This window comes from Undibacterium sp. JH2W, from assembly GCF_049340425.1.
Lineage (GTDB): Bacteria > Pseudomonadota > Gammaproteobacteria > Burkholderiales > Burkholderiaceae_D > Undibacterium.
In genome coordinates this window covers 1-115,343 of the sequence record NZ_JBMPOT010000018.1, presented here as the reverse complement: position 1 = coordinate 115,343, position 115,343 = coordinate 1, and the positions used below count along the sequence as shown (strand labels likewise).

Here is a 115,343-nt window from a genome sequence, read left to right as displayed (position 1 = left end):
TTTCAGCGCAAATACTGCGCGCCGTGGCCCGGGCGGCAACATCTTCCGGCCACAGATTGAGTATGGAGAATTGCTCGGCCAGATATTCACATATCGCCAGCGAATCCCAGACCGTGATTTCACCCGCCAGCAAGACAGGCACGCGACCAGCGGCAGAATATTCGGCGATGCGGGTGGTGGTGTCTGGCTGGTTCAGCAATATGCGTATCTCTTCAAAAGGGATGCCAAAAGCCTTCATCAGCACCCAGGGCCGCATGGACCATGAGGAATAGTTTTTGTTGCCTATCACCAGGCGCAAACCGGCACGGTGCTGGTCCAGCATGGCGGCCAGCGCGGGTTGCATTTCTGTATCTTGCATGATGTCTATACTCAAAGATTGGCAGGAATATCGGAGTCAGTGGCTGTCATGCCCTTGGGTACGACCGTGCCTAAGCGTTTTTTCAGTGACTGCGGTTTTTTCTCGAACAGGGCAGCGTAATACGTTGCATTCGACAATACATTCTTGACATACACGCGGGTCTCGTTGAAGGGGATGGTCTCGGCAAAAATCGCCCCTTCTACTGGACGCGTCAGTTTGGAACGCCAGGCACGCGGACGGCCAGGGCCAGCATTATAGGCAGCCGAGGCCAGGGCTTGCGAACCGCCCAGGTCGGTCAACACCATATTGAGATAATTCGTGCCCAGGGCGATATTGGTTTCTATGTCATTGACCTGGGTAGGTACAAAATTACCGAGGCCAATTTTCTTGGCGACATAGCGTGCCGTCGCCGGCATCAATTGCATCAGGCCGGATGCGCCCACATGCGATTTGGCATTCATGATGAAGCGTGATTCCTGGCGTATCAAACCATACACCCAGGCCATGTCCATGCCCAGTGCCTGGGTAGTCTTGTACATGCTGTCATTGAAGGGGGTAGGGTAGCGCTGGCTGAAGTCGAGTTCACCCTTGGTGCGGTCAGAAGTATTGACCATGCGGTCCAGCAAATTATTGGCTCTTGCCAGCTCTGCTGCGGCCAGATGCTGGCGCTCGCTCATCTTGCGCAATTCCCAATTCCATTCCCGCGTGCCTTCAAAGCGCAGGTTCATGGCGTAAAACTTCAGAGCTCTTTGCAGGTTGGTGTTTTTTTCCATGGGGGCCAGTTCTTCTGGGGTGACTGGCTTGACGGTGGCTGGCACGCCTATTTTTTGACCCTGCTCTTCGAGGGCAAGCTGGCCATAGAAATGCAGTTGATCGGCAATGCTGGCAAACTGGGCGCGTGCTTCTTCATTCTTGCCTTCGGCTTTCAGGGCGCGGCCATACCAGTATACCCAGGCCGGGTCGGCCTTCAGGCTGGCAGGCATGGCGGTGATGCTGGATTTCACCAGCTTCCAGTCGCCTTCGCGCAAGGCAGTGCGGGTGCGCCATTGATAGGCTTCTTGCGTCAGCGCCGCACCCTCGGCTTTTTGCCAATAGCCCAGGGCTTCTGGCTCCAGCTTTTGTGCGGCTTGCATGGCGATCTGCGCCCAGCCCAGGGCTTTTTCACTGTCCGTGAACTGGGCGGCATTGTGGCTCAGGGCCGCAGCAGCTTGCTCATGGTCGCTTTTTGCCAGGCGGCCCAGCGCGATCAGATAGAGTTCATGGGCGGCAAGACCGGCATCTGGCGCTCTCTTGAGCAAAGCGGCCGGTTTGTCCATGGCTTCTGCGACTTGCTTTTCTGGCACATTCAGCAATTTTGCCAGGCGTTGTGCAAGAGGCAAGGCCCCGTTTTCTGCCGCCATGCGCATTTGCGCCCATAAATCAGCCTGATTGAATTGCCCATTGCTGTTCAGATAAGTCACCAGGGCATAACAGCCTTCGCCATAGTCCCGCGGGCTGTTGAGCAAATTGCGTGCCTCGCTTGCCACTTTCTGTTGTTTTACCGCTTTGGATAACAGGGAGTAACAGCGCAACTGATTATCGTCAGCCACCACGAATTGTGGATATTGCTGATCGAACAAGTCCCATTCACCACGCCTGCCCAGCAATAATAACCAGTCATTACGCAGACGGTCAGCGATGGCGTTGCCTTCGTACTTGCTAATAAATTCACGGAATTCAGAGTTTGTCGTTTTTATCAGGCGCGCCCGCAAGCGGTAATAATCGACATAGGAAGGGATTTCATAATTCTTCAGCAATGCCGCATGTTGCTCGGCGCTGGCGGCGTCTTCATGAAAGGCGGCATCGCGCAAGGCCATGAAACGGTCGTCATCATTGATAATCAAGCCCTTTTTTGCCGTTGCCGCATAGGCAAAGGGACTTGTTGCGAAACCTGCTAAGATCATCAGGCCCAGACCAGCTAAACTTTTTTTCACAGACATCTTTTGACAGTTTGAGATTACATTTCTGACAGTATGACACAGCCCAAGAATAGCGAACATAAACTCAGCATGGAAACAGCGCAAACTCGCCCTGAATTACGCCAGCTTTTACGGCAAAAGCGCCAGAGCTTAGCGCCAGAACAGAAGGCCTTGTTGGATGCGGAGTTGGGAAAACAATTGCTGACATGGTACCAGCAAAATAAGCCAGCCAGCCTGGCCGTGTATTGGCCCATACAGTCCGAACCTGATTTACGAGTTCATTACCAGCAATTGCAGGATCAGGGGTTGGCATTGGCCTTGCCGCTGGTCACAGGAAAAGACAGACCATTGAGTTTTCTGGCCTGGCAGGCAGGAGATGCCATGAGCGTAGATTGCTATGGCATTGCCATCCCGGCACATGGCCGGCTGGTGAGCCAGCCTGAAGTATTGCTTATCCCTTGCCTGGGCTGGAATGCAGCAGGCTACCGCCTGGGATATGGTGGTGGCTTTTATGACCGTACCCTGGCCATTGCTCCACGACCACTAGCCATAGGCATAGCCTATGCCTGCACCCAGGCAGAGTTTGCTGCCCATGAACATGATATCGCCATGGATTGCATACTCAGCGCTTAAAAAGTCATGCTGTTGTAGTCCGGTTTTACTGTTTTGCACACCAGGCTTGCCACATACTGTGATAGGCAGCTTCTATCTTGCGACAAAAGCCAGCTTCATCCATGAGCGGGCTGTTTTGCATTTGCAGGCGCAGGCCCGTGCGTATGGCGCTGAGTTCATCCAGATTGCTGGCCAGCTTGACGACCTTGCTGACATATTCTTCTTCTGTTGCGGCTATCCATTCAGGGTGACCAAGCCCGCTCAGTATACTGCTACCCAGGCGACCAACACTGGGTCGTGCAGCCAGGGTGACAAAAGGCACACCCAGATACAGGGATTCAAATAAAGTGGTGCCCGAATTATGCGGAAAACAATCCAGGCCTATATCTATGCGCCGGATGACATCCCAGGGCGGGCTATGCAAACCTATTTGCAGGCGGCTGCGCTCTATACCCAGAGCCACGAATTTGTCTTCCATGGCCTGACGCATGGCCTGATCCTTGAAGTTGCCGCTGTCTATGATAAGGCGGGAATTGTCCAGTTTTTTCATGATGCTGGCCCAGACCTGGATTACGCGCTGATTGATGCGCACTGCACGGCTGAGTGTGCCCAGAGTGATATAGCCATTATTCTTGGCTGGCAAGGGGCTGCTATTACCCATGTCTGCGGCTGGCCTATACACCAGAGCTGGCGTAGCTACCCGCCATACTTGCTCGGCAAATAAATGCTCAAATCCTGGCGGTGCAAATACCGGGTCGGCGAGGAAGTAATCTATGGCCGTCAAGCCCGTGGTATAGGCATAACCCAGCCAGGAAATGGATACAGGTGCAGGTTTGCGTGCCATGACGCGCAAGCGGTTGTCGCCAGTATGCCCGGCCACATCCACCAGGATATCTATGCCATCAGCGCGAATCTTCTCAGCCATGGCCTCATCACTCAGATGTCTGGTCGGCACCCAGTGATCTACATGGCTGCGATAGCGTGCACTGACAGCATCATCGGCAGATAATTCTGCGTAGGCATAGATCTCGAACTGGCTTTTGTCATGCTGAGCCAGCAGGGGTTCGAGAAAATGCTGTACAGGATGGCGCCGCATATCCGGTGAAACATAGCCTATTTTCAGACGCCGGCCAGTTTGCCTGCTATTGGTATGTGGCTGCCATTGCTGGTAATAAGCTGCGGCAAAACGGCGTTCATATTTCTGGTAGGCAGCAAAAATTTCTTCTGCACTCAAGTCGGGATGGTAATTCAGGGAAAACAGCAAATTACCATAGGCTTCAGATAAATCGGGCTTATATTCCAGAGCGCGGCGATAAGCGGCAACTGCTTCAGGGATCAAGCCCTGGTCATCAAATAATGCGCCCAGACTATTATGGGCCTGGGCTAAATCTGGTTTGATTTTTATCGCTCTTTCAAAACAGGAGCGGGCCTCGCTTGATCGACTGAAGGCCATGTGCAACTGGCCAAGTTCAAGCAAGGCAATGACGGAGTTGGGGTCCAGCAACAAGGCTTTTTGATAGCTGGCCTGTGCATCGTCATAGCGCCGTTGTTCATAAAAGAGCTTGCCAAGGTAACTGTGATAGCTGGCATTGCTGCTATCGAACTCTAGCGCTTTGCGATAATTTTCTTCCGCTTTGACAAACTGGCCGCTGACTTTATAAATCTGCGCAAGATTGGCATAAGCAAGGGTAAATTGGGCGTCATGTTTCAAAGCCTGTTGATAGCAGCTTTCCGCTTGTGCCAGATCACCTTGCTCCTGAAATATCACGCCTAGATTGACATGGGCTATAGGGAAGTCAGGTTTTAATTGCAGGGCTTGTTGATAGCAATTTTTTGCTGCCTCAGATTGACCTTGCTCTTTTAAGACCACGCCCAGGTTGTAATGTATGCTGGCCTCTTGCGGATTAAAAACCAGCATCTGGCGATAAATGTTTTCAGCCTCGGCAAATCGAGAGGACTGCAAATACATCTTCAATAGTGCATCTCTCGCCGCAGCATTGGCAGGCTGGCGCATCAGCAGATTTTTTAATATGTTTTCTGCTTCCTGTTGTTTACCTTGTTGCTGATACAAGTTGAGCAGGAAAAAATCGGCATTCACCATATCAGGTTGGCAGGCAATGGCGCGCAGGAAGCAAGGCTCGGCATCTTGCAAGCGGCCTTGGGACGCGTATACCATGCCCAGGTTGCAATAGGCGTAATAATGCTGTGGGTCCAGCTTCAATAATTCTTCATAATGATGCGTGGCTGCATCCAACTGGTCGCGTTGCTGCAAAAGTATGGCCAGATTGAAATGGGCATGCCCCAGTCGCGGATTGAGTTCAAGCGCGTGCAAGTAGGCCTGTTCTGCCTCCTGGTTTTGTCCTGTCAGTGACAGGCTGACACCCAGGTTGAAGTGGGCGACGACTTCAGCAGGTCGTTGGGCAATGACGTGGCGATAACAAATGATCGCTTCAGGAAAACGGGATTGCCCATCCAGACACAGACCAAGATTGATCCAGTGTTCCAGTGATTCTGGCTTGTCTTCCAGGATCAGCCGATAAACGGCCTCGGCTTCTGGCAGCAGGATTTTTTCATACAGCTTGTCAGCCAGGACATCGGCAGCCAGGTTTTCTGCCGGGTCCAGTTGCAGTTTTTCATAAGCGATGGCAATGGCATCTTGACTCTGCCTGGCAAGAGCCGGGTCCGCAGCAGCGCTGCTGCTAAAGCTTGCTGGCACTGACGTTACTATGGCAGGGCCAGGTTCGCCAGTGCTGGCAATAACTTGCTGTGGTGCGGGAATCTCTTGTGACTTTGAAAAAGTTTTTTTAAGCCAGTTCAACATAAGTGTCCGTCATTTCTTTGCTGTTACAAAATGACGGATATTTTAACCAGTAATGCTTTCATGTGGCTAAAGTAAAGAGCGACCAGTTCTGGTGTCGGGTGGCTTAACGGATAATGTCGGGATTCAGTATTTCCTCATCCACCCTGGGCGTCTGCCCGCGCAAGACAGAGTTACCGCTGTAGAGATTACGCTGGTCTATTTTTGCTGGCTGGCACCAGTGGGCTTCCTGCATTTCCTGGTTCAGGCCATACACGGACAAGGCATTCGCATACACTACCTGGTGGATGACTTCGGCAGAGATACCCCGGCTTGCCATCAGGCGGGCGGACTTGGGGACGGCCAGTGGGTCAGACACGCCCCAGTCACAGGCAGAGTTGACGATGATGCGTTCAGGGCCATATTGTTTGACGATGTCTGCCAGCCTTTCATTGCCCATCTTGGTCGATGGGTAAATCGTGAAGGCGCACCAGTAGCCACGGTCCAGCACTTCCTGTACTGTCTCTTCATTGTTGTGGTCGATGACACAGCGGGCCGGATCAAAGCCGCATTCTTCCAGCACATCCATGGTGCGCGTGGTGCCGCGTTTTTTATCGCGGTGCGGTGTATGTATCATGATGGGTAGTTCAAATTCTATTGCCATGGCGATTTGCGCGCGCAGGGCCTTGTCTTCCAGATCGGTTTGTTCATCGTAGCCAATTTCACCAAGCGCCACCACGCCTTCCTTACCCAGGTAACGCGGCATGATATCGAGCACCGCTTCTGCCAGGGCAGGGTTGTTTGCTTCCTTGGGGTTGAGGCCGATAGCACAATAATGGCGTATGCCAAACTGCCCGGCACGAAAGCGTTCAAAGCCGGTGATGGTGGAAAAATAATCGATGAAACTGCCTACATTGGTGCGCAATTGCCCCAGCCAGAATGCCGGCTCTATGACGGCTACAATGCCGGCCTTGGCCATGGCTTCATAATCATCGGTAGTGCGGGCTATCATGTGCGCATGCGGGTCTATCATCATGCCATTGCCGCCACTGGCCAGTTGCCGGAAGGCGGCCTGGCCCTGTTGCAATTGCCCGGCCTGGGCCAGCAGGTTTTGCAGCATTTGCGGCGTGATCGTGCCATTGCAGCAGGGACAGGTCACTGCACGGTCGGAAAACATTTCATCGACGATGGTGCTGTCAGCGATGAAGTTTTCTGAAAAATTGCCTGGGAATTTACCGTTGTTATTCATGTGCCTGCTCCTGGGTCGTATTTTCAAACATGATCTTCAAAGCGATATCCTTGATATCTGCTGCATGGACTTCACCCGTGCCATCGGCGAGCGGGCGGTCGAGTATCAGCAAAGGTCCATCGGCAGCATCATCCACTGGCCTGCCATGTGATCCCTGCACCAGGCTGGCATCGAGACCAATGACATTCATCAGACTGCGAAAACCCAATAGGCGCTTGCCGAGACGCCAGGCGACTGCCAGTTTGGGGAAACGGATATTGCTATCGACAAACAGCTCGGCCGGGTCATAACCGGGTTTGCGATGGATTTCTACGGTGCGGGCAAAGTCAGGTGCCAAAGCATCATCCTGCCAATAATAGTAAGTGAACCAGGAGCGCTTATCAGCCATGAGCACCAGTTCACCTGAGCGTGGGTGATCCAGCCCTATGGCAGCGCGCTCACTCCCTGCCCAGATACCTTCTACGCCAGCGATATTGCTGAGCAATCTGCGTACGGGCGCAATCAATTCTGGCCTGGAGATATATACATGGGCAAACTGATGGTCCGCCACGGCATAGGCGCTGGAAGCGATGGGGTCAAGTAATTCCGCTCCATCTTCCATGCGCACCACCACATAACCAGCTTCACGCAAAATGCGGTTCAGGTGTATGGGTCTGTCCACCGCGGTAATACCATATTCAGACAAGACCATGACACGGCGGCCAGCCTGTTGCGCATGGGCGATTAACTCACCCGCGACTTCATCAATATCGCGCAGGGATTGTTGGACCGCAGGATCGGTCAGGTCTGGTCCATGTCTTTGCAAGTCATAGTCCAGATGCGGCAGGTAGACCATGGTCAGCGTAGGATCTTTTTCGGTGATGGCCAGTTTGGCTGCATCAGCAATCCAGCGGCTGGACTTGATCGTAGTGGCCGGACCCCAGAACTGGAATAGCGGGAAGGCACCGAGTTTTTGCGTCAGCTCATCGCGCCATTCTGGCGGTGTCGTATAACAATCAGGCAGCTTGCGGCCATCTGCCTTGTAAATGGGGCGGGGGGTGATGCCATAGTCATGGCTGGATGCCATGTTGTACCACCAGCACAGATTTGCGCAGGTGAATTTGGGGTCGCGTGCCTTGCCTGCTTCCCAAATTTTTTCTCCGGCAACCAGCTTATTGGATTGCCGCCAAAACCAGATTTCTGCCAGGTCACGAAACAACCAGCCATTGCCGACTATCCCATGTTGCTGTGGCGACAGCCCGGTCATGATGGTTGCCTGCACGGTACAGGTGACGGCGGGTGTCACACTTTTCAGCGGCTGCATATGACCGCTGGCAACAAAGGCAGACAGCCGTGGTGTCAGCGCACCCAGCAGGTTGGGAGTGAGACCAACGATATTCAATATCAACAAGCTTTGCATCAGTCTGGCCTTGCTTATTCATAGAGTGGTGGAATCTGGAAATGCCGCAAATTCTGCTGACAGCCAGATGCGTGGAGCACTAGCTTATCGAAGAATTGTTTCCTTATTATTAATTTAATCTCAGCTTTGCGCAATAGCTCCTTGCTATAAAGTATTTCTTAAAGAGAAATGTTGTGTGAAAAAGATATTTCAAGAAAAGATGCTGGAAGGCTATTGCATATTTTGCACCATTGTTTCAATATTGGTAATTATGTTTTCTGCAATGTAAATTCCGGGTTTTAAGGGAATGTTAGATAGGGTGCTTGATAGGGCGTTTGTAGGGTACTAGTCAGGCTTGCATATGGCTTACGCAAAATTGTCCCGGCGCTGCGACGCAGCCGCATCCGGCTTACAGCCATCTTTCCAAGGATAAGCGATGAAGGTGTGGATAAATCAGGAAAGGATGCATTGTGAAACTGGCTGAACTAAATCGCTTGCCCGATCTGGAAGTGCTAGTACCAGCAAGCACTCGCACTGGCTGGCAGCAGCAGCATGTGCGCGTCGATTATTCTTTTCCGGTAGTATCCACCCGCGATGCCTTTGATATTGCCAATCCTGACTTCCGTGCGGTAGTAAGCTTGCGAGAACCACAGCGCAGGCACAGGCTGGCCATCTTCCTGGATGAAGGCGTGGCCAGGGCCATGCCTGGCCTGGTCGAACAGATACTTGCCTACCTGCGCTTTCATCATGAAAGCATGGAATTGATAGGTGACATCTTCATGTTACCTGGCGGTGAATCCTGCAAGAATGATGCAAGCCTGGTTGAAAGACTATTGCAGGCCTTGTCAGAGCGCGCCATAGACAGACATTCCTATTCCATCGCCATCGGCGGCGGGGCAGTGCTGGATGCAGTGGGTTATGCCTCTGCCATCTTCCATCGCGGTGTGCGCCATATACGCTTTCCGACCACGGTGCTGGCGCAGGATGATAGCGGCGTAGGCGTTAAGAATGCGGTTAACTGGCAGGGGCAAAAAAACCTGATAGGCACGTTTGCTCCGCCCTGGGCTGTTATCAATGATGCGCGCTTCATTGATATTTTGCCTGAGCGAGAAAAACGCGCCGGGCTGGCAGAAGCTGTCAAGGTTGCATTGATACGCGACCATGCGTTTTTCCTCATGATGGAAAAACAATTGCCAGTGCTGGCAGCATTTGACAGCACTGTGCTGAGTGCCGTCATCACCCGTTCCGCCAGTCTGCACATGCACCAGATTGCCCATGGTGGTGACCCGTTTGAAAGCGGCTCGGCCAGGCCGCTGGATTATGGCCACTGGGTTGCCCATAAACTCGAACGCCTGACTGCCCATGCGCTCTCGCATGGTGAAGCAGTTGCCATAGGCCTGGCGCTGGATGCCCGCTATTCCTGCCTGGCAGGCCTGCTACCGGTTGGTGAGGATGCCCGCATCCACAAACTGCTGACGCAACTAGGCTTTGAATTGTGGCATACCCAATTACTCGCGCAAGATGCACACGGTGAACTGATGGTGCTGCAAGGATTGAAAGAATTCCGTGAACATCTGGGAGGCGAGCTGACCATTACCCTGCTGGCCGCCATAGGTAGCGGTGTAGAGGTGCATGAGATGGATGCAGTGCTGGTGCGTGCAGCGATAGACTGGTTGCAGAGCCTCTATGTAAACCCGGTGGTCATGACGGGCAGGGACTGACATGCAATTATCCCTGCCATCGCAAAACGTGCATCTGACTTACTGCACGAATATTCATGCGGGTGAAAGCTGGGATGAAGTGCGCGCCAGTCTTGATGAAACCATACCTGTGCTCAGAAAAAAGCTTGAACTGCTTGAGGATCAGGCCTTTGGTATAGGCTTGCGCCTGTCTGCACAAGCAGCCGACAGCCTCATCAATCCCGCCAGCTTGCAGGAATTCAAAGCACAACTGGCACGCCTGGGTGCCTATGTCTTCACCATCAATGCCTTTCCTTACGGGCCGTTTCATGGCCTCAGGGTCAAAGAGCAAGTCTATCTGCCAGACTGGCGAGATAGTGAGCGTTTGCGCTATACCAGGCAATGCGCCTATATCCTTGCCGAGCTTTTACCTGAGGAGATGGAAGGCAGTATTTCCACCGTGCCCGGTGCCTATAAATCAGAAGCACATGCAGTAGGGGTACAAGAACAGATACTTGAGCAATTGGTCGCTGCCGTTGCCATGCTGGCTGAACTGGAGCAGGACACAGGTAAATGCATAGCCTTGGCGCTGGAGCCAGAACCCTGCTGTTTTCTGGAAACCATGGCCGAGACCACGGCATTTTTTTGTGGCCAGTTATGGGCCGCCGACACTATCGCCAGGCTGGCTGATTTATGCGATAGCAGTGAGGCAAGAGCCACCCGGCTGATGCGTCGCCATCTCGGGGTTTGCTATGACATCTGTCACGCCGCTGTTGAATTTGAAGACCCGGTCAGTGCCATGCAAACCCTGACTGAGCTGGGCATACGCATCCCCAAGATACAACTATCCTGCGCCTTGCGCCTTCCTGTCATGCATGCCGATATGCTGGATGAATTGCGACGCTTTGATGACGGCGTCTATCTGCACCAGGTGGTTGTGCAAAATCAGCATGGCTTGCAGCGTTATACCGACCTGCCTGATGCACTGGCTGCATATCAGGCTGGTCTGGCCGATGGTGAGTGGCGGGTGCATTGTCATGTACCGATATTCTGGGACAGTGATGGACAACTGGGATCGACCAGGGCCGATTTGCATGCAACGCTGCAAGCGATGCGCAGACAAGGTTTTTCCAGCCATCTGGAAGTGGAAACCTATACCTGGGATGTCTTGCCACCGCATTTGAAATCCGAATCCAAAGCCCATGCCATTGCGCGTGAATTGGGTTTTATCATGAAAGAGCTACTGACATGAATACCTTGGTGATGAACAATAGCCGCATGGGCATTTATTTGCGCCTGGGCCGGGTATCCAACCTGCCGACGGTATGGACCAATGTGCTGGCAGGAACCATCGTCGCCAGCAGCATTACTGGTCGCCCCTTGTCTGCTGTGCATACCTTTCTGGTCATGCTGGCGATATCGGCATTCTATTGTGCAGGCATGTATCTGAATGATGCCTTTGACCGTGAAATCGATGCCCGCGAAAGACCGGGGCGGCCTATCCCTTCTGGCCAGATCAGCGCAAGAGCAGTGTTTGCCATCGGCTTTGTCTTGCAAGTCGCAGGCATTGCCATAATCAGTTATTACGGCACCTGGGCGATAGTTTGTGGCTGTGCGCTGGCCGCCACCATCTTGCTCTACAACGTCTGGCACAAGGGCAATCCTTTCAGCCCGCTTATCATGGGCCTGTGTCGTGCCCTGGTGTATTTTGCAGCAGCGGCCAGCGCTATGGTCATTACCGGTAATGTGGTCGACGATCATTTTCTGAAAAATACTGTGCTGGTGAATGCTACGGTAGTGCTGGCAGCACTGGCTATCTGGGCACATGTCGTGGGCCTGACTTATGCAGCAAAACAGGAAAGCCTGAATCGCCTCGGCAGCCTGTGGCCCTTGCTGATCCTGGCTTTGCCTGTGCTCTTGTACGGTAGTCGCTCAGTGAATAGCTGGGCGGACGGTGGTTTGCCTTTATTGATGTTGCTGGCACTGATTGTGGCTGACATCATCGCCGTACGTTTGCTGATTACGCGGCATATAGCGGGTGCAGTCCCCAAAGCGGTGGCGCAATTGATTGCTGCAACTTCACTGCTGGATGCTGTGGTGATCGCCATTGCTGGTGGCGATGTGGCCGCCGTGGCATTTTGCCTGTTCGCCTTTGTCATGACCAGGGTCTTGCAGCGCGTCATACCAGGCACTTGAGCCAAAACCTGAGGAGAGTCAAGATGAGACATCCATCGCTGCAAGAAATGCAGGCACTGGCCCCTACCGCTGCCGCCCTGGCACAACTGGATAGCTGGATAGCTCCCCGCAGCACGCCAGAAGCCTTGTTCTGGTTCCGCCTGCAATGCCAGCAAATCAGTACGGCAAAACAAGAACGTGATGTGTATAAGGCCATGGGCATGGCGGCGCGCAAATTGGGCAAGTCTGATTTGAACCTGAACAGTGAAGAACTGGCGGCGGCGCATGCACTGCGCCCAGGTTTTGATCCATCGGGCTGGAGTGCGGATCTTGCAGCCAGGGTGGCCTTTCTGCTCGCCAGTTATTCTGGTGACGATGCACAATTTGCCAGGCAACTTGACAACATCGCCGACAGTGCAGAAATCAATGAACTGATTGCCCTGTATTCCGGTTTTCCTCTTTATCCTGCAGCCCGGGCGATAGAGCATCGCGCGCGAGAAGCCATACGTTCCAGCATGCGCCCCATCTTTGAAGCCATGGCCCATCGCAATCCCTATCCCATGCAGGAATTTGATGAAGCTGCCTGGAACCAGATGGTGGTCAAATGTTTTTTTCTCGACAGTCCCTTGTGGCCAGTGCAAGGTCTGGAACAAAGGAATAATCCTGCCCTGGCGAACATCCTCATCGACCTGGCCCATGAGCGCTGGGCGGCGGGGCGTGCCATCAACCCTGAATTATGGCGTTGTGTAACGCCGCAACTGGCCTTGCTTGGTGAACCAGAACTACTGCGTGCTCTTGAGCAGGGCTGCATGGAAGAAAAGCTGGCCATTGCAAAAAGCCTGCCGACCGAGGCTGGCAAGGACGGCAAAATCCATAGGCTGTGTCAGAAAGAAAATCTGCTCACGGCAGCGAAAGACTTAAGCTGGCAAGAACTGCTGCAAGTGTCACATTGATAGAAGAATTGATAAAGCAATTGATAAAAACAAGGAGTATCACCATGTTTGAAAAAAACACCGAGCACCAGCAATGGCTGGAAGACAGCATCGCCAATCTGGATGCAGCCGCTGGCACCATACACATACAACGCGGTGAAGACTTGTACCTGAGTGCTGCCTTGCGCATACCTGAACCTGTGCTCGCCATCGTTGCCCATGTCAGCCATGGCAAGGGCATGGCGGGGGCTGCGCAGTTGAGCAAGGCACCAGTGCAAACCTGCAATTTGCAAGATGATAAAAGCGGCAATATACGTCCCGGTGCCAAGGCAGTTGGTGCCCAGGCAGCCATTGCCATCCCCCTGCTGAGCAAGGCAGGGGATGTCATGGCGGTGGTTGGTTTTGCCTGGCAAAAAGAAGGCGACCCTGCGGAGTGGGTAGCGCAAGCACCTTTCCCCGATAAACTGGCTGAGCTGACTTCGCGCCTGCAAGCGGTTTAATTTATAGGCCGGCTGGCAGGCTTAGTTTGCGTACATAGCCTTCCAGCGCTACAGTAGCCCCATCGGCATTGGCAATCGGGCGGCCGGGCAAGCCCATGCCCTCACTGATGAAGACTACATTGCCTGCCACACATAAATTGGATGGGGTATCCAGATGCGTGGCCAGGCAAGTCACGCTTTGCTTTTCCAGATCGCAGCACAGCAGGCGGCCAGAATAGCGTTTGAAGCCACCATGCCAGGCAGTTTGCGGTATTTCTTCTGCAGGCATGGCTTCTAAAAAATCCTCGCATAATTCCAGTACCAGCAATTGCCCTTGTTCAGTAAAAGCCATGCCTGTCGCCAGGGTCAGGCCATCTATCACGGTGCTGACTATACCTGTTTCCAGATCCAGCCTGATGATCTTGCTGACGCCTTTTTCAAAATGTATGCCCGTCTTGCTGGCATCGCCCTGCAACTCGCCGGAGAACAGGGAAATCAATACTGGTTGCTGACCATCAGTTTGTTGCCAGCTTTGATCGAGTATCACCATCACCGGCACTGCATGCTGGCCGCCAGACAAGTCAGGCAAAACGCCGACCACGGCTTCTGGCTGGCCATCTTTGAATTCTATCGCCTGGTTACTATCCGGCTTTACCGTCAGCCAGCTTTGTCTTTGCGGGTGGTAGCACAGTGCATTCAGATTGCCACGGCTATGGACGACAGGCTGAGGCGGCAAGCTGCTTAAATCCAGTATGCGTGAACCGGATACATAATCAGTCTGGCTCAATAACCACCGGCCATCCCCATACGCGATATCCGCCAGGCCAAATATTTCATCCCTGCACATACGTGCCTGCATATTCATGGAGCGAAAACCATCAGCGAGAACTTCGCATTTTGTATAGCTGCCTTCAGCGTCCGGTTTGAACTGCAATAGTCGGCCAGAGAACACTTGTTCTGCATCACCACTACCTGCCTCCACCAGCAGCAAACTGCCATCCTGTTTGCACTTGATGCCGCGTGGATTATTCAAGCCACGCAAGATGATGCTGGAAGCACATGCTTGCTGGACAAGGTGAAATGCCAGGGTGAAGGAATGTGGGTTTGCCATGTGTGGAGCCTGAGATATGAGCAGGGATGTAAATCTATGCAGATCAGTGTTTCACAAAAGATAAATATGGTCAATATGATATGTATCTTTGTTACGCTATGCTGAGGCACGGCGAAATGCCAGTCGTGTCCACATGACAGCATTTTGCTGGTTGACTTTCTGTAGGGAGGCAGTCCGTACGTTTAAGATGGGTAGCAGATTTTGCGCGGCAGCCAGCTCTATGGTTTCTTCTGTGCTGACATCAAACATGCGTCGCCCTGCAGGGATGGGACCATGTCGCAGTGACAGTATCAGGCTGGCTGATTCACTCATCAAGCCTGCCAGCTTGGGCATGGCACGCTGGCGTTGTGTTGCATCAAGATGCATCCACACGGCGCTCAGCATGATGAGATCGAAAGTCTCTTTTCTTGCCTGGACCACAGGCAAGTCAGGCAGGCTGTCATCTAGCCAAGTGATGCTTGGCGTGTCATGTAAAGCAATGCCAGGCAGTCGCAACTCCTCGGTTGGCTCTACGGCGACGACACTGTGTCCCATGGCAGCAAATGCCGCAGCATCAGAGCCTATGCCTGAACCCAGATCCAGCACCCTGCTGGGAGCGAGCGGTAGTAAATGCAGGATCATTGCGTGATGCTGCTCGAAGGAAATGTCCTGCCACTGTTGCACCAGGAACTCTGCCATCTCTGCATAGCCTTCGGTTCCACTGATTTTTGCAATATGCATGTTCAAGTTTGTCTTGTTGTGCCGGAGATGGGGATTATAAATCAGCCACTCTGGCATACTTTGAAATTAAAAAAATAACAATGACATTGACTTTTGAATAATTGAAAATATACTAATTAAGCTTGCCATATTGATAGCAGGCAGTTTCACCAAACCCAACAAACGCACAATCAGACTCATCATTTAAAGGAGTAATTCATGACTACCAATAAAGAGACTTTTGGCACTATCCATCCCATGTATGCCGTGGCTATGAGCGATGCGATTGCCAGTGGGGATGCGGCCCAATTGAGTGCTGCGCGTGAAGCAGCATTCAGCCATCTGGCTGCCGCTGCTGATGTTGCCCGTCTTTTGCCCGAACTGGAAAGTGCCATCAAGAGCAAGGGTGGCGTGATACGCCCACTGTACGCCGTGACCATACAAGATGCCGTGGCTCGTGGTGATGCGGTTGAAATTGCCCGTCTCAAAACCGAGTTGACCACTTACAATAATTTGCTCGGTGGTGCCAGTGCTTTCCATCCTGTGACCCCTTATGGCGTGGCCATACAAGACGCTCAGGCCCGTGGCGATCATGCCGAAGTAGACCGTTTAAAGGCTTATGCCCAAAGCCTGCTGGCGCAACTCAACGTCGGCAAATAAACAGCTCTCATTTTCATCCCAGGTGCCAGCTTGCTGGCCTACGCTCACGGAGCCAAGCATGGAACAAACTCTCGTATCCGAACCCGCCAGGGCGCGCACCCTCTCTGACCTCAATGGCCATACCCCTGTGCATGTGGTGTGGGAAATTACACTCGCCTGCAATTTGAAATGCAGTCATTGCGGTTCACGTGCAGGCAAGCGCAGGGTTGGTGAACTCTCTACCGAAGAAGCCTTATCTGTGATCGATCAACTGGCCGCCCTGGGCACGCGAGAAATCACACTCATCGGTGGAGAAGCCTTCTTGCGCAAGGACTGGTTGCAACTGGTGGAACGCATCGCCGGGCACGGCATACGGGTAGGCATGCAGACTGGCGCGCGCAATCTCAATACCGCCAGGCTGGAGGCTGGCAAACAGGCCGGTTTGTTTGGCATAGGCGTTTCCATTGATGGCATGAAGGATTATCACGACAAGGTGCGCGGCGTCATCGGCTCCTGGAATGATGCCCTGCGTGCCATGGAAACCGCCAAGTCCCTGGGCCTGGGTGTCAGCTGCAATACCCAGATAGGGGCAGAAACCATACCCCAGCTGGAGCCGCTGTTCAACCGCATCATAGAAGCGGGCGCTACCCACTGGCAACTGCAGATCACCGTGGCCATGGGTAATGCAGTAGAGAATGATCACCTGCTGCTGCAACCGCATCGCGTGCTTGAACTCATGCCTTTGCTGAACCGTCTTTATCATGAAGGCCAGCAACGCGGTTTGTTGCTGACCTTTGGCAATAACCTCGGTTACTTCGGCCCCTTCGAGCATCACTGGCGTGGCCTGGGAGATGAAACCCTGCACTGGACAGGTTGCGCTGCGGGCCAGAACGTCATCGGCCTGGAAGCCGATGGCACCATCAAGGGCTGCCCTTCACTGGCGACGGAAACCTATGGCGGCGGCAATGTCCGTGACAGTGCCGTGGCAGAATTGTGGAACACTTCCGAAGCCCTGCACTTTGGCCGCATGCGCAATATCGATTCATTGTGGGGCCATTGCCGTACCTGCTACTACGCCGATGTCTGTCGTGGTGGTTGTACCTGGACTTCAGATTCTCTGTTCGGCAAACCTGGCAATAATCCCTATTGCCATTACCGCGCACTGAAGCTGGAGAAACGTGGCATTCATGAAAAAATCCGCAAAGTGGCACCAGCGCCTGACAAGCCTTTTGCCATAGGCAGATTTGAATTGTATGAAGAAGCCATACCGGGCAGGGAAATCTTGCCAGAAGAAGTCGCACCAGCACCGCGGGTAGCTGAACGTACCAGCAGTGCACCCTTGCCGGAACTGTCACTGTGCCGTAACTGCAATGAATACATCTGGCCGGACGAAGTCACTTGCCCGCATTGCCGTGCCGATATTGCCACTGCTGCACAAAAATATGCGATTGAAGAAGCCAGACGGCAAGCCGTCATGACTGAACTCAAGAGCGTACTTGATCGCCTGCAAGTATTAACCAGCACCGCCTGAGCATCAAACCCGTCAGCCCTGTCTTTGCTTGCCGGGATTTGAAGAGAGTGCTGATGAGGATATTTTTTCTGACCTGCCTGCCAGCAAGATCGTTGGCTGGGCCCACGAACTAATTAATTTATTCATTCATTTACTAAAGGAGTATGTATGGCTTCCCCTACACACGCTACCCCTCTCGCCGCCTTGTATGCCGTCCCCATGCATGACGCTATCGCCAGCGGTGATGTCGGCAAAATGTCGGCCATCCGCGACCAGGCACTCGACTACCTGACCGCTGCTGCTGCCATAGAACGCCTGCTGCCAACACTGGACCGCGCCCTGAAAGCCAAGGGTTTGCCACCACAAGCCCTGTATGGCGTCTCCATACAAGACGCAGTAGCCCGTGGCGACCAGGCTGAACTGGCACGCCTGAAAGCAGAAGTGGCTTACTATAGTCGTTTGCTGTAAGGCGTAAGAAAAAACTCCATCATCGCCAGAGGCGGTGTTGGAGTTTTTTTATTGAATATAGAATTGCAGTTGGTCTCAGTATCGTCGTTCGCGTATAGCTCCGTGATTCGGCTCTGTGTAGGTTGGGCTACGGGGTATCAGCCCAACACTAGGCCTGTGATAAACGTATACGTCATTTAAACGCTGAGTGTTGGGCTGGTAAAGCGTAGCCCAACCTACGAAGCGTAGCCTAGCGAGGCCCGGCCCAACCTACGAAGCTACCTGCTTCACTACCCCACCTTCTCCGGCGGCGTCACAATCAATACTGACGGCACGGCCTCAGGATTATATAAGCGCAGATAAAAGTGCCCTATCCCCGCCGTTCCCAGCATCAGGTTTGGTGTTTCTCCTGCGCCTGCCACACCGCAAGGCCAGGGCATGTCTGACTGGCTGTAATGTTGCCAGCCTTCCTGTCCTACCTTCTCAGCGATCTGGCTCAGGTCTGGGCGCTGCAGATATTGTCCTGCCATGATCATCAAATCGGCATTGCCACAAGCCCCATGGCACAAAGAGAAATTACCCATGCCATGCACCCAGGGTGCCATCAGGGAGTTGGCGGTGGTCTGTATGGCGGCATGCAATTCCTGCATGAGCATGACATCATCCGGCATCAGGGCTACATTGCGCAGGCGTGACAAGCCTATGCCGGGTGCACCATGGCACCAGGCCAGGTTGTAGACAGGTGGGGCATCAGTCTGGCTGGCATCCATGATGCGTAAATCTGGCCAGTTATTATGCTGGGCGCTGAACAGGCCGCGCTCATAGCGCAAGCCTTCATTGGCAGCATCGAGGTAGCACTTTTCACCCGTGGCGCGATACAGTTCCAGCAGGGCAGTGACGATGCCTGCCACGCCATGCGAATGCCCGGTCAGGTGTTTTTGCCCTGGTACATGCATGGTTTCCCAAGACCAGCCTGCATCACTCTTGCTGGCATGCGCCAGCAAATAATCACCGTGGGTTTGCGCCAGGGCGATGAAGTCAGGGCGCTGGTGCTCCAGCCCCAGTTTCAACATGGCTGGTATGGCACCGGCACTGCCGCCGATGACATCGATGAACAGAGCATCGGGTGCCTGGTGTGTCAGGCTGGTCATTTCTTGCAGGCCACGGGCGATCAGGGCGTCGTTTTGTAATAATCTGCCTATGCGTACCAGTACATAGGCAAAGCCGCTGCTGCCCGCATAGAAACCATTACGCGCTGCGCCCTGCATTTTGTCTGATAGCGACAGGGCCTGGTTCAATGCCCCTTCGAGTACCCGTTTTTGTTGCTTGTCTGCGCTGAACTGATATAGCTCTGCCAGGAACAGGGCAATACCGCTAGTGCCTGCATATAGGTCACCAGCAAAGGAGCGGTAAGCTGGCACCCAGTTTTGATTTACTGCTTCCATGGACCAGCCCAGCCAGTTACAGCGTGCGCCATCCCAGATGGCATCACGACATAGATTGCGGCCTATACGGTCTGCGACGTCGAGATAAACTTCCTTGTAAGAATTTATTGGTGCAATTATTGGTGCATCCAGCGATGCATCCAACGGTGCGTTCAGCGGTGCATTCATAGGTGCAAACCTCCGGTAAATATTGCTGCTTCAAATAAATTGACTGAATAACGATTCAGATAGGGGGTGTGCATATCGATGCCATTGGCAGCAAAGCGTTTTTGCACGGCATCTGCCCTTGCCTCCCTGCTTTGTGAGCCGGCCAGCCAGGCATCGACCATGCCTTCGGCCATCAGTCTGCATCTGTGCATGCCAAAGCTCTCTCCTGTGCCAGGTTCTTCTGCCACGCCTATGCCGTCCACCAGGGTTTTGCAAAACATAGGTGTGACGGTGCGCAGCTTGCTGCCCAGGCTGGCATGCAAATCCAGCATCAGTGCCGCTACCATGGGGTAGTGACGCTTGGCGATGTACAACACAGCGGCATCCGCACGGCGATAAGCGCTGGCATCCACCAGGGTTTTGTAACGGAAGGGCAGGGCATAACGGTTCAGCTGTGCGGTCAGGCCATATAGCAATTCTGCTGCTGCATGGGCAGGTACGTTGAAGTAAAAACGTATCAGTTCATAATCATCAAACTGATCAGACAGATTGCTGCCAAAGGCATAGTAAAAACCTTGCTGCATATCGGCCGTGCCGGGATAGACACGCAAGTTCACCAGATCACCCGCCACTGCTGTCATGCCCGGCCACTTATTGGCGGCATATTCACCCGCCACTGCGGTACGGCTGCGCTCACCTTTTTGTATCATGACGCGACCATCGGGACTCTGCTGATAAATTTTCCAGCCGGGGTCCCAGCGGTCTGGTGTCTGGTTGGCCTGGCTCAGGTTAGGCACCAGGCTTTGCGAAGGCAGCATGGCTTCGTCCGCAATATCACGTACATAGTACATGCCATACAGGCTGGTATTGATGGACGCGATCAGGGCCGCGACAGGATTTATTTGACCAGTTGATGATGCAGCGGACATGATTGGTGTAACAGGCAAGGGCGCACTATTACCCAGGGCATAGCTATATTGTGAGTGTATCTGCAAGGCGGCGTAGATGCCCTGCAATTCTTCATGTAAGGATGTATCGCTCATTGCAGCTCCCCGCCAAATCCCAGCAGGGCAGAAGCGGCCTGGTGCGGATTGCGTAAAATATTTTGACTGACCTGTAACAAGATTGCCGCATGATTACTCATGCTGGGCGAGTAATACAGGGATTCAAAAGCAGTTTGCACCATGCGTGCAGCACCATATTCCATGCTGCGCAACAGATAGGCCGGAGCCTGTGATTTTTCTATACCTGCCGTTTGTATATAGCTGCGCCAGAAAGCGTGGATGGCAGGATACATGCCCTCCAGCGGAAAGTTCGCCTTGTCGACAAAACTGGCTGGATTGAAATCCATGTGCAAGGGCATGGAATAAATCCACGAAGTCAGATAGGCTTGCAATACTGCCCCTATGTCCCAGCTGGCATCGCCATAATCGACCAGTTCCCAGTCTATGATGCGAAAAGCCAGTTCACCGTCAGCACCAGGATAGACCACGCAGTTATCCCATTTCATATCACCATGGATAATGCTGTCATAGCGCCAGCCCTGTGCCAGCCGTGTCAGGTTTTCTTGCAGGTCAGGATATTGCCTGATGATGGCTCCCAGCTGTTGCACACCACCGCTCAAGGTGTTGTTTGCCATCAAGCTGGTTTGATGGAAATTCAAAATCCAGGGTGCCATGCGTGGGAAGTTGCTCAAATCCTCAGTGAGTAAAGTCTTGCCGCGCAAGGTCTGGTGATAACTTCCCAGGGCGGTCCCCAGCATCTTGCCGACTTCAGCCGGGAATATTTTTCTGCTGCCATGAAATTCAGTCAGGTTTTCAGCACCAGGCAAGAGGGCTATGGTCAGGCAATGACGGGCTGCATCATGATCAACAAAGTGTGGCATCAAATTTGCCAGCGCTTCATAACCTGGTTTTTGCGCCATGCGGTAACAGGCAGCTTCACGCTGCATGGTGGAGATCGCCATGGGTTCGACTTCCTTGATTTGTTTGACGAACAAGCCACTGCCGTCGCGCCGTATGATCTTGTAATTGCGATTGCGGCGGCCTGCTTCTACCACCATAAAATCTCCATCGACGACAACAGCCGGTGGGAGCGTGCCACGTGCCAGCAGATAGTGGGCCATATTGGAAGCGGTCAAAAACATTCCTGATTACTCCTGGTATTGCGGCAAACCAAATGGCTTGCCAGTATGCCGAAACCCCAGGTGCAAAAACTTGCGCCTGGGGTTTACAAAGGATGAACCAGCCCGCGGTCGGGACAATGTCCCGACCGTGATTGTTGCGCTGGTCAAACTGCTCAGTACTTCTCGAATTTGCTATGGTTCTCTGTTAGCAAAATCCAGGTACTGTCATTACCGGGCCCACCGTCATAGGCAGGCAAGTGCAACCCAGCAGATGTGTCGGTGCTATTGTTTGCGGTGGGCAAACTGGCGCAACTGTAGGGCAATGTGGCGGAGCCGACAGCGGTTGATGGCAACCTGGCCAAGCGGTATGTCCACAAAGCTGCGGTGCTGCTGTGCAATGCTGTACGCCAGTCGGGCCTACCTGTTGTGCTTCCAGTGTATGTGGAGGGCACACAAAGCAATGGGTAGCTGCTGTAGGATTCATTGCCTGTGCTTGTGGTGCAGCCTGCTGCGCATCAATGGTGAATGGTGGGCAAATGAAGCAATGGGTATTGGCAGTAGGGTGGGTGGTTGGATGGACAGGGAATTGTGCCTGTTGTGGTGCGCAACCATGCCAAGCCGTATTGCCGCAGAATTGAGGCGCAGCTGTGCAATGTTGTACACCAGTAGGGCCAGGCAGAGGGCAACCATGCCATGCAGTATTGCCACAGAACTGAGGTGCAGCCGTGCAATGTTGTACGCCAGTAGGGCCAGGCATAGGGCAACCATGCCAAGCCGTATTGCCGCAAAATTGTGGTGTTGCTGTGCAATGTTGTACACCGGTAGGGCCTACATTGGCCTGCGCTGCAAATTGTGCAGGTGCTGCGGCGAAATTCTGGGCTTGTGCAGGTGCCTGGGCAGCCAGGCCACCTTGCAAGACTGGTGTCTGGGGTTGTTGAACGATGGTTGTGTTAATCGTCGTAGGCAGCGGGATGTGCTGGGTAGCAGCCACGCATTGTATGCCACACTGAGGTTGATTCTGCGTGAAATGGCAAATCGCAGGAATGGTGGGATGGCAAATCTGCGCAACGATAGTCGGTGGAAAGCATTGTGGCGGCTGAGTCACATGGCAAATCGCCGGTGAAGTCGGGGGGATGCATTGTGGTGGTACCGTGAATTGATGGCAGATGACAGGTGATGTTTGTGGCAGGCACTGTGGCAGCACGGTATGTGGTGTGCATTGTGGCAGTATTACTGTGTGTATCGGGCAATTCGGAAATTGAGTAGTCATAGCAAACTCTCCTAAGAGTGGCACTACATTTCATGAACGATAGGAAAAACAAGGGAACAAACTCATGGCAGCATTTCTTGTCACCGTAAAGTGACAATGCTTGCGCCATTCTTCACACATTCGCATGAGAAAAAGGCCTGTAAAACAGCGGCCCTTCACATCACGAATATTTCAATTGGGTGGGCAACCTGGCCATGCCGTATTGCCGCATACAGCCGCGGCTTGCGTGCAGTTCAATACGCCAGTGGGGCCGCCGGTAACGGTAGCCTGGGCAGCATTGGCGGCCGCTTGCCCGCTTTGTATGGGGCCGTTGAAGAAACAAATTTTGGTGTCGGCCACACTCTTGCCTTTGCGTATCAGCTCAGCATCGGCCTTGATCCAGACATAGGCAGTTTCCAGTGGATGATTGGCCGTGGCGGACGCTGTTGCCGTGTGCAAAATCGCCTCTGCGGGGATTTCATAATATTCATTCAGTACCGCATTCAGATACAGGCGGGTATAGCCTTCCAGTCCAGAGTTGCCCACAAAGCCATTGAGCAAAATCACATCGGGAACATTGGCCGGATCTGCTGCCAGTACTTCTACAAAATTCTTTTCTTTCGCCATCACAGTTCTCCATACGGTTGAAGCTGAAATCCGCATCAGGGACAGGCTTTTGAAATCCCTGGTACAGGTTTTCAGGAAATTTTGGACAACAATACTCACTTGGTAGAAGCCATGCCTCTGCCTTGCAGCTACGACACGCCTGACCGATGTAGCAAGATCACGCGTTTAAAAATTCATCATGCACAAGCAATTTCTCGTCTTCGCTTTAAAAATTGGCGACGATAATCCGCTACGGGCTAGCTGGAAGCTGGCTCGACACCTTTTAAAAATTTGGGGAGTTGGTTTTACAGGCGAGAGAATTTATTACATATGCTTATTACTTTATTTGCATGTCAATAATTTAAGGTTAATTTATTATTAAGATTTGTCAAGGTCGAATTGCGTAACAATTTATTACTATCTTGTGGCAAATGGAATTTCCCTGCAAAAACTGACTACTCAGAGTGACTGCAAGTCTCAAGCAGTTTTTGCATTTCTACCTTCCCCAGGGGCCAGGTTGCTTACCCGGCTTGGGATGGTAACTGGCCTGGCAATTGAATTCAGGTTCCCTGATTCGGGAGCAAGAGTGATGGGTGATGATATGGATGCTGAAATGCTGCAGAAAAACATGTCGACTGGAAAACCAGATTCTGCATGGCAATACGCAAAATGAAGTCGCGATGCGTGACTTGGGCAAAGCTAGCCATTTGCCCATGAATGGCGAATGGCCTGAGAGCTATCATATGCTGCGCTGATTGACACGCTTGGCCAATTCCTCCGCGCTTTCCTTGCGCTCGCTATATCTGTCCACCAGGTAGGGGGCGACATCGCGTGTCAGCAGGGTGAACTTCATCAGCTCTTCCATGACATCGACTACACGGTCATAGTAAGAAGAGGGCTTCATGCGGCCGGCTTCATCAAATTCCAGAAAGGCTTTCGCTACCGATGACTGGTTCGGGATCGTGAGCATGCGCATCCAGCGCCCTAGTATACGCATTTGATTGACGGCATTAAACGATTGCGAACCGCCAGAGACTTCCATCACTGCCAGCGTCTTGCCCTGCGTAGGGCGAACTGCGCCGACCGACAAAGGTATCCAGTCTATTTGCGCCTTCATGATGCCGGTCATCGCCCCATGCCGTTCTGGCGAAGTCCACACCATGCCTTCAGCCCATAATGCCAGTTCACGTAATTCCTGCACTTTGGGATGGGTGTCAGGTACTTCATCCGGTAATGGCAGACCGTGCGGATCAAAGACACGGGTTTCGGCGCCCATGGCTTGCAACAAGCGTGCTGCTTCCAGCGTCAGCAATTTGCTGTATGAACGTTCACGCAAAGAACCATACAGCAGCAAAAAACGTGGTGCATGGCTGGCGCGTGCTGGAGAAAACAATTGTTCCATGTCAGCTTGTTTGAACAAGTCCGGGCGCAGGCTGGGCATATCATTCTTTGTGAACACGATTGCCCTCCGCATCAATGACTTTCTCACCATCTTCTTTAGTAAATTCAGATTGCTGTGGCGATGGCAGGATATCCAGCACAGCCTCCGACGGGCGGCAAAGCTTAGTTCCTAATGGCGTGACGACAACAGGGCGATTCATCAGTATGGGATGCTCGACCATGAAGTTGATGAGTTCATCATCCGTCCATTTGCTGTCGTCAAGCCCCAGTTCTTCGTATGGCGTTCCCTTTTTACGCAAGAGTTCACGCACTGGAATGTGCATCGCTGCAATCAAACTCTGCAGCCTCGCTTTGCCTGGCATTTGCTTCAGGTATTCAACGATCTCAGGCTCGACACCGCTATTGCGTATCAGGGCCAGGGTATTGCGCGAAGTGCCGCAGTCGGGATTGTGGTAGATGGTAATCGACATAACATTATCCAAAATTTAAACGTTGGCAGCGTCTTTTTGTTTCAGCGGATACAGCCAGCAAAATACTGCTGTTGCAGCAATTGCACCCAATACCTGGGCGATGATGAAGCCTGGTGTATCCATGGGCCGTATGCCGGCAAAAGTATTGCTGGCAGCGCGTGCCAGGGTAACAGCAGGATTGGCGAAAGACGTTGAAGAGGTGAACCAGTAAGCTGCCGTGATATAGGCTGCTACTGCAAATGGTGTTACTGCCGGACGGCTGCGGGTGCAGCTGATGATGACGGCGATCAGGCCAAAGCTGGCGATAAACTCGCTCCACCATTGCGCCATGCCCGTGCGCACGTGCTCAGAGGCCAAGAACAGCGGGTAGTCAAACATGCCATGGGCTGCAGCGACACCGGCAAATGCACCCAGCACTTGTATCAGGATATAGGGTAGTGCCTCCTTGCCGGATATATTCTTTTGCAGTGCTTCGGATAGTGTCACCGCCGGATTGAAGTGCGCACCAGAAAGGGGGCCAAACACCAGGATCAGGGCGATTAAACCGCTTCCTGTGGCCAGTGAATTTGCCAGCAGAGCCAGCGCCACGTTGCCGCCAGCCAGGCGCTCGGCCATGATGCCGGAACCAACCACTACAGCCAGCAGGAATGCTGTGCCTAATCCCTCAGCGACCAGGCGTTTTGCCATGCTCATGATAGCTCGACTCCCACATGCATACCTATTTGATCGAGTGCGTGCTTGAATTGCTGCCTGTCTTGCACCAGGCTTTCCAGCGGCAACGCAAACAGCGCCACGATGCGGGCGCGCAAGATAAGATAGGCTGTCTTGAAGGCCGCATCGATTTCGGCATCCGTGCCTGTTGCATGCGCTGGGTCTTGCACCCCCCAATGGGTGCGCAAGACAGGTCCCAGATAGGCCGGACAAGTTTCACCAGCCGCACTGGCACAAACAGTGATAACCACGTCCGGTGTCGCTGGCAAATTGTCCCAGGATTTACTGTAGTAGCCCGCAGTAGATATACCTTCCCGTGCCAGTAATGCCAGAGAACGCGGATGAACCTGGCCCGTAGGCTGGCTACCAGCACTCATGGCTTGCCAGCCAGCGGGGGCCAGGTGATTGAAGATGGCTTCGCCCAGGATGGAACGGCAAGAATTGCCAGTGCATAAAAACAGAATGTTCATGAGTGATAATTCAAATCGTTAAGCGCGAGTGGTCGAATCATTATTCGGTAGCCGTGCATTGCTTCAAGGATAATGGTGTGCATGGATTGCCACCACAGCAGTTTTCAGTCAAGAAACCCAGCATCTGGTTCATCGTCGTCATATTTGCCGAATAGATGATGAAACGTCCAGCCTGGCGTGATACCAGCAATTCCGCATGTGCTAATTCCTTCAGATGAAAAGACAGCGACGACGGTGGGATACCCAATTGCTCGCCGATCTTGCTGGCGGCCAGTCCGGCTGGCCCGGCCTGCACCAACAGACGGAACAAAGCCAGGCGCGACTCTTGCGCCAGTGCTGCCAGCGCCAATAATACTTTTTTGGTTTCCATCATTTTTATCAAAAAAATCCCATTAATTCTATATTTCAATAATAATGGAAATATAGAATCTGGCAAAGCGATTTATACAGATATTGTATAAATCACCATTTACCTGATTTTTTTACATGGCCAAATAATTTTCTGATCGGGATAGCCACAGACAGGTGAATCATTCGCCTAAACAAAGCAGACCACATACAATGAGACCTATCGCCGACATCCTGAATCCCTCTGCCGCTTCAGCTCCTGTATGAAAACAGCAAAACCAGCAAAACGAACACCCATTAAATTAGCCATGTATGTGTTCATCGCAATGGTTTGTACGGTTTTGGTCGGGAATAGCATCTGGCAAATGTGGAAAACCTATGACATGGCGATGCACGCTGGTGATGTGGCGGCGGCTAACCTGGCACAAGCCATGGCCCAACATTCTGCTGATACGCTCAAGGCAGTCGATGCAGCCATTCTCTCCATCATGGACAGGCTGGATCAGGATGGGAGCTATCTGCACCAGCGCGACAAACTCTCGTTATCATTGAAGCGCGAGATGAACAATTTGCCGCAATTAAAATTGATGGCAGTGATTGCTGCAGACGGCACACTGATGGCATCGGGCAGTGCAGACTTTACCCATATCAGCGACCTGGACCGCGATAATTTCAACTATCATCAAACGCATGACAGCCGTGACTGGTATATCAGCAAATCCGCCAGGGTCATACAGGACGGCAGCTGGGTTTTTTTGATGTCGCGTCGCCTGAATAATGAAAAAGATGAATTTGCCGGCATGGTCCTGGCGCATGTTGATGTGGATTTTTTATTGAAATACTTCAATAGCATCAATCTCGGTAAAAAAGGTTCCATTGCCATGCTGACGGACGATGGGACCCTGATTCTGCGTCGCCCTTTAATCGTCAGCGCTCTTGGTAAAAAATACGTCAATACCCCGATCTTTCGGGAGCAGATCAATGCCACAAGTTCAGGTACATTTTCTACCACTTCCAAGCTTGACCGTATCGAACGTATAGTCGGTTATAGCAGGCTGGAGCATTTTCCCCTGATCGCTGTGGCTGCCGTATCCAAGGAAGAGGTACTGGAAGCATGGCGTTCCAGTGCTATAGTCCAGGCCATAGGCAATGGTGGCTTTATACTGATACTGCTGATTTTCGGCGCTGTCATCGTCAGGCAATTTGAACGGCAATTGCAGGCGACGTCCAAGCTATCACAACTCTCTGCGATTATCGATAGCTCAGACGATGCCATTATCGGTGAAACCCTGGGCGGCATTATCACCAGTTGGAATGGCGGCGCAGAAAAACTCTTTGGCTATAGGGCTGAAGAAGTACAGGGGCGATCCACCAGATTGTTGTATGTCGACAGCGATCTCCAGGCTGGTATTGCCCGCCTGAATCATATTATCAAGGGCGAGCGCGTCAGTCATTTCGAAGTGACGGGCATGCGCAAGAATGGTGAAAAGGTTCAACTCTCGGTGGCCATCTCGCCGGTACATGATGGCGATCATCATATAGTTGCGGCATCAACCATTGCGCGCGATATCTCTGAGCGCAAGCAAATGGACAATATGAAAGCCATCTTCATCTCCACCGTCAGCCATGAATTGCGCACACCAATTACTTCCATACGTGGCGCGCTGGGTTTGCTGGAATCTGGCACGCTGACCGAGCTTAGCCCCAAAGCCATGCAATTGGTGCGCATCGCCCACAATAACAGCAAGCGCCTGAGCGGCCTGGTGAATGACATCCTGGATATGGAAAAAATCACGACTGGCCATATGCGTTTCGAAATCCAGCGCGTTGACCTGGTAGCCCTGGCATTGCAGGCGATAGAAGCCAATGCCAGTTATGCGCAAGATCATCAGACTTCCTTTGTATTGACCGAATGCCATAAATCTGCCTGGGTCATGGGTGACAGTGACCGGCTCATGCAAGTGTTTGCCAATCTCTTGTCAAACGCTGCAAAGTATTCACCCGCACATGAAAAAATACAAGTGCGTATCAGGCATGAGGATGAGATTTTTAAAATAGAAGTGGAAGACCACGGTGCTGGTATTCCTGAAGTTTTCCGCACGCGCATATTTGGAAAATTCGCCCAGGCAGAAGAGCATGGAGAAAAAAATCTGGGTGGTGCCGGCCTGGGCTTGAATATCACCAAGACCCTGGTCGAAAAAATGGGTGGCAACATAGGCTTTGAATCCGAGGTCGGTGTGCGCACGGTATTCTGGTTTACCTTGCCTGCCTGTACCCAGCGCAGTGATGATGTATCAGGTCACTAGCGCAGCATGTCACTCATCTTCATCCTTATTTTCATCCTTATTTTCATCTTTACCCAATAAATCACCTATCATCTCCATCCAGCTGTCGTCATTTGATTCCCTGGCCCATTGATATGACTCTTGCAAAGCGGCGGCAAACAAATCAGGATTTTTTTGGATAACATCATAGGCTTCACCCGCACCTGGCCAATTTGGGTCGGCCATGAAGCTGATGATTTCCAGTTGGCATTGATAACTGATGGGTTCCGCCGCCAATACCTCGATCAAGTCTGGCCAAGTGCCTTTCCCCAGACTCACGCACTGGGCGACTATGGCTTTGGCCATCTCATCATTCTGCTTTTGTTGCTTGAGAAATGCCAGCGCGCGCGGTTTTGCAAATCCATCCCAAGTGATGCGTTCACACCAGGCGCGCAAGACCATGGACTGAGGTGTTGGCATGCTCCATTGATTGACCTGGTTCGTGGTTTGCCCTATCTGCAAATCAACCGGAGAGGCAGACTCACGTTCTTGTATCAAAAAGTGCTGGTTTAATGAAAACCGCGCCAGCACTTCCATTCCCTGTGATAAAAATACCTGACGACCTTGCTCAAAGAAGGCAGCGTGGTCGGTCTCATACTGCGCTATCCTGGTATGTATGGGCAGTAGTTTTGCATACATCTCAGCCAGTGTTTGGTCAGGGCCATTAAAAGCCAGATCCTGCTCCAGCACTTGCAAGAGCGCAGCGGTATGCAGACTGTGCAAACCTAGTGCGCCTGCGGCGGCATTAAAATGCACACTGGTATATGGGGCTTTCCAGGTGGTATTGCGCACAGCATAAAATGCCAGGGCAGGTCTCTTCCTGATGCTCCAGGGCGCAGCTGCTTGAAAGCGTGTTTTTGCTTGAATCTTCGGTACGTCTGGTGTGCCATCAGGCCAGCAAAATTCCAGAAATTCAGCCACATAGCGCGGCCAGTCATCAGTCGCAACAACAGGCATGGCTATGCAGAAGCTATTCTCCAGAATTTCTGCACCGTGTTCAAATTGGGCAATTTGCGTATTTTGTTGCGAGAGATCAAAAGGACGTGCATCCAGGAAGCAAAATTGTTCTTCGTCAAATTCACGAGAAAATGCCTCAGAACGATTATTTTCATTCCCGGCAATGCCGCTAAAGCCTAGGAGAAATCCATCCAGGATTTCACTCAAGTCTATTGCAGGATTCAGGCTGGCCCACAATTCTGCTGCGCCGTTTTTTATTTTCAAGATCTGCTTCTCTAATAATCAAAAGTCTTCATTTTCTTATCCAACTGCATTTTCTTGCACAAAAAATCCCACAAGGGTTTTTTGTGCATGCAAACTTGTGTTTTTCTGCTGATGAGAAGGCTGGAATTAAAATAAATTGAAGAGGTAAATGCGATTTAGCATTTTTTACCTTAACTAGAACTCATTTCATAAATAGGGATGAGTGCGAACAAGGCGATTTGGGATGCAGGGCAAAGCGCGGCCTGCAGCTAAGGCTCATGCCTTAGCAAAGGAAGGGTGGCTCACTACGCGCAGCAATGTGCCCAAATCGTCAGTTCACTAAGGGTTTGCCTCATAACACATATCAGACAGCATTGGATTTATTGAAAATAGTGCCGCTATTGACAACCATAAACGTATTACCGATCTGTGTTATGAGGCAAACGCATCTCATTCATATTTATGAAATGAGTCTAAATATACACCATAAGTTCCAATTTCACTGTGCTTTTAGTGACGGAAAATAGCAAGCTTTTCTTTATTCCTTAAGTCTTGGAAAAACAGACTGACAGAGCTTTCTCTCTCATCACAAGAGAAAGAACAATGAATGTCACCAAATCGCTGAAAAAAGAATAAGGAAATCATCATGATTTCCTGCTGATATCAAGCGCCATCCTTGCGAGCTGTGAAAAAAGCCAGATGACAGCCTTTGCTGCATTTGATGCGCAGCCATTCATCAATTTGGCGGTAAGGAAAGAAGCGCAGAAATTTTGCAATTTCATAAAATATGACTACCGGTCATTATTTTTTTCTAGGCTATTGCAAACACGTATTTTGCGTGTTATTTTAATATGACTGTCGGTCAGTCATGAGTATTTGGTGGGAATGAAAGCCATACTGATAAAAATGCCTGGTCATGAATATGCAGAAAACCATATTTTATAAAGTCGGAAAAAGCTTATGCCAGGACTCTTGCATGAGTTTCCAGGCGGCTGGAAGAGGGGACGATTGATTGAACTTGCTAGTGGGCTGCCCAGGTTCGTGTTCAGAGACAGTCTGCATGGCATCTTTATAAGGGAATTGAGCTGGCGATTCAAAAGAAGAGGCTGGAATGAAAATCAAAATCAAACTGGCCAGATACCAACCTATCTGTGATGGTGCTCCTTCAAGAATGACACTTCGCGGACAAACAGAAATCTATATATGAACGACTACTTAGCATGTGCAGAGGAAGAAGTGAAACGGGCAGCCAAGGGACTACTTAAAAGCGGCCAGGAATTCAAGCAATCTCTCAGGGATGATAGGGTCATTTTCTATCAGGGAAAGCAGCTTGAGGATGTCACCACGCATTTTGCCACTGCCGGAGGTATAAACCAGATTGCAGAAATTTATGACGAGCAACTGAACGAGGATAGTGAAGGCCTGCTGACTTACAAGCGTGATGATGGCAGGATGGCCACCATGTCCTACATGGTACCAAGAACCAAGGAAGATTTGATACGCCGCCGTGCTGGTATCAAATATGCGTCACAAAAGAACTGGGGCACGCATTGCCGTGGCCTCGACATGATAGCCAGTTTTTCAGTTGGCATGCTGGGCCACTTGCCCAGCTTCAAAAAACACTGCCCTGAATATGCAGAGAATATCGTTGCATACAGGGAATATGCAGAGCTAAACAATCTGTACTTGTCAGAGACGATAGTTGATCCTCAAGGCTATAGAGGGCGTGCAAGCGGCACTGATGTAGGGCTCACTCCACCAGAGCGCGCCGTCATGCGCATTACCAAGGAAAGCTCAAAAGGGATATGGATCAGCGGTGTAAAAGGAGTGGGTACTGCTGCTCCCCAGTGCAATGAAATTTTTGTTGGTAGCCTGCATCCACCCACCCCTGATGAGGCGCTGTGGGCATATGTACCTGCAAATGCACCTGGAGTGCGCATGTTCTGCCGTGAGGCAGTACACCAGCCAGGTGCATCAGCTTATGCCCATCCCCTGACATCTCGCGGGGAAGAGGCAGAGGCCATGGTGGTGTTTGACAATGTCTTCATCCCGCGTGAAAGAATCATGGCTGCCAGATCCCCAGAAATTGCGCATGCCGGCTTCTTTAATTTGTGGACTGCCTACAGCCACTGGTACACCCTGGTGCGCATAGAGACTAAAGCTGAGCTCTATGCCGGACTTGCCAAGGTGATCATGGAGGTGCTGGAGCTGGAGCATATCCCTGTGGTACGCCAGCGTGTCAGCGAGATCATACAGTTTGTGCAAATCATACAAGGCATGTGTCTTGCGTCCATGGAAACAGCCACGATCTCAGAAGGTGGCGTACTCGTGCCTGGTGCGACGGCACTTGCCGCAGGCAGAATTTATGCCATGGAAAAATTGCCACGCATATTGCATATCCTCAGGGATTTGTGCGGGCAAGGCTTGATCTTGCGCTTCCATGAAAAAGACTTGGCAGAATATGCCGCGTTCGGGCAAAAGTTTGAATGGTTCCTGGACACCAGGCAAGTCTCTGCATCCCATAAAAATATCTTGATGAACCTGGTCTGGGATGTCGCCGCAAGCGAGCATGCAACCCGGTCATTGGTTTTCGAAGAGCAGCATGCTCTTTGTGAGCCTTTGCTCAGGGACCGTATGGTCCTGGATTATGACTATAGCGAGCATTCAAGTTTTATTCGCAATTTCATTGGTTTGCCGCCAAATCGTCCAAAGTCCAGGTAATTGCTGCTTACATCTATTGCCGAACATGAATAGATGCAAGACTCATCTTGTAGCCTGCTGCTACAGTCTGTAAGACTGGCATGTGGCAGGCTAGTGGATTGTAGCAGCAGAAGCAGAAGTGAAAGACGCTTGCCGGGCGATGGTGGTGAGCTAGCGTGCATTTTTTTAGGTCGCCGTGATCATCGCGCAAGCGGCAGGTACTTTGTTTCAGCTGTTGCAGTCCACTATGAATACAGCACATTGACATCAGATCTGTGAAATACCAAAAATAAAGGGAGAACATGACATGACTAAGCATACTGAGAACAATGGAAGTAAATCAGGCAGCTGGAAATTGCCTACACGTTACACTCAGCAGGTATTTGCTTTCTACATGGCAGCAATCATGGCCTTGTTGATGTCGGCGGTCATTGTTGCTGCCAACACAGGCATTTCAGGAGGCTTTCTATTGCGAGTCTTTAATGCTTACAAGCTGGCCATGCCCATCGCTTTTTGCTGTGTACTACTGGCCCGCCCTCTCGTCATGAAACTGGTCAGTATCACAGTCAGGAAATAATTTACAGACCGTCTTGGCTGAAGATATCAAGTTTTCGAAGTGACCTGGCTTGCCCCTTTTTCCTTGCTTGCGGCATGATGCCTGGAGCAGGTGGAATACCTGTTCGCGGTAAAAAAGCATAGGGCAAGAGCAAAGCTGGTAGACATGAGAATGCGAATTACAGATGTCATGGTGCTTGCCAGGATAGCCAATAAACTTGACGACTATTTGCTGTAATGCACAATGAAGCTTGTGTGCAATGCTGATATCTTGTCAGATGCGCCTGCATGGTCTGATGAGCATTGCCTGAGTAGATATTGCAAAATGAGCCTGGCGTCTTGCCCCCCTTGCTAAACCAGGGACGGGTTGTACAGGCTTACCTGGCAGGGGGCTGAGCTGGCATGGTTTTCAATCATCTTTCGGTCCACACCGCAAATAGTCGGCAATTACTTCAAATATTTGCAAGGATGCATAGATTTTTAACATTCTTATTTTTCAATGTCTTTTAAGATACGCATATCAGTTATGTTAGGATTTTGATTTACTGACTGAAAGTCATTGTTTTTTTTATCACATCAGTAAAATGAATATCTTTCTTTTGATAGCTATAAAAAATCAGTTTTTTTTCTTAAAAAAAATGAAACTGAATTGAGGAAAAAAATTTTAATGCCAAGTATTTTTTCGATCAAAATTTGAAATATAGAAATACTTACTCGATAAATCAATATATGATTTGTCATCAGGGATAAGTGAATTGATAATAGTGATGTTTCTTGTCTTGAATGACTTAATTTCTATGACACATGTACATCAAATGTGCCGGCTCAATTAACCCTACATTTCTTAATCTACTCTTTAATCTGGCCGGAAATGTTTTACCCTCTTTCCCCATTTCTCTCTAGTTGGAATTGATCAAAATATGCAAGGCATTCCCAAATCGAGTGTGAGAACCAAGGCGCCGGAAGTGCGGCGTACTGACATCATGGACTCGGCACAGAATCTGTTTATCAAGCAAGGTGTAGTGACTACAACAGTAGATCAAATTACCTCTGGTGCAAATGTTGCAAAGGGTACCTTCTATCTGTATTTCGCATCAAAGGAAGAATTACTCACTGCCCTTGGGGAGCGCTTTGGTCAGGAACTGCTGAAGGTCATACACGCGGCAGTGATAAAACATCCGGAAGATGACTATCTGCGACGATTGGCCGCCTGGATGAAGGCTTGCTCTATCGGTTATCTTGACTCTGTTCGTGTGCATGATGCCATCTTCTGGGATGCATGGCCAAGGACCAGGGATGGATTGGTCAATAACATCGTTATTGAAGACCTCTACCTGATGCTGGATGAAGGGAACAAAGTTGGTGTGTGGTCATTTGCAGATACACGTATGACAGCGGTATTTCTTTTCAATGGAATTCACAGTATTGTCGACTACTTCATCTTGAAGCAAAAACGGGTGAATCGTGTGAAGCTGGTTTCCATTGTAGAAGACTTGCTGCTGCGCACAGTGGGCGTACCGAATGAGTTATATGCTTGATTTCTCACTATGCACTGCATAGTGAGAATGATGAGCCTAGAAAGCCTTGATCATAGCAAAGAGTTTGAGAGGGGAATACGATGGTCGTTCCAGCCATCCTATTACCCCTGGTCTTATTTGCTCAAATTGAAATGCTAAAGTGACCTGCGTTCAGTCTGCAGGAATTCCTTGGCGACGAATTTTCGAAATTGGAATACCCAGTGCCACCATCTGGCGATAGGGATTCATGAACTCGCGCTGCTCCTTGATCTTGCCGTTGGACATGAGAAAACTGTGGATGAAATGATTTTCATAGTGACCAGGTGGATAGCCAGGGAACAGGATCTGTCCAGCACCATCACATTCTACCCACCATTGATTAGGGTCTTGTGTCTCGAAGATGGAGACATTGCTCCATTCCCAGTCAGGAAAACACTTTAATGACCATGCCCCATGCGGCTTCAGACTGTCATGACCACGTGAGACTATAGGGGCAAGAGTGTCATTGGTCCAAAGGCCGCCAACACCGTCCGGGGCAAACAATTGGTAGCGTGTCAGACGTCCTTCGCCACGGCGACTCATATAATCCTCTATGACTGAACGGTGTAGCTTGCGCAAGGCTTCATTGTCGCTCAGTGAGGCAGGGCTTGAAATTTCGTTTGTCATCGTTGCATCCTTTTAATAAGAGTTGATTGAAACAAGATTGATGTAATTACCACCGGACCAGTTTGGCTTCTGCCACGATGGTGGCGCTTCCCGAGACGCGTATTGGTCCCAGTTTATCCAGGCTGCCAAAGACGCTGGCTTGCATGGCAGAGCGCTTGCCCATTTCCACGCCCTGTTCTATCTCTACCAGTTGCCCAAATGCGGCCAGCCCGTGGCGGATTAAATGCAATACCAGTGGCCCGGCAGCTGAGCCTGTGGCGGCATCCTCAGATACGCCATAGGCGGGTGAAAACATTCTTAAGCGCCATTTGTTTCCTGAGCCTGCAAAACAATTGACTGCAACATCAGGCAGTTGGGCAAGTACACGCAGGTCTGGTTTGACAGCGGAAAGCTCGGCAATGCCAGGCAAACCGACAAATACATGGCGCGGGCCGTTACGGTAAATTTCGACCGGCAAGGTCGAGCTGCCCAGGCCCAGGCCGGCAAGCAAGACTTCTTCAAGCTCATAAGCTGACCAGGTGGGAATGGGCTGTTCCATCGTTACCGAACTAGGTTTACCTTCGGCATTGCGTTGGAACTGGAAAGGAACTGGTCCCATTCCAGTTTCCATGACCAGCTCGTTTTTTGTATAGCTCTGCCCAAGAACGATGGCCGTACCCAGTGTGGGATGCCCGGCAAAAGGTAGTTCATTCACTGGCGTGAAAATGCGGACGTAATAGTCGCCACTGCCTTGAGGTGGAAATACGAAGGTGGTCTCGGAAAGATTGAGTTCACGGGCAATGCGTTGCATATCAGTCGCCTCCAGGCCTTTGGCATCGGTAAATACAGCAACTGGATTGCCACAAAATGGCGTGTCAGTGAAAGCGTCTGCAACAACATAAGCATAGGGTGTCATTTAGAGTTCCTCAGTGGGTAGATGCTTTAACTGGCTTCCAACAATGGTGTCGTGATGGTTTCCAGCAAGGCTTGAGAGACTATCTTGATCCCATGTTGAGTCAGCACAGACTCAGCGTGAAACTGGATAGATGAAAAATTCCTGCCACGAAGTGCATGGACTTCATGCGAATTGTCATCACGGCAGACTTCAATCAATTCATCCTGATACCAAAGTTCACTTCCTTGATGCAAGGCGTTGAAAGTGTTATAAAAGCCAACGCGCTCCAGGCTGCCGAAATAATTGATTTCCTTCTGCACACCCTGGTTGGGCTGGTGACGACATACAACTGGCAAGCCCAATTCCAGGCACAAGATCTGGTGGCTGAGGCAAACTGCAAAGAAGGACTTGTTTTGCTTCAGCGCCTTGGCGATGGCCAGGCGCAAGCCTCGTATGCGGGGATCGCCATTATTGTGTGGGGCACCCGGGCCAGGGCCAAAGACGGCCAGGTCCCAGTCACCGTTGACTACACGCCTGTCATCATATTTGGCGATCGAGACCTTCAGGCCCATGGCAGTTAATTGATTACCCAACATGCCAGTAAAAGCATCTTCTGCATCAATAATCAGTAAGTCCTTACCCGCTAGCTCAGGTATGGTTTGCGCTCGCTGGGTTACATCCGATTGCCAGAATTTTGAAATGCTCTTGTTACGGCTTTGGAGAGCAGAAAGCACAATAGGATTTTGTGAAAAATTCGGTAAAGACTCTTGTCCCAGTGCAGTCATGACAGCCTGTGCCTTGGCCCTTGTTTCAGCAGCTTCTGATTGTGGATCAGAGTGTCTGACGATGGTTGAGCCGACCGAGACACGTACATCTCCTGCGCTATTGATATCTGCCGTACGGATAAGAATAGTGGAGTCAAGTGCCAGTTGATCCTCTGCATCGCGACCTATCAGAGCGAGTACACCAGCATAGTATTTCCGCCCTTCTGGTTCATACTTGGCGATCACTCTGCAGGCATTCTCAATCGGGCTCCCTGTCACTGCTGGCGAGAACAGGGTTTCGCGCAGAATATCCCGCGGATCAGCCGTAGTTTCACCTTCTAGTACATACTCGGTGTGCGCCAGGCGGGACATCTCCTTGAGCATGGGGCCGATCACCTTGCTGCCATTCGGACAGAAACGTGCCATCATTTTCAGCTCTTCGTCGACGACCATATACAGTTCGTCGCGTTCCTTCTTATCCATGAGGAATTCCATGATGCCCTTGAGGCTAGGGCCGGCAGCCGGGTAACGGTAGGTCCCACTGATGGGATTCATGCTGGCAATGCCGGCTTTCAGGCTGACATGCCGTTCAGGGCTTGCACCTATCCAGGTTCTTTCGCCGGTGTGGACCAGAAATGTCCAATAAGCGCCAACCTCCCGGCGAACCAATCGCCCAAACGCAGTCAAGGCAGTGCTCAGCGTATAGTCGGCAAGTTTTGCCTGGAAGGTCCGTTTCAAGACGAAATTTGAACCTTCCCCGCTGCCAATTTCATTCGTGACGATGTCATGGACCTTGCGCATATAGTCGTCATCATCTACATCAAATCCAGCTTCTGTCATATTGATGTTTTCATGCGGCCACTGGCGTAGTGCCATATCCAGTGGCATGCTTTCTTCGCGTGCTATGCGAAGAACATGCAAGGGCTCGCCATCATCCACACATGCATAATTGCGCTCAGTCAGTTGACGGTAAGGCAGGACGGCAATCACGCCCGGCCCATGCTGGCCTTTGGGTGGCAATGGTACGTCTTTCAGGGAAAGACAAGTCTGCATTTCCCCTGCATAGATTTCCAGTCGCGATATCTGGGTGGGATCCGAGCGGACAAGCAAAGTAAATGCGCCCAATTTTTCGGGGGCTGTGCACAATAAGGAAAGCAAGCTCTCAGTCATCACCATACCTCTTCAGCAAAGCTAACGGTGGCACATAATTGCGAAGCATAGTTCAAGGCCATCAAATGGCTTTCCCTGGTAAAGCCTGCGACTGCGTCAGCCACGATGAATGTTTCTATATCATTCGAAAATGCATCGATGGCAGTAGCCAGGATGCCGATATGTGCATAGACACCACAGATCACCAATTGGTCCCGGCCTGATTCACGCAGTCTCTTGAGTAAATCGGATTTGAAAAATGCGCTGTAACGCCATTTGGTAAAAATCCAGTCTTCGGCATGGGGCGCCAGCTTGCCTGCAATGCCACGGTCAGCAGGATCCACTGCCATTCCTGGGCCCCAGAAGTCATTCAAGAGACCGCGCTGTTCCTTAGTCATACCGCCAGGCTGCATGGTGTATGCGATAGGCACATCCAGCGCCCGCGCATTGCTGACCAGGCTTTCCACTGTCTCAAGTAGTGGCAGTACAATGGCTTCTCCGGGTAAAGGCCGCAAGAAAAACTGTTGCATGTCGTGCACCAGCAGAACAGCGCGCTTGGGATCTGGACGCCATCCGGCAATATTGCTATGCAAGTCTGCCAGTTGCGGAAGCTGATACGGATCTATGCTTGGAATACCCTTCATATTTTTCACCTTTTTTATTTGAGATTGCGCTAAGTACAAATACAAGAATGTCAGTTTGTCACTACAGATAAATTCACCGCATGACTGGTGGTATGGGCGGCCTGGCCAATCAAGATGGCAAGTTCAAGTGACTGAACATAATTGAGCCTGGGGTCAACCGCGCTTTTGTATGCTTGCGGCAAATCCATCTCGCGGACCCCGGACACTCCGCCTATGCATTCCGTGACATATTCCCCGGTAAGTTCAAGATGCATGCCACCCAAGGGAACACCTTCGTTCGCGTGGATCTGGAATGCTTGCTTGATTTCACTGTGGATGGTGTCGAAGCGCCGGGTCTTGAGCCCTACAGTGGAATCTTCAGTGTTGCCATGCATGGGATCCAGCACCCATAAAACCTTGTACCCGGCGGTCCGTACTGCCCGTAGCAGGGGGGGCAGACAGCTGGCAATCTTCGTACTTCCCATCCTGGTGATGAGTGTCAGCCGCCCAGGTTCTTGTCTGGGGTTGAGACGTTCTATTAATTGCAGCAGTTCATCTGGCCTGGTGCCGGGTCCGACTTTTACGCTGATAGGGTTTTCTATCCCGGACATATAAGCGACATGGGCACCACTCAGATCGTTGGTGCGCATCCCTATCCAGGGCATGTGTGTGGATGCGTTAAACCACCTGTCCTGCTCTGAGGCCACTCGGGTGACCTGCTCTTCAAATTCGAGCAGCAGGGCCTCGTGAGAGGAATATATCCGGTCGCTGTCCTGGCCATAAAGGTATGGCTTATTATTCGGCACCGGTGTATCTGCCAGAGAGATTGCTTCCAGGATATTGCGCTGATAGTCGCTGGCTTTTGATAAGCGTGCAGCCCAGTCCAGTGGCCAGGCCAAGGGGTCATTGAATGCTGAGAAACCGTCAGCAGCAAGAGCGCGGGTGTAATTCAGTGTCATCGCAGCATGGGCATAGGCATCCAGCAGGCGTCTTGGTTCAGGGTCGCGGGCCTGTTGTTCGAACGCAGCGCCATTGACGATGTCGCCGCGATAGCTGGGCAGGGATATGTCCTGACGCGCTTCTTGGTCCGAGGATCTGGGCTTGGCATATTGACCAGCCATGCGCCCGACTTTGACGATTGGTTTTTGCAAGGCATGTGCCAGCAAAGAGCCCATCTGGCAAAGCACCTTGAGACGATTGACGATGTGAGTATCGGTACAGTCATCAAATCGCTCTGCGCAATCTCCCGCATGGAGCAGGAAGCGGCGGCCCTCCTGAGCTTCTGCCAGTGCAGCTTTCAACTCCAGGACTTCTCTGAAGGTGACCAACGGCGGCAGGGCCGCAAGCTTGTTGCGTACCTTATCAAGTGAGTCACGGGACTGGTAATGAGGCTGCTGCAATGCAGGGTAATTTCGCCAGACATCTGGAGACCATTTCTCGCTTCTGAGGTCTTGTTTCAACAGCAGATTGGAATTCATAAAAATTTCCTTTTCATAGCCAACAATGGATAAACGCAAATTGCTACTGGAAAGTGAATCAGGTTTACCCTGGGTTTAATAGTGTTCAATTCGGCCAATAGCCAGCAGAAAGAACCAAGATGTCTCCTGTTACTGGCTTGCGCCTCTGACGAGGCTCCAGCTCTTCTGTAGCCAGCCATTGCGTATCGAGCCAGCATGCACATTCAAATTGCACAGGCGCAGGGCATCCTTGGGCATGGCTGCATGCCTGTCTCATTTCATTGCAAATTTTTGTAATGCCAGGCTGTACCAAGAGCTGCGGTCCAGCCTTGAAGCTTAAATCTCGCTAAACAAACCAGAGCCTGGAAAGCGAGAAGCTGGTATCTTCATCAAGGTTGAAGTCGATGATTTATCCAGTCAGATTCCGTGACGTTGTAGCGTAGTCGCTTGTACAGCCGGTCGGGTGAAAATTGCCAAAACTCGACACTAGAGGGTGACAGGATGTAACCCAGCCAGCCCTTGGGCCTGGCCAGCGGTAGCGCCTTATGTGCCCTTTGTGCGCGTGCCCGCAAGTCTTCTTCATCAGTCAAGATGGCGCTTTGACTACTGACCGTGGACATGGCATGCGACTCAGGCGGGCGTGCTGCCCAAAGCAGATCAGAATCTGCATCTGTCAAAGGCGTCACACTTCCAGACACAATGACCTGACGCTTGGTTTCGCGCCAATAAAATACGCCTGATGCCCAGCCAGTTTCTGCTATGTCCCTGCCCTTGGGGCTTCCGGCATGCGTTGCAAATACCAGGCCTTCTTGCCTGATATCGAGGACCTGGATGATACGATTGGATGGCAGGCCGCTGGTACCTGCCGTGGCTAATGCCATTGCCCCGGGTTCTGATGCCTGTTCCTCAATGGCGTGATTCAACCAGTTTAGGATAATAGGAACAGGATCCTGCGGCGGAGCCTCAAATATGGAATTATCAGTTGTATGCATTTGAATACCACTCTTATATTTCGTTGACGGCAAATTTGCGATGGATCTCTGCTTGTGCAGGCAGGGGAGCAGGCGCTATATTTGCTACCGGGACCATGCTGTCAGTATCCCGTGCCGGCCAATTGCTGCGTGTATATTGCGCAAAGTTGAAGTCAGGTCGCAATGCAATATGGGAAGTCAGCGTTTGCACATCGCGCCATAGCCTTTGCAGTGTATTGTGTGCAAAATGGGTATTGCTGCCACCCAGCCTGAATAAGCGATTGACTGCGCTTAACACCAGGTCTGCAGATAAGGAAGCATCCCTGCCATTGCGTGCGACCAGGGCCATAGGCTGTGCTCCTATATCCGTGGTTTGGCAGGCACGCTCTATCAGCAACTGTGCTGCATCAAGTTCTGCTGCTGATCTTGCATAGACACTGGCAAGCTCGCCAACAGGAGGCGTTTCTTGGAAAGCCTGGCCCCAGAAGCGTAGCGCTGCCAAACCGGCACCATGGGCGCATGCCATGAATAGCTGAGGATCTGCGCCGATAGGCGAAACCTGATAACGCGGCCCTGGCGCATAAGCAGACTGGCCAGCCCACAAGTCTTTTTTCAGGAAACTCATTTCTGCCGGGACAAAAATGTCGTCCAGGACGATAGACTTACTGCCGGTCCCCCGCATCCCCAAGGTATCCCAATTGTCCAGAATGCGATAAGCCGATGCAGGAACCGCCGCATACCTGGCTGCTTGCTCATCACCAACAGGCTCAATACACAGCAAGGCCCATTCTGCATAATCTATACCAGACAAGAAATGCCACTCACCGGACAACACCCAGCCGCCTTTACTTGGCACTACCTTGCCTGTTGATCTGAACGAGGCAGAAATGACGACGTCAGGCCCGTCTTGCCAGATTTTTTGCTGGCTGGCTGTCGGTAGATAGGCAGCCATGCGACCAACTACTGCACAGATAGCGGCACACCATGCGGCTGAGGTACAGCCTGTTGCAACTGTGCTGAGCCCGGCAGCCAGGTCGGTAAATGAAGCATTCAGGCCAGCAAAAGCCTTGGGTACAAAGTAGCGAGCGAATCCATTGCTGATCAGCGCGTCTATCACCTCTTGCGCGAGTCGACCATGTTGATCAGTACTCGCAGCATGCTTTGCTGCTACATTTCTCACTTGTTCTGGAGAAAACTGCTTGCAGGCAGTTTGAATAATTCTGTCAGACATTGATTCTTTCCTTCCATATGCTGTTAAAGACGGCAGTGGCAGTTGCTGCCAAAATGAATGTTTGCCGTCGTGGCATGCCCAAAGACTCTGCATAAGAGACCTGGTCCGGGCATGCTACGTAGCTCATTTCAGACAGGCACCCTGCTGCTTGCACGTGCAACCAACCTTCCATCAATAGAGATCAGCCCCAATCCTATCGTCAGCATGCCTATCACATGGTTGACTGCCAGGTGTTCACCCAGGAAGATGAAGCCCAAAAGTATGGCGCTGGCAGGAATCAGGAAAGAAACAAGCATCAGGTTCGTGGCTCCCGCTGTTGCCAGTATTCTGAAAAACAAAACAAAGCCCAAGGAGGTTGACAATAAGCTGATACCTGCCACAGCGGCCCAGGTGGCCTGGCCAGGCATGGGCAGATTCCAGGGCTGGTCAAAAATCAGGGCCAAGGGAATCAGCATCAACGTAGATGATGAAATTTGTCCGGTTGCTGTGACAAAGGGTTGCAATCCCATTTCCTTGAATCGTCTGCCAAAAATTCCCGCAGATGCATAGGAGACGGCTGCTCCCAAGACAGCAATTTCAGCCCAAACATCTGAGCCTGCAGCAGTCAGAACTTGCGTGCCTATCAGTATGGCAACCCCTACAAATCCTATGATGACACCAATAATTTTATTTGGTGTTGCCTTTTCATCCGAGGTCAGGAAGTGCGCCATGATGACGGCAAACAAAGGAGTGGATGCGCTCAAGACCGAGGCGAGTCCACCTGACAAACGTTTTTCACTCCAGACGATAAGGCAAAACGGGATAATATTATTGAGGATACCCATCCCCGCAAATTGCAGCCAGACCTTCCAGTCTCTTGGCATCCTGAACCCCATGAAGCGTAGCAGGGCAAGCAGTACCAATGATCCTATCCCCACACGGAGCAAGACAAAAGTAAATGGCGGGAGTTCTTTTACCGCGATGGCATTAAAGAAAAAAGAACCACCCCAAAGTACGGAAAGGGCAACCAGCATGGCCCACTCTAATCCGCCCATGACTTTTTGTGTTGACATAGCTAATCCTCCTGATTTCTTACCTTGGCTGAGAATAGCCAGGGCATGGATGTAAAATTTATTTATTGGTTTTTGTCAGTAATTTACGGTTTGGCCCGCGGTCATGAGGCTGGATGATGTCGAGGATAGTGTTGGTTCCTGACATGAAACGTATCAGTCGCTCAAGTCCTATGCCAAATCCCGTTGACTGTATCTGCCTGCTGGATTTCCATTCTGCATGGCCACGTGTCAGTGTGGAGGCGGGTTCCTTGATGACATCCAAAGACTGGCGCAGGATTTGCTCGCCTGTTTTTGGCCTGACCCCGCCGGTTGCCAGCTCACCATAGCCGTAGGGCAGCATGAGATCAAAGCTCTCATAGCGACCAAAGTCATTTTCATGAAAAACTGTAGACCTGACTGGACGGGGATAGTCGTGAATCCAGAAAGGAGTCTCAAACTGGCGGCATAACAAAGTATCTTCTTCTGGTGTGAGATCAGTTACCCTGTCTTTGGCTGCACCGACTTTTTCCAAGGCTTCGGCAAAGCTGATGGCAGGGAATTTTCCCTTTAGTACACTGTTCCTGTTACGGGCACCATTTTCATGATCAGGTAATTCCCCACGTTTGACTGCTGCCTCAAGTGAAGAAGCGACGTCTGCCAATAATTTCTCGGCAATTTTCCAGGCATCCTCTTGCTTTTCCGAGCGCATCTCGATTTCAACTTCATAGAAGCTAAACAGATGCTTATTCGAATGCCACTCATGTACTTCGAGTGGCCTGACGCAAGGAACGATGGAGTAATTCGGAGTAAGGAATTCCACCGCCTGCTGTTTTTCAAAGTTGTGACTCATGGGCAGGTAATAAGTATTGTCTTCCCTGACTGTGACATTTGTTTCCTGGTTCGTGGCAGTGGGTCTTCTCATGCGCTTGGTGTCTGCAAGAATAGCTACTGAATGCAATCCACCAGCTTCGATTTCTTCAGATAAGATGGTGGGGAGCAGTTCGTGGACACGTGCCTCTATCATTGATTCCCGTATGGATTTGAGGGATTTTGCTGTCCACTGATAGGTTGCTGCTTCTGTAAAATTTCGATTCGATGTCATGGTCTATACCTTTCTTTTTTGTATGCGATGGATGCAACGATGATTAATTGAGTGGTCAAAAATGACTTGTTTGATCTTGTTTCAAAGTGGGCGTCCAACCAGCTTCCTGGCAGCTGAGCTGCTGACGGGGCGCGGTGTGGGCACTGAACGCGGCAGGTCTTCCGGGATTTCCTGAATATCTGAAAAATCCTTGAATGAAGGTAGCCCTTGATGTCCCAGAAGATGCCAAATCCTGGTGCAGAGATCAGGAGCAAAAGGGTAGCCCAGTAGTGCAATCCCTTTCAGCCACCAGTATTCTGTTGAAGGTGTGGAATCAGATATGGAATCAGATCTGGAAGCCGATGAACTTGCACTGGCAATCCATTGCTCAAAAATCTGGATGGCGCTGCTGACCTTTATATGTTCTGGCGCCAGGTGTTCAAGCAGTTGTTCTCTTTGCGTGTTTATTTCTGCAACATGTGCCGGAGATGCCTGCACCTGAGTATCCAGTCTGGATAAAGCGGCATTGATCTTGCCGATCAGTTCATGAATATAGAAGTCGTTGTAGTAGGAAACAAACTCATCAATATCAAAGTTTGTGCTACCTTCCTCAGGACTGATACGGGCCAGGTACAGACGGATACCATCAACATGTCCTTCACAGATTTCTGCGAGATCGTTGGCCCAAATGGCGTGATTGCGATTGGTTGAAAATTTGCTACCTTCCAGATTGACAAAGTAATTAATATGAATGTGCTCAGGAGATTTTGCGCCGGGTAAATTGTGATAGACGCCGACACATCCCATTAGTAGTGCGATGGTATTGTCAACGCCGCAAGCCACGATGACTTTGGTGTCAGAATCGGCTCGCCAGGCTGGCACGATTCCTGGTGATCTCGAGGCTTGCATTTCACTGTAGGTATACAGCTCCCAAAGAACTTCGAAAATTGAGTGGGAGTGAGCATAGCGGTCAGCCTCATAAGTCAGACCCCAGTCAATTGGCACAGTCAGCCTGAAATTCCGCACAGGAGGGGTCAGCATCTTTCGCACCACCTCTATTGCTGCTGGTAGAACGCGCATTTTTTCAAGAAGCTCAAGATGCGCAGCGGCATCAGGAATCTCAAGGAAAATGGATTCGACGGTTCTATTGGAAATAGTTCCTCCAGGCATGCGGGATTCCCCATGCCGAAGTTCGGCAGGCTGGTTATGGGTAAAGCAGCCTTCGCAAAAATAGCCTACACATTGGCTACCACACTTGGGGCATCTGCCTGCGAGCCAGGTTCCAACCACAGGGAACTGGTGCACCTCGTCATACAGGATGTCTTCAGATCGCTTGCTGGCAAAACCAGATGCCAGGAGCAGGTCTACTGCCTCTACAGCGTGATCCTCCTGGAGCTGGCGACCTTCGGCTGACAAGGTGTCCACAAAGCCATCAACTTTGATGTTGAGTGCCCGCATATCTGTTTCTATCAGCGGGTGGAACTTATGGCAAACCTCAGCTGGCGTGGCCTTGCTGAGATAAGCTCTGTAGAGAACAAATGAATCGTGACTGTCAGTACCAGTCCACAGTTCTGCTTCGTGCCCGTCTTGTTCCAGGCTTCTGCGTAGCATATCCATACGCAAATACGGACCGGCCATATGGCCAAGATGTAGCCTGCCATTCGGCGTGGGTGGTACAGGAATGAGCAGATACCTGTTCCTCCTTTTGCTGTCACTCACCGTCATCTTTTATATGAACACTTCCCGATTGTGCAGAATTTTTAGTGTAATTGCGATACTGGAGTTTGGTGCCAGGTCTCAATTACAAATCCTGCGACAAGCTTTCTGTGCTTCATCCTTTAGAAAATTAATCTGCTGCGCTTTGCCACAAAAAATTCTGGCATTACGCCTTGAGCATTCCTATACTGCGCCCCGGAGACCTGCAATAGACCTGCATGGTTTCGCATTTATCGACGCAATCCAATCTTTACTGACGTCAGCTGGCAAGCTGCCTTTATTCACTCACGCTGCGCTTTATGTCTCCCGAATCTTGAAATACGGGAGCAGCCTTGTTGTCGGATCCGGCATCGGCGACCACACCCACTTTCAGGACGCCGGCTGGTATCAATGCTGGTCTTGTTTCCCTCATGCTCTTGAAAGGGCAGCCAAGCGGAGTTTTATCGTCACTAAGGAAGTATTGGAGATGTTCCCGATTGTCAGGATTCCCATACATGCCGAGATAAGGGGAGAGTGCTGCATCGTCGTAATCTTTTAAGAGTACACGTACCGAGTTGAAGGCCTTTTTTGCTTTTTCTGGCGTGTCCAGTATGTTGGCAAAGACCCATCTTGGTTGAAACAGCATGGAAAAATGCGGAGAGTACCGGCTTTGTCTATGCATATGAGCAGGCGTGGTGCAAACCACGAACAAGGCCTCACCTGCAAAGCAAAATTCCCAGGCAGAATTTTCAACTTCAACAGGGATGTCATTTGGCCAGGGAGCCTGGTCGTTTTTAGCCAGCCCTGACAGCAAGTTCCAAAAAACCTGATGATATTTTTCCACACTTAAAACTTCGTCCGTCTTCAAGGTCACAACAAAAGAGGTGTTTGACCCAAAGGCGCGGCAAGTCTTCACATAATGTTCAAGTGCGTGGGCAATGGAGCTTACATTGCCATCTTCCGAATAAAAGAATCGCAATTCGTTCTTGCGAAAACCAGCAGTCCCAAAATGACAGGGGAAAGGACTGGATCTTCCTTCTATGCGTTGAGAAAAATCTGCAAAAGCAGAATTTTGCCATGTCCCCGCAGAGAAATTTTCCTGGACTCCTGCCCGGTCATGGTACAAAGCATGCTGTGTTGAAACGACTTCTTGCAACATAAGATTCCTTCCATTTGTAGAGTGCATAAGGCCATTAAAAAAACATCTGACATCGCCGCCCTGAGAGTGAAATTCCTGGCTTTCACGAGATGATCTTTACTTTCTTCATCTCTTCAAAATCCATTTTTCAGGATTTTTCTTTACCCTTGCTTCTGCATCATTCTCCCTACCAGATAAAACGCTCTCAATCGACTTAGATGAATTGAAAAGGCAGCTTCTCTTTCCTGGAAATCAAAATTGAGACCACCAGTATCAGGTGGGCATATGCTGCGGATTTGATCCTGGAAAGCAAATATATTAGCCTGCAATTCATTTTTAATTAAATGACTGACCGGCAGTCATGGCAAAAATATCACGTCAAAAAATTGATTGCAATAGGTTTTATAAAAAATAATGACTATCAGTCATAATTGTCATGGAACTAATTATGAATACCTGACTCTGAAGGAAGGGGAGCTTCACGGTGGCGGAGATCGATTATTCAATAAGAGAATATCTAAGCATGAAACAGTGATATCCGAATCTGAAAAATTCTTTGGTTTAGCTTTGAACACACACTGAGATGAGATTCGTCATGAATCTGTCATGTTGTTCGTGGATAGTTGATGCATCGTGAGCGTCAGCGCTGCGCCATGCAGAGAACTCAGGATGATGAATCATGGATAATCACAAAGCGTGATAAGGAAAGCCTGTGATTATTCGAAATTTATTCGAAAATTATTCGAAATGAAAATGAAGCCGGAAATTCATGATTGCAGTTGAAGATGGATTTTTCCAGGCACTGCAGCATGTGCTGACGCTAGCGACGATGAGAGGATGACCAGGCAGGATATTGAATTGAGAGTAGATGTTCTATAGGGGGACTTATGCGCTTTAAAATTACGGAGCAGCGAAGGAAGATATTTTTCAGGCTTACTTGAGATCAAGTGAAGATTGCGGCGCTGAACGTTATTTCTCAGGGGACTGCCGCGTTCCCTTTTTTATTGATAGTACTGCAGGCCTGAGCTGCCAGCATCTGGCCCAGGCCGTTTTTGTTTGCCTACAACTCTACATACACCAGACCTTTGAGTTTGCCCATGCAAGCCTCATGCAAGGCGAGTGGTGCATTTTCTATACCTGTGAATTTCGATGAGACTAGTTGCATATTTCCATGTTGCTGCCACTCACCCAGGCGCTGCAGCCATTCTTTAAAAGCATCTGCATCATTGTCGGCGCTATAGCCGCGCATGCTAATGCCCTTGAGTATGAGTTGAAAACTATCCAGCTCTACCGGGGCAACTTTTGTTGCACCCTTGGCGGCCAGCTCTGCTGACAAGGCACCCAGCAAGACAAAGCGTGCGCCCTCCCTGGCTACTTCCACCGCAGCTTGCAATTGTTCACCGCCTACTATGTCTACATACACATCGATACCTTGCGGCGCTGCCTGGGCCAACAATTCTGCCGAGGCTAGTCTGCCAGTCACAATCACGCTGTCATAGCCAAGTTCAGCTTTCATCCAGGCTACCTTGCCTGGGGATGTGGTGCTGCCTATGATATGCCCAGCACCCAACTTGCGGGCAATTTGCCCTGCCATGGAACCGATAGCGCCAGCCCCACTGGAAATGAACACCGTATCCCCCTGACGCACCTGGACGCCACGCGTCAAGGCGGCATACGCTGTCCAGCCATGTCCCAGATATGCCACGGGATCGGCTGGCCCAGGTGCGAGTGGCACACACAGGCTCAAGGGCACGGCTGCATATTCGCGCCAGCCAAAATGATGTGAAACCAGATCACCAGGCTGCAAGCCACTCCCGGCTGGTGCAGAGATCACTTCGCCTATTGCGCCATCTGCCAGCGTATCGCCGGGCTTGATAGGGGGGAAGGGTATGCCCTTGATATCCTCTGCACCGGCACTCATCATGAGACGGGCAGAAATCGAGACACGGAACCAGCGGTTACGCACCAGCACCTCTTGAGCAGATGCCTGCGGCATGGGGCAGACACGGATCTCGAAATCCGTGGGGGCTGGTGTTTCACCGGGACGACGCAGCAATTTGACTTCGCGGGATGTGGTGGGCAGTGTAGTCATGCATGGCTCCTGGTCAACATTGAAAAACATGGGTAATGCACTGCATGTTTTAAATGCGAGCATGTAATCGCATTTTATCTTTTGGGTGACAGCTTGCCTACTCGCATTTCTGGAACTTGCAATATCCTGCGTAAAGCACCAGGCCAGCAGCATTTGCACAGCATGATGAAGGTGCTATTAGACGCTGCGACTCGCGTATTGCTGAAGTGAAGCTGGGTGAATTTCAAAAACAATGAGCTTGCAGAGGTGGCTGGCATCGGTATAGCATCGCTGTGCCAGTATTTTCCAGACCATCATTTCCACGCTAAGAGACACATATGCAAAGACATAAGGCCGAATTGCTAGCAAGGATAGAGAGTGCATTAGTACAGATTGAGAACAATCAATTTCCTCTCCCAGGAGTTGAAGTGGATATTGCGCGACAGACGTTTGCCAGGCAAGTCATCGACAGCGTGCGCCGTATAGGGTTTGTTCCTGCTGTTGCCAGGAGTCGTATTTCTGCACGCAGGGCCAATCCCGATGACGTGATGTTTGATCCCGTTCGTGCCGCTATCCTGGCCCACAGGCACGGCGATGTGGATGAAGCCAGTTGGATCATTTTCTTGTCCGTTCACTTCGGCATGCATCCAATCGCGAAATGGCGATATCTGAGAGAAGTGTATGGCAAGCTTGGTGCCCAGACTTATTGGTCATGGGCCGAGATATGCCAGCATCCCTATGATTTCCAGGACTGGTTGCGTGAAAATCAAAATCACTTGCTACGTGGAAGCCGCCGTGGCTTTGGCAATCACCGGAAATATCAAAGCATGGATGCTGACAGTGCCACGGGAACTGGTGTTGCTGTCTTGAGTTATGTCGATTGGATAAAAAGAAATGGTGGTCACACACCATTGTTTGCGCGGGCCTATGCTGAGCATCATGATGACGCATATGCTGCATTTGATTCCCTATACCAGCAAATGGATACCGTCATTTCCTTCGGCAGAGTCGCAAAGTTTGACTATCTTACGATGCTGGGCAAGTTGTCACTTGCCATAATCAAGCCACCTAAAGCATACATAGCCGGAACATCAGGACCCAAGAATGGTGCGAGACTCATGCTGCAAGGCAGTACCGACGCTGCACTTGCCAATGCAGAACTGGAGCGCAGGCTACGCATCATCGGGGACTATCTTGGAGTAAGCATGCAAGTCATGGAAGACTCGCTTTGTAACTGGCAAGAATCTCCACAACACTATCGATTATTTACCAGTTAAATCAGAATTGGCCAGGGACCAGCTAATTCCAACAATCCGTAAATGAAATATGGCCCGCCAATCAGCATAAGCAGGCGAGCCATATGTTTGCAGGGACAAAATGCATGTGCTGAGCCAAGTCATATTGCCCAGCACTTGTGGATTACACCATAAGCTGCAAGTTTCTTTTTTAGTTTGCTAACGATATTGCATGAGTCAGCTATTGTAGAGAAAAGACGGACTCGATTTGTATGGCTTCTTGAAGATTAATCTTTTGCATAGACGTCGTCAATTTTTGGCCAATTGTATTTAAAAAAACAGTAATCGTTGTGTCGTTTGTCAGAAAATGTGTGCTTGAACTTCAACAATATCAATCATTTGCCAACGGTTTGTCTGAATTATCCATTTTGGTGCAATGATGGAAAGTTGACGCATTCTGGTACTAGAGTTGATTGTGACGTCGTGGCAAAGTTACCTATCGTTGAACTATCATCTCGATTACTTTGGTCGAACACTCCCACCATACTGTCATGCAGTTAACTCTGAACTTTAATGCTCTGTATTGCCGAATCCGATACAAAGCTAAACAATCTTACAGTCTGACATTTAATTTTTCAGGGGCTATACCCTTTTCCGAAGCTTGCAATACCTTATTGCGGCTCATCCTTAGATCTTGCGGCACCATCGAATACTCGTCTGACGAACTAGTTCTACTAGACAATACCCCCCTCCTTTTGCATCAAATAATGCAACCTTCAGAGGAATTTTAAAATAACCCTATTCTTTGTAAGCTGATAGCACCTATAAAAGTAAAAGGAGCTGTCATGGCTAGTCAAGGTAAAGCCTATTCGGTGCTGGGTTCCAGCACACTGGCGTTCACCGTCTGTTTCACCATCTGGATGATGTTTGGCGTGATTGGTATTCCGATCAAGGCGGCATTACATCTCAATGAAACGGAATTTGGTCTATTGACAGCGATGCCCGTGCTTACCGGTTCCTTAATTCGCGTACCACTGGGTATCTGGACTGACCGCTTCGGTGGTCGCATCGTCTTGTTCCTGCTGATGTTGTTTACGGTCATACCGATTTACCTGATCAGTTATGCCACTGCTTACTGGCATTTCCTGGTGCTGGGTTTGTTCGTCGGCCTGGCCGGGGGTTCTTTTTCCGTTGGCACCCCCTACGTCGCACGGTGGTTCAAGAAAGAGCGGCAAGGCCTTGCCATGGGCATCTTTGGGGCCGGAAATTCTGGTGCAGCGGTGAATAAATTCATCGCCCCGGCCTTGATCGCAGCAGCTGGCTGGACCCTGGTGCCCAAGGTGTATGCATTCATGATGCTGGCTGCAGCCTTGATCTTCTGGGTATTCTCTGCCACTGATCCCAGTCATAACGTCAAATCAAACATCAGCTTCCTGGCTCAGCTCAAGATGCTGAAAGATCCCAAAGTCTGGCGCTATTGCCAGTATTACTCGGTCGTGTTCGGCGGCTATGTGGGTTTGAGTCTGTGGATGGTCAAGTACTACGTGACTGAATATGGTTTCGACATCAAGAGCGCCGCCCTGCTGGCCGCCTGCTTCTCTTTGCCAGGTGGCGTCTTGCGTGCCTTTGGCGGCTGGTTATCCGATAAATATGGTGCCTATAAAGTGACCTGGTGGGTCATGTGGGTGTGCTGGGTAGCCTTCTTTTTGCTGTCTTATCCACAGACAGATTTCACCATCAAGACCATCAATGGCATGCAGAGTTTTCATCTTGGCCTGACACCAATGCTGTTCACGACCATTCTGTTTGTCGTGGGTATTGCGATGGCTGTGGGCAAGGCGTCTGTCTTCAAATTCATCTCGGATGACTACAGCAGCAATATTGGTGCCGTATCTGGCGTGGTTGGCCTGGCAGGTGGCCTTGGCGGCTTCATCCTGCCTGTGCTGTTTGGTGCGATTGTCGACGTGACAGGCGTGCGTAGTTCCTGTTTCATGCTGTTGTACGGCACGGTCTGTGTGTCCCTGGTGTGGATGCATTTCCAGTTCCGCAGGGAAGGCATGCTGGCAGCCCAGGCAGCTTTGCCAACCTGACATCTGTGAGTATTTTTGATTACGAGTTATTGAAAACCAGGAGCATATGATGAGTCATGTATTAAACCGCTGGGAGCCAGAAAATCTCGAATTCTGGCGCAAGGAAGGCAGCTCTATTGCCAACAGGAATTTATGGATATCCATCCCCAGCCTGATGCTGGCATTTGCGGTATGGATGCTGTGGAGCGTGGTGGCAGCTAACCTCGACAAGGCGGGATTTCATTTCAGCAAAGACCAGCTGTTTTTCCTGACAGCCTTGCCTGCCCTGTCTGGGGCGACCTTGCGGATATTCTATTCTTTCCTGGTTCCTGTATTTGGTGGCCGCAAATGGACAGCGATTTCCACGGCGAGTTTGCTGATCCCTGCTGTTGGCATGGGCTTTGCCTTGCAAGATCCAACGACCAGTTATTCGACCTTGCTGATACTGGCCTTGCTGTGCGGTTTTGGTGGCGGCAATTTCAGTTCCAGCATGGCGAATATCAGTTTCTTTTTCCCTAAATCACACAAGGGTTATGCGACTGGCATGAATGCAGGCATAGGCAATCTGGGTGTCTCTGTCGTACAGTTTGTGACACCGTTTGTGATTTCTTCTGCCATGTTTGGCGCAGCTGTATCTGGTGAGGGTTTCCTGTTCCATAATGCCAAGACAGGTGCAGACCATATGTTCTGGCTGGCCAATGCCGGGTTTATCTGGGTACCGTTTATTGTAGTCGCAACTCTGTTGGCCTGGTTTGGCATGAATGATATCGCCTCTGCCAAAGCTTCTTTTGCGGATCAGGCGGTGATATTCAAGCGCAAGCATAACTGGCTGATGTGCTGGCTGTACATTGGTACCTTCGGTTCTTTTATTGGCTTCTCGGCTGGCTTTGCAATGCTGATCAAGGCACAGTTTCCTGAAATTGATGTTGCGAAATTTGCCTTTCTTGGTCCCTTGGCTGGCGCGCTGGCCAGACCGGTTGGCGGCATGATCTCTGACAAAATCGGCGGTGCCAGATTGACATTCTGGGTATTCGTCGCCATGGCGATCACAATAGCCGCAGGTATTTTGCCAGCTTTGCATGAACATCAGTTCATGACTTTCCTGGTGTCTTTTATAGTCATGTTTATTTTGACTGGTCTGGGTAATGGTTCAACCTTTTGCATGATACCTGTCATTTTCCTGACAGACCGTGAACGTGCAGCGAAGGGCAAGGGTGAGCCCGCCTTGAAGCAGGCGAGGCTGGATGCGGCCAAAGAGTCTGCCGCTGTGCTGGGTTTTTCTGGTGCTATCGGTGCCTACGGTGGTTTCTTTATTCCGCAGAGCTTTGGCACCGCTATCAAGATGACAGGCGCGCCTGATATGGCCTTGTATGTCTTCATCGCCTTCTACATCTCTTGCATGGCCATTACCTGGTGGTATTACTCGCGCAAGGGAGCAGAGATGCCTTGCTAGATTTTTAATAGACAGAAATGCCCTGAAAACAGCCTGTGTACCTACAGGCTGTTTTTTTATGCACGGAGCCGTCCTAGTTCTAAAGGACTAGATGGCCTAGTGCGAATGCGCAACTTATTACACCGCACCGAAGAATGGGCGTAACAGCCCTCTTTCCCTACACTCTCAGTATGCATTAAAGAAAATGTGGGCACACCGCCCACCTGATATGGAGTTTACGATGAGTCATTTTCTGGATAGATTGAAGTTCATGTCGCGGGTGAAGTCCACCTTCTCCGATGGTCATGGTGCCGTGGTTGAAGAAGACCGTAAATGGGAAAATGCCTATCGCAGCCGCTGGCAGCATGACAAGATCGTGCGCTCTACCCATGGTGTCAATTGCACAGGTTCCTGCTCGTGGAAGGTGTATGTCAAGAATGGCCTGATCACCTGGGAAACCCAGCAAACTGATTACCCACGCACCCGCCCCGATCTGCCAAATCATGAACCACGTGGTTGCCCGCGCGGTGCGTCTTACAGCTGGTATGTGTATTCTGCCCAGCGCGTCAAATACCCGATGATACGTGGCCGTCTGATGGAAATGTGGCAAGAAGCCCGCAAGACCATGGGGCCTATAGATGCCTGGGAAGCCATCAGCCAGAATCCGGAAAAAGCCAAACGTTATAAATCTATACGCGGCCTTGGTGGTTTCGTGCGCGCCGACTGGGATACGGCGCAGGAAATCATCGCCGCATCGAATGCCTACACCATCAAGAAATTTGGCCCTGACCGCGTAGTGGGTTTCTCACCTATCCCGGCCATGTCCATGGTGTCCTATGCTGCCGGTTCACGCTACCTGAGCCTGATAGGCGGTGTGCCACTGTCTTTCTATGACTGGTATTGCGACCTGCCACCAGCCAGCCCGCAAATCTGGGGGGAGCAAACTGACGTGCCTGAGTCTGCTGACTGGTATAACTCGACCTACCTCATGGTATGGGGCTCGAACGTACCGCAGACCCGTACACCAGATGCTCACTTCTATACCGAGGTGCGCTACAAGGGTACCAAGACGGTTGCCGTCTCATCTGACTTTGGTGAGATGGTCAAGTTTGGCGATATCTGGATGGCACCAAAACAGGGTACCGACGCTGCCCTCGCCATGGCGATGGGCCACGTTATCCTCAAGGAATTCCATCTTGGTAACAAGTCAGACTACTTCCGCAGCTATGTCAAACAATATACCGACATGCCCATGCTGGTGCGCCTGGTAGAACGTAATGGCAGCTATGTACCAGACCAGATGCTGCGTGCTTCGCAATTGCCGGGCAATCTGGATGAAGCCAATAATCCAGACTGGAAAACCCTGGCCATTGATGAAATCACGGGTGAAATCGTGTCGCCCAATGGTTCCATAGGTTATCGCTGGGGCGAAGGTAAATTCGACGATGGCGCGAAAGTCGGTCGCTGGAACCTCGAAGCCAAGGACGGTAACTCTGGCCGCGCCATAGACCCGCAACTGAGTCTGGTCGGCAAACATGATGAAGTCGTCACGGTAGGCTTCAATTACTTTGGCGGTACTGACGCGAATGATATGTTGTTGCGTCATTTGCCAGCAAAACGCGTCACTTTGGCCGATGGCAGTGTTGCCCTGGTGGCGACTGTATACGATTTGTCGATGGCGAATTATGGCGTCGATCAAGGGCTGGGTGGTGCGGTTGCCACATCGTATGACGACGACGTCCCCTACACACCTGCCTGGCAGGAAAAACATACCAGCGTCAAGCGTGATCTGGTCATCCAGGTAGCGCGCGAATTTGCCCAAAATGCCCATGATACCCAAGGCAAGAGCATGGTCATCGTCGGTGCTGCGTTAAATCACTGGTACCACAACGACATGATTTATCGCGGCATCATCAATATGCTGATGATGTGCGGTTGCATAGGTAAATCCGGTGGTGGCTGGGCGCATTATGTAGGACAGGAAAAACTGCGCCCACAGTTTGGCTGGGCACCGCTGGCCTTTGCTAGTGACTGGGTACGCCCTGCTCGCCAGATGAATGGCACCAGCTTCTTCTATGCGCACACCAGCCAGTGGCGCCATGAAAAACTGGCGATGGATGAGATACTGGCACCGACTGCCGACAAGTCCAAAATCAGCCACATGAGCATGATAGACATGAATGCCAAGTCTGAACGACTGGGCTGGCTGCCATCGGCACCGCAACTGGAAACCAATCCTCTCGACGTCTGCGATGCAGCAGAAAAAGCAGGCCTGACACCGCAAGACTATCTGAAAAACAGCCTGAAGTCTGGCACGGTCAACATGAGTTGTGATGACCCGGATAATCCCAAGAACTTCCCGCGCAATATGTTTGTCTGGCGCTCGAACATCCTCGGCAGTTCAGGCAAGGGCCATGAATACTTCCTCAAGTATTTGCTGGGAACACAAAACGCCTTGTTTGATGATCCTGATGAAGCAGTAAAACCGTCTGAAGTCAAATACCGCCCGGTTGCGGCAGAAGGCAAGCTCGACTTGCTGGTCGTGCTCGACTTCCGCATGAGCACCACATGCCTGTATGGCGACATCGTCTTGCCGACTGCAACCTGGTATGAAAAGGATGACCTCAATACCTCTGACATGCATCCCTTCATCCACCCCTTGAGTGAAGCTGTGCAACCGCTGTGGGAAAGCAAGACCGACTGGGAAATCTATAAAGGCATCGCCAAGAAATTTACTGAAATTGGTGGTGATTATCTCGGTACCCGCAAGGACATCGTCTTGCAACCTTTGATGCACGACACACCAGGTGAACTTGGCCAGGCTTTCGAGCCCAAGGACTGGAAAAAAGGTGAATGTGACCTGATACCTGGCAAGACTGCACCTAATTTCTTCGTGGTAGAACGTAACTATAAAGACATCTACAAAAAGTTTACTTCGATAGGGCCTTTGCTCGACAAACTGGGCAATGGTGGTAAAGGCATCAACTGGAATACCGAACATGAAGTCAAGGAAATCGGCGGCATTACCAGGGTTGTGACTGAAGAAGGTATCAGTAAAGGCCGCCCACGTCTTGAAAGTGCGATCGACGCCTGCGAAATGATACTGACCTTTGCACCGGAAACCAATGGCCATGTCTCCGTCAAGGCATGGGAAGCGCTGGGCAAGATTACCGGTCGTGACCATACCCATCTGGCAGTCGGTCGTGAGCATGACAAGATACGCTTCCGCGATGTGCAGGCACAGCCACGCAAGATCATTTCGGCACCGACCTGGTCTGGCCTGGAATCTGAAGAAGTTAGCTACAACGCTGGTTACACCAATGTGCATGAATACATACCATGGCGCACACTGACTGGCCGCCAGCAGTTCTACCAGGATCACCGCTGGATGCTCGATTTTGGTGAAGGTCTGTGCGTGTATAAACCGGCGATAGATACCAAGACCGTGGCACCGATGTTGAACAGGTCGCCGAATGGTGAAAAAGAGATCGTCCTCAATTTCATCACGCCGCATCAGAAATGGGGTATCCATTCCACTTATTCAGACAATCTGCGCATGCTGACCCTGAGCCGTGGTGGCCCGCATGTATGGGTATCTGAAGTCGAGGCGAAAGAGGCAGGTCTGGTCGATAACGACTGGGTTGAAGTTTTTAACAGTAACGGCACTCTGACCGCCCGTGTCGTGGTCAGCCAGCGTGTGCCCAAGGGCATGTGCCTGATGTATCACGCCCAGGAAAAAATCGTCAATACGCCAGGTGCAGAACTCAGTGGCAAGCGCGGCGGCATCCATAACTCGGTCACCCGTGCGGTCCTGAAGCCTACCCACATGATAGGCGGCTATGCACAGCTTGCTTATGGTTTCAATTACTACGGCACCGTAGGCAGTAACAGGGATGAGTTCATCGTCCTGAGAAAAATGAAGAAAGTAGATTGGCTGGAAGGCAAACTGGAAGAGGAGTCAGCATCATGAGAATACGCGCACAAGTCGGCATGGTGCTGAACCTGGATAAATGCATAGGCTGCCATACCTGCTCGGTCACTTGCAAGAACGTCTGGACCAGTCGTGATGGTGTTGAGTATGCCTGGTTCAATAACGTGGAAACCAAGCCTGGCATAGGCTATCCGAAAGAATGGGAAAACCAGCAGAAATGGAAAGGTGGCTGGCACCGCAATGAAGCTGGCAAGCTGGAACCCAGACAGGGAGGCAAGCTGCGCATACTCGCCAATATCTTCGCCAATCCTAACCTGCCTGCGATTGATGATTATTACGAGCCATTCACCTTTGATTATGAGCACCTGAAAAATGCACCGCTGATGCAGACGCCACCGACAGCACGCCCCATATCCGTGCTGACTGGCAAAAAGATGGACAAGATAGTCTGGGGCCCGAACTGGGAAGATGATCTGGGCGGCGAGTTCAGCGCGCGCAGCAAGGATGCCTTGTTTGAAGGTGTGCAAAAAGAGATGTACAGCACCTTTGAATCCACCTTCATGATGTATCTGCCACGCCTGTGTGAACATTGCCTTAACCCGGCCTGCGTCGCATCCTGTCCTTCTGGCTCGATATACAAGCGTGAAGACGATGGCATCGTGCTGGTCGACCAGGATAAATGCCGTGGCTGGCGCATGTGTATTTCTGGTTGCCCCTACAAAAAGATTTATTACAACTGGAGTTCGGGCAAGGCTGAGAAATGCACTTTCTGCTATCCACGTATAGAGGCTGGCCAGCCTACCGTTTGCTCGGAAACTTGTGTAGGCCGTATCCGTTATCTCGGTGTCTTGCTGTATGACGCCGACAAGATAGAAGCAGCAGCCTCGGTGCCGGATGAAAAGGATTTGTATGAAGCGCAGTTAGGTTGCTTCCTCGACCCTCATGATCCGGCAGTGATCGCCGAAGCGCGCAAGCATGGCATACCTGAGAGCTGGATACAGTCTGCACAAAAGTCGCCTGTTTATAAAATGGCGATGGAGTGGAAGATAGCCTTCCCCTTGCATCCTGAATACCGCACCCTGCCCATGGTCTGGTATGTACCACCGCTGTCACCGATACAAAAGGCAGCAGAGGCAGGTCACATGGGCATGAATGGGATTATTCCTGACGTCAAATCTTTGCGTATCCCTGTGCGTTACCTGGCTAACCTGCTGACCGCAGGCAAGGAAGAACCGGTAACCAGCGCACTCGAACGTATGCTGGCCATGCGTGCCTACAAGCGTTCTGAAACCGTGTATGGCGAGCTTGATCACGCCGTCTTGAAACAGGTTGGCCTGAGTGCGGCACAAGTCGAAGACATGTACCAGACGCTGGCGATAGCCAATTACGAAGACCGCTTTGTGATCCCTTCTTCACACAAGGAAATGGTGGAAGACAGCTTCAATGAAAAAGGCAGTTGCGGTTTCACTTTTGGCAATGGTTGCTCAGGCGGCACCTCGGACGGTGCCCTGTTTGGCAAGAAACCACAGGGCAGTGTGATCTTTGTCGATATGCCCAAGTCACGCAAGAAAATATCGACTGTTGAGTAACAACAGGTGCGCGTGTTATGCGCACCTGTAAAAACAATAAAGACACCATAAAGGAAATCGTATGCAAATTTATCGCATCCTGTCGGCACTGATGAGCTATCCACAAGCTGATCTGATCGCCGCCCTGCCTGAGATTGAGCAGGCACTGCAAGACGAGCCTGTGTTTCTCGATGCCTTGCAAGCCACCCTGGACTATCTGCGTTCTGACAGCCTGATCGCTCTGCAAGAAAACTATGTAGCGACGTTTGACCGCACACATTCTTTATCACTGCACCTGTTTGAACACATCCATGGCGAAAGCCGGGACCGTGGGCAAGCCATGGTCGATTTGCTCGAAGAATACCGTATTCATGGCTTTGAGCCGGAAGCCAGTGAATTGCCTGACTATGTTCCGCTGTTCCTGGAATTCCTGAGCCTCATGGATGAAGCCACGTCTGAAAAATTGCTCGGGGAAGCCATCCATGTACTGGCAGCGATAGGTATGCGCCTGCAACGCAAGGACAGCCCCTACGCCAATTTGTTTTTGTTGCTGACAACCCTGACCGATGTCGTACCGCATGAACAGGGGGAGCCGCCAGTGCGTGACATGGACGATGCAATGGAAACCTTTGGCCCTGGTGCCGACGGTGTAGAACCACTGCTCAAACCCAATCTGTCGGGTACGCATCCCCTCAATTTTTATCCCAGACAGCCCGGGCACGGTGCTGCTACCGCCCAATCAACAGGGAGACCATCATGACTTATCTGCACCAATTCATTTACGGGATTTATCCCTATATCGCATTGGCGATTTTCCTGTTCGGCAGCCTCGCGCGTTTTGAACGTGAGCAATATACCTGGAAGAGTGATTCTTCACAGATGCTGCATGCCGGTAATCTGCGGCTAGGCAATATCCTGTTCCACGTAGGGATACTGGGTCTGTTCTTTGGTCACCTGGTGGGTTTGCTGACCCCTGTCATCGTCTGGGACACGGTGGGTATCAGTCACAGTTTCAAGCAAATGATCGCCATGCTTGCCGGTGGCATCTTTGGCAGCCTGTGCATGTTGGGCTTGCTGATTCTGTTGCATCGCAGGTTTACCGATGCACGTATCTCTGCAGTCACCAAGGCGGGCGACAAGGTCTTGCTGTTATGGATCTTCGTCACACTGGGCCTGGGCTTATCGACGATATTTGAATCCGCGCATCATAGCGATGGCCACATGATGGTCTTGCTGATGACCTGGGCGCAGCACATCATCACTTTCAAGGGCGATGCTGCAGAATTCATCGTTGCTGCACCTTTGCTGTTCAAGCTGCATTTATTCATGGGTCTGAGCCTGTTCGTGATCTTTCCTTTCACCCGACTGGTGCATGTCTGGAGTGGATTTGCTTCAGTAACTTATATCAGCCGCGCCTGGCAGTTGGTCAGACCACGCTAATCATTCATGATTTAAAAAAGGAGAACAAGATGCCCGTCATAGTCAATGATTACGAACTGACAGACGCTGATATGGAACAGGAATTACCTGCGCATCAGGATGCCGCAGATGCGATGAAAAGCGCCATGACGGCCTTGGTGCTGCGCCGTGTCTTGCTGGATGAGGCGCAACATCTGGGCTTGCAGCATGAAGACGAAGATGCCATGGTCGATGCCTTGCTAAGGCAGGAAGTCAAGGTGCCGACGCCGGGGCGCGATGAATGTCTGCGTCAGTACCAGGCCTATCCAGACCGCTTCAAGGTCGGTGAACTGGCCGAAGCCAGCCACATCTTGTTTCAAGTGACGCCGGGCGTTGATCTGGATGCTTTGCGTAAGCATGCTTCTGTAGTGCTGGCAGATGTGCTGGAAGATCCGGCCTTGTTTGCAGAATGTGCGAAAGCAAATTCAAATTGCCCGTCCAGTGAAGTCGGTGGCAGTCTGGGACAAATAACACGCGGTGCGACAGTGCCAGAGTTTGAGCAAGCCGTATTTGCAGCAGAGCCTGGGCGCGTTATTCCCAAACTGGTAGAAACCCGCTTCGGCCTGCACATCATAATGGTGGGACGTAAGCTGGATGGTAACTTGCTGCCTTTTGAAGACATAGAAGGCAATATCGCACAGGCCATGCACCAGGCCAGCCACGATCATGCCTTGCGCCAGTATTTGCAATTGCTGGTGGGACGCGCAAGGATTTCTGGCATTGATATACAGGGTGCAGATACTCCATTAGTTCAATAAGCAAGGAAGTAAAATCATGTCACAAGCAATGAAAAAACTCGTGGTTCAGCATACCGAATGTGATGAACAGTTGAATCGCTGTGAAGCCGCTTTACGTAAGGGGAATATGGCGGCTGCCGAGCGGAATTTTCGTTTATTCAGTGCGCAACTGGATAGTCATTTTACCTTGGAAGAAGACAAGCTTTTTCCCGCTCTGGAAAAAGCAACTGGCATGCTGCACGGACCTACGGTGGTCATGCGTGCTGAACATGTGGAAATTCGCAGTTTGCGCGATGAAGCAAATGCTGCAATTGAAGCTGGACAAGCAGACCAGGCACTGGCTGTGCTCGATACACTGAACGTGCTGATACAGCAACATAATATCAAGGAAGAGAATATCCTGTATCCCATGTGTGGTGGCAGTATCCCCGACCTTGAAGCAGTTTTGGGCATAGGGAGCACATGTTGCGGTGCCTGTTCTTGCGCTTAAGAATGGGGCTGGCAACTCTATTTTCTCCGTTTATCCGGTGAGTTCAAGAACCTGATGCACGTCTATGGCTAGTTTGAAAGTTCTTAACTACGAGCTGTCGCCTTCGCCTGCTACTATCTTTGGCTGTCTGTTACCTGCGCCCTGGATGGGAGTATTGACAGGCCTACTGCTGGCAGTTGGCCCGCAACAGGGTTTGCCGTACCGGTTTGCACCTTTGACTTTGGCGCTTACTCACTGCCTGGTGCTGGGGATGCTGGCACCCATCATGATAGGTGCGCTGTTTCAATTAATGCCTGTGGTGGCTGGTCAGGCCGTGCCGGGCGCACGCAAGATAGCGCCTTTTGTGGCGCTTGGTTCCGCCTTGATTGCGACTGGCCTTAGTCTGGGTTTTTTGCAAGGTAGCACCGCAGGATTTATTGTCGCTGGTGCGTTGGCATCATTGCTGTACGGTGCAGTCACGCTGGCTTTGCTGATAGCAGCGTGCAAGATTGCGGTCGTCGACACTACTACACGCAGCTTGCGGTGGGTGGTATTGGCATTTTTTCTGGTCGTAGCCCTGGGTATTAGCCTGGCGGGCAATTTCGCCGGCTGGTGGCAGCTTGATATCATGTACTTGCTGGACTTGCATGTGGCGTGGGGATTGACTGGCTGGATAGCGACGCTGGTAGTTGGTGTTGCATCAACAACGGTACCCATGTTCTGGCAAACCAAACGCCCGTCAGCGTACTGGCAAAAGGCTTTGCCAGGTGCGCTGTGGTTGCCTTTGTTATTGGCATTCTGGCCAGCGTTGCAGCAGTTTGCTTTGTTCTTCGCTTGCCTGGTGATTGTGCTGTTGGCGTCAATTGCCTTCGTGGCTATCTGGCGTGCCAAACGCCGCTTTGATCCGGCCTGGGGTCTATGGCTGGTATGTACTACCAGCTATATGTGCGCGGCATTAATGGCTGCGCTGCCACCCCTGCTAAAACATGTTGGCGGGCTTGTCTTGCCTGACTTTATCTCACAGGCACTGCCCTGGTGGGTAGCTGTGCTGATACTGGTCGGTGGTGCGGTATTGCCGGTCAATGCGATGCTGGGCAAGATCATCCCGTTTCTGATATTTCTGCATTTGCGCAGACAGACACCGATGGGGCAACGGGTACCCACCATGCAGGCAGTACTACCGCCACAACGCCTGTTATGGCAAGCACGTTTGGTGCTACTGGCGTTTGGTTTTCTGCTGTTATTGCCACTGGCACCCATCTGGTTTGCGCCGATTGCGGGCATTGCCTTTTCGCTATCGCAGGCTTATCTGGGCGGTCTGCTGATCATGTGTTTGATGCGTTACAGGCATGAATTGCAGGCGATATTCAAAGCTAACTGAAGCAGTCGACTACGTCGAAAGAACTATCTCCCTTTAGCTTGGCGGCGAATTGTGCTGTTGCCTGCCTCGGTCCACAATGCAGGTATGGAAACTCCTGCACCCACTTCATCTGCACTGACGGACCGCTTTGGCCGCCGGGTCAGTTACTTGCGACTGTCAGTTACAGATCGTTGTGATCTGCGTTGCAGTTATTGCATGCCCAAGGGTTTTTCTGGTTTTGAAGAACCAGAGAACTGGCTGCGCTTTGATGAAATTACCCGGGTTGTCGCGGCATTTTCCCGCATGGGAGTAGGGCGTGTGCGCCTGACTGGAGGTGAGCCGCTGCTGCGTCGTGGCTTGCCGCAACTGGTCACACAATTATCCGGCTTGCCTGGATTGCAAGACATCTCGCTCTCCACCAATGCAACGCAGTTACACAAACATGCCCAGGTCTTGCATGATGCTGGTGTGCGCCGCATCAATGTCAGTCTGGATAGTCTGGACCGGGCCTGTACAGAAAAAATTACAGGGCGCGATAGTTTCGTCAGCATCATGGCTGGGCTGCAAGCTGGCAAGCGAGCAGGGTTCGACCCCATCAAGCTCAACATGGTGGTCATGCGTGGTATCAACGATCATGAAATCATGCGCATGGCGCAATTCTGTTTTGAAGAAGGTTTTATCTTGCGCCTGATCGAAGCCATGCCCATGGGAGATACTGGTCGCAATAGCCAGTACATGGATATAGGCCCGGTACGTGATCAATTGGTTAGCAAATTCAATTTGATCCCCGCTGCAGCAGAATTGGGCGGTGGCCCTGCCCGTTACTGGACCACAGCCGACAGCAAGGGCACGATAGGCTTTATTTCCCCCATCAGCCAGCATTTCTGTGCCACTTGCAACCGGGTGCGTTTGTCGGTAGACGGTACCTTATACATGTGCCTGGGCCAGGAAGAAAAATTTGAGCTGCGGCCCTTGCTGCGTGCCGGTATCAGCGACCAGGAACTGGAAGCTGCAATCCGATTAGCGATAGAATTAAAGCCTGAGCGCCATGAATTCAAGGAGCAACCGCATAAAATCATCCGTTTCATGTCGCAAACAGGCGGCTAGTTGCATATTGGAATAGTGGATGGAGTAAAGGATGGAAGTCAGAAATATTCAGCAATTTATAGAAGGATTCCAGCGTTTTCAAAGCAAATATTTCGCAGGCGAAGACAAGTTGTTTGAAAAACTGAATCACGGCCAGAATCCTACGACCTTGCTGATAGGTTGTTGCGATTCCAGGGTAGATCCCGCCTTGCTGCTCGATTGCGACCCTGGCGATATTTTCGTCGTCCGCAATGTCGCCAACCTGGTGCCACCCTGCAATGAATCTGCACAGCAGCATGGCGTGAGTGCCGCCATACAGTTTGCCGTCGAGGCCCTGAATGTAAAACGTATCATCGTCATGGGCCATGAAAAATGTGGAGGCATCAGGGCGCTGATGCAAGGTTACCAGCCTAGCCGCAAGATAGACTTCATAGGCCGCTGGATGAAGATAGTGGAACCGGTCAAGCAGCAAGTGCTGCAACAACTGGCGAATTGCCCGGAATCGGAGCAGATACGCGCCTGTGAACTGGGAGCCATTATCAACTCACTCAATAATCTGCGTAGTTTTCCCTGGATATCCGAGCGCGAAGCCAAAGGAGAAATTGCTTTGCACGGCTGGTATTTTGATATGGGCAATGGTGCCTTGCTGGCCTATTCAGAGCGGTCAGACACTTTCTTACCCATGGTATGCCCGCTCAACATTGCTGGCAAGGCCGTTATATCGGAAGTCTCTTATAGTGAACCGTAAAAATGCTTCGCAATGCGCCTATACTATCTCTGACAACTTCCAGGTAAAGCCATCATCATGAATCCTATATCAGGTCCTCCCAATAATTTGCCAGTGGGCAAGCGTCTGACTTTCAGAATATTGCTGACGACACTGATAGGCCTGACCCTGACCCTGGCGGCAGTTGGCTACACCTTGTTGTTGTCCTGGCAATTGGAAGGGGGGGGAGCGGCGATCAATGAAGCAGGAAGTCTGCGCATGCGCTCTTACCGTCTGGTCATGCAACTTGAGCATGCCCAAGCGACGCCCAGCATAGAGCAGGAGCTGGACGACTTTAATCGGACTTTGACGGATTTGCAGGCTGGCGATGCAAAACGCCCTTTGTTCTTGCCTGCTTCCAAACCCATTCGAGAGCAAATGCTCCTGGTGCAAAATGAATGGCAGCAACATATGCAAGTTTATGCCAGAACGGTATTGGCAGAGAAAAATCCGCAGTCCAGGCAGGCAGCATTGGCACTGTACACCAAAGAACTACCGGTTTTTGTCGATAGCATCAATAAGCTGGTTTCTCTGGTTGAAATCGAACTGACAGAAAAAACCACCTGGTTGCGTTTGTGCCAGACTGCACTGATTTTTTTGTCGCTGGCCGCCAGTATCGCATTGTTGTACTTGCTATACCTGTGGATAGTCGGCCCGGTAAGCCGCATGCAGACGGGTATCGCACGCATGTCCAAGGATGACTTGAGTGTACGCCTGTCCATAGAGACTGAGGATGAGTTCGGCGTCCTGGCGCAGGCATTTAATCAGATGGCAGATCATGTACAAAGTGTGCACCGTACTCTGGAAGACCGCGTCGCGGAAAAAACTGCCAGGTTGCAAGACCAGAACCATGAGATCAGTACCCTGTATGAAATTGCCGGTTTCCTGGCCGGGCCGCATGCAATAGAAGAATTATGTCGTGGCTTTCTGCACAGGATCATGCAAAGAATAGAAGCCGACGGCGGTACGGTGCGCATACTCGACAGTCTTAGCGATAACCTGCATATCACTGTGCATGAAGGTATCTCGGAACAAATGATAGAAGAGGAGCATTGCATCAAGACCGATGACTGTCTGTGCGGTGCGGCTACCCATCAGGGTATCATTATTGTCCGTGACTTCCGCAAGATGGACCAGCAGCGCCGTTACCGCTGCCAGGAAGAGGGATTTTTCTCGCTGGCAGTGTTCCAGATACTGGCGCGTGAACAGGTCATCGGCAGCTTCTCATTGCATTTTTCGAGAGAGCGCAATATCACCAGTGAAGAGCGACGGCTGTTGGAAACCCTGGGAAAAAACTTGGGCGTGGCCATCGAAAACCAGCGCCTGATCGCCAGGGAAAAAGAATTTGCCGTGTCGAATGAACGCAATCTGCTGGCTCAGGGCTTGCATGACAGCATAGCGCAAGGCTTGAATTTCCTGAACCTGCAAGTGCAGATGCTGGAAGATTCACTAGGCCGCAATGATATGGAAGAAATCAAGGATATTGCTCCCTTGCTGCGCGCAGGTGTACAAGAAAGCTATGAAGACGTGCGCGAGCTATTGCTTAATTTTCGCACCCGTTTGCAAGACAGTAATCTGGAGTCAGAGATGCGCAATGTCGTCAGCAAGTTTCAACGCCAGACGGGTGTTCATGGTGAGATAGAATTTGTCGGCAATGGTGCGCCCCTGGCTCCTGAACAGCAATTGCAAGTGCTATTCATTTTACAAGAGGCTTTATCGAATGTGCGCAAACATGCACAGGCCAGCGAGGTCAGGGTCAAGGTTCAAAATGAACGGGATTTCTCACTGATCGTGGCAGATGATGGCGAAGGATTCAATATGGACAAAGTCCACGAAAAAGGCGAGGCTCATGTAGGCTTGCGTATCATGCAGGAAAGGGCTGAAAGACTGGCTGCCAAATTTGATATCAAGAGCCAGCCTGGCGAAGGCACGACAATCGAGCTGGAGCTATTACGGCAAGAGCGTCTGGTAGCATAAGCTCCTTTTATAAAATTCAGAAAACACGGGATATTAATGCCAATCAAGATTTTACTGGTGGATGACCACACGCTTTTTCGCAGTGGCATACGTTTGCTGCTACAGCGTAATCCAGAATTCGAAGTAGTGGGCGAAGCCGTGGATGGTCTCGATGGTGTCAAGCGGGCCAAGCAGCTACGTCCCGATGTCGTATTGATGGATTTGAATATGCCAGGCTTGTCTGGTTTGGAAGCCATGCAACTCATCGTTGAAGATCTGCCCGACACGGCTGTTCTCATGCTGACCGTTTCTGAAGAGGCAGAAGATTTAACGACCGCATTGAAAAATGGCGCGCGTGGTTATCTATTGAAAAACATAGAGGCAGATTACCTGACACAGGCGATAAAACGCGCTGCTGCGGGTGAACCGGTGATTGCTGAATCCATGACAGCCAAGCTGGTCATGCAATTTCGCTCTGGCATGAATCAGAGCAATATCCAAAAGAAAGAAAAACTGACACCCAGGGAGCGCGAAACCATGGTTTGTCTGGCACGAGGTGAAAGCAATAAGGAAATTGCCCGTAATCTCGATGTTGCAGAAAGCACCGTCAAGATCCATGTGCAAAATATCCTGAAAAAACTGAACCTGACCAGCCGCGTGCAAATTGCCGTGTATGCAGTCGAACATGGCATGGATAAGAATTAATTTTTCATTCAACTTAATCCCTTTGCAGCAGCGACCTAGTCCTCCCGACGTATAGGCATATCAGCCTGTGACTTCTACACTTGATTTATATCAGTTGGCCGGAGATCTGTGATGACAAAAATAAATTTATTGGGTTTGCTGCAAAATCATGCCTTGTTCCGCCATATTTCGCCGGATGATGTCAGGGAATTGCAAAAAGAAGTCGCCAAGCTGGAGTTGAATAAAGGGGAGATGCTGTTTCGCAAAGGCGATATGGCAGAAGCCACTTACATTGTGGTTTTTGGCCTCGTCAAGCTAAGCCTTCCTTCATCACAAGGCAATGATAAAGTCCTGGAGCTGATACGCGGGGGACAAAGCCTGGGCGAAGCCATGATGTTCCTGGATGAACCCTATCCCTTTTATGCAGAAGCCCTGGAAAATACGCTGTTGCTGAAAATCCCTCGTCATGCCCTGCTGCAATTACTGGACCGTTCACCGCTAATTTCGCGGCAAATGCTGGCAGGCTTGTCCTATCGCTTGTTAGGCTTTATTCGCAATGTAGAGCGTTATTCCTTGCAAAATGCCACACAGAGAGTCATAGATTATTTGTTGCAGCTATCTGCCTCCCAGCGCAGCAATGATGTCCGACTTGAACTCAAAAAACACCTGGTTGCTTCACTGCTGAATTTGTCGCCAGAAACTTTGTCACGAGTCTTGCATCAATTAATGGATGAGCATTTGATCAAGGTATGTGGCGCCAGCATACATATCGCATCTGAAGAAGCACTCAAGTCTTATCAGCGACAAATTCCTGCTTTGGCTTAAGGCAGACTGGGATGGTGTTTTATTGACCCAGGACAATGACCATGCGAATAATTTTCATTACCATCTAAGGTATGAAACCTATAGATCTGGTGGCTCCTGCCGGTAGTCTGCTTGCCTTGAAGGCAGCGGTAGATAAAGGGGCGAATGCGGTATATCTTGGTCTGCGCAATGCTACCAATGCGCGCAATTTTGGCGGCCTTAATTTTTGCGACCACGACATACGACAAGGCGTATCCTATGCTCATGCCCGGGGCCGGAAAATTCTTTTTGCCATCAATACCTACCCGCAGGCGCGCGCCGTTGGAGAATGGCGGGCAGCGCTTGACACTGCTGTGCAAATGGGGGCAGACGCCGTCATCCTGGCCGACCCTGGCCTGATGGCCTATGCCCGAGACCGCCATCCCGGCTTGCGCCTGCATTTATCGGTGCAAGGTTCCGCCAGCACGCTGGATGCGATAGAGCTCATGCGGGAGCAATTTGGGATACAGCGCGCAGTCTTGCCACGCGTCCTGACACTGTCAGAAATTGAAAAAATCATACGCCAGACCAGCGTGGAAATTGAAGTCTTTGGCTTTGGCAGTCTGTGTGTCATGGCAGAAGGCCGCTGTCTTTTGTCCAGCTATGTCACTGGTGATTCACCGAATAACAAAGGGGTTTGCTCGCCAGCCCATGCAGTGAGCTGGCAAGAAAAAGATCAGACCATGTATGCCCGACTTGGTGGAACCCTGATAGACCGCTATGCGCCAGGCGAAGCCGCCGGTTATCCGACCTTGTGCAAAGGACGTTTTGAAGTAGAAGGTGAAATTGATTATGCACTGGAAGAGCCAACCAGCCTGAATGCCATAGGCTTGTTGCCCAAGCTTATCAATATGGGCGTTGCTGCCATCAAGATAGAAGGTCGCCAGCGCAGCCCCAATTACGTCAGCCAGGTCGTGGCTACCTTGCGTGCTGCGCTGGATGCAGCGCAACGCGACCCTGAGCGCTATACACCACGCACAGACTGGCAAGCCAGCCTGGCCCGCCATGCCGAAGGTGCACAGGTGACACAAGGGGCGTTTGAACGTCCATGGAAATGAATATGTCTGCCTGTCTATCATCAACCACACCTATGCTCTCACTTGCACCGCTGGCTTATTACTGGTCAAAACAGGAGACCCTGAGTTTCTATGTCGATGCCATGCAATGGCCAGTCGACATTGTTTACCTGGGCGAAGTGGTTTGTTCACGCCGTCATCTGATGAAACTGGATGACTGGCTGGCACTGGGCAAAGAATTGCGTGCTGCTGGCAAGCAAGTGGTCTTGTCCAGCCTGACCCTGATAGACAGCGAAGCCGACCGGCGCAATATGCACAGGATGATAGAGCGCGCCTGTGCCGAGGATTTTCTGGTCGAGGCCAATGATTTCAGCGCCGTGCGTGCCATGCAGGGGAAGGCCTTTGTCGCAGGCCCACATTTGAACATCTACCATGCGGACACGCTGTCATGGCTAGCCAGCCTGGGTGCCAGGCGTTTTTTGCCACCGATAGAGATGGGGCGTGATGATCTGGCGAGCTTGCAGCTTCAGCGAGGTGAACTGATGCAGACTGAAGTACAAGTCTGGGGACGTTTGGCACTCGCTTTTTCATCGCGCTGCTTCACTGCACGCCATCACCGTTTGCGCAAGGATAGTTGTGAATTTCGCTGCGAACAATATCCCGACGGTTTACCGTTGGCGACCCGCGACGGCAAGGACTTTTTGACTATCAATGGCATACAAACCCAGAGTGCCAACTGCCTGGACCTGGGTGCACAATTGCCAGAACTGACCGCTATGCAGGTAGATATTTTACGTCTGCAACCTCAGGCAACAGGCATGGCAGAAGTGATCGCTGCGTTTGACCGTGCCAGGAAAACAATAAGCTGTGCCAGGCTCAGTGAAACCCTGCTACCACCACATGCCCAGCGCAGCAATGGCTATTGGACGGGCAAACCCGGCATGCAATGGCTGGCTGGCGAGCAGTCAAGCTGACAAGGATGGATAAAATGGATTTGAGTAATTTTCGTTTTCCTAAAAGCCTGCAAACCCTGGGCAGTCATTTACCAGCACCACTGGCAAATGCCCCTTTGATGCTGATACTGGAATTGGCCAGACGACGTGCACTGCTGATAGCACCGGACAGTTTGTATGGCAAGAGCTTTTGTATCAAGGTAGAGGACCTGGGACTGGCACTTTGTTTTTATTGTGACCAGGGTAAATTCAAGTCTCTGTCATCTTTACCCATGCCTGATGTCAGTCTTTCAGCAAGTGCGGTGGATTTTTTAAAACTGACAACTGGTCAGGAAGATGCCGATACACTATTCTTCCGCCGCCGCTTAAAAATAGAGGGCAACACCGAACTTGGTATTGCCGTCAAATACTGGATAGATGCCAGTGAACGACCAGCCTGGCTAAATCAGTTTGCCCGTCGATTCATGCAGACAGGTGAGGCTATGTGATGAAAACAGATCAACTCCCGCTAGTCTATGCATGTTCTGGATGCTCCAGCGTCGCGCAACTTGCCAATGACTGTGCAGTCAGACTAGACCGGGAGCAGAAGGCAGAAATGTCCTGTGTCAGCGGTGTCGGTGGAGGTGTGGCCAGCCTGGTCAGGCTGGCACAATCTGGCAGGCCCATACTTGCCCTGGATGGTTGTGCGCTGGCCTGCGCCAAGGCCTGCCTGCGACGCGCTGATGTTGTTCCTGATGTTCATCTGGTGCTCAATCAACAAGGTGCACGCAAGCTTTTCCATACTGACGCAACGGCAGATGAGATGCAGCGGATCTGGCAGCTGGTTGAATATGCATTGCAGCCATTGTGCACCATAGAGCCACAAGAATGATGGCGAACCTTAATTTTTCCGTTTGCTTTTAAGTCCCGCTTGCCTACCGGATCGATAATCATGAAACGTCTTGCAACTGCCCCTCACAGGCTGTATTTTTTTCTCGGCGCGGTGTCCGTCCTTATCCTGTTTTTCTGGTGGTACCTGCAATTGCGCCACCCGCAGACCATGGCTGTGCCTTTGCATGCCTTGCTGATGCCACTCGGTGTTTTCCCTTTATTCATTTTGGGTTTTACCTTTACAGCTGGACCAAAATGGTTGTCTGTCAGCGCAGAGGATGACTATTTCTTGCTGCATGGTGGGACCTATTTTTGTGGTTTGCTGTTAGCCATGTTGGCTGCCAGCCTGGGCTTGCCCGCTTTGCGTAGTTCAGGTTTTGCCTTGATGCTAAGTGCCTGGCTGGCTGTCACCTGGCGTTGGGGGCACCTGATATGGCGCAGCACAGTAGCAGATAAAAAACACGCGATCGCTATCTTCCTGGCGATGTGCGGTGGCACCTGTGCTCTGGCAGCGACCCTGATGTGGAGTGGTGGCTGGAATGTTGCATGGATCATTGCCCGGCAATTTGCTTTTTTCGGGTTTTTACTCCCGGTGTTTTTGACGGTGTGTCACCGCATGCTGCCATTTTTCAGTGGCAATGTTCTCAAGCCCTATGTTGTCTGGCGTCCCTACTGGTTGCTCGCCAGCTGGTTGAGTGGATGCTTACTGCTGGTCCTAAGCGGCTGTATGCAATGGCGCTTGCCAGAAGCGATCACGGCAACGCTCATGAGCCTGAGTTTCATCTATACATCCTGGCGTTGGGGGCTGTTACGCAGTATGGAAAATCGCCTGCTGGCCATGTTGCATCTCTCTTTTGCCTGGCTAGCCATTGTCTTTGCGCTGCAGGCTGCTGCTGCGCTTGGCATGGCAACGGGATCAGCATCCATACACGCTCTGGCGCTGGGGTTCATGGGAACCATGCTGGTTGGTTTTGTCAGTCGGGTCTCTTATGGTCACAGTGGCCGACCTTTGCAGGCATCGAATTTCTTATGGTGTATTTACCTGGGATTGCACCTTGCGGCCTTGCTGCGCATCCTGGCCAGCCTGCTGTCACTGGACATACTCATCACCGCTTCTGCAACGTCCTGGTTGGTCTTGCTGGCATGCTGGATAGCCATGATGCTACCCATGTATCTTAAAGCGCGCGCTGACGGTCAGCCTGGCTAGACGGGGCTCTTTTACAGTGCAATGTCTGTCGCAGATTATCCGCAGATTCTTGAGCGCATGCTCAATATTTTTGTAGTGTCAACTGCTGCACTTACCTGCTCAATGTCTCAATGGCTCAATGGGGGTAGTAACGAGAAAAATCAAAGAAAAAGTTCATCTCGTGCTACCCACATCAACAATTGATCTTGCCTGAAATAGCAGTTTGTGAGGCAGGATTGCAAATTTCCACACAGGCCTGCACCAGGCAGGCCGTTGTGTTTAACCGCAAGCGCCTACGTAGCCGCAAGAAACGCAGCGGCTGCAGCCATCTATTTTTTGCAGGGCGTGGGCGCCGCAATCCGGGCATTTTTTGCCGGTAGGGATGTAGCTGATCGGAGCTGCATTTTCACCTTCATAGGCCAGGTCATCCATGCCGTAGTGATGGCTTCTTTGCTTGAACTTTTCTGCCAGTACGGTGATAGGGATCTGGTTGCCTGCAGCGTCAAGGAAACCGCGTTTCATCAGTATGCGTTGCAATGAGTAACCGATAGCAGCGACTTCAGATTCATGGAACAGTGGAGCCTGTGAACCATCGTCCTTGGTGATCATGCCGCAGCGTACCGTACCCTTGTCCCACACCACTTCACGCATATCTGCCAATGCCTTGGCGATGGAACCACCAGAGCGTGCTGCCATCGACAGCAAACGCATGCTGGCTGATATCCATTGCTGGCCATCGTTCTTTTGACCGGCAGGCATGAAGAATTCAAACGGGCGCTCGATAGTCACGCGCTCGCCACCGACCGTGCCATCTATGTGGATGAAGCTGACTGTCAGGTAGACCGTTTTCTTGCCCTCATACGTCATGTACTGCACTTTGGAGGTGACAGATTCGAGGTCACCAAATGGGCGGCCATCGAATTGCTTGCGCAGCAGGTCGTCGTCAGGTATTTGTTTGACTTCTGGCGCTGCTTCAGTAGAGACAGACAGGACGCTGCCGAGGATATTATTCGGGCGATAGGTTGCCAGACCTTTGAGGCCAGCACGCCAGGCATCCATGTACAGGTTCTGGAAATCTTCGTAAGGATAATCTGCCGGTACGTTGACGGTTTTGGAAATCGCAGAATCGATGTAAGGCTGCACGACCTGCAACATTTTCATGTGGTCGCTGGCCGACATATTGAGGGCTGTGACAAACTGCCTGGGCAACTTGCTGTCATCGGAGACATCATTGCCCAGATGGCGGTACAAGCGCCATGCATGGTCAGCCACTTCATAGATTTTTGCATCGCCCACGGCCATGCGTTTCTTGCGGTTGTACACCCAGGAGAAAGCCGGTTCAATGCCGTTGGAAGCATTGTCAGCAAAGGCCAGGGTGATGGTGCCTGTAGGAGCGATGGACAGCAGGTGCGAATTGCGCAAACCGTGTTTGGAAATCGCATTGCGTACATTTTTAGGCAGGCGTTTGGCGAAAGTGCCGGACAGGTATTTTGTGCTGTCAAACAAGGGGAACTGGCCTTTTTCTTTCGCCAGTTCTGCCGATGCCAGGTAGGCGGCATCGCGCATGACTTCTGATACTTTTTGTGCGAATGCACGACCGGCATCGGAATCATAACGCTGGCCCAGCATGACCAGGCTGCTGCCCAGGCCAAGGAAGCCCAGGCCGACGCGGCGCTTGGACATGGCTTCGGCTTTTTGCTGAGGCAAGGGCCAGGCAGTGGCATCCAGCACATTGTCGAGCATGCGGGTCGCTACAGTCACTACGGCTTCAAATGCTGTGAAATCAAACTCGGCAGCATCGGTGAATGCTCCTTTGATGAAGCGCGTCAGGTTGATGGAACCCAGGCAGCAGCAGCCATAATCAGGCAGCGGTTGTTCTGCACATGGATTGGTGGCTTCGATTTTTTCGCAATAGTAGAGATTATTCTCTGCATTCATGCGTGACAAAAACAGGATGCCTGGTTCTGCATGGTCGTAGGTCGATTTCATGACCTCATCCCACAAGTCACGCGCACGCACGGTTTCATAGACCCACAGGCCATCTTCACGCTGATAGGCACCGGCTTCTTTTTTGTCTTCGCCAGGTTCAGCTTTGTGCACGAGACAGAAGTCTGTATCTTTGGCGACTGCTTCCATGAATTCATCGGTAACACCGATGGAGATATTGAAGTTGGTCAAGCCACCCTGGTCTTTGGAGCGTATGAATTCGAGGATATCAGGATGGTCGCCACGCAAGACACCCATCTGCGCACCACGACGCGCGCCGGCAGATTCTACTGTCGAGCAGGACGCATTGAAGACTTGCATGAAAGACACGGGGCCGGAAGCGCGTGAACGGGTACCGCGCACCAGGGCGTCCTTGGGACGTATGGTAGAAAAATCATAACCGACACCGCCACCGCGGCGCATGGTTTCTGCGGCATCTGCCAGTGCTGTATAAATGCCGGGCTTGCCATCGGTGGCGCTGGAAACAGAGTCACCTACTGGTTGTACGAAGCAATTGATAAGCGTGGCGTGCAAATCCATACCAGCAGCAGAATTGATGCGGCCTGCTGGCACGAAACCATTCTTTTGCGCCCACAAAAATTTTTCTTCGTAGTAGGCCTGGAAGTCTGGCTGTTCTACGCTGGCGAGTGCCTTGGCAACGCGAGCCTGCACATCTTGTATCGTGACTTCATCGCCTTTGGCATATTTTTCCAGCAAGACATCGAGGGAGATTTCCTGAGGAGACATTTCCGTCAATCCTAAAATTTTTTCGTTTGCGTTCATATGAAGAAGTTTTTCTTTGTTACTTGTTGCAGAGTTAATTCCAAAAGCCCGACAGCGGTATCAGCGATATCAATCATTTCAGCATCATGATCTCAATAAGAAAGTGCTGGCAGGCTAAAGCTCATGGGCTATACATTCGGGGAAACAGGATGGCATTATTTCAATCAAAAAAAATATTGCTCAATTGAAAAATCGGGCACTGGAGTACCAGGCATCCTGACATCAGATGCCTGCATTATAAACCTCTCAGCCAGATTTTTTCTTGACCGGCTTCAAGTTAAAACCAGAATCCAGTGCCAGACATAGCAAAATAATCAAGCCGGAATTACAGGGAAAACATCGTGGGTTTTGGGTTCAGGGAAGCTGTCAGGGTTTTACCAGAATTTGCGGCAAAATGGCTGAAGTTGATATGAGGCTGCATCATGCATATGTGACATCTCAGGATTTTTGAGTAAAAAAAATTCGCCAGTAAAGTTGCTGTCCAGATATGCACTGTGACAAACAAGATAGTCAGTTTTCTATTTCCCTTGTAAAACTCGCTACGCCATTACTTGCCATCACTCGCCATTCTGGCCGCATTTTTGCGATTTTCCTACAAACTAAATAAATCTACAGGCCATACAGGGATAACTATACTTTCTTGATGTCTGAATAACTTATACTTGGGCAAGACATTCATGACAAAAACACCTATATTCCAGAGGACAGATAATGAGGCAGGACAGTTTGACTAAGAGATACCCTTATCCTCAGTTCCTGTTTGCCTTTGTATGCCTGTGGTGTGTCCTGGTCTTGTGCCCGCCAGCAATGGCTGTACAAAGCCTGCGCTTTGAGCAAGTCGGGCGGGACCAGGGTTTCCAGCATGAATCGGTGCAATCCATGCTGCAAGACCGTCAGGGCTATATGTGGTTTGGCACCCAGGGTGGCCTGCATCGCTATGATGGTTCCAAGGTGGTAGTTTTTCGTCATGACCCCAATCGTCCGGACAGCTTGGCAGATAACTGGGTCTGGGCCTTGCATCAGGATGACAAGGGCAGGATCTGGGTAGGTACGCGCAATGGCGGCTTGCACCGTTATGACACGGCAACCGAGACCATGGTCAGGTATAAGCGTAATTTGTCTGATATCCGTAGTGCTGGCAGTAACCAGATCCAGGCCATTATCAATGATAGTGCGGGTGGCCTGTGGCTGGCGACGGGTGATGGCCTGGCGCAATTTGATCCCGATAGCGGGCGTTTCCAGATTTTGCGCCATGACGACAAGGACTCCAGCAGTCTCGCCAGTGACCAGGTGAATGCACTTTGCCTCGATAAAGACGGTAATTTATGGGTGGGCAGCAATGCTGGCCTGAGCGTCATGTACCGCGGCAAGTCTGCTTTTGAGAATTTTCGCCTCGATAGTGATGCCAGGCCCGATCCACGCCACAATAATGTGCAAGGCATACTCAATGACAAGCAGGGTAATCTGTGGGTAGCCACGACGGCGGGTCTGGAAATCTGGAATAAAGAACGCACGCAAAAACGTCGGCTGGGCCAGCAGGAAGGACTGGACCCCGGTCCTGTCAACTCCTTGCTGGAAGACAGCGAGGGCATCATCTGGGTCGGCACTGAAGATGGCTTGAAACGCTGGAACCCGGCTGACCATCAATTTTCATCATTTCGCCATCATGCCAGCGACCGCCATAGCCTGGCGGATAACCGCGTCACCCGCTTGCTGCAAGACCGCTCCGGCACTTTATGGGTGGGCACCTGGCTGGGTGGCGTCAGCCGTACCAACCTGGCCAGCGGCGGCTTTGAACGCTTGCTGCATTTGCCGGGCGAAGCCAAGACACTGAGCAATAATACCGTCTCTGCTGTGACCAGCAAGGATGGCATACTCTGGATAGGCACGGGCGATGGTTTGAACCGTTTCGACAAGGTGAAAGATCAGATACGCGCCTATCATCACCAGGCAAACCAGCCTGATAGCCTTAGCAACAGCAAGATCAGGGCCGTGAAGCTGGCACCGGATGGCAAGCTCTGGGTGGGTACGCAAGATGGCTTGAATTTATTTGACCCCGCCACCGAACGTGCCACGCATTTTCAGAACGATCCCAAACAGGCTGACAGCATCAGTTCCAGCATTGTTCATTCACTGGCTTATGACAAGGCAGGTAATTTGTGGGTAGCCACTGATGATGGCCTGAATCTCATGCAGGGTGGTAAATTCAAGCGCTATATGCCTAATTCCAGGGATAGCGACAGCCTCAGTCATGGGCGCGTCGTGTCTTTATTGTTTGACCACCGTGATCAGTTGTGGGTGGGTAATTTTGGTGGCCTGGATAAACTCGATCGCAGCACTGGCCGTTTTGAACATTATCGCCATGAGCCGGATAACCCCAATAGCCTCAGTCATAGCCGTGTCTATGCTGTATATGAAGACAAGGCTGGCGTGATCTGGGTAGGCACCGCCAGTGGCCTGAATCAAATGGTGCAGGGTGCCGATGGCAAGATCAGCTTCATCCGCTATGGCGGCGGGCTGGGCAATGATGCCACGGCCGGTTTTGCTGAAGATGATGCAGGCAATCTGTGGATCAGCACCGATGGTGGCTTGTACAAGCTGGGCCAGGACAGGAAAACCCCGAAAAAATATTCTGCCGACGATGGCCTGATAGATGGCACCTATACTGTCGGTGCCAGTTACCGGGATACCGATGGCGCACTGTATTTCGGTGGTTTCCAGGGGATGAGCTGGTTTTATCCTAAAGCCATACGTGACAATATCAGCAAGCCAGTCACGACGATTACTGACTTCCTGATTTTCAACCAGTCAGTACGCGGCGGTAAATTGCCCAGGGGCGTGAAGATGGATGGCAATATCTCGGATGCCAAGTCCATTACTTTGTCTTACAAAGACAGCGTGGTCTCGATAGAATTTGCAGCACTGAATTATTCTGACCCTTTGCATTATCGCTATGCCTATCAGTTGGAAGGTTTTGACCAGGACTGGGTACAAATCGACGGTGCTCACCGTGCCGCCAATTACACCAATTTGCTGCCTGGCGAATATGTTTTCAGGACCAGGGCAGCGACCAAGGATGGCGAGTGGAGTGATGAAGGTGCCAGCCTGCTCATCACCATCACGCCACCTTTCTGGATGGAATGGTGGTTCCGTATTATCGTCAGCCTGGTTTTGCTGGCCTTGATTTATCTGGTTTACCGTTGGCGCGTGCGACGTTTTTCTGACCAGCAAAGCTTGCTCGAAGGCCTGGTCAGACAAAGAACCGCCGATGCCGACAGGGAGCGTAAGCGTCTGACGGATCTGACTGACGTTTTGCCACTCTCGGTCTATCAATACCGCGAAAGACCAGATGGACAAAGAGAATATGCCTACGTCAGCGAGAATGTCATCAATGTGCTGGGTGTGCCTGCGGCAGAGCTGCTGGCCGATAAAGAGGCACGCTGGCGTACTACCCTGGCCGAAGACCGGGAAATTGCCGAAGCCAGTCTGAACCGGGCAGTGGATAACCGTACTTACAGCAACTTCCATCAGCGTGTGCTGGTGGATGGCAAAGTGCGCTGGCTGCGTTCGCAAACCGTGATCCCCAAGCGCATCAATGGTGACTGGATATGGAATGGTTTCTGGATAGATGAAACCGAAACTTATCTGCAAAAAGATGAATTGCGCGAAGCCAAGGAACAGGCAGAGCAAGCCACCGTTGCCAAGTCTTATTTCCTGGCGAACATGAGCCATGAGATACGCACACCGATGAATGCCATCATCGGTCTCTCGCACCTGGCCAAAAAAACCCGTCTGACACTGAAGCAGCGCGACTACATCGATAAAATCCATAGCGCCGGTACTTCCCTGCTTGGCGTAGTGAATGACATCCTGGATTTTTCCAAGATAGAAGCTGGCAAGCTCGATATTGAATCAGCTGATTTTATACTGGCGGAAGTCATCGACGATGTCGCCACCATCGTCAGCCACAAGGTCGCAGAGAAGGACATAGAACTGGTATTTGATATCGACACCCATGTGCCTTCCAGCATGCGTGGCGACCCCTTGCGTCTGGGGCAGATCATCACCAACCTGGTCAACAATGCCATCAAATTTACTGACCATGGTTCCGTCATCATCCTGGTCAAGCAAGTGCAGGCAGAAGTCGACAAGGTGCAATTGCAATTCAGTGTGCAAGATACAGGCGTAGGCATGACTGATGAGCAGCAGCATAACCTGTTCCAGGCCTTTACCCAGGCAGATAGCTCCACCACCCAAAAATATGGTGGCACGGGCCTGGGGTTGACGATATCGCGGCACCTGGTGGAACTCATGGGTGGTGTCATCTGGGTAGAAAGCCAGGTCGGAGTGGGCAGTACTTTCTACTTCAATTGCTGGTTTGCCTTTGCCAGCGCAGCCACTCAAACCCTGCTGCCGCCGCATATGCAAAACCTCAAATTGCTGGTGGTCGATGACCATGACGTGGCACGCCAGCATTTACAAAAACTGGGACAGCAACTGGGTCTGACCGTGAATGTCGCCAACAGTGGCAAGCTGGCCCTGCATATGCTCAGCGAAGCCAGGGTCCATGGCCAGCCTTATGATTTACTCTTGCTTGATGCCCATATGCCAGACATGGATGGGGCCGCCACCATGGGTGCGATTGCCGCCAGCATGGGTAACGAAGCGCCGCAAGTGCTCATGCTGACCACCATGAATTTTGATGAAACGACCCTGCAAACCAGAGCATATGCCCCAGTGGCGTATTTGTCCAAACCCATAGGCATGTCCAGCTTGTTGGAAGTCATGTTACGCATCAGTGCGAAAGCAATGGACATGCCCGTCAATGCCGCCACTGAGCAGCATACCGACTGCCGTTTTGAAGGCTTGCGTGTCTTGCTGGTGGAAGACAATCATATCAATCAGCAAATCGCCGCCGAGCTGATGAGCGAGGCAGGCATCATTGTTGACGTAGCAGACAATGGCCGCATTGCCATCGACAAGCTCAATTGCGGCAATCCCTATGACATCGTACTCATGGATTTGCAAATGCCCGAGATGGATGGCTATGCCGCCACCACCGTCATCCGTTCTTACCCAGAGTGGCTGGACTTGCCCATCATCGCCATGACTGCCCATGCCATGAATGAAGAAAGGCAGCGCTGCCTCGATACCGGCATGAATGACCATATCGCCAAACCCATAGATCCCGACAATTTCTTTGAGACGCTGAGTCGCTGGTGTGGCCGCCGCATGCCTGGTTATCAGGTGGATGTGCCTGTCACGCCAGCTTCATCTGCCTTCGCTACTGTAGCTGCCAAGGCAGAAGAGCAAGTCCATGATCTCAGCATCCCCGGTGTTGATGTTGCCCCAGCCTTGCGCCGCTGCGGGCAAAACCTCGACCTGTATTTGCGCCTCTTGCAAATCTTTGTCGATAGCGCCGCTACTACGCCTGACAAGATCAAACGTGCCCTGGAACAGGGTGACCGCGGAACGGCCGAACGCGAAGCCCACACCATGCGCGGTGCCGCCGGCAATATCGGCGCCACCACCCTGGCCGCAGTCGCGACCGAGCTAGAGCTGGCCATAGAAAAGTCAGCAGAAAACCAAGTCTTGATACAGAAATTTACCGATGCCAGCGCAAAACTGATACAGGCGCTGAAGCAGGCTTTGCAAGAACAGGTGGCCAAGGCGGTAGTGGTCGCTGATGAGCAGGTGGGCGTTGCTGCTGATGTAGTCGATGCCACCGCGCTATTTGCCAAACTGCGCCTGTATCTGGAAGATTCAGACAGCGAAGCCCTGGATTTCTTCCAGGGACACCAGCACAGCATGCGCCAGGTATTGGGGGCGCAGGCAGATGAATTTGTGCAGTCGCTGCAAACCTTTGATTTTGAAACAGCCTTGCAGATACTTGACAGTGTCAGCCCGGCAGATAGCACCAGCTTATAAATATTTTTCCAGCATCTGCATGGTGCGTGCTGTAGCTCCCTGATGCTGCAAGAAGAAGGCATAAGCTGCTTCACCCATGCGCTGGCATTGTTTTTTGTCTGCCAGCAAGGCATGCGCTTGCAGGAACAGGCTGAGCGCACCATCGACACGGAAAGCTGCACCGCAGGCGATTGCTTGCTCCGTGATTTCAGAAAAATTAAAGGTATGCCTGCCCGTCAGCACAGGTTTGCCCATGGCACAGGCTTCGATGAGATTATGGCCACCCAGCGGCACCAGACTGCCGCCGACGAAAGCGATATCGCAAGCGGCATAGTACATATACATCTCACCCATGCTGTCACCCAGCACGACCTGTATCTCTTCGCCTATGTGGGCGATTTCTTCATGGTTCAGGCTGGAACGGCGCAGGTATTTGATGCCATGTGATTCAAGCAGGCTGGCCACATGGTCAAAACGCTGCGGATGCCGTGGCGTGATAATCAGCAAGGGGTTGGTTTGCAGCAAGGGCACTTGCTCAACAAAGGCTTGCAAAATCAGCTCTTCTTCGCCATCGCGGGTACTGGCGCACAAGATCACCTGGCGCTCGCCAAAGCTGCGACGCAGGGCGGCACCGCGTTCGGCCATCAAGGGTGGCGGCGTCACGTCAAACTTCATATTGCCGGTCACACCCGGTTGTTCTATCCCCAGTTCATGCAGGCGCAAGGCATCGGGATTGGATTGCGCAGCCACACTGCTGATGGCACGTGCCGCAGGCAATATCAACGTAGCCAGGCGCTGGGCCTTGCGTAAAGACTTTTCTGACAGACGGGCATTTACCAGTGTTACTGGTATGGACTGTGCAGCACACTGGGCGATCAGGTTGGGCCAGACTTCGGTCTCTATCAGTATGCATAATTGCGGTGAAAAATGCCGCAGGAAGCGCACTATCATCCAGTTGATGTCATATGGTAAAAACGCCTGTTGCAGGCGTGGACCTACATCGGTAAATAATTTGCCGCCAGTTTCACGACCTGTCGCGGTCATATGCGTCAGCAAGATGCGGTGTTCAGGGCAGCGGGCCAGCAGGGCACGTATCAGTGGTTCAGCCGCGCGGGTTTCACCGGCAGAGACGGCATGTACCCAGAGCGTCGGCATGCTGGCGGAGGCAGGGTAAAACCCCAGGCGCTCGCCTATATGCTCACGGTAGCCAGGCTCGAGACGGCCACGCCACCAGAGGCGGAACAGGGCAAACGGCAGGGACAGGCCCCATACCAGGGAGTAAAGAAGACGCATGCTTTATGTCCGACGGAAATTCACCAATACAATACCACCACACACCAGTACTGCACCCAGCGCAAAGCGCGGACTAATGGGATCGTGCATAAGAATGACACCAGCGGCCACGCCGAACAAGGGTGTCAGGAAAGAAAAGACAGAAAGACGCGAAGCCAGGTAGCGTCGCATCAACCAGAACCAGGTCAGGTAACTGGCAAAAGCTATCACCACCGTCTGGAAAAACAGGCTGACGATGCTGGTCATATTCCATTGCACAGGCAGGCTCTCACCGCGTAGCATGACAAATGCCAGCAAGATCGCCGCACCTACTGCCAGTTGATAGAATAGCGTGGTCGTTGGTTCTGCTTCAGACAGGCTGGATTTGCGTATGGTAATCGTGGTCGCTGCCCATAGTAGCGCTGCTGCCACACCAAAACTGTCACCGATGAGCATGTCGGCCACATCACGCTGGCTACTGCCTGATGTATCAAATAAGGCACCGGAGAAGGCAATTGCAACTCCTGCAAAGGCTGACAGTATGCCCAGCCACTGCGTCGATTGCAGACGCTCAGCCGGTATCAGCCAGTGCAGGCCCAGCACAGTAAAAATAGGCGCTGTATATAAAAACACTGACATATGCGAAGCTGTAGTGTATTTCAGCCCCAGCGATATGCATAAAAATTCGACAGCGAATAAAATACCCGCCGCAATACCGGGCATGAGATGCTTGTCGCGCAAAGAAAATGGAAGCTTTTTAACAAGTATCAGCAGCAACACCAGCACCGCCGCCAGCCCGGACCGCAAGCCCAGCTGCATACTGGCACCGATAACAGGCGCCGCCAATTTAACCGCCACCTGTTGCAAACCCCAGCACAGGCAGAGCAAAAGCATAAGCGATATGGCAAAACCATCAAGATTTTTACGATGAGCAGACATCAAGCTTGGGGAGTGTGGGCGAAGAGGTGGGAATATACCTGAAAACGGTACTCAAGAGTGCATGTCTTGCTCGAGGTTAATACACAGCAGAGGATGTGCTTTTTTATTAACAATGGATGCAATCCTTTTAAATTTTGTAATTATTTGTCTCTAATGCAAGTTCTTTGACTTTGCAGACAGGGTAATCTGATACCGGCAAGACGCTAAAATTGTCGCTCCTGCGCAGGCACTAGCCCAGAGGCGTTCGTTGCTAACCATACTGCTTGAAAAGTGAATAAAGCTGAATAAGCTGCTTTGCACTTTCACAAAACCACCCCCATAAAATGATATCCTATGCCTCTTAAACAACATGCAAGGCTCATGTTGAGCCACCCACCCATCTGGAAATGAAATAGATGAGCACAGATATCTTTTGGCAAGCACTGGCAAACTCCCAGCCACAATTGCAACAAATGGAAGCCCGCGATGCGATGGAAGCCATCAATGCATTACTGCAACCCCACTTCCCCAACCTGGCTGCAGAACTGCAAGGCAAGCCTGAAGATGGCGTATATGACCTCATCATCACCGCACACGGCGCAACTGAGCATTTTCAGGATGTCATGTCGCTCACGCAGACTGCGCCCAAACTGACCATGTTCCCCAATGTGACCGCCTTCCGGGCGCGCACAGAAATGGGCGAGTTTGGCATGTCCATGGATAATTTCAGCCTTAGCCCATCCGAGGTGCTGGTTGGCCATTATGCCGACGCGGGCAGGGTGGGTTTGCAATTATGGTTTGCCAAACCGATACCGCAAGACATGGTCGATCATGCCAGGCACATGTCCTTCATCCTGCTCGACCATGCCATCGGTGAATATGATTTCGCCATCAAGATAGGCCCGGTAGAGTTCATGGAAGACGAAGCTGAACAAGACACTGTCAGCCTGGCCGCCTTCCCGGCTGTGCTGGATAGTTTCTGGCGCGACGAACTTGGACATACTGCCCTGTTCCCCACCGGTGAAAATGAATGGACAGGTTTTGAGCTCGTCAGCAACACCGACCCCGACGACAAACTGCTGGTACAACGCAATGAATCTGCCATGTCTTTGGTCGGCAGGGCAGACATGCTGTGGCGGGTGCAAGTCGATGTGGTACTGGATCATAAAGATGATCTGGAAGCCGCACGCGAGTTTGAAGACCAGCTCGAAACCCTGCTCGCGCAAACCCAGGAAGGCATCACCAGCCAGATCACCCTGCACGGCAATGTGCGTAGCATGAACTGGCATGTCAGCGATGTAGAAACTGCCCTGGCCAAAGCGCACAAACTGGCACAAAACTTTGCTCCAATGGAATTTGAGATCAGCAGCGAATTTGATCCGCAATGGCAGGATTATTTGCGCTGGGTATCCTGAGCATATTCAAAAATACCGATAAGCCTGCACACTATTTTAAGAACTGGAATCATCTTGACTATCGTAGCCATCACCCCACAAATTCAAGCCAGCAACCAAAGCCCCTTCGTCCTGTTCGGCGGCATGAACGTGCTGGAATCCAAAGACATGGCCTTGCGCGTTGCCGAAGAATACGTGCGCGTCACCAGCAAGCTGGGCATCCCCTATGTCTTCAAGGGCAGCTTCGACAAGGCCAATCGTTCTTCCATCCATTCTTACCGCGGCCCTGGCCTAGAAGAAGGTTTGAAGATATTTGAAGCCATCAAGGCAGAATTTGGCGTACCCCTGATCACCGACGTGCACGAGCCATGGCAAGCCGCGCAAGTGGCAGAAGTAGTCGATGTCCTGCAACTGCCAGCCTTTCTGGCGCGCCAGACTGACCTCGTCGTCGCACTCGCCAAAACCGGCCGTGTCATCAACATCAAGAAGCCGCAATTTCTGAGCCCTTCCCAAGTACAGAACATCGTCGAAAAATTCAGAGAAGCAGGCAACGAGCAACTGATACTCTGCGACCGCGGCACCTGCTTTGGCTACGATAACCTGGTGGTCGACATGCTGGGTTTTGCCGTCATGAAAAAAGTGACGAACAACCTGCCCGTCATCTTCGACGTCACCCACGCCCTGCAACAACGCGAAGCTGGTGCCGCAGCCTCCGGCGGACGCCGTGAACAAATAGTCGAACTGGCGCGCGCAGGCATGGCGACTGGCCTGGCTGGCCTCTTCCTTGAAGCACATCCTGATCCAGCGCAAGCCAAATGCGATGGCCCCAGCGCTCTGCCACTAGATAAGCTGGAACCTTTCCTGGCGCAGTTGAAATCGCTGGATGATTTGGTGAAGTCGTTTGCCAAGCTGGAGATTTGAGACTGGTCATCTTGATGAAATACATTTTATAAAATGAAACTGGATGATGGGGACATCCAGTTTGCATAAACGCAATCAAAATTCCACTTAGCCCGGATAGGGCATTGACAAGTCGCACACAGATAAGTAAGGCAGAGCACCTATAGAGCTTTGTGTTCTTTTAAATACTTGATGGCATCTTGATTTTTGGAGTCCAGTTCAAGAACACGCTGATAGCTTTTGATGGCCTCCTGTATGTGTCCAGCCTTCGCCAGTGTTTCTGCCAGGCCATCTTGCAGGAAGGCCTGATCTGGATACAAGTGAGTGCCAAGACGGAAGATTTCACGGGCTTGCTCCAAACGGTTTAATTGGAACAATTTTATCCCCCAACTGTAAATCTGATCGGAGTCCAGTTTGAATGTTGCGTCTTGCGTCACAAACTGACTGTAGATCGGGATGGCCTTATCGAAGCCTTTATTTGCCAGGCTTTGTGCGAAATTCTCTTGCGTGACTGGTGCGACATCTTTTTTCCGGCGGATGTCGGTGATGATCATGTGTGGCGGTGCCTTGTTCGCGATAGGTGTATTGTTGATGAACTTGAGTCCGGCAGCATCGTCCTTTAGATAAGCATCAAGAAAATGTCTGGTGTAAAGCATCGTCCAGCTGTGGGCCTGCGATATTTCATCGCGTGTGTAATCACCAAAGTCTTGAGTGGGTACAAGGCGCATGGCAAATGAAGTAAAGTTGATGTGCTTCATTGGTAACATCGTGATGATATAAACGTCTGAATACTTCATTTCGTTCATGAATGAATAGTAAGTGCCGTTTTTCTTGCTATTCAATGTCTCTACGGTCTTGGGTTGCGCGCCCACGAATAGCATAGGTATGGCGACTTGCTTGGGTGTTACATATTTTGCTGCATCCTTGCCGCCATCAACGAGCTGCGGGAAATAACGTACAGAGCCATCAAGACTGACTAGCGCCTTGATACGCGCGTCTTTCGCCGCAGCGTAGACGTTTGACAGTCCACCCCAACTAAAGCCGATGACGGCTACTTTACTTTGGTCTGCTTGTGGCAATGTGCTGGCATAGCCTATGAGATAGGAAATGTCAGCAGCCTGCGTTTCAGCGCCGTCCTGGTCTATCCCTATCCCTGGTGAGTGAGCGCCTAGCGACGCGCTGGATAATACAATGTACCCCTGGCTGGCCAGGTATTCGCAGAGGTCGGCATTTTCTGTAGCCGATCCAGAATAACCAGGTGCGTAGATCACAACGGGGAAGCGACCGCTTACTGGCCTGGCATCACGCACTGCTTGCATGGATTGTGCGACATCGCGCAGCAGTGCGTCACGGCGCATGCCACTATTGCCTTCGATACGCTCATCCGTCATGCGCTTTACCTCCGCTGCGCTGCGCGTGAAATCATCTTCAGTAGGAATGGTTTCGAGATATTGGCGATAAGTTAGCGGTGTGCCGCCGCGCACGGCCGGATACCACATCAGGGTTTGTACAGGACGCGAAAGCTCACCGGTGGAGGCTTCGCCAGTCGCTAAATCTACGTTTGTTTTATACAGGCGTGACCTATCGTATTGCTGGATAAGTTTCACGCCAACAGCATGCGGTCCAAACTGGTTTGAGAAGCTAAAACTATCTGCGGCAGCAAAAACAGAAGCAGTATGGAAAAAAGCCAAAATGAGGAATAAGCGTGTCATAAGTATTCTGGTAGAAGTGAAGACTCCAGCTGTTAAGCATAATATATGCCAAAATATAAACGTCTGATTTTAAATGATTTCTTCATGAATACGCTGTCTGCGGACGTCCGTCGACCGGGTAGGTGGACATTCATTGACAGGTGCAGCGATCAGCATTGCGCCACCCGGGAGTATTGTGTACATCAGCTTTGAGGTGGGCGAAGGGCAGTTTTCTTCAATACTTTGACGAAGTATCCCGCCACCATTGACTCCTTTCCATTTTTAGATCGGAGTTGAGCATGAAAGAATCAAGTTTGCCAAAATTTCCAGCGGCATGGCAGCCATTAGTTGCGCAGGCAGCGAATGGGCTTCGACAATTGGCGCTGGATGAAGAAGCCAAGGCACGGTTTTGTTATGATCCAATCTTACGTCCCTATATGCAACGCGTGGCCAAGCGCTATGTCGCTGGGGAGACCATTCCTGATTTGTTGCGGCGCATAGAGAAAATCAACGCAAGAGGCCATGCCGGATCGGCTGAATACATGGGGGAGAGCTGCCGGAACGAGGGCAAGGCGCTGGCAGAAACAGCCATATTCCTTGAATTGATTGCGGCTATCGATAGACTGGGCTTGCGCTGTTCGATTTCCCTGGACCTGTCGCATGTGGGATCCGTGATTGATGTGGAACTTGGTTTTCAAAATGTGAAACGCATCGCTACAGCCGCGGCAGCAGTGGGACGTGAGGTCATGATTTCCATGGAGGGGTCGGATCGTGCTGATAATATTTACGCCACCTATGGCCGCTTGCATACGGAGGCGGGTCTCAGCAATGTCGGCATTACCGTGCCCGCCAAGCTGCATCGTACCGCACAAGACCTTCCGGCGCTGATGATATATCCGGGGCGGATACGCCTGGTCAAGGGCGCATTTCTGGAGGCTGAGAATATTGCTTATAGCCGCGATAGTCCGGAACTGGCAGCCTGCTATCGACGTTTCGCAAAAGCCTTGCTGACGAGCGGCCATCAATGTTCGATAGCGACGCATGATGGTCAAATTCAAGAAGAATTATCTGCTTTTATTTCAAGCGAGGATATACGTCGCGATCGCTATGAATTTGAATCGCTGATCGGTCTTGGTACTGATTTGCTGGATAGCTTGCAGAAGCGCGGTTTTACTACACGGGAATATGCAGTGTTTGGCGAAGAATATTTTCTTTATGTACTCAACCGCATTGCAGAGGAACCTGTGCGGCTATATCAGGCGCTCATCGACGTCATGGAAGCATCATCATAATTCGCTTATGACGGTATGAGTCTATCCGCGACCCCGATACTGACCTGGTGTGGCTGCCAGATGCTGTTTAAAGGCGCGCTGAAAATGCGCCTGGTCTGAGAATCCTATGTCGACGGCTATGTCGGCTATGGCATGGCCGCGCCTGAGCTGGGCGCGGCCCTGTTGAATACGGTGATTGATCAGATATGCATGAGGCGTCATGCCAAATTGATGCTTGAATGCGCGTATCAGATAGGCTGGCGATAAGGCGGCAGCGGCACAGATTTCTTCAAGCTTGAGTGACCGCTTGAAGTTTTCCTTGATGAATTCTGCCGCGCGCATGAGCTTGATGTTGGCATCCTTGTTGCTGGTGGATACTGGATCAAGCCGGTTTTGCAGCATCGAGAAAAAATCGATGACAGCGCCATGTTTTTGCAATTGATCCGCATGTTCATCCGCCAATATTGCACATAGGGTAGTCAATTCCGCAAACGGGGAATTGGTCGATATTGTTGAAAACGGCCTGAAGTCAGCATTGGCACTAAAGCCAAGTTCCTGCTGAAGCGCCGCCAACCATGCATGATTGATATACAACATGTGGTAAGACCAGGGCTCGTCAATGACGGGGTTACAGGCGTGCATCTCTTCAGGATTGATAATGACGACCGTCCCCGCACCTACCTGTTCTTTCATTTTACCGTTGAGGTATGTACTCTTCCCTCCAGTGACTGCGCCGATGGAAAAGCTCTCATGCGAGTGCTTCGCATAGCCTATGCTGCGTGCGCCCTTGATAGACCGCATTTCGACAAAAGGCAGCTTTTCGTCATGCCAGAAATTGGGTGAGGCGCTGTGGCTGGAAGGGGCGGCCATGGTTCGCGGTATATTGACAGGCGGGGTTTTATTTTACCGTATCTGGCATTTTCCTGACATCTCGGCGAATGCTAGAAAAGGGAGTAGCTGTCGGGCTACCCAGGCTGGCCTGAATGACTTACGAAGGCATTTGAAAATTTAATGTGTAAATTTGTACGGGCATGAAGTAAATACCTTATGTGACGTACTATGAACGCCACTGGAGCGCCAGCCCGGTGGATTCCAGCTAAAGGCACGCTGGAATGACGTTACTAAGTGGAAGAGTTTATTCCTAAGCGCCCGGCTATTGCAGTGTACTGATTGCGCTCATTAGGACTCTAATCGCCCCTCTAACCTCGTCAACAGTCGCAGGCTCCCCACTATCCCCAAGATTAATAATCTTGTCCGACCAGTTGCCCTCAGTCTTCCAGCGCGGTGACGCGCAGTAGATTTCTATGGTGGGGGTTTCGTAAGCTGCGGCGATATGCGTCAAGCCGGTATCGACACCGATGGCCAGGCGTGCTTTTTGCGCGAGCAGGGTTGCGGCTTGCATGGATAGTGCAGGTAAGACAGTCGCATTCGGCATGATGGCAGCCATGGCTTCAGCTTCGGTTTTTTCTGCAGCGCTGCCCCAGGGCAGCAGTATTGGTAATTCGTAGTTTTTTAATTCTGCGGCAATCGCTTGCCAGTGATCGCGTGGCCATTTCTTGGCTGCACCTGCCGTGCCATGGAAGAACACCGCATACGGTGTAGAAGGTAACCAGGTGCGCTGGTCAGCAGGTATATCGGGTGCCTGCAAGCCAAAGCTGGCAGACGTGTTGACGGTATAGCCGCCGGCAGCAGCAGCAACCAGTCGGCCGCGCAGGACGGCGTGGGTGCGTTTGTCTACCGGCACGCTGATGTCATGGAAAATTCTGGAAATGCCTTCATAGCCTGAGCCCTCAGTGCCATTGGCGAGGCCGACTTTCTTGCCGCCTTTGACGGTCTTTGCCAAGCCCATGATGATGCCGGTTTTCAGTAGGCCTTGGGTATCTAGTATTAGGTCATATTGCTCTTGCCTTAACTGGCGAAAGAAATTCTTGATCTCTTGCCGCGTTGCCGCCTTCCCCAGACTCTTACGCCAGCGGCGCAGGGCGAAGGGGAAGACCTGGTCTACTCCGGGATTCAGGCGCACCAGTTGCACATAGGCTTCTTCCACCACCCAGTCTATGCGCGCCTGCGGAAACTGGCGACGCAGGTCATCCACGATGGGCATATTATGCAAAACATCGCCCAGCGACGAGACACGAACAAGAAGTATTTTCACTTGGATAGTAAGACCGAAAATCTCACCACAGAGACACGGAGACACAGAGGTAGCACAGAGAAAAAACAAAGGCGTGAAGAGTCATTAGCAAACACTTTCAGCTTAAATTATTTTCTCTTGTTTTTCTCTGTGCCTCGGTGTCTCTGTGGTGAGCTTTTATGTTTTAGGTTTGAATAAAATTAATATGGCAAGACAGCATCTGGCTTAACAGCCAGTACAGCCTGCTTCATTGCGCCCTGTATGCGTGTCAGTGCTTCGGGGTTTTCGGCTTCGAAGCGCATGACGATGACGGGGGTGGTATTGGATGAGCGGGCCAGGCCGAAGCCGTCCGGGTATTCCACGCGCAAGCCATCGATGGTGATGATTTCATCGGAACCAGGGAAGTTCGCATTCACCTGCATGGCAGCGATGATCGCGAAGTTTTCGGCTTCGGCCAGTTGCAATTGCAGTTCTGGTGTTGAAGTCGATTGTGGCAAATTGTTCAGTGTGGCTGTCATGTCGGCCACGCGGCTGACGAGTTCCAGCAGGCGGGCACCGGCATACAGGCCATCATCAAAACCATACCAGCGGTCTTTGAAGAAAATGTGGCCGCTCATTTCGCCACCGAGAGGTGAGCCGGTTTCGCGCAGCTTGGCCTTGACCAGGGAATGGCCGGTTTTCCACATCAGTGGTACGCCACCGCGTGCCTTTACCCAGGGGGCGATATGGCGGGTGCATTTGACGTCATACAAAATCTGCGCGCCGGGGTTGCGTGTCAATACGTCTTCGGCAAACAGCATGAGCTGGCGGTCTGGGTAAATGATCTGACCATCCTTGGTGACTACGCCAAGGCGGTCACCGTCACCATCAAATGCCAGGCCGATTTCTGCATCGGTGGTTTGCAGGCAGCGTATCAGGTCTTGCAGGTTTTCTGGGTGGGCAGGGTCTGGATGGTGGTTAGGGAAAGTGCCATCGACTTCACAGAACAGTTCGATGACTTCACAACCCATACCGCGATACAACTCACCGGCAAAAGCTCCAGCCACGCCATTGCCGCAATCAACGGCAATTTTCAAAGGGCGGGCAAGCTTGACGTCACCGATGATGCGTTCAAGGTAGGCTGCCTTGATATCATGCGTGCGATAACTGCCATCGCCTTGCTTGAAGTCTTTGTTCAAAATGGTTTGGTACAGCGCCTGTATGGCATCGCCATAAATGGCTTCGCCAGCCAGTACCATTTTGAAACCATTGTAGTCAGGCGGGTTGTGGCTGCCGGTGACCATGATGCCGGATGTGGCGCCCAGCACATTGGTGCCAAAGTACACCATGGGGGTGGCGACCACGCCCAGGTCGATAACATCAACGCCAGTCGATTGCAAGCCCTTGGCCAGTGCCGTGATGAGATCAGGGCCGGACAAGCGGCCATCGCGGCCTATGACCACGGTTTTCTCGCCCTTGGCGATGGCGGCGCTGCCGAAGGCCTGGCCTATCAGTTGGGCAACTTCGGCATCCAGGGTCTTGTCGATGATGCCGCGGATATCGTAGGCTTTGAATATGCTGGGGGAAAGTAGGGACATGATTATTTTTCTATATTAAAAAGATTCAGTGGAGCAGCCCGTTGGCTGTCAGGTCTTCAGAACCAGTTTGCTGGGCTTGCCAGATCAGGTCTTCAATACCGCATTGTGGTTCATATTCTGCCACTATTTGCAGCAACAGGGCGCGGATTTGCGCATAATCAAAGGCGGCGCAGGCTGCATTTAATTCCTGCAACAGGGTATTGAGTTGATCCCATGGCAACTCATTTTCCTGGGCGCGCATGATCAGCGGGTGCGAGGTACCTTCCACATTGTCGCCTATCAGCAATTCTTCATACAGTTTCTCACCGGGGCGCAAGCCTACGTGCTGGATTTCTATGGTGCCGTCTGGCGTGGTTTCACTTTTCACTTCGAGACCACTCAGGTGCACCATGCGGCGCGCCAGGTCGATAATGCGCACGGGTTCGCCCATGTCGAGCACAAACACATCGCCGCCTTCGCCCATGGCACCTGCCTGCAAGACCAGTTGTGCAGCCTCGGGTATGGTCATGAAGTAACGGGTGATCTCGGGATGGGTCAGGGTGATAGGGCCACCGGCCATGATCTGCTTGCGGAACAGAGGTACGACCGAACCGGATGAGCCCAGCACATTGCCAAAACGCACCATGCAAAAACGGGTATGTTGCTGGCGACGTGAACAGGCTTGCAAGATCAGTTCTGCCAGGCGCTTGGTGGCACCCATGACATTGGTTGGGCGTACCGCCTTGTCGGTGGAAATCAGCACAAAATTCTTGACCCCGGCGGCCATGGCAGCTTGCGCGACGGACAGCGTACCAAACACATTATTGCGTATGCCTTCTGCCGGATTATGTTCTACCAGCGGTACATGTTTGTAGGCAGCAGCGTGGTACAGGGTTTCAACTTCACAGGTGGTGAAGATGCGGTCCAGCTTGGCGCTATCGAGTATGGAACCCAGGAAGGGCAATATTTCTACATCCAGCTTCAGTTGCTGGCGCAGGCCAGTCAACTCCTGTTCTATCGCGTACAGGGCATATTCCGACATTTCCAGCAAGACCAGTTTGGCCGGGCGCTGGCGTAATATCTGACGACATAGTTCAGAGCCGATAGAACCACCAGCTCCGGTCACCATGACGCGTTTGCCGGTGATGCATATGCTTAGCAGGCGGGCATCTGGTGCTACCTGGTCGCGTCCCAGCAAATCTTCTATCTCGACTTCGCGTATATCCTGCACGCGCAATTCGCCATTCACCAGGCTTTGTATTGATGGCGTGACCTTGATCTTGAGCTTAAGAGGTTCGAGCTGGTCGAGTACCTGTTTTTGTCGCGTCTTGCTGATGCTGGGCATGGCCAGCAAAATTTCGCGTATGTCGTGGCGCTCGGCCAGGTCCTTCAACAATTCAGGCGCAAACACCTTGACGCCGCCTATGGTAGAACCCTGTATGGATTTGTTATCGTCGATGAAGGCGGTGCATACATATTCACCACCGGCACGCAGGGCAGTCGCCAGTTGCGCACCAGCCTTGCCCGAACCATAGATGGCAATGCGGGTGGCGTTCTCGGCCATGTCAGCCTGCAACAACCAGGCCCTGGCCAGAAAACGGCTGGCACCCACATACAGGATGGAACCGGCCCAGAAAAAACCAAACACGGCACGCGACAAAGGCGTGATATGCAGCATCACCGCCACAAAGGCCATGAACAGCACCGACAGGGTGACACCAAAGACCACCACGCTGATGATTTTTTGATCGATGAAACGGATCACGGCACGGTACAAGCCTATGCGTATGAATACCGGTATGGCGATCAGGGAAGAAGAAACGATGAGCCAGAAGTAATGGTTGAACAGGCCGGTATTAAAGCCTTCATAACGCAGCCAGATCGCCAGGATAAACATCAGCGGCAGGCAGATGGCATCAGCCAGGGCAGCTATCACCTGTTTTTGCAGGCGGGGCAGATTGAGTACGGATTGCATCATGGTAGCCAGCCCTTATTAATGAGTAACACCGTCACGACGCACTACCTTGTAAAAGGTCAGGAACAAGATGCGTATATCCAGCATGAAGGACTGGTGCTGCAGGTAATAGGCATCCAGGTCTACTTTAACAGGTATAGGTAATTCATCCCTGCCATTGATCTGTGCCCAACCTGTCAGGCCAGGCGGGATAGTATGCACTTGCTTTTCTGTGCGCAGGGCAATCAGGTCGTCTTGATTGTACAAGGCTGGGCGGGGGCCGACAAAGCTCATGTCACCATTGAGTATGCTCCACAATTGCGGCAATTCATCCAGGCTGGATTTGCGCAGGAAAGAACCGATGGGCGTCAGGTATTGATCAGGATTAGTCAGCAGATGCGTGGCAACGGCGGGCGTATCGATGAGCATGCTGCGGAACTTGGGCATTTTAAAGATGGCATTATTGCGCCCGACACGGTCTGACCAGTAGACGATGGGGCCGCGGGAAGTCAGCTTGACGCAGATGGCCACGATGATCAAAGGCAGGATCAGGAACAGGCTGGCTGTCAGGGCAAGGACGAGATCAAAAAGACGCTTTAACATAATCACATATTCATTCAGAGGGTAGTGCTGCTGCTGTGGCTTGCAAGCCTTGTTCTACGGTATAAGGAGGCGACCAGGCCAACAGCTCTCTGGTCTTGCTGATATCGACTTGCAATGACTGGCATAAACGCTCAGCGACACTTTTCTTGCCCAGCATGCTGGCGGCGAGCGTCAATAGGCTGGCTGGAAAAGGGAATAGCCTGGATTTCACCTGCAAGGCTTGCGCGCAAAGGCGAAATAATTCTGTCGTCGATAAATCCCTGCCATCCGATGCCAGAAATATCTGGTTGCGGGCCGCCGGATGCAAACGGCAATGCAGGATGAGATCGACCAGATTGCCCAGATACACCAGGCTGCGCTGGTTGTGTATGCTGCCCAGTGGCAGGGGCAGGCCACGTCGCACACCACGCAACATGCTCAGGAAATTGGCTTTGACGCCAGGCCCGTAAACCAGGGGCGGGCGTATGATGGTCACCACCATGCTGGTTTCCGTGGCCAGTTGTAGCAGTGCCTGTTCGGCTTCCTGCTTGGAAATGCCATAGGCATCTTGCGGCATGGCCTGATCGTCGGCACTGAATGGATGGTCAGGTAAAGTGGCTTCACCATTCACCTTGACTGAACTCAGGTAAATAAATTGTTTGACACCGGCCGCGGCCGCCTGGCGTGCCAGTTGCAGGCTGGCGTCCACATTCACAGCACGGAATTGTGCCAGAGGATTGTTGGCGGTCTCTTGCATGACATGCACCCGCGCTGCACTATGGATGACGATGTCCACGCTTTGCAGATGTGCAGACCAGTCAGTGTCAGCCGTCATATCCGCAATCAGAGGATTGCGCATTTCTGCAGCCTGCCAGCCCAGCGGGCGGCGGGTAGGACAAATCAGGCTTGTATCCGCAGCCAGACAGGCGCGGGCGAGAGCCTGGCCGACAAAGCCACTGGCACCAGTCAACAAGATGTGCTGCTTCATACTTTATTTGGGGACGGGCAGATTCGACTGCCTGTCATAGACAAAATAGCGGCGCGAGAGGAATTTCAAAAAACTGCGGAAAAACCAGCTGGCGTGGCGTGATACCAGGTTGCGGTTTTTGTGAGCTGCCGTATGGGTGGCATGCAGTTGTGGATAAAAACGTACTCCCTTGCCCAGCAATTGCCGGGAACGGTAACAGATATCCACATCTTCAAAATACATGAAATACCGGGTATCAAAGCCCTGCAGCGCACGATAATGGCGCGCATCAAAGGCCAGGAAAGCACCTGAGGCCCAATCCACATGGCAGGTTTCTGTCATGCTTTGCTTGTCATAGGGCTCGGACAAGGAGCGCACCGCGACCATGCGCAGCAAGGAGATAGCATTCGGAAAGCGGCGTACATTGGCATCTACATGTAAATGCTGTTCATCACGGTAGAGATTGATGGTGGCAAGCGGGAAGGCATCACGCTGCATATTCTCGACCAGGGTGGTGATGGTGTTTGCACTGATAGTGATATCAGGGTTCATGACGATGAAGCTGTCACCCTCGGCAAAACCGACGCTATTACTGATCAGGTCAAACAGGTAATTATTGTTTTCGCCAAAGCCAAGGCCCGGCTTATCGTCAGTGTAGGAGATAGCATGTTGCAGGCAATAGGCTTTCAAGTCCGGGGAAGGCCGGTTGTCCTTGATCCACACATGCATACCCGTTGCTGTATCGCGCAAGCCACCCATGCCGCTTGCAATAAGCAGATTTTCATGGCCGTGGCTGACGATTGCGACATGTATCATAGTAGCTAAGTGATGCTGCATTAAGTTTGGTTACTAAGCGGGCGACTAAGCTGGCGACTTTGTATCCAATACTTTAAAAATAATACACCCAGTTTCCAGTCGGGGAAATTATGGATGGGCGGTGTGAATAATTTCCTTGTGTACCAGATTTTCTCATAGAAATTGCAGTTTATAGGTGCCGGATTATGCCAGGGCGGTTGTTTTTCTTGTGTACTTGCCATTTCAGCCTGGCTGATACGGCTTGCCACCTGCTCTATGCCATGTACTTCCCTGATCTCTTGCAGGATCGCAGCCTGGTCTATGCCTGGGCGTCGCTGGTGCTGTTGTTGCTTTTGCTCTGGCTTTTGCCCAAGATAATAGACCATATCTTCCAGCAAGGCAGCCTGGCTGCCAGATTTGAATTGATCGGCTGGTGAATAACCATGCGCGCCTGTCAAAATGCCAAAGCAGGGTAAGCCCTTGACAGCCATTTCAGGGAATGCCGTACCACCCGTCAGCGGGAAGCTGTCGACATACACACTGGCGTCGCGCATGCAGAGCAGATAGTCCTGATAGGCCATGCGTTGATGGAAAATTGCTTGCTTGCCCATTTGTCGGGCAGGTTTCCACCACCACCAGTTGGTTTTCAGGTTGGGGCCTATCAGCATGAGCTTGCGCCCTGTCCTGGCTTGCAGGTCTATTGCAAAGTCAGGGAAGGAATAGTTGCCGCCTGGTTTGAATTTGTAGGCTGAGCCAGCACTGGCGATGTGGCCTGCACTATTTTCTGGTCGCTCATCCCTGTTGTCGGGCAATTTCAGCGGAATACCGGCAAATACGCATTTCTCATGGCTGCCGCGCAGCTTGCTGAGTTCCCAGCCATAATAACTGAGCTCCAGTACTACATCGGCCATGCCATGGCCGTAGGAAAATACATGGTCAGCATGGTTATACATATAGATGCGCGTGCCACACAATTGCCTGGCCAGGCCAGCGGCGATGACAGCTTCTATATCATACGGATGGATATGTAAGACCAGGATTTTGTATGAAGCAAAATGCTCCAGCAAAACCTGTATCTTTTCTTGCTTGCTACTGAATTTGGGCAGACAAATACAGGGCTGGCTGGGGGGGCTGAGTTTCCCCAAGGTTGCTGGCGGTGCTTTTTCTGTGACCAGCACCGCAGAATCCTGCAAAGCCTGGCTGGCAATCAAGTGTTCAACCACGCGGGTATGGCCGCTACTCGTATAGGCCTGGCTCAAGACATGCAGATAAGTCGCCTTGATGTCTCGCGGCGCAGGGATTTTGAATACATGCTGGTAGCGCTGCAACAGGGCTTGCTCAAGCGCTGGCAAGGCATACTGGCCCATATCGTTTTTCCATAACAGCTCACCCAGGGCGCGGGCGCGCTGCACGCAAGTATCCAGCTCGCCAGCCGCCAGCACCCGGTCCAGGCAATTTTGTATGAACAAGCCAAATTTAGCGGTAGGCATATTTTTTCAAAATCCAGGCGATACATGCCCAATACAATACATAGTTAATGCTAAAAGCAATCACCGCCCCCTGCAAGCCAAATGCTGGAGTCAGCAGATAAGTCAGTGCCACCAGCGACAGGCTGAAAACAATTTCAGTAATCACATATGGCCTGGTCAAGGCGCGGCCCAGCAAGACAAATCCGAGTACCCAGCTGCCTATCTTGATAAAATCCCCGACCAGTTGCCATATCAATAGCTGCAACATGGGGCGGAATTCTTCAGTGAATACCAGCCACAGCATGAGATCACGCAAGAGATACACCATGACTGCACCCAGCGTCGTCAAAGGCAATACAAAGCGATATACCCTGGCGATTTCTTTTTTCAGCTCTGCTGCTGCCTTGATTTCTGCCAGGCGTGGCAGGTAATACACCGTCAGCGTGGTGGTGATCAGCATGAGATAAATGTCACTGATGCGTGTCACTGCCTGCCAGTACCCAGCTTGCTGCCAGCCAAAATTCTGTACCAGATGATCGCGTATCAGCATTTGCGACAAGGGTACAACAGTGGCCGTGACCATGGCCATCAGGGCATAAGCGCCCAGTTTGCGCAACATGCCTGCATCTGCCTTCACAAACAGCATGCCCAGGCTAAACCATTTGCTGCGCAGGCATAGCACCAGGGTGACGATGGCGACGAAAGACTGGTTTACTGCCAGTGCGACCAGTGCACCATACAGACCCCAGACGCTGGCCAGCCACCAGGTCGCCAGCAGGGTGACGATGCTGGTGGCAATATTGGCTGCTACATAGGCAGCCACTGCTTTCTTGCCATTCAAAATCGCCAGCAAGAGCGTATTCAACACAAACAAGACCAGGCTGGCAGCCAGCCATAAAAACACACTGCCATACTGCGCATCTTTTAATAGCAATACGGCCAGTTGCTGATGAAATACGGCAATGACAGCCGACGCTGCCAGTGAACAGTAAAGCGAGATACGGGCTGCACTGGCCCAGACTTTTTGCTGGGCTGCGGCATCATCACCATGCTCGGCTGTGTACTTGGTCACGCCTGTGGAAATCGCGCCACTGGCAAAGGACAGTATCATAGTCACGGCATTCTGGAACTGGCCGATGACGGCATAGCCACCTGGCCCCACATACACGGCCAGCAATTTGTTCAAGCCCAGCATGGTCAGCATCCTGACCATGACTGCAATCGCATTTAACAGGCTGGTACGTACCAGTGTCATTGTCCGGAAACTGAGGCAGTTGAGCCTGCTGAGCCAGCTTGCAAGACGAAATCGCGCACGGCAGCAATGACGCGGCTGACATCTTCAGGTGCCAGATAGGGATCTAGCGGCAGGCTCAGTTCTTCTGCATGGATTTGCTCAGACAGTGGGAAGCTGCCCACACCCAGTTGCATTTCGGCATAAGCGCCTTGCAGATGTGGCGGGATAGGATAGTGCACCATGCTGCCTATGCCAGCCTGCTGCAAATGTTTTTGCAGGGCATCGCGCTGGGCGTGGCGTACCGCATAGATATGCCAGACCGGTTCAGACCAGTCAGGCACGAAGGGTATGGACAGACCAGGCAAGTCTTTCAAACCCTCATGATATTGTTGTGCCAGGGCACGACGCTGCACATTCCAGCCGTCGAGCCTGTGCAGTTTTACTCTTAACAGCGCGGCCTGCAATTCATCCAGACGTGAGTTATAGCCCTTGACTTCATTATGGTATTTGACGTGTGAACCATAATTGCGCAATGATGTTAACTGCCTGGTCAGGTCTGCATCATTGGTCGTGATGGCACCAGCATCCCCCAGCGCACCCAGGTTTTTGCCAGGATAAAAACTGTGCGAAGCAACATCGCCTATGCTGCCAGAAATACGGCCCTTGTATTTTGCCCCATGCGATTGCGCTGCATCTTCTATGACTTTCAAACCATGTTCACGGGCAATGGCGATAATCGGGTCCATGTCCGCGATTTGTCCATACAGATGCACCACCATGATGGCCTTGGTCCTGGGCGTAATGGCAGCCGCGACTTTTGCCGGGTCAATATTATAAGTAGGCAAATCCGGCTCCACTGCAACCGGCGTTGCACCTGCATACGACACCGCCAGCCAACTGGCGATATAGGTATTTGAAGGAACGATCACTTCATCGCCCGCGCCTATGCCATAGGCACGCAATATCAGATGCAGGGCATCCAGGCCATTGCCTACGCCTACACAATGCTGGCTGCCACAGTAAGCAGCATATTCCGCTTCAAAGGCTTCCAGCTGCTTGCCCTGTATGAACCAGCCACTATCTATTACTTCATTAAAAGCCTGATTCAACTCAGCACGTAAATCCTGATGCTGAGGTTTGAGTTCCAGATAGGGTAAAGATTTCATGTTATCCATTCGTTCAAAAGAAGGATGACACCAAGACACAATCAAAAACCGTTTCAAGTTCTTCTCTTGGTTTTCTCCGTGTCTCTGTGTCTCTGTGGTGAGAGGTCTTTTCCTGCAAATTATGACTTACGGTTTTTCTGTTGCACGCAAATAAGCCAAAAACTCATCATAGTTGCGCAAATAATCTGCCTCGTCATAATGCTGGTCAGCAAATACCAGCAGCACGCAGTCTTCACTGAAGTTATTCATTTCGCGCCAGATCTTCGGACCTATATAGACGCCTTTATCCGGCGCATCCAGCACGATCTCGGTTTTTTCATGGCCATCATCAAACAGCATGGTGCAAGAGCCACGCACCGCAACAGCGACTTGCTGCAAGGCCTTGTGGGCGTGAAAACCGCGTTCCACACCTTGCTTGGTGCCAAAAATATAATACACCCTGGCAATGGCAAAAGGGATATCCTGCTCTGCTTCCAGCGCAATCAGACTACCGCGCTCATCACCCCTGATGCGCAAGGTTTTTATTTGGATGTTCAATTGCTTATGCCTTGTAGTGTTGGGTGACCATGGAGTGCAGACAAGTGCGCAGACAGTCTTCCCAGTCTGGTATTGCCAGTTTGAATTTGTCGCTGATTTTTCTTGTGTTCATCAATGAATTATGCGGCCTGGCCGCAGCAGTTGGATATTCACTGCCAGGTATACCGGTGATTGCAGGCGCAGGCTTGCCCAGCAAGCCTTCCTCATCGGCCAGTGCAATGATGCGTGAGGCAAATGCTGACCAGTTGGTTTTGCCCGCGGCACTCAGATGATATACGCCGCCAAATTCTTGCCACCAGCTTGATTGATCCTGTGTTTGCTGCAATTGCACCAGTATTTCGCAGGTAGCCCCAGCCAGCCAGTCAGCCGAATTGGGCGTCCCCCATTGGTCATTGACGACGCGCAACTGATCGCGCTCACGCGCAAGTTTCAGCATAGTCAGGAAAAAATTCTTGCCAAAGTTTGAATACACCCAACTGGTACGCAAGATCAGATGCTGGCAGCCACTGGCGATGATGGCCTGTTCGCCAGCCAGCTTGGTTTTACCATATACATTCAGCGGTGCTGTGACATCGGTTTCTACATAGGCTTGCCAGTTAGCTTCGGCATCTGCCTTGTCACCGGCATACACATAATCTGTAGAATAATGGATGATGCCAGCGCCAAGTTTGTGTGCTTCTTCCGCCATGATGGCAGGAGCGATGGCATTGATGGCATGGGCCTGGGCTGCTTCACTCTCAGCCAGGTCGACCGCAGTATACGCCGCCGGATTGATGATCAGGTCAGGCTTGAAGTCAGTGATGCACAGTCGCAATTGCGCGGCATTGCTCAAATCCAGTTCTGCTCTTTGCGGCGCATGCACGATCGCTGTTGCAGGCAAGTGCGGTAACAAGGCATGGCCCAGTTGCCCACTCGTGCCCGTCAATAATATTCTCATGCAAAAACCTCGGCTTCAGACAAGGGTTTGCCTAACTGGTCTTTGCCAGACAGTAAGGGTTCACCTGTCAAAGGCCAGTCTATGCCCAGCGCGGGGTCATTCCATAAAAGGCAGCGCTCATGTTCAGGTGCCCAGTAATCGGTGGTCTTGTACAAAAATTCTGCACTCTCGCTCATGACCAGGAAACCATGGGCAAAGCCTGGTGGTATCCACAACTGGCGTTTGTTTTCTGCGGACAGAATTTCAGCCGTGACCTTGCCAAAACTGGGAGATGACTTGCGCAAATCTACCACCACATCAAACACTTCACCGGCCGTGACGCGCACCAGCTTGCCCTGGCTCTGGCGTATCTGGTAGTGCAAGCCGCGCAAGACATTCCTGGCAGACTTGGAGTGATTGTCCTGTACAAAAGCCGTGGTGACACCAGTCAGGTCAGCAAAGGTCTTGGCATTGAAGCTTTCATAAAAAAAGCCACGATCATCACCAAAGACCCTGGGCTCCAGCAGCAGGACATCGGGCAATCCGGTTTCTATCACTTTCATCAATCAATACGCTTTCTTGTTCAATAGTTGCAATAGATATTGGCCATACTCATTTTTCTTGAGTGGCTGGGCCAGTTTTTCCAGCTCGGCATCACTGATGTAATGGCGGCGGTAAGCAATTTCTTCAGGGCAGGCAACTTTCAAGCCCTGGCGTTTTTCTATGGTGGCGATGAACTGGCCAGCTTCCAGCAGGGATTCGTGAGTGCCGGTATCAAGCCAGGCCATGCCCCTGCCCATTAATTGCACATTCAGTTTGCCCTGTTTCAGGTATTCATTATTGACATCGGTGATTTCCAATTCACCTCGTGCCGATGGTTTGATATTGGCAGCGATGTCGCAAACCGTATTGTCATAGAAATACAGGCCAGTGACGGCATAATTGGATTTTGGCTGTTGCGGTTTTTCTTCTATGCTGATGGCGTGGCGTTTATCATCAAATTCAACGACGCCATAACGCTCGGGATCTTGCACATGATAGGCAAATACCGTTGCGCCTTGCTGCTGCGCATCCGCCTGGCGCAATTGAGATTCAAAATCATTACCGTAATAAATATTGTCACCCAGTATCAGCGCAGTATTGGCATTGCCGACAAATTCACGGCCTATGATAAAGGCCTGCGCCAAACCATCAGGCGAGGGTTGGACTGCATACGTGATTTGTATGCCCCATTGATTACCATTGCCCAGCAGTTCGGCAAACCGCGGCGTATCCTGTGGCGTGGAAATGATGAGGATATCGCGTATCCCCGCCAGCATCAGCGAGGTCAGCGGGTAATAAATCATGGGCTTGTCATAGACAGGCAGCAATTGTTTGGAGATAGCCTGGGTAACAGGATACAGGCGCGTGCCTGAGCCACCTGCCAGAATGATGCCCTTGCGTGCGGATGTATTGCTCATGTTTTTGCTGACATGACTGCTCATGCTTCTTCCTCATCTTCATATTGCAGTGCTACCCATTTCAGGTATTCACCTGACTGTACCTGTTTGGTCCATTCATCGTTGGCCAGATACCATTCCACGGTCTTTCTGAGGCCAGTAGTGAAAGTCTCTAGCGGCTTCCAGCCCAGTTCCTTTTCTATCTTGCGTGCATCTATGGCGTAACGGCGGTCATGGCCGGGTCTGTCGGTGATATGTTTGATCTGGTCCTTGTAGCTGCCCTGGGTCTTGGGCTGCAATTCATCCAGCAGTTCACACAGGGTGTGCACGACACTGAGATTGGTTTGCTCATTCCAGCCACCTACATTATAAGTTTCCCCCAGCTTGCCTGCTTCCAGCACCCGGCGTATGGCCGAGCAATGGTCCTTGACATACAGCCAGTCGCGCACTTGCAAGCCATCGCCATAGACAGGCAAGTCCTTGCCAGCGCGGGCATTGGTGATTATCAGGGGAATGAGTTTCTCAGGGAAATGATAAGGGCCGTAATTGTTAGAGCAATTAGTTGTCAGCACAGGCAAACCATAGGTGTGGTGATAAGCACGCACCAGGTGGTCGGAGGCTGCCTTGGTCGCAGAGTAAGGGCTGTTCGGCGCATACGCCGTGGTTTCGCTAAATGCCGCATCGTCTGTCGCCAGCGTGCCATACACCTCATCGGTGGAGATGTGCAGGAAACGGAAATTCTCTTTGGCTTCACCTTCCAGGCTTTGCCAGTAAGTGCGCGCTGCTTCCAGCAGGTTGAAAGTGCCATTGACATTGGTTGTGACAAAGGCGGCTGGGCCAAGGATGGAACGGTCTACATGACTTTCCGCGGCGAAATGGATGATGGCCCGCGGTTGATATTCAAAAAACAAGCCGCACAAATGCGCACTGTCATTGATGTCACCTTTGACAAAGACATGGCGTGCATCATTGTTCAGGCTGGCCAGGTTGTTCAAATTGCCAGCGTAAGTCAGTTTGTCGTAATTGAGGACAGACTCATCCGACTGGGCCAGCCAGTCCAGAACAAAATTGGCACCGATAAATCCCGCGCCGCCTGTGACAAAAATCATTCCTCACTCCTGTATGTATCGCTGATATACGTTGAATACGCGTTGAATATGCGTTGAATATATGCTGATGCGCGCCAAATTGCTCGCAACAGGCGATTTTACTTGAGATGAGGGCAGTTTCGTTGAAGGGGCTTGCTAAACTATGCGTTTATTTAATGTGTTTTAGCAATTTTGCGGCAAATATTTCAGACTATTGCCTGGTATGAATGTCTGGCTCAATAGAGTGACAATGCAAGTAATGCAAGCCAGTCTTGCCAATCTCCTACGGTATTACGAAGACAAGGGATTGTATTGAGATAAACATATCCAGGCCACCGTGGCAACGGTGTAGGCCAGTAACAGCAGGGAGATGATAGAGAGTTTCATGGTTTGAGCTCCATAGGCATACATCTTAATCATCATTTTAGGATGTACTTTTCGCTGGTCCAGTAATGAATTGTTTTAGTTTTGTTACCAGATGTGTTTACTTGTACAGAATATGTACAATTTTTGCCTTGTTTTTCCTTAAAAGCAGGGAAATCAGGAAATTTTCAGGTAAAGCCTTGAAATCGTAAGGGTATATCCCCAATTGCAGGGGCAATGTATGTTTTTGATCGGGAGAGTAAGTATGCAAGAGCAAGAAAACCAGCAAGCGGAAAAGGTAGAAATACAAGAAGCCGCCACGCCGGAAGTTCAACTGGATGGCGTAGTTCAAGGTGAAACAGTGCAGACTTCTGCCCAGGATGCAGCACCTGTACAAGAAACTGCCGAGCAAGTGATTGCCAAGCTGGAAGCCAAAGTGCAAGAGTTGCAAGACTCTTTCATGCGTGCCAAGGCGGAAGGCGAAAACATCCGCCGCCGTGCCCAGGACGATATCAGCAAGGCCCACAAATTTGCAATTGAGGGCTTCGCCGAAGCCATGGTGCCAGTCAAGGATAGCCTGGAAATGGCCCTGAAGATAGACACGCCATCTATAGAAGCGCTGAAAGAAGGCGTGGAAATGACTTTGAAGCAACTCAGTGCTGCATTTGAAAAAAATCGCCTGAATGAAATCAGTCCTGCCCAGGGTGACAAGCTTGACCCTATGAAGCATCAGGCTATCTCCATGGTGCCTGCTGAGCAAGATGCCAATACCGTGGTGACGGTATTGCAAAAAGGTTATACCATTGCCGACCGTTTGCTGCGTCCGGCTTTAGTGACAGTAGCGCAAGGAAAGTAAGAAAAGCGTAAAAAACACGCAAAAAGTGCTTGAAAAGCGTGTTTTTTACCATATATCCGAAACAGACGAGTTAGTTGCAGCAAAAAAGTGCACTGACTCACCAACATTGACAAAAAAATATACATTCTGAGGGAATTATCATGGGAAAAATGATTGGTATTGATTTGGGTACAACCAATTCTTGCGTTGCTATTATGGAAGGCGGTCAGCCAAAAGTGATAGAAAATGCAGAAGGTGCACGTACTACGCCTTCCATTATTGCTTATCAAGAAGACGGCGAAATCCTGGTTGGCGCATCCGCCAAACGCCAGGCTGTTACAAATCCCAAGAACACACTGTTCGCGGTCAAACGCTTGATCGGTCGTAAGTTCGAAGAAAAAGAAGTGCAAAAAGACATCGGTCTGATGCCTTACACCATTTCCAAAGCTGACAATGGCGATGCATGGGTATCCGTGCGCGACAAGCGTCTGGCTCCACCGCAAATTTCTGCTGAAGTTTTGCGCAAAATGAAAAAAACCGCTGAGGACTACCTCGGTGAAGAAGTGACAGAAGCAGTGATTACTGTTCCTGCTTACTTTAACGATGCACAACGTCAGGCAACCAAAGACGCGGGCCGTATCGCCGGTCTGGATGTCAAACGCATCATCAATGAGCCAACTGCTGCTGCGCTGGCCTTTGGTCTGGACAAAAAAGAAAAAGGCGATCGCAAGATTGCTGTGTATGACTTGGGCGGCGGTACTTTCGACGTATCCATCATTGAAATCGCTGACGTAGATGGCGAAATGCAATTCGAAGTATTGTCCACAAACGGCGATACTTTCCTCGGTGGTGAAGATTTCGATCAACGCATCATTGATTACATCATCGACGAATTCAAAAAGATCAATGGTCTGGACTTGTCCAAAGACCCTATTGCTTTGCAACGTATCAAGGCATCTGCCGAACGTGCAAAGATAGAATTGTCCAGCGCGCAACAGACAGAAATCAACGAGCCTTACATTGCCATGGCCAATGGCGCACCTGTGCATTTGAACTTGAAAATCACACGTGCCAAACTGGAAGCCCTGGTTGAAGAACTGATACAGAAAACCATCGATCCTTGCCGCATGGCGATCAAGGATGCAGGCGTGAAAACGACTGACATCGATGACATCATCCTGGTCGGTGGTATGACACGTATGCCTAAGGTACAGGACATCGTTAAAGAGTTCTTCGGCAAGGAACCACGTAAAGACGTCAATCCTGATGAAGCCGTTGCCGTTGGCGCAGCGATCCAGGGTTCTGTCTTGTCTGGTGACCGTAAAGATCTGTTGTTGCTGGACGTGACACCTTTGTCCCTGGGTATCGAAACCCTGGGCGGCGTCATGACCAAGATGATCCAGAAGAACACGACCATCCCGACCAAGTTCAGCCAGGTATTCTCTACTGCAGACGACAACCAGCCTGCAGTAACCATCAAGGTTTATCAGGGTGAACGCGAAATCGCTGCCGGTAATAAAGGTCTGGGCGAATTCAACCTGGAAGGTATTCCACCGTCAGCCCGTGGCACGCCACAGATTGAAGTGACTTTTGATATCGATGCCAATGGTATTTTGCACGTAGGTGCAAAAGACAAAGCCACAGGCAAGGAAAACAAGATCACCATCAAGGCCAACTCTGGTTTGACGGAAGATGAAATCCAGAAAATGGTGAAAGACGCTGAGCTGAACGCGGAAGAAGACAAAAAGGTCAAGGAATTGGCCGAGTCCCGCAATCAGGGCGACGCTTTGGTGCACTCCACCAAAAAAGCATTGGCTGAGCATGGCGACAAGCTGGAAGCTGGCGAAAAAGAGAAAATCGAAGCCGCCATCAAGGAACTGGAAGATGTCTTGAAATCCGGTGACAAGGCTGAGATCGACACCAAGCTGGGCGCATTGTCCACAGCATCACAAAAGCTGGGTGAAAAAGTCTATGCCGACATGCAGGCACAACAAGCGGCTGCGGGTGCAACTGCTGGTGGTGCAGGCGCTGCCGGTGCAGATGCCAAAGCAAAAGATGATGATGTAGTTGACGCTGACTTCAAAGAAGTCAAAGACAACAAGTAATACTTACTTTGACGGGCTTGCCCGTCATGACGCGCCGGGTGGCTCGCTTTGCGGTGCCGGCCCGGCGTTTGTGCTTAAGTTTGAGACTAAAGATCAGGCTCAAGTTGAGGCTGAAGTTCAAGCTGATGTTCGATAATACTGAGGTTAACAAGAGATGGCGAAGCGTGATTTTTACGAGATTCTTGGGTTAGGCAAAAACGCCACCGAAGACGAAATCAAAAAGGCCTATCGCAAAATGGCGATGAAGTACCATCCGGACCGCAATCCGGATAACAAGGTCGCGGAAGAAAAATTCAAGGAAGCCAAAGAGGCTTACGAGATGCTTTCCGACAGCCAGAAGCGCGATGCCTATGACCGTTATGGTCACGCCGGTGTCGACCCTAATATGGGTGGCGGCGGTGGTGGCGGTGCAGGTGGTTTTGCCGATGCCTTCGGTGATATTTTTGGTGATATTTTTGGCGGTGGGCGTCGCAATGCAGGCCCGCAAGTGTATCGCGGTGCTGATTTGCGCTATAACCTGGAAATCTCGCTGGAACAGGCTGCCAACGGCTTCGATACCACTATCCGTGTTCCCAGCTGGGATTCTTGTGATACCTGCCATGGCTCTGGTGCCAAACCCGGCACCTCGCCAGTCACTTGTACCACTTGTGGTGGCCATGGTCAGGTGCGTATGCAGCAAGGCTTGTTCAGCATACAACAGACTTGTCCCAAGTGTCATGGCACAGGCAAGATGATTCCTGACCCATGTACTGCATGCTCAGGCGTAGGCCGTATCAAGCGTAACAAAACACTGGAAGTCAAGATCCCTGCAGGTATTGATGATGGCATGCGCATCCGTTCATCCGGTAATGGTGAACCGGGCGTGAATGGTGGCCCGCCAGGTGACTTGTATGTGGAAATCCACATCAAGCAACATCCGGTGTTTCAGCGTGATGGCGATGACCTGCATTGTGAAATACCGATTTCCTTTGTCAAGGCAGCACTAGGTGGTGATATAGAAGTACCGACCCTGAGCGGCAAGGCATCGTTCACCGTGCCTGAAGGCACGCAGTCAGGCAAGACTTTCCGTCTGCGCAGCAAGGGCGTGAAAGGTGTTCGTTCTGGTTATGCTGGCGATTTGTTCTGTCATGTTGTTATTGAAACGCCAGTGAAACTGACAGAAAAGCAAAAAGAACTCTTGCGCGATTTTGAAAAGCTGACGGTAGAAGGTGGCCCCAAGCATAACCCACAAAGCAAAACCTGGATGGACAAGGTTAAGAAGTTTTTTGAATAAATCCGTATAGAAGTTGTATTAAAACCCGCATCAAAGCCTGCCTGTCTATGACGGCAGGCTTTTTTGTTGCTGGTGGGGATAGAATATACCTGTTATGTTGCATGTGAAGAATTCCATGAACCACAGTGGTAGCATTCTGCTACTATTGTGTAGCACTCATATTGCTGTATCCAGCCAGGGCCGGAGCAATCAGCAAGCAAAAAATTGGCAGCCGTTTCCCTGACGCGTAAGGCTTAATGGATAAATCATACATAGGCATGTCCTCCAGATATCCCAGGCTATTTGCACTGGGAGCGGCATTGCTTGTGTTCTTGGGTTTTTGGGCTGTTGATAATAATGAACGCGCGCTGGCCATACAAAAGCAAAAAGTCGAGGTCATAGAAAAACTGGTGGTCTTGCGCACCAAGCTGGGCACAGGCCTGACCTCAAATATTTCGGCGGCACGGGTGCTGGCCGTTACCTTTGCCACCAAACCGGATTTATCAGAACAGGAATTCAAGGTGCTGGCGGCAGAAGTGGCCAATGCCAATCCCAGTATCCGCAACCTGGTACTGGTCAAAGGGACTATAGCCAATTATGTCTACCCCTATCAGGGCAATGAAAAAATCCTCGGTGCTGATTATCGTCAATTGCCCCAGCAATGGCTGGTCTATCAGCGCATGATGGAAGAGCACAATATACAAATTGCCGGGCCATTGACCCTGGTGCAGGGAGGAGTAGGGCTGGTAGTGCGCATCCCTGTTTACCAGCCTGAGAACCGGGATGAATTTCTCGGTTCCATTGCCATGGTGGTCAATTATGAAGCCTTGCTGGAACAAGCAGGTGTCGCCCAGATGCAAAAGGAAATTACCCTGGCCATACGCGGACGTGATGCCAAGGGCAGTAAAGGCGAAGTCTTTCTGGGTGATGGCAGCTTGTTTAGCAGCGAAGCCGTCACGCAGAGCATTATTTTACCTGGCGGCAGTTGGGAACTGGCGGCCATCCCGCAAGGTGGCTGGCAGGGCATGACCAGACTATCAAGATTCATCGAAGTCTTTGGCATCGTCGTTTGCCTCATGATCTGGATGCTCAGTTATCAATCTATCATAAGACACAGGCAGCGCGAATTGAATGCCCAGAACCTGCGCGAAAGTGAGGCTCTGTTACGCCTGCGCAATGAAGCCCTGGGTGCCACTTCGCAAGGTGTCATGATTGCCGCAGTGGATGGGCATATCAACTATGTCAATCAAGCCGCCTGTCATCTGAGTGGCTATAGCCAGGAAGCCCTGCATGAAAAGAAACTGGGTGATTTGTTCGAACCTGTAGGGGCCGCTCTGCTGACACCAGAGCGGGTAGAAAAAAAAGCACTGACCCTGGAATACCAGCGGCAAAGCCAGGCCGGGCAGCAACTCTGGCTGGAGTTATTACTGACTCCTGTGTACGACCAGCAAGGACAACTGCAGCAATATGTCGCATTGCTGCGTGATATCACAGACAAGAAGCTGGCAGACAAAGAGCTGGAAATTTCCGCCATGGCTTTTGAAACAGAAGAAGGCATACTCATCACCGATGCCAGCTTGCAAATCTTGCGCGTCAATAAGGCATTTACCCGTATCACTGGCTATGAAGCCAGCGAAGCCGTAGGCCAGAGCATGCGCCTGCTGGAATCGGGGCGTCATGACGATGTGTTCTATACCCAGATGTGGGAAGAGATCAGTCGTCATCACCGCTGGCAGGGTGAACTGTGGAACCGCCGCAAGAATGGCGAAATTTATTCCGAGCGTCTGGTCATTTCGGCGGTGTTGGGTAAGGACGGCAGCGTTACCAATTATGTTGGTTCCTTCAATGATATTACTGAACACAAGGTTTCGGAAGAAAAAATCCATCAACTGGCTTTCTTTGACCCGTTGACCAGTTTGCCGAATCGTAGGCTCTTGCTGGACAGGCTCGCCAGGGCACTCTCCATGAGCCGCAGGCACCAGCGTTTTGGTGCCATCCTGATGATAGATCTGGACAACTTCAAGACTCTCAATGATACCCAGGGCCATAATATGGGTGACATGCTGCTGACCCAGATAGGCAAGCGCATTCATGCCTGTGTCCGCGCTGATGATACTGTCTCGCGCACTGGAGGTGATGAATTCGTGGTCTTGCTGGAAGGCTTGCATGAAGACTTACAACATGCCGCCAGCCTGGCCGAGCACGTCGCTGAAAAAATCCGCCTGGCCCTGAGCCAGACCATCAATCTCGGCCATATCGATTACGAAAGCTCGGGCAGCATAGGCATCACCATGTTTGGCATGGAAGCGGTAGGCATAGATGAGTTATTGCGCCGCGCCGATATGGCCATGTACCAGGCCAAGGCCATGGGCAAAAATAATGTACGCTTCTTTGACCCCAGTATGCAGGCAGCGCTGGAATTTCGTACTGCCATGGAAACCGATTTACGCCATGCTCTCATGCATGCGCAATTTGTGTTGCATTATCAATTGCAAGTCAGCTCCCTGGGTGACCCAATAGGGGCAGAAGTCTTGCTGCGCTGGCGGCATCCTGGCCGCGGCCTGGTGTCGCCACTGGATTTTATCCCCCTGGCAGAAGAAACCGGTCTGATCTTGCCCATAGGTTTGTGGGTACTGGAAACCGCCTGCAAGCAAATTGCCATCTGGGCCAGTGACCCTGTTAAATCGGGCATGCAACTGGCCGTCAATGTCAGTGCCCGGCAATTCCGTCATCCTGGTTTTGTCGATGATGTCACACGCATCTTGCAAGAAACCGGCGCTAATCCCATCTTGCTGAAACTGGAATTGACAGAAAGCGTGGTGCTGGAAGAGGTCGCCACCGTTATAGAAAAAATGCATGCCATCAAAAAACTGGGAGTCGGTTTTTCCATGGATGATTTTGGGACAGGTTATTCCTCCCTGTCTTATTTGCAGCGCCTGCCCCTGACCCAGCTCAAGATAGACCGCAGCTTTGTCCAGAATCTACCGGATGATGTGAACAATGCGAACATCGTGCGCACCATTATCAGCCTGGGTGCCAGCCTGGATTTGAACGTCATTGCCGAGGGCGTGGAAACCGAACAGCAGCGTGATTTTTTACTGCAAGCCGGTTGCCAGGCTTATCAGGGCTATCTGTTCTGCAAACCCATCCCCATAGACGAATTTGATCATTTTATCTCGCATCGCTATGCACCAGAAAAAGCCGACAGCCCCAAGCCTGAAATTCAGGTAAGCTAGTGCTGCGGCTTTCGTAACCCAAAGTGAGGCGAGTAGTTGACAAGTGGTATTAAAATAAAAGGGGAGACAAATGCAATTGAATACAACTGTAAAGCGTTTTGCAGCAATGGCGCTGGCCTTGTGCATGAGTGTGCAGGCTGGTGCCACAGAAGTAGCTGGTATTAAATTCGATGAGAACATACAAGTCGCAGGCACTGAGCTGAAACTCAATGGTGCAGGCATACGCTACAAGGCTATTTTCAAAGTCTATGCCGCAGGCTTGTACCTGAAAGAGAAAAAAACCACGGTGCCGGATGTATTGGCCTCCGCTGGCCCACGCCGCGTGACCATCGTCATGTTGCGTGACCTGAGCAATGAAGAATTCGGGCGCGGCTTCATGTCCGGTATTCAGCAAAACACCGACAAGGCAGAAAAGTCCAAAATGACGATGCAATTCATCCGTTTCGGTGAATTGTTTGCCTCCGTGCCTGAACTCAAAAAGGGCGATGTCATGACCAATGACTGGGTACCTGGTGTCGGCACGGTAGTGGCACTGAATGGCAAAAAGATGGGCGAGCCTTATCCAGACATCGCCTTCTACAATGCCCTGCTGCGCATCTGGCTGGGTGAATACCCGGTAGACCGCAGCCTCAAAAAAGCCATGCTGGCGGAGGAAGATACGCGCGGTCGCTGATTTTCATGTGATATGAAGGGCGCAAAGATGAAAATTTTTGCGCTTTTCTATTTTTGAGGCTAATTTTTGAGTCCCCATAAATCAATGACTTGTTTTTTTGCTTCATCACCTAGGCTTCCCCTCAAAATCTTTTCAAGTTGAGTAAGTATGGCTGCCAATGGGACACTGACATTATCGAGGGCGAGTGTTTTAGAACAGATATCAATTAATTCTGAGCATGAGCCGACAGAATTAGTCCATGGCTTAACCTTTAATTCACTATTTGAAGTACTTTCAACTTCATCAGAATTGGATTGAACACTACTCACATTCACATCAATTTGAGATATTCCTATGTACTCAGGATGCCCGGCCCGGCTAACCCATCTGAAATATCCAATAATGAGAGTTTTCTTTGAAAGACTTCTGAGGTAGGTAGTCGACGCGGCTTTTTCAGAGCTGATTTCCTCACAAAGCTCCCTTACCATCCCGTACTTTACGACATCTAAAAAATCTTTTGAGCCACTTGCGCTTTTATCTTTCCAGTCTAATGAACCTGAGCCGCTAGGTACAAGATAGCCGCTAGAATGCATGGCCAGTTGATTTTGTCTGTGTATGATCAAGTACCTGTCTTTGGTCAACGCTAATGTTGATATTCCAAGATGATTCGATAACTCGGATTGTTCTAGTGGTAAAAGATTGCCGGTTTGCTGTCCATTTTTGCTTTCAAGATTGTAGGGATAAATTGTTCTGAAATCACTTAAAATTCGTGAATTCCTGAGCATTTGGCTAGTGCATGCTTCATTTGTAATAATTGAAGTAAAGTATGATGTACGGCCGATTTCGACTATGTCTGTTGAGTCGTTAAATCCGCTATTGAGTGCTATTTTGCTTTCGAGAAAAAGTCTTTTTGATGGATTTTTTCTTGCAAATATTTTTAAATATTCCTCAAAATCATCCCAATACAAGGTGTTGTTTTGAAGAACTTTTTTTTCATATTTTTTGCAAATTTTGAATGGAAGTAGAGTTAGTTCTCGTTGATTACGCAAAAGTCGTTCATCAAGTTTATTTGAGCTAAAGATATTTTCACCTATTCCCATGGTGCTAATGTGGAAGTTTGACTCAGATGATTGTTTTAGTGGGTGCAGATCTTTGAGGTATCCTGACTTTTTCGGACATTCCTGTTTGTTAAAATAAACGATCAGGAGAAATAATGAAACAGAAAAAAAGATATACCCCGGAATTGCGGGAAGAAGCGGTGAAACTTGTATTGGCGCAAG

At 51.2% G+C, this 115,343-nt stretch carries 92 protein-coding genes (1 of these 92 running past the window's edge); 42 read left to right on the top strand and 50 right to left on the bottom strand.

Features of this window, described 5'->3' with window-relative positions; all coding sequences use genetic code 11:
• Positions 1 to 358 carry the 5' portion of a glutathione S-transferase family protein gene (locus ACO0LC_RS23630; RefSeq protein WP_423007748.1) on the bottom strand. Its footprint begins 356 nt before the window's first position, so the window shows 358 of its 714 coding nt (coding positions 1-358); the start codon lies at positions 356 to 358; its stop codon lies beyond the left edge, outside the window.
• A gap of 11 nt (positions 359 to 369) precedes the next feature.
• Positions 370 to 2,337: a transglycosylase SLT domain-containing protein gene (locus tag ACO0LC_RS23625; protein WP_423007746.1), complete on the bottom strand. Its 1,968-nt coding sequence runs from the start codon at positions 2,335 to 2,337 to the stop codon at positions 370 to 372.
• Positions 2,338 to 2,370: 33 nt separating this feature from the next.
• On the opposite strand from ACO0LC_RS23625, the gene ACO0LC_RS23620 reads away from it, so the two are divergent.
• Positions 2,371 to 2,949, top strand: a complete 579-nt coding sequence (locus ACO0LC_RS23620) for a 5-formyltetrahydrofolate cyclo-ligase (RefSeq protein ID WP_423007744.1) — start codon at positions 2,371 to 2,373, stop codon at positions 2,947 to 2,949.
• Between the two features lie 25 nt (positions 2,950 to 2,974).
• Here ACO0LC_RS23620 and ACO0LC_RS23615 read toward each other — a convergent pair whose 3' ends face one another.
• The 3 genes from ACO0LC_RS23615 to ACO0LC_RS23605 all read right to left on the bottom strand — a co-directional run bounded on the left by ACO0LC_RS23615 (position 2,975) and on the right by ACO0LC_RS23605 (position 8,373).
• Positions 2,975 to 5,749: a tetratricopeptide repeat protein gene (locus ACO0LC_RS23615; protein WP_423007742.1), complete on the bottom strand. Its 2,775-nt coding sequence runs from the start codon at positions 5,747 to 5,749 to the stop codon at positions 2,975 to 2,977.
• A 103-nt stretch (positions 5,750 to 5,852) separates the two neighbouring features.
• Positions 5,853 to 6,974 (bottom strand): TatD family hydrolase, encoded by a 1,122-nt coding sequence (locus ACO0LC_RS23610; protein ID WP_423007740.1) that lies wholly within the window; start codon positions 6,972 to 6,974, stop codon positions 5,853 to 5,855.
• The gene (locus ACO0LC_RS23605; RefSeq protein WP_423007738.1) at positions 6,967 to 8,373 is read right to left on the bottom strand and encodes a nucleotide pyrophosphatase/phosphodiesterase family protein; all 1,407 of its coding nucleotides are present in this window, start codon (positions 8,371 to 8,373) and stop codon (positions 6,967 to 6,969) included. The genes ACO0LC_RS23610 and ACO0LC_RS23605 overlap by 8 nt, the downstream gene beginning before the upstream one ends.
• Before the next feature lie 449 nt (positions 8,374 to 8,822).
• Between ACO0LC_RS23605 and ACO0LC_RS23600 the strand changes: the two genes are divergently transcribed.
• The 5 genes from ACO0LC_RS23600 to ACO0LC_RS23580 are packed head-to-tail and all read left to right on the top strand — an operon-like array spanning position 8,823 to position 13,638.
• Positions 8,823 to 10,073 carry a 3-dehydroquinate synthase gene (locus tag ACO0LC_RS23600; RefSeq protein ID WP_423007736.1) on the top strand — a complete coding sequence of 417 codons (1,251 nt, stop codon included), beginning with the start codon at positions 8,823 to 8,825 and terminating at the stop codon, positions 10,071 to 10,073.
• 1 nt (position 10,074) lies between these two features.
• Complete coding sequence (eboE, locus tag ACO0LC_RS23595; protein WP_423007734.1) at positions 10,075 to 11,283, top strand: metabolite traffic protein EboE; 1,209 nt, start codon at positions 10,075 to 10,077, stop codon at positions 11,281 to 11,283.
• Complete coding sequence (locus ACO0LC_RS23590) at positions 11,280 to 12,227, top strand: UbiA family prenyltransferase (protein ID WP_423007732.1); 948 nt, start codon at positions 11,280 to 11,282, stop codon at positions 12,225 to 12,227. Before eboE ends, ACO0LC_RS23590 begins: the two co-directional genes overlap by 4 nt.
• A gap of 23 nt (positions 12,228 to 12,250) precedes the next feature.
• The gene (locus ACO0LC_RS23585; RefSeq protein WP_423007730.1) at positions 12,251 to 13,159 is read left to right on the top strand and encodes an EboA domain-containing protein; all 909 of its coding nucleotides are present in this window, start codon (positions 12,251 to 12,253) and stop codon (positions 13,157 to 13,159) included.
• Positions 13,160 to 13,203: 44 nt separating this feature from the next.
• Entirely contained in the window at positions 13,204 to 13,638 is a 435-nt protein-coding gene (locus ACO0LC_RS23580; protein WP_423007728.1) for a GAF domain-containing protein, read from the top strand.
• A 1-nt stretch (position 13,639) separates the two neighbouring features.
• Here the strand turns inward: ACO0LC_RS23580 and ACO0LC_RS23575 are convergent, their stop codons facing one another.
• Together ACO0LC_RS23575 and ACO0LC_RS23570 are read right to left on the bottom strand one after the other, a co-directional pair.
• Positions 13,640 to 14,728, bottom strand: coding sequence for a hypothetical protein (locus tag ACO0LC_RS23575; protein WP_423007726.1), 1,089 nt, complete (start codon positions 14,726 to 14,728; stop codon positions 13,640 to 13,642).
• A 96-nt stretch (positions 14,729 to 14,824) separates the two neighbouring features.
• A complete protein-coding gene (locus tag ACO0LC_RS23570) occupies positions 14,825 to 15,448 on the bottom strand; it encodes a class I SAM-dependent methyltransferase (RefSeq protein ID WP_423007724.1) in 624 nt (207 codons plus the stop codon).
• 198 nt (positions 15,449 to 15,646) lie between these two features.
• Here ACO0LC_RS23570 and ACO0LC_RS23565 point away from each other — a divergent pair, with 198 nt between their 5' ends.
• The 3 genes from ACO0LC_RS23565 (at position 15,647) to ACO0LC_RS23555 (ending at position 18,044) form a co-directional block, all read left to right on the top strand.
• Positions 15,647 to 16,087, top strand: coding sequence for a DUF1843 domain-containing protein (locus tag ACO0LC_RS23565; protein ID WP_423007722.1), 441 nt, complete (start codon positions 15,647 to 15,649; stop codon positions 16,085 to 16,087).
• Positions 16,088 to 16,145: 58 nt separating this feature from the next.
• Positions 16,146 to 17,597: a GDL motif peptide-associated radical SAM/SPASM maturase gene (locus tag ACO0LC_RS23560; RefSeq protein WP_423007720.1), complete on the top strand. Its 1,452-nt coding sequence runs from the start codon at positions 16,146 to 16,148 to the stop codon at positions 17,595 to 17,597.
• Between the two features lie 147 nt (positions 17,598 to 17,744).
• Positions 17,745 to 18,044 carry a DUF1843 domain-containing protein gene (locus ACO0LC_RS23555; protein ID WP_423007718.1) on the top strand — a complete coding sequence of 100 codons (300 nt, stop codon included), beginning with the start codon at positions 17,745 to 17,747 and terminating at the stop codon, positions 18,042 to 18,044.
• 269 nt (positions 18,045 to 18,313) lie between these two features.
• Here ACO0LC_RS23555 and ACO0LC_RS23550 read toward each other — a convergent pair whose 3' ends face one another.
• The 10 genes from ACO0LC_RS23550 to ACO0LC_RS23505 form a co-directional block, all read right to left on the bottom strand.
• Positions 18,314 to 19,636, bottom strand: coding sequence for a lanthionine synthetase LanC family protein (locus tag ACO0LC_RS23550; RefSeq protein WP_423007716.1), 1,323 nt, complete (start codon positions 19,634 to 19,636; stop codon positions 18,314 to 18,316).
• The gene (locus ACO0LC_RS23545; RefSeq protein ID WP_423007714.1) at positions 19,633 to 20,658 is read right to left on the bottom strand and encodes a T3SS effector HopA1 family protein; all 1,026 of its coding nucleotides are present in this window, start codon (positions 20,656 to 20,658) and stop codon (positions 19,633 to 19,635) included. The genes ACO0LC_RS23550 and ACO0LC_RS23545 overlap by 4 nt, the downstream gene beginning before the upstream one ends.
• Entirely contained in the window at positions 20,655 to 21,755 is a 1,101-nt protein-coding gene (locus ACO0LC_RS23540) for a phosphotransferase family protein (protein ID WP_423007712.1), read from the bottom strand. The genes ACO0LC_RS23545 and ACO0LC_RS23540 overlap by 4 nt, the downstream gene beginning before the upstream one ends.
• 190 nt (positions 21,756 to 21,945) lie before the next feature.
• Positions 21,946 to 23,010, bottom strand: coding sequence for a hypothetical protein (locus ACO0LC_RS23535; RefSeq protein ID WP_423007710.1), 1,065 nt, complete (start codon positions 23,008 to 23,010; stop codon positions 21,946 to 21,948).
• Between the two features lie 171 nt (positions 23,011 to 23,181).
• Positions 23,182 to 23,616, bottom strand: a complete 435-nt coding sequence (locus tag ACO0LC_RS23530) for a hypothetical protein (protein WP_423007708.1) — start codon at positions 23,614 to 23,616, stop codon at positions 23,182 to 23,184.
• Positions 23,617 to 24,334: 718 nt separating this feature from the next.
• Positions 24,335 to 25,069 (bottom strand): arsenical resistance protein ArsH, encoded by a 735-nt coding sequence (arsH, locus tag ACO0LC_RS23525; protein WP_423007706.1) that lies wholly within the window; start codon positions 25,067 to 25,069, stop codon positions 24,335 to 24,337.
• A complete protein-coding gene (gene arsC / locus ACO0LC_RS23520; protein WP_423007704.1) occupies positions 25,038 to 25,466 on the bottom strand; it encodes an arsenate reductase (glutaredoxin) in 429 nt (142 codons plus the stop codon). Before arsC ends, arsH begins: the two co-directional genes overlap by 32 nt.
• 15 nt (positions 25,467 to 25,481) lie before the next feature.
• On the bottom strand, positions 25,482 to 26,159 hold the full coding sequence (locus ACO0LC_RS23515) for an MIP/aquaporin family protein (RefSeq protein ID WP_423007702.1): 678 nt from the start codon (positions 26,157 to 26,159) through the stop codon (positions 25,482 to 25,484).
• Positions 26,156 to 26,647: an arsenate reductase ArsC gene (locus tag ACO0LC_RS23510; RefSeq protein ID WP_423007700.1), complete on the bottom strand. Its 492-nt coding sequence runs from the start codon at positions 26,645 to 26,647 to the stop codon at positions 26,156 to 26,158. The genes ACO0LC_RS23515 and ACO0LC_RS23510 overlap by 4 nt, the downstream gene beginning before the upstream one ends.
• 40 nt (positions 26,648 to 26,687) lie before the next feature.
• Positions 26,688 to 27,017 carry an ArsR/SmtB family transcription factor gene (locus ACO0LC_RS23505; RefSeq protein ID WP_423007698.1) on the bottom strand — a complete coding sequence of 110 codons (330 nt, stop codon included), beginning with the start codon at positions 27,015 to 27,017 and terminating at the stop codon, positions 26,688 to 26,690.
• Positions 27,018 to 27,360: 343 nt separating this feature from the next.
• On the opposite strand from ACO0LC_RS23505, the gene ACO0LC_RS23500 reads away from it, so the two are divergent.
• The gene (locus ACO0LC_RS23500; RefSeq protein WP_423007696.1) at positions 27,361 to 29,301 is read left to right on the top strand and encodes an ATP-binding protein; all 1,941 of its coding nucleotides are present in this window, start codon (positions 27,361 to 27,363) and stop codon (positions 29,299 to 29,301) included.
• A 9-nt stretch (positions 29,302 to 29,310) separates the two neighbouring features.
• Here ACO0LC_RS23500 and ACO0LC_RS23495 read toward each other — a convergent pair whose 3' ends face one another.
• Entirely contained in the window at positions 29,311 to 30,540 is a 1,230-nt protein-coding gene (locus ACO0LC_RS23495; RefSeq protein ID WP_423007694.1) for a hypothetical protein, read from the bottom strand.
• Positions 30,541 to 31,722: 1,182 nt separating this feature from the next.
• Between ACO0LC_RS23495 and ACO0LC_RS23490 the strand changes: the two genes are divergently transcribed.
• From ACO0LC_RS23490 to ACO0LC_RS23480, 3 genes are all read left to right on the top strand, one after another.
• Positions 31,723 to 33,240, top strand: a complete 1,518-nt coding sequence (locus ACO0LC_RS23490; RefSeq protein WP_423007692.1) for a 4-hydroxyphenylacetate 3-hydroxylase N-terminal domain-containing protein — start codon at positions 31,723 to 31,725, stop codon at positions 33,238 to 33,240.
• Positions 33,241 to 33,526: 286 nt separating this feature from the next.
• On the top strand, positions 33,527 to 33,796 hold the full coding sequence (locus ACO0LC_RS23485; RefSeq protein WP_423007690.1) for a DUF2798 domain-containing protein: 270 nt from the start codon (positions 33,527 to 33,529) through the stop codon (positions 33,794 to 33,796).
• Between the two features lie 898 nt (positions 33,797 to 34,694).
• Complete coding sequence (locus ACO0LC_RS23480; protein WP_423007688.1) at positions 34,695 to 35,312, top strand: TetR/AcrR family transcriptional regulator; 618 nt, start codon at positions 34,695 to 34,697, stop codon at positions 35,310 to 35,312.
• A 150-nt stretch (positions 35,313 to 35,462) separates the two neighbouring features.
• Here the strand turns inward: ACO0LC_RS23480 and ACO0LC_RS23475 are convergent, their stop codons facing one another.
• From ACO0LC_RS23475 to ACO0LC_RS23420, 12 genes are all read right to left on the bottom strand, one after another.
• On the bottom strand, positions 35,463 to 35,957 hold the full coding sequence (locus ACO0LC_RS23475) for a PhzA/PhzB family protein (protein WP_423007686.1): 495 nt from the start codon (positions 35,955 to 35,957) through the stop codon (positions 35,463 to 35,465).
• 46 nt (positions 35,958 to 36,003) lie between these two features.
• Positions 36,004 to 36,852: a PhzF family phenazine biosynthesis protein gene (locus ACO0LC_RS23470; protein WP_423007684.1), complete on the bottom strand. Its 849-nt coding sequence runs from the start codon at positions 36,850 to 36,852 to the stop codon at positions 36,004 to 36,006.
• A gap of 26 nt (positions 36,853 to 36,878) precedes the next feature.
• On the bottom strand, positions 36,879 to 38,648 hold the full coding sequence (locus ACO0LC_RS23465) for an anthranilate synthase family protein (RefSeq protein WP_423007682.1): 1,770 nt from the start codon (positions 38,646 to 38,648) through the stop codon (positions 36,879 to 36,881).
• Between the two features lie 116 nt (positions 38,649 to 38,764).
• Positions 38,765 to 39,388 (bottom strand): isochorismatase family protein, encoded by a 624-nt coding sequence (locus ACO0LC_RS23460; protein WP_423007680.1) that lies wholly within the window; start codon positions 39,386 to 39,388, stop codon positions 38,765 to 38,767.
• A 50-nt stretch (positions 39,389 to 39,438) separates the two neighbouring features.
• Positions 39,439 to 40,845, bottom strand: a complete 1,407-nt coding sequence (locus ACO0LC_RS23455; RefSeq protein ID WP_423007678.1) for a 3-deoxy-7-phosphoheptulonate synthase class II — start codon at positions 40,843 to 40,845, stop codon at positions 39,439 to 39,441.
• 368 nt (positions 40,846 to 41,213) lie between these two features.
• Entirely contained in the window at positions 41,214 to 41,816 is a 603-nt protein-coding gene (locus ACO0LC_RS23450; RefSeq protein ID WP_423007676.1) for a pyridoxal 5'-phosphate synthase, read from the bottom strand.
• Between the two features lie 13 nt (positions 41,817 to 41,829).
• The gene (locus ACO0LC_RS23445; protein ID WP_423007674.1) at positions 41,830 to 43,026 is read right to left on the bottom strand and encodes an acyl-CoA dehydrogenase family protein; all 1,197 of its coding nucleotides are present in this window, start codon (positions 43,024 to 43,026) and stop codon (positions 41,830 to 41,832) included.
• Positions 43,027 to 43,154: 128 nt separating this feature from the next.
• Complete coding sequence (locus ACO0LC_RS23440; protein WP_423007673.1) at positions 43,155 to 44,078, bottom strand: DMT family transporter; 924 nt, start codon at positions 44,076 to 44,078, stop codon at positions 43,155 to 43,157.
• A gap of 58 nt (positions 44,079 to 44,136) precedes the next feature.
• Entirely contained in the window at positions 44,137 to 45,159 is a 1,023-nt protein-coding gene (locus ACO0LC_RS23435; RefSeq protein ID WP_423007671.1) for an amino acid--tRNA ligase-related protein, read from the bottom strand.
• An 81-nt stretch (positions 45,160 to 45,240) separates the two neighbouring features.
• Positions 45,241 to 46,857, bottom strand: a complete 1,617-nt coding sequence (locus ACO0LC_RS23430; RefSeq protein ID WP_423007669.1) for a class I tRNA ligase family protein — start codon at positions 46,855 to 46,857, stop codon at positions 45,241 to 45,243.
• A gap of 274 nt (positions 46,858 to 47,131) precedes the next feature.
• Positions 47,132 to 47,992 carry a YqcI/YcgG family protein gene (locus tag ACO0LC_RS23425; protein WP_423007667.1) on the bottom strand — a complete coding sequence of 287 codons (861 nt, stop codon included), beginning with the start codon at positions 47,990 to 47,992 and terminating at the stop codon, positions 47,132 to 47,134.
• Positions 47,993 to 49,031: 1,039 nt separating this feature from the next.
• Positions 49,032 to 50,063 carry an MDR family NADP-dependent oxidoreductase gene (locus tag ACO0LC_RS23420; RefSeq protein WP_423007665.1) on the bottom strand — a complete coding sequence of 344 codons (1,032 nt, stop codon included), beginning with the start codon at positions 50,061 to 50,063 and terminating at the stop codon, positions 49,032 to 49,034.
• Positions 50,064 to 50,380: 317 nt separating this feature from the next.
• On the opposite strand from ACO0LC_RS23420, the gene ACO0LC_RS23415 reads away from it, so the two are divergent.
• The 20 genes from ACO0LC_RS23415 (at position 50,381) to ACO0LC_RS23320 (ending at position 73,682) form a co-directional block, all read left to right on the top strand.
• The gene (locus ACO0LC_RS23415; protein WP_423007663.1) at positions 50,381 to 51,319 is read left to right on the top strand and encodes a hypothetical protein; all 939 of its coding nucleotides are present in this window, start codon (positions 50,381 to 50,383) and stop codon (positions 51,317 to 51,319) included.
• A gap of 803 nt (positions 51,320 to 52,122) precedes the next feature.
• On the top strand, positions 52,123 to 53,367 hold the full coding sequence (locus ACO0LC_RS23410) for an MFS transporter (protein WP_423007661.1): 1,245 nt from the start codon (positions 52,123 to 52,125) through the stop codon (positions 53,365 to 53,367).
• Between the two features lie 46 nt (positions 53,368 to 53,413).
• Positions 53,414 to 54,799, top strand: coding sequence for a NarK family nitrate/nitrite MFS transporter (locus ACO0LC_RS23405; protein WP_423007659.1), 1,386 nt, complete (start codon positions 53,414 to 53,416; stop codon positions 54,797 to 54,799).
• A 220-nt stretch (positions 54,800 to 55,019) separates the two neighbouring features.
• Positions 55,020 to 58,748: a nitrate reductase subunit alpha gene (locus tag ACO0LC_RS23400; protein WP_423007657.1), complete on the top strand. Its 3,729-nt coding sequence runs from the start codon at positions 55,020 to 55,022 to the stop codon at positions 58,746 to 58,748.
• Positions 58,745 to 60,298 (top strand): nitrate reductase subunit beta, encoded by a 1,554-nt coding sequence (gene narH / locus ACO0LC_RS23395; protein WP_423007655.1) that lies wholly within the window; start codon positions 58,745 to 58,747, stop codon positions 60,296 to 60,298. Before ACO0LC_RS23400 ends, narH begins: the two co-directional genes overlap by 4 nt.
• 61 nt (positions 60,299 to 60,359) lie before the next feature.
• A complete protein-coding gene (gene narJ / locus ACO0LC_RS23390; protein WP_423007653.1) occupies positions 60,360 to 61,037 on the top strand; it encodes a nitrate reductase molybdenum cofactor assembly chaperone in 678 nt (225 codons plus the stop codon).
• Complete coding sequence (gene narI / locus ACO0LC_RS23385; RefSeq protein ID WP_423007651.1) at positions 61,034 to 61,717, top strand: respiratory nitrate reductase subunit gamma; 684 nt, start codon at positions 61,034 to 61,036, stop codon at positions 61,715 to 61,717. Before narJ ends, narI begins: the two co-directional genes overlap by 4 nt.
• 29 nt (positions 61,718 to 61,746) lie before the next feature.
• Entirely contained in the window at positions 61,747 to 62,493 is a 747-nt protein-coding gene (locus ACO0LC_RS23380) for a peptidylprolyl isomerase (protein ID WP_423007649.1), read from the top strand.
• A 16-nt stretch (positions 62,494 to 62,509) separates the two neighbouring features.
• Positions 62,510 to 62,962, top strand: coding sequence for a hemerythrin domain-containing protein (locus ACO0LC_RS23375; RefSeq protein WP_423007647.1), 453 nt, complete (start codon positions 62,510 to 62,512; stop codon positions 62,960 to 62,962).
• A gap of 64 nt (positions 62,963 to 63,026) precedes the next feature.
• Positions 63,027 to 64,322 carry a hypothetical protein gene (locus tag ACO0LC_RS23370; protein WP_423007645.1) on the top strand — a complete coding sequence of 432 codons (1,296 nt, stop codon included), beginning with the start codon at positions 63,027 to 63,029 and terminating at the stop codon, positions 64,320 to 64,322.
• An 84-nt stretch (positions 64,323 to 64,406) separates the two neighbouring features.
• Positions 64,407 to 65,408: a GTP 3',8-cyclase MoaA gene (gene moaA, locus ACO0LC_RS23365; RefSeq protein ID WP_423007643.1), complete on the top strand. Its 1,002-nt coding sequence runs from the start codon at positions 64,407 to 64,409 to the stop codon at positions 65,406 to 65,408.
• Between the two features lie 31 nt (positions 65,409 to 65,439).
• A complete protein-coding gene (locus ACO0LC_RS23360) occupies positions 65,440 to 66,135 on the top strand; it encodes a carbonic anhydrase (RefSeq protein WP_423007641.1) in 696 nt (231 codons plus the stop codon).
• Positions 66,136 to 66,192: 57 nt separating this feature from the next.
• The gene (locus ACO0LC_RS23355; protein ID WP_423007639.1) at positions 66,193 to 68,130 is read left to right on the top strand and encodes a type IV pili methyl-accepting chemotaxis transducer N-terminal domain-containing protein; all 1,938 of its coding nucleotides are present in this window, start codon (positions 66,193 to 66,195) and stop codon (positions 68,128 to 68,130) included.
• A gap of 36 nt (positions 68,131 to 68,166) precedes the next feature.
• Entirely contained in the window at positions 68,167 to 68,814 is a 648-nt protein-coding gene (locus ACO0LC_RS23350; protein WP_423007637.1) for a response regulator, read from the top strand.
• A gap of 111 nt (positions 68,815 to 68,925) precedes the next feature.
• Entirely contained in the window at positions 68,926 to 69,618 is a 693-nt protein-coding gene (locus ACO0LC_RS23345; protein ID WP_423007635.1) for a Crp/Fnr family transcriptional regulator, read from the top strand.
• 71 nt (positions 69,619 to 69,689) lie between these two features.
• Complete coding sequence (ubiU, locus tag ACO0LC_RS23340) at positions 69,690 to 70,694, top strand: ubiquinone anaerobic biosynthesis protein UbiU (protein ID WP_423007633.1); 1,005 nt, start codon at positions 69,690 to 69,692, stop codon at positions 70,692 to 70,694.
• Between the two features lie 2 nt (positions 70,695 to 70,696).
• Entirely contained in the window at positions 70,697 to 71,626 is a 930-nt protein-coding gene (gene ubiV, locus ACO0LC_RS23335; protein WP_423007631.1) for a ubiquinone anaerobic biosynthesis protein UbiV, read from the top strand.
• Between the two features lie 14 nt (positions 71,627 to 71,640).
• Positions 71,641 to 72,093: a ubiquinone anaerobic biosynthesis accessory factor UbiT gene (gene ubiT, locus ACO0LC_RS23330; RefSeq protein ID WP_423007629.1), complete on the top strand. Its 453-nt coding sequence runs from the start codon at positions 71,641 to 71,643 to the stop codon at positions 72,091 to 72,093.
• Complete coding sequence (locus ACO0LC_RS23325) at positions 72,093 to 72,476, top strand: putative zinc-binding protein (protein ID WP_423007627.1); 384 nt, start codon at positions 72,093 to 72,095, stop codon at positions 72,474 to 72,476. Before ubiT ends, ACO0LC_RS23325 begins: the two co-directional genes overlap by 1 nt.
• 60 nt (positions 72,477 to 72,536) lie before the next feature.
• On the top strand, positions 72,537 to 73,682 hold the full coding sequence (locus tag ACO0LC_RS23320) for an NnrS family protein (RefSeq protein WP_423007625.1): 1,146 nt from the start codon (positions 72,537 to 72,539) through the stop codon (positions 73,680 to 73,682).
• 258 nt (positions 73,683 to 73,940) lie between these two features.
• Here the strand turns inward: ACO0LC_RS23320 and ACO0LC_RS23315 are convergent, their stop codons facing one another.
• Positions 73,941 to 76,430, bottom strand: a complete 2,490-nt coding sequence (locus ACO0LC_RS23315) for an adenosylcobalamin-dependent ribonucleoside-diphosphate reductase (RefSeq protein ID WP_423007623.1) — start codon at positions 76,428 to 76,430, stop codon at positions 73,941 to 73,943.
• A 726-nt stretch (positions 76,431 to 77,156) separates the two neighbouring features.
• Between ACO0LC_RS23315 and ACO0LC_RS23310 the strand changes: the two genes are divergently transcribed.
• Positions 77,157 to 82,358: a two-component regulator propeller domain-containing protein gene (locus tag ACO0LC_RS23310; protein ID WP_423007621.1), complete on the top strand. Its 5,202-nt coding sequence runs from the start codon at positions 77,157 to 77,159 to the stop codon at positions 82,356 to 82,358.
• Here ACO0LC_RS23310 and waaA read toward each other — a convergent pair.
• Together waaA and ACO0LC_RS23300 are read right to left on the bottom strand one after the other, a co-directional pair.
• Positions 82,353 to 83,630 carry a lipid IV(A) 3-deoxy-D-manno-octulosonic acid transferase gene (waaA, locus tag ACO0LC_RS23305; RefSeq protein ID WP_423007619.1) on the bottom strand — a complete coding sequence of 426 codons (1,278 nt, stop codon included), beginning with the start codon at positions 83,628 to 83,630 and terminating at the stop codon, positions 82,353 to 82,355. The genes ACO0LC_RS23310 and waaA overlap by 6 nt on opposite strands.
• A 3-nt stretch (positions 83,631 to 83,633) precedes the next feature.
• On the bottom strand, positions 83,634 to 84,548 hold the full coding sequence (locus ACO0LC_RS23300) for a DMT family transporter (protein WP_423007617.1): 915 nt from the start codon (positions 84,546 to 84,548) through the stop codon (positions 83,634 to 83,636).
• Between the two features lie 395 nt (positions 84,549 to 84,943).
• Between ACO0LC_RS23300 and ACO0LC_RS23295 the strand changes: the two genes are divergently transcribed.
• Together ACO0LC_RS23295 and kdsA are read left to right on the top strand one after the other, a co-directional pair.
• Positions 84,944 to 85,942: a hypothetical protein gene (locus ACO0LC_RS23295; RefSeq protein ID WP_423007615.1), complete on the top strand. Its 999-nt coding sequence runs from the start codon at positions 84,944 to 84,946 to the stop codon at positions 85,940 to 85,942.
• A gap of 54 nt (positions 85,943 to 85,996) precedes the next feature.
• Positions 85,997 to 86,842 carry a 3-deoxy-8-phosphooctulonate synthase gene (gene kdsA, locus ACO0LC_RS23290; protein WP_423007613.1) on the top strand — a complete coding sequence of 282 codons (846 nt, stop codon included), beginning with the start codon at positions 85,997 to 85,999 and terminating at the stop codon, positions 86,840 to 86,842.
• A gap of 140 nt (positions 86,843 to 86,982) precedes the next feature.
• Here the strand turns inward: kdsA and ACO0LC_RS23285 are convergent, their stop codons facing one another.
• Positions 86,983 to 88,533, bottom strand: coding sequence for an alpha/beta fold hydrolase (locus ACO0LC_RS23285; protein WP_423007611.1), 1,551 nt, complete (start codon positions 88,531 to 88,533; stop codon positions 86,983 to 86,985).
• 278 nt (positions 88,534 to 88,811) lie between these two features.
• Between ACO0LC_RS23285 and ACO0LC_RS23280 the strand changes: the two genes are divergently transcribed.
• The gene (locus ACO0LC_RS23280) at positions 88,812 to 89,804 is read left to right on the top strand and encodes a proline dehydrogenase family protein (RefSeq protein WP_423007609.1); all 993 of its coding nucleotides are present in this window, start codon (positions 88,812 to 88,814) and stop codon (positions 89,802 to 89,804) included.
• Positions 89,805 to 89,825: 21 nt separating this feature from the next.
• Here ACO0LC_RS23280 and ACO0LC_RS23275 read toward each other — a convergent pair whose 3' ends face one another.
• The 15 genes from ACO0LC_RS23275 to rfbB all read right to left on the bottom strand — a co-directional run bounded on the left by ACO0LC_RS23275 (position 89,826) and on the right by rfbB (position 105,641).
• A complete protein-coding gene (locus tag ACO0LC_RS23275; RefSeq protein WP_423007607.1) occupies positions 89,826 to 90,653 on the bottom strand; it encodes an AraC family transcriptional regulator in 828 nt (275 codons plus the stop codon).
• Positions 90,654 to 90,936: 283 nt separating this feature from the next.
• Complete coding sequence (gene waaC, locus ACO0LC_RS23270) at positions 90,937 to 91,938, bottom strand: lipopolysaccharide heptosyltransferase I (RefSeq protein ID WP_423007605.1); 1,002 nt, start codon at positions 91,936 to 91,938, stop codon at positions 90,937 to 90,939.
• Between the two features lie 179 nt (positions 91,939 to 92,117).
• Complete coding sequence (locus ACO0LC_RS23265) at positions 92,118 to 93,494, bottom strand: phosphomannomutase/phosphoglucomutase (protein WP_423007603.1); 1,377 nt, start codon at positions 93,492 to 93,494, stop codon at positions 92,118 to 92,120.
• 25 nt (positions 93,495 to 93,519) lie between these two features.
• Positions 93,520 to 95,451, bottom strand: a complete 1,932-nt coding sequence (locus tag ACO0LC_RS23260) for a polysaccharide biosynthesis protein (RefSeq protein ID WP_423007601.1) — start codon at positions 95,449 to 95,451, stop codon at positions 93,520 to 93,522.
• Between the two features lie 15 nt (positions 95,452 to 95,466).
• Positions 95,467 to 96,030 carry a sugar transferase gene (locus tag ACO0LC_RS23255; RefSeq protein ID WP_423007599.1) on the bottom strand — a complete coding sequence of 188 codons (564 nt, stop codon included), beginning with the start codon at positions 96,028 to 96,030 and terminating at the stop codon, positions 95,467 to 95,469.
• Positions 96,031 to 96,040: 10 nt separating this feature from the next.
• Positions 96,041 to 96,997: a UDP-glucose 4-epimerase family protein gene (locus ACO0LC_RS23250; protein ID WP_423007597.1), complete on the bottom strand. Its 957-nt coding sequence runs from the start codon at positions 96,995 to 96,997 to the stop codon at positions 96,041 to 96,043.
• Between the two features lie 3 nt (positions 96,998 to 97,000).
• On the bottom strand, positions 97,001 to 97,792 hold the full coding sequence (locus ACO0LC_RS23245; RefSeq protein ID WP_423007595.1) for a hypothetical protein: 792 nt from the start codon (positions 97,790 to 97,792) through the stop codon (positions 97,001 to 97,003).
• 20 nt (positions 97,793 to 97,812) lie between these two features.
• Complete coding sequence (locus tag ACO0LC_RS23240; protein WP_423007593.1) at positions 97,813 to 99,261, bottom strand: hypothetical protein; 1,449 nt, start codon at positions 99,259 to 99,261, stop codon at positions 97,813 to 97,815.
• The gene (locus tag ACO0LC_RS23235) at positions 99,248 to 100,495 is read right to left on the bottom strand and encodes an O-antigen translocase (protein WP_423007591.1); all 1,248 of its coding nucleotides are present in this window, start codon (positions 100,493 to 100,495) and stop codon (positions 99,248 to 99,250) included. Before ACO0LC_RS23235 ends, ACO0LC_RS23240 begins: the two co-directional genes overlap by 14 nt.
• Positions 100,492 to 101,640 (bottom strand): DegT/DnrJ/EryC1/StrS family aminotransferase, encoded by a 1,149-nt coding sequence (locus tag ACO0LC_RS23230; RefSeq protein WP_423007589.1) that lies wholly within the window; start codon positions 101,638 to 101,640, stop codon positions 100,492 to 100,494. The genes ACO0LC_RS23235 and ACO0LC_RS23230 overlap by 4 nt, the downstream gene beginning before the upstream one ends.
• A gap of 126 nt (positions 101,641 to 101,766) precedes the next feature.
• Positions 101,767 to 102,177, bottom strand: a complete 411-nt coding sequence (locus ACO0LC_RS23225; RefSeq protein WP_423007587.1) for a sugar 3,4-ketoisomerase — start codon at positions 102,175 to 102,177, stop codon at positions 101,767 to 101,769.
• A 4-nt stretch (positions 102,178 to 102,181) separates the two neighbouring features.
• The gene (rfbD, locus tag ACO0LC_RS23220; protein ID WP_423007585.1) at positions 102,182 to 103,114 is read right to left on the bottom strand and encodes a dTDP-4-dehydrorhamnose reductase; all 933 of its coding nucleotides are present in this window, start codon (positions 103,112 to 103,114) and stop codon (positions 102,182 to 102,184) included.
• Positions 103,111 to 103,656: a dTDP-4-dehydrorhamnose 3,5-epimerase gene (rfbC, locus tag ACO0LC_RS23215; RefSeq protein ID WP_423007583.1), complete on the bottom strand. Its 546-nt coding sequence runs from the start codon at positions 103,654 to 103,656 to the stop codon at positions 103,111 to 103,113. Before rfbC ends, rfbD begins: the two co-directional genes overlap by 4 nt.
• Before the next feature lie 3 nt (positions 103,657 to 103,659).
• A complete protein-coding gene (rfbA, locus tag ACO0LC_RS23210; RefSeq protein ID WP_423007581.1) occupies positions 103,660 to 104,577 on the bottom strand; it encodes a glucose-1-phosphate thymidylyltransferase RfbA in 918 nt (305 codons plus the stop codon).
• Entirely contained in the window at positions 104,574 to 105,641 is a 1,068-nt protein-coding gene (gene rfbB / locus ACO0LC_RS23205; protein ID WP_423007579.1) for a dTDP-glucose 4,6-dehydratase, read from the bottom strand. The genes rfbA and rfbB overlap by 4 nt, the downstream gene beginning before the upstream one ends.
• A gap of 607 nt (positions 105,642 to 106,248) precedes the next feature.
• Here rfbB and grpE point away from each other — a divergent pair.
• The 5 genes from grpE (at position 106,249) to ACO0LC_RS23180 (ending at position 114,084) form a co-directional block, all read left to right on the top strand.
• On the top strand, positions 106,249 to 106,839 hold the full coding sequence (grpE, locus tag ACO0LC_RS23200) for a nucleotide exchange factor GrpE (protein ID WP_423007577.1): 591 nt from the start codon (positions 106,249 to 106,251) through the stop codon (positions 106,837 to 106,839).
• Positions 106,840 to 106,979: 140 nt separating this feature from the next.
• Complete coding sequence (gene dnaK, locus ACO0LC_RS23195) at positions 106,980 to 108,923, top strand: molecular chaperone DnaK (protein ID WP_423007575.1); 1,944 nt, start codon at positions 106,980 to 106,982, stop codon at positions 108,921 to 108,923.
• Positions 108,924 to 109,077: 154 nt separating this feature from the next.
• Positions 109,078 to 110,196, top strand: a complete 1,119-nt coding sequence (gene dnaJ, locus ACO0LC_RS23190) for a molecular chaperone DnaJ (protein WP_423007573.1) — start codon at positions 109,078 to 109,080, stop codon at positions 110,194 to 110,196.
• A gap of 236 nt (positions 110,197 to 110,432) precedes the next feature.
• Positions 110,433 to 113,411, top strand: coding sequence for an EAL domain-containing protein (locus tag ACO0LC_RS23185; protein WP_423007571.1), 2,979 nt, complete (start codon positions 110,433 to 110,435; stop codon positions 113,409 to 113,411).
• A 70-nt stretch (positions 113,412 to 113,481) separates the two neighbouring features.
• On the top strand, positions 113,482 to 114,084 hold the full coding sequence (locus tag ACO0LC_RS23180) for a chalcone isomerase family protein (RefSeq protein ID WP_423007569.1): 603 nt from the start codon (positions 113,482 to 113,484) through the stop codon (positions 114,082 to 114,084).
• Positions 114,085 to 114,143: 59 nt separating this feature from the next.
• On the opposite strand, the gene ACO0LC_RS23175 is transcribed toward ACO0LC_RS23180, so the two are convergent.
• Positions 114,144 to 115,343, bottom strand: a 1,200-nt coding sequence (locus tag ACO0LC_RS23175; RefSeq protein ID WP_423007567.1) for a hypothetical protein, incomplete at its 5' end; no start/stop codon positions are given.

Bases quoted from the DNA above. Each gene is read 5' to 3' on its own strand.
- arsC (WP_423007704.1), bottom strand. From the start codon at position 25,466: ATGTCGATTACCATCTACCACAATCCCGACTGCGGCACTTCGCGCAAT.
- narJ (WP_423007653.1), top strand. From the start codon at position 60,360: ATGCAAATTTATCGCATCCTGTCGGCACTGATGAGCTATCCACAAGCT.
- ACO0LC_RS23465 (WP_423007682.1), bottom strand. From the start codon at position 38,648: ATGCAGACTTGTCTTTCCCTGAAAGACGTACCATTGCCACCCAAAGGC.
- ACO0LC_RS23405 (WP_423007659.1), top strand. From the start codon at position 53,414: ATGATGAGTCATGTATTAAACCGCTGGGAGCCAGAAAATCTCGAATTC.
- ACO0LC_RS23505 (WP_423007698.1), bottom strand. From the start codon at position 27,017: ATGGAAACCAAAAAAGTATTATTGGCGCTGGCAGCACTGGCGCAAGAG.
- ACO0LC_RS23500 (WP_423007696.1), top strand. From the start codon at position 27,361: ATGTGGAAAACCTATGACATGGCGATGCACGCTGGTGATGTGGCGGCG.
- dnaJ (WP_423007573.1), top strand. From the start codon at position 109,078: ATGGCGAAGCGTGATTTTTACGAGATTCTTGGGTTAGGCAAAAACGCC.
- ACO0LC_RS23470 (WP_423007684.1), bottom strand. From the start codon at position 36,852: ATGACACCCTATGCTTATGTTGTTGCAGACGCTTTCACTGACACGCCA.
- narI (WP_423007651.1), top strand. From the start codon at position 61,034: ATGACTTATCTGCACCAATTCATTTACGGGATTTATCCCTATATCGCA.
- ACO0LC_RS23295 (WP_423007615.1), top strand. From the start codon at position 84,944: ATGAGCACAGATATCTTTTGGCAAGCACTGGCAAACTCCCAGCCACAA.
- ACO0LC_RS23550 (WP_423007716.1), bottom strand. From the start codon at position 19,636: ATGAATGCACCGCTGAACGCACCGTTGGATGCATCGCTGGATGCACCA.
- moaA (WP_423007643.1), top strand. From the start codon at position 64,407: ATGGAAACTCCTGCACCCACTTCATCTGCACTGACGGACCGCTTTGGC.
- ACO0LC_RS23255 (WP_423007599.1), bottom strand. From the start codon at position 96,030: ATGTTAAAGCGTCTTTTTGATCTCGTCCTTGCCCTGACAGCCAGCCTG.
- ACO0LC_RS23460 (WP_423007680.1), bottom strand. From the start codon at position 39,388: ATGAAGGGTATTCCAAGCATAGATCCGTATCAGCTTCCGCAACTGGCA.
- ACO0LC_RS23450 (WP_423007676.1), bottom strand. From the start codon at position 41,816: ATGCATACAACTGATAATTCCATATTTGAGGCTCCGCCGCAGGATCCT.
- ubiV (WP_423007631.1), top strand. From the start codon at position 70,697: ATGTCTGCCTGTCTATCATCAACCACACCTATGCTCTCACTTGCACCG.
- ACO0LC_RS23420 (WP_423007665.1), bottom strand. From the start codon at position 50,063: ATGACTACACTGCCCACCACATCCCGCGAAGTCAAATTGCTGCGTCGT.
- eboE (WP_423007734.1), top strand. From the start codon at position 10,075: ATGCAATTATCCCTGCCATCGCAAAACGTGCATCTGACTTACTGCACG.
- ACO0LC_RS23400 (WP_423007657.1), top strand. From the start codon at position 55,020: ATGAGTCATTTTCTGGATAGATTGAAGTTCATGTCGCGGGTGAAGTCC.
- narH (WP_423007655.1), top strand. From the start codon at position 58,745: ATGAGAATACGCGCACAAGTCGGCATGGTGCTGAACCTGGATAAATGC.
- ACO0LC_RS23265 (WP_423007603.1), bottom strand. From the start codon at position 93,494: ATGTCCCTACTTTCCCCCAGCATATTCAAAGCCTACGATATCCGCGGC.
- ACO0LC_RS23555 (WP_423007718.1), top strand. From the start codon at position 17,745: ATGGCTTCCCCTACACACGCTACCCCTCTCGCCGCCTTGTATGCCGTC.
- ACO0LC_RS23530 (WP_423007708.1), bottom strand. From the start codon at position 23,616: ATGGCGAAAGAAAAGAATTTTGTAGAAGTACTGGCAGCAGATCCGGCC.
- ACO0LC_RS23440 (WP_423007673.1), bottom strand. From the start codon at position 44,078: ATGTCAACACAAAAAGTCATGGGCGGATTAGAGTGGGCCATGCTGGTT.
- ACO0LC_RS23435 (WP_423007671.1), bottom strand. From the start codon at position 45,159: ATGACATCGAATCGAAATTTTACAGAAGCAGCAACCTATCAGTGGACA.
- ACO0LC_RS23345 (WP_423007635.1), top strand. From the start codon at position 68,926: ATGACAAAAATAAATTTATTGGGTTTGCTGCAAAATCATGCCTTGTTC.
- ACO0LC_RS23510 (WP_423007700.1), bottom strand. From the start codon at position 26,647: ATGAACATTCTGTTTTTATGCACTGGCAATTCTTGCCGTTCCATCCTG.
- ACO0LC_RS23370 (WP_423007645.1), top strand. From the start codon at position 63,027: ATGGCTAGTTTGAAAGTTCTTAACTACGAGCTGTCGCCTTCGCCTGCT.
- ACO0LC_RS23260 (WP_423007601.1), bottom strand. From the start codon at position 95,451: ATGATGCAATCCGTACTCAATCTGCCCCGCCTGCAAAAACAGGTGATA.
- ACO0LC_RS23580 (WP_423007728.1), top strand. From the start codon at position 13,204: ATGTTTGAAAAAAACACCGAGCACCAGCAATGGCTGGAAGACAGCATC.
- ACO0LC_RS23315 (WP_423007623.1), bottom strand. From the start codon at position 76,430: ATGAACGCAAACGAAAAAATTTTAGGATTGACGGAAATGTCTCCTCAG.
- ACO0LC_RS23475 (WP_423007686.1), bottom strand. From the start codon at position 35,957: ATGACAAACGAAATTTCAAGCCCTGCCTCACTGAGCGACAATGAAGCC.
- ACO0LC_RS23285 (WP_423007611.1), bottom strand. From the start codon at position 88,533: ATGACACGCTTATTCCTCATTTTGGCTTTTTTCCATACTGCTTCTGTT.
- ACO0LC_RS23320 (WP_423007625.1), top strand. From the start codon at position 72,537: ATGAAACGTCTTGCAACTGCCCCTCACAGGCTGTATTTTTTTCTCGGC.
- grpE (WP_423007577.1), top strand. From the start codon at position 106,249: ATGCAAGAGCAAGAAAACCAGCAAGCGGAAAAGGTAGAAATACAAGAA.
- ACO0LC_RS23350 (WP_423007637.1), top strand. From the start codon at position 68,167: ATGCCAATCAAGATTTTACTGGTGGATGACCACACGCTTTTTCGCAGT.
- ubiU (WP_423007633.1), top strand. From the start codon at position 69,690: ATGAAACCTATAGATCTGGTGGCTCCTGCCGGTAGTCTGCTTGCCTTG.
- ACO0LC_RS23455 (WP_423007678.1), bottom strand. From the start codon at position 40,845: ATGAATTCCAATCTGCTGTTGAAACAAGACCTCAGAAGCGAGAAATGG.
- arsH (WP_423007706.1), bottom strand. From the start codon at position 25,069: ATGCGGAGGGCAATCGTGTTCACAAAGAATGATATGCCCAGCCTGCGC.
- ACO0LC_RS23585 (WP_423007730.1), top strand. From the start codon at position 12,251: ATGAGACATCCATCGCTGCAAGAAATGCAGGCACTGGCCCCTACCGCT.
- waaA (WP_423007619.1), bottom strand. From the start codon at position 83,630: ATGCGTCTTCTTTACTCCCTGGTATGGGGCCTGTCCCTGCCGTTTGCC.
- ACO0LC_RS23560 (WP_423007720.1), top strand. From the start codon at position 16,146: ATGGAACAAACTCTCGTATCCGAACCCGCCAGGGCGCGCACCCTCTCT.
- rfbB (WP_423007579.1), bottom strand. From the start codon at position 105,641: ATGATTTTTGTCACAGGCGGCGCGGGATTTATCGGTGCCAATTTTGTT.
- ACO0LC_RS23410 (WP_423007661.1), top strand. From the start codon at position 52,123: ATGGCTAGTCAAGGTAAAGCCTATTCGGTGCTGGGTTCCAGCACACTG.
- ACO0LC_RS23275 (WP_423007607.1), bottom strand. From the start codon at position 90,653: ATGGCCGCCCCTTCCAGCCACAGCGCCTCACCCAATTTCTGGCATGAC.
- ACO0LC_RS23425 (WP_423007667.1), bottom strand. From the start codon at position 47,992: ATGTTGCAAGAAGTCGTTTCAACACAGCATGCTTTGTACCATGACCGG.
- ubiT (WP_423007629.1), top strand. From the start codon at position 71,641: ATGGATTTGAGTAATTTTCGTTTTCCTAAAAGCCTGCAAACCCTGGGC.
- ACO0LC_RS23245 (WP_423007595.1), bottom strand. From the start codon at position 97,792: ATGATACATGTCGCAATCGTCAGCCACGGCCATGAAAATCTGCTTATT.
- ACO0LC_RS23235 (WP_423007591.1), bottom strand. From the start codon at position 100,495: ATGACACTGGTACGTACCAGCCTGTTAAATGCGATTGCAGTCATGGTC.
- ACO0LC_RS23280 (WP_423007609.1), top strand. From the start codon at position 88,812: ATGAAAGAATCAAGTTTGCCAAAATTTCCAGCGGCATGGCAGCCATTA.
- ACO0LC_RS23490 (WP_423007692.1), top strand. From the start codon at position 31,723: ATGAACGACTACTTAGCATGTGCAGAGGAAGAAGTGAAACGGGCAGCC.
- ACO0LC_RS23415 (WP_423007663.1), top strand. From the start codon at position 50,381: ATGCAAAGACATAAGGCCGAATTGCTAGCAAGGATAGAGAGTGCATTA.
- ACO0LC_RS23230 (WP_423007589.1), bottom strand. From the start codon at position 101,640: ATGAAATCTTTACCCTATCTGGAACTCAAACCTCAGCATCAGGATTTA.
- ACO0LC_RS23325 (WP_423007627.1), top strand. From the start codon at position 72,093: ATGAAAACAGATCAACTCCCGCTAGTCTATGCATGTTCTGGATGCTCC.
- ACO0LC_RS23485 (WP_423007690.1), top strand. From the start codon at position 33,527: ATGACTAAGCATACTGAGAACAATGGAAGTAAATCAGGCAGCTGGAAA.
- ACO0LC_RS23185 (WP_423007571.1), top strand. From the start codon at position 110,433: ATGGATAAATCATACATAGGCATGTCCTCCAGATATCCCAGGCTATTT.
- ACO0LC_RS23535 (WP_423007710.1), bottom strand. From the start codon at position 23,010: ATGACTACTCAATTTCCGAATTGCCCGATACACACAGTAATACTGCCA.
- rfbD (WP_423007585.1), bottom strand. From the start codon at position 103,114: ATGAGAATATTATTGACGGGCACGAGTGGGCAACTGGGCCATGCCTTG.
- ACO0LC_RS23590 (WP_423007732.1), top strand. From the start codon at position 11,280: ATGAATACCTTGGTGATGAACAATAGCCGCATGGGCATTTATTTGCGC.
- ACO0LC_RS23515 (WP_423007702.1), bottom strand. From the start codon at position 26,159: ATGAGCATGGCAAAACGCCTGGTCGCTGAGGGATTAGGCACAGCATTC.
- ACO0LC_RS23375 (WP_423007647.1), top strand. From the start codon at position 62,510: ATGTCACAAGCAATGAAAAAACTCGTGGTTCAGCATACCGAATGTGAT.
- ACO0LC_RS23250 (WP_423007597.1), bottom strand. From the start codon at position 96,997: ATGAAGCAGCACATCTTGTTGACTGGTGCCAGTGGCTTTGTCGGCCAG.
- ACO0LC_RS23620 (WP_423007744.1), top strand. From the start codon at position 2,371: ATGACACAGCCCAAGAATAGCGAACATAAACTCAGCATGGAAACAGCG.
- ACO0LC_RS23575 (WP_423007726.1), bottom strand. From the start codon at position 14,728: ATGGCAAACCCACATTCCTTCACCCTGGCATTTCACCTTGTCCAGCAA.
- ACO0LC_RS23180 (WP_423007569.1), top strand. From the start codon at position 113,482: ATGCAATTGAATACAACTGTAAAGCGTTTTGCAGCAATGGCGCTGGCC.
- ACO0LC_RS23610 (WP_423007740.1), bottom strand. From the start codon at position 6,974: ATGAATAACAACGGTAAATTCCCAGGCAATTTTTCAGAAAACTTCATC.
- ACO0LC_RS23240 (WP_423007593.1), bottom strand. From the start codon at position 99,261: ATGCCTACCGCTAAATTTGGCTTGTTCATACAAAATTGCCTGGACCGG.
- ACO0LC_RS23445 (WP_423007674.1), bottom strand. From the start codon at position 43,026: ATGTCTGACAGAATTATTCAAACTGCCTGCAAGCAGTTTTCTCCAGAA.
- ACO0LC_RS23615 (WP_423007742.1), bottom strand. From the start codon at position 5,749: ATGTTGAACTGGCTTAAAAAAACTTTTTCAAAGTCACAAGAGATTCCC.
- ACO0LC_RS23570 (WP_423007724.1), bottom strand. From the start codon at position 15,448: ATGCATATTGCAAAAATCAGTGGAACCGAAGGCTATGCAGAGATGGCA.
- ACO0LC_RS23355 (WP_423007639.1), top strand. From the start codon at position 66,193: ATGAATCCTATATCAGGTCCTCCCAATAATTTGCCAGTGGGCAAGCGT.
- ACO0LC_RS23605 (WP_423007738.1), bottom strand. From the start codon at position 8,373: ATGCAAAGCTTGTTGATATTGAATATCGTTGGTCTCACTCCCAACCTG.
- ACO0LC_RS23300 (WP_423007617.1), bottom strand. From the start codon at position 84,548: ATGTCTGCTCATCGTAAAAATCTTGATGGTTTTGCCATATCGCTTATG.
- rfbA (WP_423007581.1), bottom strand. From the start codon at position 104,577: ATGAGCAGTCATGTCAGCAAAAACATGAGCAATACATCCGCACGCAAG.
- ACO0LC_RS23360 (WP_423007641.1), top strand. From the start codon at position 65,440: ATGGAAGTCAGAAATATTCAGCAATTTATAGAAGGATTCCAGCGTTTT.
- ACO0LC_RS23545 (WP_423007714.1), bottom strand. From the start codon at position 20,658: ATGAGCGATACATCCTTACATGAAGAATTGCAGGGCATCTACGCCGCC.
- dnaK (WP_423007575.1), top strand. From the start codon at position 106,980: ATGGGAAAAATGATTGGTATTGATTTGGGTACAACCAATTCTTGCGTT.
- ACO0LC_RS23480 (WP_423007688.1), top strand. From the start codon at position 34,695: ATGCAAGGCATTCCCAAATCGAGTGTGAGAACCAAGGCGCCGGAAGTG.
- rfbC (WP_423007583.1), bottom strand. From the start codon at position 103,656: ATGAAAGTGATAGAAACCGGATTGCCCGATGTCCTGCTGCTGGAGCCC.
- ACO0LC_RS23380 (WP_423007649.1), top strand. From the start codon at position 61,747: ATGCCCGTCATAGTCAATGATTACGAACTGACAGACGCTGATATGGAA.
- ACO0LC_RS23565 (WP_423007722.1), top strand. From the start codon at position 15,647: ATGACTACCAATAAAGAGACTTTTGGCACTATCCATCCCATGTATGCC.
- ACO0LC_RS23625 (WP_423007746.1), bottom strand. From the start codon at position 2,337: ATGTCTGTGAAAAAAAGTTTAGCTGGTCTGGGCCTGATGATCTTAGCA.